This window comes from Streptomyces sp. NPDC002104, assembly GCF_053593795.1.
The window spans coordinates 1-115,343 of sequence record NZ_JBSFDF010000004.1 but is presented as its reverse complement, the minus strand read 5'-3'; the positions used below and the strand labels follow the sequence as shown (position 1 = coordinate 115,343).

Genomic DNA, 115,343 nt, shown 5'->3' with positions numbered 1-115,343 from the left:
CATCGCCTCGATCGTCCTGGCCGCGACCTGGGCCGGCAGCACCTACGCCTGGGGCTCCTGGCAGATCCTGTCGCTCGGCGCCGCCGCGATCGTGGGCCTGGCCCTGTTCATCCAGGTCGAGAAGCGGGTCAGTGAGCCGCTGCTGCCGCTGGGCGTGTTCACGGGACACCGGAACTACCCGCTCGCGATGGTCATGATCCTCGCCGCCGGCGTGGTCATGTTCGGCGCGGGCCTCTACCTGCCGCTGTTCCAGCAGACCGTCCAGGGCGCCTCGGCCACCAACTCCGGCCTGCTGATGCTCCCGATGATGATCCCCGTCGTGATCGTCTCGACCATCGCGGGGAAGGTCATGTCCGCCACCGGCAAGTACAAGATGTTCCCCGTCGCCGGCACCCTCTTCCTCACCGCGGGCCTGGGCCTGCTGGCCACCATGGACGCCCACACCTCGTCCCTGCTGACCAGCCTCTACATGGTCCTCGTCGGCATCGGCCTCGGCTTCACGATGCAGATGGCCGGCACCATCGCCCAGAACAGCGTCTCCCTGCGCGACATGGGCGCGGCCATGAGCTCGGTCAGCCTCTTCCGCACGCTGGGCGGCTCCCTCGGTGTCGCCGTCTTCGGCTCGCTGTTCACCCGCGCGGTCCAGCCCACCCTGCCCGCCGGCGGCGACACCGGCCCGGACGCTCTGCGGAACCTGTCCGCGGGCGCCAAGGACGCCTACCTCGCCGCGGTCGCGGACGGCGCCGCCCACATCTTCCTCACCGCCGCCATCGTCTGCGCCCTCGCCTTCCTCGCCGCGCTCTTCGTCATCGAAGTCCCGCTGAAGAAGGCCGGACCGCCCGCACCCGCCGACGGCCCGAAGAACGCCACCGTCGCGGCCGGCTGACACCAGCACCCCACCTGAAACGCGGCGGCACTGCCCACCGTACGAACGGAGCACGACCATGAAGACGCAAGCCCCCACCCCCCGCATCGCGATCATCGGCGCCGGTCCCGGCGGCCTGACCTGCGCCCGCATCCTCCAGCGCCACGGAGTCCCCGTCGCCGTCTACGACCGCGAGAGCGGTCCCGGCGCACGCAACCAGGGCGGCTCGCTCGATCTGCGCGAGGACAACGGACAGATCGCCCTGCGCGAAGCCGGACTCCTGGAGGAGTTCTTCCGGCTCGCCCGCCCCGAAGGGCAGGAGATGCGCCAGCTGGACCAGGCCGGCACGATCCTCTTCCACCACACCCCCGACGAGGGCGAACGCTTCAAGCCGGAGATCGACCGCGGCGACCTCCGCGACCTGCTCCTGAACTCGCTGGAGCCCGGTACCGTCCGCTGGGGCCACACCCTGGGGTCCGTCGAAGGCCCCGACGAGGGCCCCCGCCAGGTGCGCTTCGACGACGGGACCACCGTCGAAGCCGACCTCGTCATCGGAGCCGACGGCGCCTGGTCCAGGGTCCGCCGCGCCCTCTCCCCGGCGCTCCCCGCGTACACCGGGGTCAGCTTCCTCGAAGCCTGGTTCCACGATGTCGAAACCCGTCACCCCGCCATCGCCGCACTCGTCGGCCACGGCGGCGCCGCCGCGGCCGACGGGGAGCGCGGCCTCTTCGCCCAGCGCAACGGCGGCGACCACATCCGCGTCCACCTCATCCAGCGCGCCCCCGCCGACTGGATCGCCGCGAACGGCCTGAGCCGCCACGACACCGAGGCCATCCGGGCCCATCTGCTGCGGCAGTACCGCGACTGGTCACCGGCCCTGCGCCGGCTGATCAGCGACAACGACGGCCCCTACGTCGACCGCCCCATCCATGCCCTGCCCGTCCCGCACACCTGGGAGCACCACCCCACCGTCACCCTGCTCGGCGACGCCGCGCACCTCATGCCCCCGCTCGGCGTCGGCGTCAACCTCGCCCTGCTCGACGCCGCCGAACTCGCCCTCGCCGTGGCCGGCGGACCCACGGTGGCGGAGGCCATCCGGGCGTACGGGAAGACCATGCTGGCGCGCTCCACCGAGATGCAGCGGCTCCTCGACCACGGCGCCGAGGAGCTGCTCTCCACCGAGCTCCCCGACTTCGCCCACGAGGATGCTCGGCGGGATGCCTAGCGGGATGCCCGGCCGGACGCCTAGCGGGATGCCCGGCCGGACGCCTGGCCGGATGCCTGGCCGGATGCCTGGTTGGACGGCTCGTCGCGGCCGGATACGTCCGGGGCCGCGGGATGACACGCGGCGCGGGTGTCGTCCTCCCCCGCGCGCGGCCAGTGGCGGCCTTCGAGTGCTTCGGCGCTGCGGTTCAGGCGGACCAGGGCGTCCTCCAGCTCCCGCACTTCCTCGGGGGACCAGTCGGCGACCACCCGGGCCAGGCAGGACTGGTTGACCTGCCGGTCCTCGGCGAGCCGCCGTCCGCCTTCGTCCGTGATGCGCAGCTTGCGGGCCATGCCACCGTCCGGGTCCGCGACGCGTTCGGCCAGTCCGCAGCGCAGCAGCGCCGCCGTCTGGCGGTTCACGGTCGAGGTGTCGAGCCCGAAGGCCTCAGACAACTGCCCGATGGACATGGGGCCCTGGGTGTCGATCCGGCTCAGCAGAAGGTACGCCGAGCGCTCCAGGCGTTCGGGGTCGCGCTCGCGCCGGGCCAGCACCTGGTGCCGCGAGAGCAGCATCAGCTCCCGCTCCAGTTTCTCCAGCACTGCGCCTCCCAGCTCCTTCCGGCACCCCATTATCGCGAATGCGTGAACCCGGGGACCGGCCGCCCCTCCCGCCCGCCTGCGGCCCGGCAATATGCATGATACATAGCCTGTGTACTATGCACTTCTCGTTGTCGTCCGACGAGCCGCAGCCCAACCCGGAGGACCCGCATGACCGTCACCACGGCCACCGCCTCACGCGCGGCCGAGATCCTGTCCCGGCCCGTCACGCTGAACGGCCTCACCGTCCCCAACCGCATCGCGATGGCGCCGATGACGCGGATGTTCTCCCCCGGCGGCGTACCCGGCGAGGACGTGCAGGCGTACTACGCCAGCCGGGCCGCCGCGGGCGTCGGCCTGATCGTCACCGAGGGCACCTACGTCGGACACGACTCCGCCGGGCAGAACGACCGGGTGCCGCGCTTCCACGGCGAGGACCAGCTGGCGGGGTGGGCGAAGGTCGCCGCTGCCGTGCACGAGTCGGGCGGCACGATCGTGCCTCAGCTGTGGCACATAGGCATGGTGCGCAAGCAGGGCGAGGCGCCGTACCCCGAGGCTCCCGCCGTGGGTCCCTCCGGCATCCGCGTCGACGGCACCGAGGGGACCGGCCGGGCGATGACCCGCACCGACCTCGACGATGTCATCGGCGCATTCGCCGACGCCGCGGCGGAGGCCGAGCGCATCGGTTTCGACGGCGTCGAACTGCACGGCGCCCACGGCTACCTGATCGACCAGTTCCTGTGGGAGCGGACCAACCGCCGCACCGACGCCTACGGCGGCAGCGCGGTGGCCCGTACGAAGTTCGCCGCGGAGATCGTGGCCGCGGTCCGCGAGCGCGTCGCGGCCGACTTCCCGGTGATCTTCCGTTACTCCCAGTGGAAGCAGGAGGCCTACGACGGGCGGCTCGCGCAGACCCCGGAGGAGCTGGAGGCCATCCTGGCGCCGCTGACGGCGGCCGGTGTCGACGCGTTCCACGCCTCCACCCGGCGCTACTGGATCCCCGAGTTCGAGGGATCGGACCTGAACCTGGCGGGCTGGACCAAGAAGCTCACCGGCCGGCCCACCATCACCGTCGGGTCGGTCGGTCTCGACGGCGACTTCCTGCGCGCCTTCGCCGGTGAAGGCGCGGCGCTCGGCGACATCGACAACCTCCTGGACCGCATGGAACGCGACGAGTTCGACATGGTCGCCGTCGGCCGGGCGCTGCTCCAGGACCCGCAGTGGGCGGCGAAGGTCCTCGGCAACCGCTTCGACGAGCTGAAGCCGTACGACGCGGCGGCGCTCAAGTCGCTCAGCCGATAGCACCCGGCCCGGCCCGGCCCGGCCCGGCCCGGCCCGGCCCGGCCCGGCCCGGCCCGGCCCGGCCCGGCCCGGCCCGGCCCGGCCCGGCTAGTCGCGGCCCCGCCGGGACCAGCCGGCCTGCCCCTCCTCCTGCGTACCGGTCGGTGCCACCCCGCGGGTGAGCTTTCCGGCCCCGGGCAACTCAGACCGCGGCCCGCTCCACCGGAGCGGAGCCCTGGTCCGGCACCGGCACCGGAGCCGTGCCACCGGCCGCGGCGGCGGGCCGGCGGACCAGCACCATCACGATCAGCGCCCCCGCCAGGCCCATCGCCCCCGAGACCCAGAAGGTGTCGCGCAGCCCGCTCGCGAAGGCCGCCTCCACCCAGTGCCGGGCCGCCGGGGCCGCGTGCAGCAGCTGTCCGGCCCCGCCGCCGGCCAGTGCCTCGGCGGTGCCGTGCGGCTGACCGGAGCCGGCCAGCCCGTCCTGCAGACCGGACTGGAAGACCGCGCCGAGCACCGCGATGCCCAGGGCCATGCCCAGCTGGCGCGCGGTGTTGAGGGCGCCGCCCGCCATCCCCGCACGGGCCGGGGGCACGGCCCCCATCGCGGCGGCCGCGAGGGCCGGGGAGATCATGCCGACCCCCAGACCGGTGACCGCCAGTCCGGCGACGAGCGCCGTCCAGCCGTCCCCGTCGTCCAGCATCCAGGCCATGAGCAGGGCGCCCGCGCCGATCAGGAACAGCCCGCCGCCGATGGTGATCCGGGCCGGGGCCCCGTGCATCAGCTTCCCGGTCACGGCGGCGACCACGAAGGCGGCCACGCTCATCGGCAGCATCGTCAGACCGGCGGCGACCGGGCCCATGCCCTCGGCGCTCTGCAGCCACAGGGAGACGTACATCATGTACCCGAAGGCGGCGCCGGACATCAGCAGCGCGGCGGCCATGACGGCCACGAAGGTCGGGCTGCGGAACAGCGAGAGGTCCAGCATCGGGCGGGAGCTGCGCAGTTCGACCAGGACGAAGGCGGCGAAGGCGGCGGCGCTCAGGGCGAACAGCGCCAGGGTGGTCGCGGAGGTCCAGCCGTTCTCGCCGACCCGGATCAGGGCGTAGGTGACCGCTCCGGCGCCGGTGGTGAAGGTGGCCATACCGGGCAGGTCCAGGCCCTTGGCCTGCGGGTCCCGGGACTCGGAGACGGCCTTGAGGGTGACGTACACGGCGAGGGCGCACACGGGCAGGTTGATGAAGAAGATCCAGCGCCAGCCGAACTGCTCGGTGAGCAGCCCGCCGATGATCGGACCGGCCGCGGCGGCGGCTCCGTTGACGGCGCCCCAGACGCCGAAGGCGACGCCCCGGTCGCGTCCCTGGTAGGCGGAGCTGAGCAGGGCCATGGTGGTGGCGAACATCGCGGCGCCGCCGATGCCCTGGACGGCGCGGAAGGCGATCAGCGCTGCCGGTCCGCCCGCCAGACCGCAGGCGAGGGAGGAGGCGGCGAAGAGCCCGAGGCCGCCGAGGTAGACGCGGCGCCGGCCGATGCGGTCCGCGAGCGACCCGGCACCCAGCAGCAGGGCGGCGAGGGCGAGGGCGTAGATGTCCATCACCCACTGGAGGCCGGAGAAGCCCGTGTGCATGTCGGCGGCCATGTCGGGCAGGGCGACGGTCACGATCGTGACGTCGACCAGGAGCATGAAGGCTCCGAGACACACCGCCGTCAACGGCAGCCATTTGCGCATGGGGAGATCTCCTCGGATCACGGAGGGGCAGGGCCGGGGGGCGGTCCCCGGTGACCCCAAGGTCTCAGGCACCCGGCCCCGCGCCCCATCCAGCAGCCCTTGTGCGGCGGATTTCCGTCACCGAGGCCTCTGTCATGATGGAAACCGTGAACGACACGGAGCTGGACGCACTCGACCGGTCCCTGATCCAGGCCCTCACCCTCGACGGCCGGGCCCCCTTCAGCCGGCTCGCCGAGGTGCTGGAGGTCTCCGACCAGACCGTCGTACGCCGCTACCGCCGGCTGCGGACCACCGGCCTGGTCCGGGTCGTCGGACTCCCCCTGGGCAGCCGTGTCGGACTGTTCGAGTCCTGGCTGCGCATCCAGTGCGCGCCCGACGCGGCCCTCCCGGTGGCCGAGGCCCTGGCCCGCCGGCCGGACATCGCGTGGGTGAACCTGACCTCGGGCGGCACCGAGATCCACTGCATGACCAGGGCCCGCACCCGCAAGGACCGCGACTCCCTGCTGCTGGAGAAGCTGCCGGGCACCCGCCGGGTGACGGGCATCAGCGCCCACACGATCCTGCGCAAGTTCTTCGGCGGACCCGACTCCTGGGCGGGCATGGACCTGCTGCGCCCCGACCAGATCGCCGCCCTGGAGCGGCCTCCCGTGGAGCCGGGGCCGCAGCGGTACGTGCTCGACGAGGCCGAGCTGACGCTGCTCGCGGTGCTGGGCCGGGACGGCCGCGCCGGGTATCCGGAACTGGCGCGCGGGAGCGGCCTGTCGGAGTCCACCGCCCGGCGCCGGCTGGAGCGGCTGCGCGATCTCGGGGCGATCTTCTTCGACGTGGAGTTCGCCCCCTCGCTGCTCGGCTACGAGGCGGAGGCGACCCTGGTGCTGACGGTTCCGCCGGCCCGCCTGGCGCAGGTGGGGGCGGACCTGGCGGGCCACAGCGAGGTGGCCTTCGCGGCGGCCGTGACCGGGTCCGCCTCCCTGATGGCGGTGGTGGTGTGCCGGGACACCGACGAGCTCTACACCTACCTGACCGAGCGGATCGCCGCGGTGGACGGGGTCGGGCAGGTGGAGGTGATCCCGGTCCTGCGCAGTATCAAGCGGGCCGGGATGCTGGTGGAGGGCGGGCGGCTGGTGGACCCGCCGCCCGCCCCCTGAACGCCTGCACCCCCGGCGGCCGGGGCGGCTAGCGCAGCACCACCCCGCCTCCCGCATCGGTGTCCGCGCCCGTGGCGGGGCCCGCGACCAGGCCCAGTTCGGCCGGGGTCGCCAGCAGCGGGTGCGAGGGCAGGATCCGTACGGTGTAGCCGAAGGGCCCCGTACGGTCGAGGGCGAGCGGGCCCTCGTACAGCCAGCGGCCCTCCAGGTCGGGTCCGCCGGCGGGCTTGAGCGGGAAGGCCCGCCCGCCCTGGATCACGTCCTGCGCGTCGACCCGGCCCGCGACGGCCTGCACCTCCACGTCCTCGGGGGCGAGGGCGTCGAGGGAGACCTGCACGCGCAGGGTGAGGGTGGCCCCCAGTTCGGCGGTGCCGCCGACCGGGCCCGCCGTCAGGGCCTCCACGTGCTCGACGGTGAGCTGCGGCCAGGCCGCGCGGACCCGGCCCTTCCACCAGGCGAGGTCGCGCGCCGCGTCCGCGGTCAGGGCGCGGTGGGAGAGCGCGGCGGGGGCGTAGAGCCGCTCCACGTACTCCCGCACCATGCGGCCCGCGAGCACCTTGGGCCCCAGGGAGACCAGGGTGCGCCGGACCATCTCGATCCACCGCACCGGGAGCCCGCCCTGTCCGGCCCGGTCGTAGAACCGGGGGGCGACCCGGCCCTCGATCAGGTCGTAGAGGGCGTTCGCCTCCAGGTCGTCGCGGCGGTCCTCGTCCGCGCCGAGTCCGTCGGCGGTCGGGATGGCCCAGCCGAAGTCCGGCTCGAACCATTCGTCCCACCAGCCGTCCAGGACGGACAGGTTGAGGCAGCCGTTGAGGGCCGCCTTCATCCCGCTGGTGCCGCAGGCCTCCAGCGGGCGCAGCGGGTTGTTCAGCCAGACGTCGCAGCCCGGGTAGAGCTTCTGGGCCATGGCCATGCCGTAGTCGGGCAGGAACACGATCCGGTGGCGCACGCGGGGGTCGTCCGCGAAGCGCACCAGTTCCTGGACGAGCCGCTTCCCGCCGTCGTCGGCCGGGTGGGCCTTGCCCGCGACCACGATCTGCACGGGCCGGTCGGGGTCGAGCAGCAGGCGGCGCAGCCGGTCGGGGTCGCGCAGCATCAGGGTGAGCCGCTTGTAGGACGGCACCCGGCGGGCGAACCCGATGGTCAGCACGTCCGGGTCGAGCACGGAGTCCACCCAGCCGAGCTCGGCGTCGGCGGCCCCGCGCTGGCGCCAGGAGGCGCGCAGGCGGTCCCGTACCTCCTGGACGAGCTGCTCCCTGAGCACCCGGCGCAGGTCCCAGACGTCCTGGTCGGGGATGTCGGCGACGGCGTCCCAGCGCTGGGAGCCGCCGACGGAGAGCGCGTCCTCGGTGCGGCCGGCGCCGATCTGCTTCGCACCGAGCTTCACGACCTCGGGCGCCACCCAGGTCGGGGCGTGCACGCCGTTGGTGACCGAGGTGATGGGGACGTCGGCGGGGTCGAATCCCGGCCACAGCCCGGCGAACATGCCGCGGCTGACGGCGCCGTGCAGGGTGGAGACCCCGTTGGCCCGCTGGGCGAGGCGCAGGCCCATCACGGCCATGTTGAAGACCCCGGGGTCGCCGCCGGGGTACGTCTCGGCGCCGAGCGCCAGGATCCGGTCGACGGGTACGCCGGCCAGTTCGCCGCCGTCGCCGAAGTGGCGGGCGACCAGGGCCCGGTCGAAGCGGTCGATGCCGGCGGGGACGGGGGTGTGGGTGGTGAACACGGTGCCCGCGCGCACCGCTTCGACGGCGGCGTCGAAGCCGAGCCCCTGCTGTCCCTCCAGTTCTCTTATGCGCTCCAGTCCCAGGAATCCGGCGTGCCCCTCGTTGGTGTGGAACACCTCCGGGTCGGGATGGCCGGTGATCCGGCAGTAGGCCCGTACGGCCCGCACTCCCCCGATGCCCAGCAGCATCTCCTGGAGCAGCCGGTGGTCGCTGCCGCCGCCGTAGAGCCGGTCGGTCACCTCGCGGGCGACGGCGTCGTTGTCCTCGACGTCGGAGTCGAGGAGCAGCAGCGGCACCCGGCCGACGCGGGCCTGCCAGACGTGCGCGTGCAGGGCCCGGCCGCCGGGGAGGCTCAGGGACACCCGCGCGGGGGTCCCGTCCTCCTCGCGCACGAGCGCGACGGGCAGTTCGTTGGGGTCGAGCACCGGATAGTGCTCCTGCTGCCAGCCGTCCCGGGAGAGGGACTGGCGGAAGTAGCCGTGCCGGTAGAGGAGTCCGACGCCGATGAGGGGGACGCCGAGGTCGCTGGCGGCCTTGAGGTGGTCCCCGGCGAGGATCCCGAGCCCGCCGGAGTACTGGGGCAGGGCGGCGGTGATCCCGAACTCGGGCGAGAAGTAGGCGAGGGCGGCGGGCAGCTCCGCGGCCGCCTCGTGGCTCTGGTACCACCTCCCGCCGTGGACGTAGTCATCGAGGTCGGCGGCGGCGACGGCGAGCCTTCTGAGGAACCGCCGGTCCCCGGCGAGCTCGGTGATCCGCGCGGCGGACACGGCGCCGAGCAGCCGGACGGGATCCCCGCCGGCGGCCTGCCAGCCCTCGGGATCGACGGATTGGAAGAGTTCACGGGTCTCGGCGTGCCAGGACCAGCGCAGGTTGCGCGCGAGGTCGGCGAGCGGCGAGAGGGTCTCGGGGAGGACGGGGCGCACGGTGAATCGACGGATAGCCTTCACGCGTTCCACCTTCGCAGGGGATTACGGATCGGAGCGGCCGCACCACGCTGTGCACCGCGAGCGTCACCCTCGGAAGGCTAGCGCCGACCGCCCCGCCCGGCCATGGCGCCTCCAGTGGCCCTCCACCAGCGGGGCTCCGCCGGCCGCCCCCGCCTCCCGCCGCCGACTGCGTGCGCGGCCCCGGCCGTTGCCGTCCCGCGCGCGCGGACCGGGCCGGCCGTCCGCCGTCCGGCGGGTGCGGACATCCGTTAGTCCTGTCCGAGTTGACGGAGCATCGGCAGGTGTCGGGCCGCGGCGGGCGGGCAGGCGTTCCACTACGTACGAGTAGTTAACCGAACACCCGGGTTGGGCCGTGCTGGAGTGGGCAGGGCTCCTCGGGTACAGCGCACGGCGCACCCCGGAACCGCCTCCCCGCCACCCGAGTGAACGCGGACAGGAGCGGCCATGCCCGCAGCCCAGCCGTCTTCCGAGCGGCTAGAAACAGAGCGAACAGAGCGTGCACTACCAGCTGCCCCGGCGGCTGGCCTGTTGTCACCGAGCCCTGCGAACTGCCCCCAGGTGATCCCATCATGATCGGTCGCATTCCCGTGCTGGACGTCCGCCCCGCCGTCGACTGCGGCGTCAGACCCGCCAAGGCGGTCGTGGACGAGGTCTTCGAGATTTCCGCCACCGTGTTCCGCGAGGGACACGACGCCGTGGCGGCCCATGTCGTGCTCCGAGATCCGAGCGGGCGGCTGCGGCCCCCCGTGCCCCTGTCCGAGCTCGCTCCCGGCACCGACCGGTGGGGGGCGCGGGTGTCCGCCGAGGTCGAGGGGAGGTGGACTTACACCGTCGAGGCGTGGAGCGACCCGGTGGGCACCTGGCGGGCCCACGCGGCGGTGAAGATCCCGGCCGGGATCGACACCGGGCTCACCCTCCTGGAAGGCGCCGAGCTCTACGAGCGGGCCGCCGCGAAGATTCCCAAGCGGGACGGCCGCGAGCACGTGCTGGCCGCCGCGGACGTGATGCGCGACGAGGACCGGCCGGCCGCGGAGCGGTACGCGGCCGCCCTCGCTCCCCGGATCGACGCGCTGCTCGCCAAGCGCCCGCTGCGGGAGCTGGTGACGGCCTCCAAGCCGCTGCCGCTGCTGATCGAGCGCAAGCGGGCCCTGTTCGGGTCCTGGTACGAGATGTTCCCCCGGTCGGAGGGGGCGGTGCTGGAGCCCGGCGAGGCTCCGGTCAGCGGGACCTTCAGGACCGCCGCCGAGCGGCTGCCGGCCATCGCCGCGATGGGCTTCGACGTGGTGTACCTGCCGCCGATCCACCCGATCGGGAGCACGTACCGCAAGGGCCCGAACAACACGCTGTCCGCGGGGAGTTGGGATCCGGGTGTGCCCTGGGCCATCGGCTCCACCGAGGGCGGCCACGACGCGGTCCACCCGGAGCTCGGCACCCTGGAGGACTTCGACGCCTTCGTCGCCCGGGCCCGCGAGCTGCGCATCGAGGTGGCGCTCGACTTCGCCCTGCAGTGCTCGCCGGACCACCCGTGGGTGGAGAAGCACCCGGAGTGGTTCCGCCACCGCGCCGACGGGACGATCGCGTACGCCGAGAACCCGCCGAAGAAGTACCAGGACATCGTCCCGATCCACTTCGACTCCGACATGGCCGGCATCGTCGGGGAGACGGTGCGGATCCTGCGGCACTGGATGGAGCACGGCGTCCGCATCTTCCGGGTCGACAACCCGCACACCAAGCCGGTGGTGTTCTGGCAAAAGGTGATCGCGGACATCAACAAGTCCGACCCCGACGTGATCTTCCTGGCCGAGGCCTTCACCCGTCCGGCGATGATGCGGGCGCTGGCCGCCGTCGGCTTCCAGCAGTCCTACACGTACTTCACCTGGCGCAACACCAAGGCGGAGCTGACCGAGTACCTGACCGAGCTCGCGGACACCCGCTCCGCCTCCGTCATGCGGCCGAATTTCTTCGTCAACACCCCGGACATCCTGCACGCCTACCTTCAGCACGGCGGCCGCCCCGCCTTCGAGGTCCGCGCGGTCCTCGCCGCCACGCTCTCCCCCACCTGGGGGGTCTACGCCGGTTACGAGCTCTGCGAGAACACCCCGGTCAAGGAGGGCAGCGAGGAGTACCTGAACTCCGAGAAGTACGAGCTGCGCCCGCGCGACTGGGCGGCCGCCGACCGCGAGGGCCGCTCCATCGCCCCGCTGATCACCTCGCTGAACCGGCTGCGCCGGCGCAACCCCGCGCTCCAGCAGCTGCGCGACATCCATTTCCACCCGACCGACAACGAACAGGTGATCGCCTATTCGAAGCACGCGGGGAGCAATTCCGTACTGGTGGTCGTCAACCTCGATCCGCACCACACCCAGGAGGCGACGGTCTCGTTGGACATGCCGGTACTCGGCCTCGACTGGCACGGGTCCCTCGCGGTGCGCGACGAGCTCACCGGCGAGACCTATCACTGGGGCAGGGCCAACTACGTGCGCCTGGAACCGGGCCGCACGCCCGCGCACGTTCTGGCGGCTCTGCGACCGTCCCCGCCCACCGGAGGGTCACCCATCTCATGATGATCAACGATCCCGTCCCCGACACCTTCGAGGACACCCCCGTCAAGGACCGAGACCCCGACTGGTTCAAGCGGGCCGTCTTCTACGAGGTCCTCGTACGGTCCTTCCACGACAGCAACGGCGACGGCGTGGGTGACCTCAAGGGGCTCACCGCGAAGCTGGACTACCTCCAGTGGCTCGGCGTCGACTGCCTGTGGCTGCCGCCGTTCTTCGCCTCGCCCCTGCGCGACGGGGGCTACGACGTCGCCGACTACACCTCCGTGCTGCCCGAATTCGGCGACCTCGCCGACTTCGTGGAGTTCGTGGACGCGGCGCACACCCGCGGCATGCGGGTGATCATCGACTTCGTGATGAACCACACGAGCGATCAGCACGAGTGGTTCCAGCAGTCCCGCAAGGACCCCGACGGGCCCTACGGCGACTACTACATGTGGGCCGACAACGACAAGCAGTACCAGGACGCCCGCATCATCTTCGTGGACACCGAGACCTCGAACTGGACGTACGACCCGGTCCGCAAGCAGTACTACTGGCACCGGTTCTTCTCCCACCAGCCGGACCTCAACTACGAGAACCCGGCCGTGGTCGAGGAGATCGTCTCGGCGCTGCGCTTCTGGCTCGACCTCGGCATCGACGGCTTCCGCCTCGACGCCGTGCCCTACCTGTACGCCGAGGAGGGCACCAACTGCGAGAACCTGCCGCGCACCCACACCCTCCTGAAGGCGGTCCGCGCCGAGATCGACGCGCACTACCCGGACACCGTGCTGCTCGCCGAGGCGAACCAGTGGCCCGAGGACGTCGTCGACTACTTCGGGGACTTCGAGAAGGGCGGGGACGAGTGCCACATGGCCTTCCACTTCCCCGTCATGCCGCGCATCTTCATGGCGGTGCGAAGAGAGTCCCGCTACCCGGTCTCCGAAATCCTGTCCAAGACCCCGGCGATCCCCGACCGCTGCCAGTGGGGCATCTTCCTGCGCAACCACGACGAGCTCACCCTCGAAATGGTCACGGACGAAGAGCGCGACTACATGTACGCCGAGTACGCCAAGGACCCGCGGATGCGGGCCAACATCGGCATCCGGCGCCGGCTCGCCCCGCTGCTGGACAACGACCGCAACCAGATGGAGCTGTTCACCGCCCTGCTGCTGTCGCTGCCCGGCTCGCCGGTGCTGTACTACGGCGACGAGATCGGCATGGGCGACAACATCTGGCTCGGCGACCGCGACGGGGTGCGCACGCCGATGCAGTGGACCCCGGACCGCAACGCCGGTTTCTCCTCGTGCGATCCGGGCAGGCTGAACCTGCCGGTCATCATGGACCCGGTCCACGGGTACCAGGTGACCAATGTGGAAGCGGCGATGGCCTCACCGTCCTCGCTGTTGCACTGGACCCGCCGGATGATCGAGGTCCGCAAGGCCAACCCGGCCTTCGGACTCGGCTCGTACACCGAACTGCCCTCGACGAACCCGGCGGTGCTGGCCTTCCTCCGTGAATACGGGGACGACCTGGTGCTGTGCGTGCACAACTTCTCGCGCTTCGCGCAGCCCACCGAGCTGGACCTGAGGTCGTTCAACGGGCGGGTCCCGGTGGAACTCACCGGCGACGTCCGCTTCCCGCCGATCGGCGAATGGCCGTACCTGCTGACCCTGGCGGGCCACGGTTTCTACTGGTTCCGCCTGCGCTCGGAGTCGCAACCGCCGCGCGTGTAGACGCACGAGGGCGGGCGAATGGGTCAATCGCCCGCCCCTGTACGGCTCATCCTGACCCGACACTCGCTCATGCCGGAGCAGCAACCATCGCGATCCGGGACACAATGCGCATTCTTTGACGGCCCGGGGAAAGGACGCGACGCCATGTCGGAGGCTGCATCCGCCCGGGATCGGCTCACCGCCGACCGGGCCGCCGGGCTCGGTCCACTGGAACCCATGCTGCGGGCCTGGCTGCCCGCACAGCGCTGGTTCGCGGGCAAGGGCCGCGCCATCGGAAGACTCAGGGCGATCTCGGCGGCCGAACTGCTGCCGCCCGGCTCCGCGCCGGGCCTGCTGCACCTGCTGCTGGACGTGGACGGGGACTGCTACCAGCTGCTGCTCGGGATCCGCCCGAGCCCGCTGCCACCGCCCCTCGCACCGGCGCTCATCGGCATCGCCGAGCAGGGCCCGTACGCCGGCCAGTCGGTCTACGAGGGCCTGGGCGATCCGCGGCTCGCCTCGCTGCTGCTGGAGCGGCTGCGCTCCCCCGGCACGCTGGGCCCGCTGCGCTTCGACCGGGATCCGGGCGCCGTGATCCCGGAGGCGCCCACCCCCCGGCCGCTGTCCGGGGAGCAGACCAACTCCTCGCTGATCTACGGGGATTCGTACATCCTGAAGATCTTCAGACGGGTCGGCCCCGGGGTCAATCCCGACCTGGAGCTGCCCCGCGCCCTGGCCGCCGCCGGCTGCGCCCGGGTGCCCGCGCCGGTCGCCTGGTACGAGGCCGAGCTGCCCGGCTCCGAACCGCTGACCCTGGGTGTGCTCCAGCCGTACCTGCGCGGCTCCGACGACGGCTGGCAGCTCGCGCTGCACCGGCTGCGCACCGGCGCCGACTTCACCGCGGAGGCGCACGCGCTGGGCCGGGCCACCGCCGAGGTGCACAGCGCGCTGGCCGCGGCCCTGCCCACCGTGGCGCTGGGCCCGGAGCAGACGGCCCGGCTGGCCGCCGGGATGACCGCGCGGCTGGCCGCCACCGCCCGCGAGGTGGCGGCCCTGCGGCCCTACGAGGCGGGGCTGCGCGGGGCCTTCGACGCCCTGGCCGCCTCCCGCGGGGCCGGGGTGTCCGCCCAGCGGATCCACGGGGACCTGCACCTGGGCCAGACCCTGCGCACCATGGACGGCACCTGGGCGCTGATCGACTTCGAGGGGGAGCCGGCCCGGCCGCTGGCCGACCGGCGGCGCCCCGAACCGGCGGTGCGGGACATCGCCGGGATACTGCGCTCCTTCGACTACGCGGCCCGCTCCCACCGGCCGTTCGCCCCCGCCTGGGCGGACGACTGCCGGGCCGCCTTCTGCGAGGGCTACGCCCGCACGACCGGCCGCGACCCGCGCGAGGACCCGGTCCTGCTGCGCGCCTACGAGACCGACAAGGCGGTGTACGAGGCCCGCTACGAGTCCCGGCACCGCCCCGACTGGCTGCACGTGCCGATGGCGGCGATCCGGCGGCTGTCGGAACCGCAGCGCCCGCCGTCGCACCGCACCCAGCTCCCCGCCCCAGGATCCCCCACCCTCCACCCGAAGCCCCCGAGGAGGCCGCTCGCGTGAGCGCCGCACGACAGCCGTCACCGACCGTCCGCGAGGAAGCCGAGCCCGTCATCGACACGGTCGACACCGTCGGCACCGCCGACCGTGTCGGCACCGCCGAAGCCCCCGAGCCCGCGAAGAAGCCCCGGGCCCCCAGGGCCCGGCGGACGGCCCCGCCGCGCGGAGTCCGGCCGGTGCCGGGGCTGAGCGCGGAGGAACGGGCCCGGCTGCTGGAGGGCCGCCACCACGATCCGCACGGGGTGCTCGGCGCCCGTACCCGGCGGGGCGGGGTGTCCTTCCGGGTGCTGCGTCCGTACGCGAAGGCGGTCACCGTCGTCGCCAAGGGGCTGCGGGCCGAGCTCCTCGACGAGGGCGACGGACTGTTCGCCGGGCTGCTGCCGCTGGCCGGGGTGCCGGACTACCGGCTCCTGGTGACGTACGACAGCGACGAGGTGGAGGTCCACGACCCCTACCGGTTCCTGCCCGCGCTCGGCGAGCTCGACCTGCACCTGATCGGCGAGGGCCGCCACGAGGAGCTGTGGACGGCGCTCGGCTCGGAGCCGATGGTCCACCAGGGCGTGGCGGGCACCCGGTTCACGGTGTGGGCGCCGAACGCGCAGGGGGTGCGGGTCAGCGGGGACTTCTCGTACTGGGACTCGGTCGCCCACCCGATGCGCTCGCTCGGGGCGACCGGCGTGTGGGAGCTGTTCCTGCCCGGGGTCGGCGAGGGCGCCCTGTACAAGTACGACATCACCCGCCCGGACGGCTCGCACACCCTGCGCGCCGACCCGATGGCCCGGCACGCCGAGGTGCCGCCGGCCACCGCCTCGGTGGTGACGGCCTCCTCCTACGTCTGGCAGGACACGGACTGGATGGCCCAGCGCGGTCAGCGCCCGCCGCACCAGGCCCCCTTCTCCGTGTACGAGCTGCACCTGGCGTCCTGGCGGCCCGGTCTCTCGTACCGGCAGCTGGCCGAACAGCTGCCGGCGTACGTGACGGAGCTCGGCTTCACGCACGTGGAGTTCATGCCGGTCGCCGAGCACCCCTTCGGCGGCTCCTGGGGCTACCAGGTCACCGGTTTCTACGCGCCGACCTCCCGGATGGGTTCCCCGGACGACTTCCGCTTCCTGGTGGACGCGCTGCACCGGGCCGGCATCGGGGTGATCGTCGACTGGGTGCCGGCGCACTTCCCGCGCGACGACTGGGCCCTCGCCGAGTTCGACGGCCGGCCGCTGTACGAGCACCACGACCCGCAGCGGGCCGCGCACCCGGACTGGGGAACGCTGGAGTTCGACTACGGGCGCCGGGAGGTGCGCAACTTCCTCGTCGCCAACGCCGTGTACTGGTGCCAGGAGTTCCACGTGGACGGGCTGCGCGTGGACGCGGTGGCCTCGATGCTCTACCTCGACTACTCCCGCAAGGACGGCGAGTGGACGCCGAACGAGCACGGCGGGCGGGAGAACTTCGACGCGGTGGCGATGCTCCAGGAGATGAACGCCACCGTCTACCGGCGCTGCCCGGGCGTGGTGACGATCGCCGAGGAGTCCACGGCGTGGCCGGGCGTCACACAGCCCACCGACACGGGCGGGCTCGGCTTCGGCCTGAAGTGGAACATGGGCTGGATGCACGACACCCTGCGCTACGCGTCGAAGGACCCGGTGCACCGCAAGTACCACCACCACGACATGACCTTCGGGATGGTCTACGCGTTCAGCGAGAACTACGTGCTGCCGATCTCGCACGACGAGGTGGTGCACGGCAAGGGCTCGCTGGTGTCGAAGATGCCCGGCGACTGGTGGCAGCAGCGGGCCATACACCGTGCGTACCTGGGCTTCATGTGGGCCCACCCGGGCAAGCAGCTGCTCTTCATGGGGCAGGAGTTCGCGCAGGGCTCGGAGTGGTCCGAGACGTACGGCCCGGACTGGTGGCTGCTGGACTCCTCGTACGCGGCGGCCGGTGACCACCGGGGCGTACGCAGCCTCGTGGGCGACCTGAACCGCACCTACCGGGCGGCGCCCGCGCTGTGGGAGCGGGACTCGGTGCCGGAGGGCTTCGCGTGGGTGGAGGCGGACGCTGCGGAGGACAACGTCTTCGCCTTCCTGCGGTTCGCGCAGGACGGCTCGCAGCTGCTGTGCGTCTCGAACTTCTCCCCGGTGGTCCGGCACGGGTACCGGATCGGGGTCCCGGAGGAGGTGCCGCTGTGGCGGGAGGTGCTCAACACCGACCAGCAGCTCTACGGCGGCAGCGGCGTCCACCACACCCAGCCGCTGCGGCCCGAGCCGGTGCCCGCGCAGGGCCGGGCCGCGAGCCTGCGCCTGACCCTGCCGCCCCTGGCGACGCTCTGGTTCAGCCCGATGCCGCGGCGGTAGCCGCCAGAACCCCTTCCAGCTCCTGGAGGAGCCTGCGCTTGGCGCGGGCTCCGACCAGCTGCAGGACGGGCTCGCCGTCGCGGAAGACGAGCAGGGTCGGCATGGACAGCACCCCGTGGCGCACGACCGTCTCCGGGTTGGTGTCCGCGTCGATCTGCACGACCTTGAGGCGGGCGGCCTCTTCCGCGGCGACGGCGGACAGGACGGGTGCGAGCTGACGGCACGGGCCGCACCAGTCGGCGGTGAACTCCACCAGGACAGGCCGGCCGCGCTCGGCGAGCACCTCCCGCTCGAAGTCCGCGTCGGTCACTTCGGCCACGCCGTGGGCCTTGGTCATGTGCTTCCCCTCTCGTCGCGACCGGCTGGTCAGCCGGTCATCTCGCATCTGGGCTGCGGCGCTCCGGCTTCGGCTTCTGCTCCGGCTTCTGCTTCTGCTTCTGCTTCTGCTTCGGCGAGCTGGTTCGCGAGCTGGTCGCGCACCTCGCCGAGGCGGCCGATCAGTCCGTCCAGTTCGACGAGCTTGCGCCGGTAGACGGCCAGCGAGGCCGGGCAGGAGTCGCCGGACGGGTGCCCGGCGCGCAGGCACTCCACGAACGGGCGGGTCTCCTCCAGCTCGAAGCCGAAGTCCTGGAGCGTGCGGATCTGGCGGAGCAGCCGCAGGTCTTCCTCGTCGTAGGTGCGGTGGCCGTTGCCGTCGCGCCGGGCGGGCAGCAGTCCCCGGGACTCGTAGTACCGGCACGTCCGGGTGCTGGTGCCCGCACGTGCGGCCAGTTCGCCGATTCGCATGGCCCCGACGGTAGTCCTTGACGTCGGCGTCAAGGCAAGGAGACGTCGGGGAGGGGTGCGGGGAGGGGTGCGGGGAGGCCCTCGCCACCCCCGTGAGCGAGGGCCTCCGCCTCATGGAGCACGGAGCGGCCGGATGGCCGGTTCGGAGCGGTTCGTTCGTGTGAGAGGGATCACGCACGGGGGTATCGCTCCGGGCGGCCGGAAACGTACGCTAGGAAGTGGATCACCGATCGCTCCGATTACCGGACAGTCGCAGGGAAAACCGTCCAAAGCCCTTAACTCCATAGGACGTTCCTACGAGTTATGGGCTTGTTTGTTTGGTCTGTAGTCGCCGTGGCTCGGCCACTCCTACGGTGTGCCATGTGCACTCCAGCCCCCCCTTCAATGCCCCCGCCGCGCGTCGTCTCCGCGCGGCCCTGGGCATGGCTCCCGGTCATGTCGCCTATGGCCTGCGAGCCCAGTACGGACTGATCGTCACGCCCGAGACCGTGATGGCATGGGAGCGTGGCGAGATTTCACCCACCTCCGCCGAGCTCACCGCCCTGGCCGGCGTGCTCTGGTGTTCCCCCGGTGAGCTGCTCGCCGAGCCCGTCACCCTCAGGGAGCACCGCATCGCCCGGGGTCTGGCCCCCGAGGACCTGGCCCGCCGGGTCGGGGTGGAGGCGGGTGCGTACCAGAAGATGGAGGACACCGGCCGCTGGAAGGGCAACGAGCGCCAGTCCGCCGCGCTGGCGACGGCGCTGGGGCTGACCCTGGCCCAGTTCGTGACGGCGACCGGCAAGCACGAGGAGCTGGCCGAGCTGCTGCGCAGCGCGGTGACCACGCGCTGGCAGGCGTACGTGAAGCCGCTGACCAAGCTGCTTCCGGTGCCCAAGGCGCACCTGGAGCGGGTACTGGAGCGGCTGCACGGCGAGTACCAGACGCGGATGGTGGCGACCCTGAGCTGGGGCGGCGGCGGGGGCGAGGCCGGCAGCGGCGATTCGGGACGTGAGTACCTCACCGACATCGTGGAGCGGTTCTGGGGCCTCGCCGGGGGTGCGGCGTAGGACACATTTCGCCCGCGGGCTCCCTACGGGAAAGGCCCCGACCGCGTCCACACGGGGACGGGATCGGGGCCTTTCGGCGCTCGAAGTCGGGGCGGTGGTCCCGCCCCCGGGGGCCGGCCGGCCGCTGCGCGCGGACCCCTGAGGGGTGGGGCGCGGGGGCCGTCCGGCGGCGGATCCGGGACGGAGGTCCCGGCCGGTGCGTCAGAAGACGGACTCGGCCTCGTACATGCGGTCCTCGGGGACGGTCTTCAGCTCGGTGACGGCGTCGGCCAGCGGGGCCATGACGATGTCGGTGCCGCGCAGGGCGGTCATGTTGCCGAAGTCGCCGCGGTGGACGCCCTCGACGGCGTGCCAGCCGAAGCGGGTCGCCAGGACGCGGTCGTAGGCGGTGGGGGTGCCGCCGCGCTGGACGTGGCCGAGGATGACGGGGCGGGCTTCCTTGCCCAGGCGCCGCTCCAGCTCGACCGCGAGGCGGTTGCCGATGCCGGCGAAGCGCTCGTGCCCGTACTGGTCGATCGCGCCCTTCTCGTACGGCATGGAGCCCTCGCCGGGGTGCGCGCCTTCGGCCACGCAGATGACGGCGAACTTCTTGCCGCGGGCGAATCGTTCCTCCACCATCTTGACCAGGGCGTCCACCTCGAAGGGGCGCTCCGGCAGGCAGATGCCGTGGGCGCCGCCGGCCATGCCGGACTCCAGGGCGATCCAGCCCGCGTGCCGGCCCATGACCTCGACGACCATGACGCGCTGGTGCGATTCGGCGGTGGTCTTGAGGCGGTCGATGGCCTCCGTGGCGACCATGACGGCGGTGTCGAAGCCGAAGGTGCGGTCGGTGGAGGAGATGTCGTTGTCGATGGTCTTCGGCACGCCGACGACCGGCATGCCGGCGTCCGACAGCATCCGGGCGGCCGTCAGGGTGCCCTCGCCGCCGATCGGGATCAGGGCGTCGATGCCGTAGCGCTTCGCCAGCTCGGCGGCGTTCTCGGCCGCTTCGTGGAGGCGGGCGCGCTCCATGCGGGCCGATCCGAGGATCGTGCCGCCGCGGGCGAGGATGCCGCTGACCGCGTTGATGTCGAGGGGGCGGTAGTTGCCGTCGAGGAGGCCCTTGAAGCCGTCCTCGAAGCCGATGACCTCGTCCCCGTGCCCGACCACGGCACGGTGTACGACCGACCGGATGACAGCGTTCAGGCCCGGACAGTCGCCGCCTGCGGTGAGAACTCCGATACGCATCGTGCTGTGTCTCCTGCTCCTGGTCCGACCTGGCTGTTCGCGTGCGGGCGTCCAGCCGACCGACGTACATATGAGGTGCCGTATGAGGTGCCGTGTGAAGGGCGTAATGGTGAAGCCTGTCCGATTGTTCCACGGGCTTCGGGGGAAGCGCGCTCCGTGGGACTCCGCCCGCGGGGTGCCCCGGGGGCCTTTCGGCCCCCTCGGGCAGGCCCTTGTCCCGGCGGGCGACCTACGGAATCACAGGGGTATTGTCAAGAGGTCAAGCCCACATTAACTGGGACAACCGACTCGAATTGGGACGGAGAGCACGCGTGACGCGCAGCGTGTACGTGACGGGTATCGAGCGGGGGGACGGCCGCCAGGTCGTCGAGCTGGGCATCATGGAGCTCCTGACCCGCCAGACTGGCCGGGTGGGCGTGTACCGCCCCCTGCTGCACGACGGGCCCGACCGGCTGTTCGACCTCCTCAAGGGCCGGTACCGGATCGAGCAGGACGCCGCGACGGCGTACGGCATGGAGTACCACGAGGCCTCCGCCATCCTGGCCGAGAAGGGCACCGACGAACTGGTCTCCCAGCTCGTGGGCCGCTACCAGAAGGTGGCGCGCGGCTACGAGGTCATGCTGGTCCTCGGCACCGACTACGCCGACACCAACCTCCCGGACGAGCTGGCCCTCAACGCCCGCCTCGCCAACGAGCTCGGCGCGCTGGTCATCCCCGTCGTGGGCGGCACCAAGCACCCCGCCGAGGCCGTGCGCGCCGAGACCCGCAACGCGTACCGCGCGTACGAGGCCCTGGGCTGCCACGTGGGCGCGATGGTCGTCAACCGGGTGGCCGCCGAGGACCGCGAGGTGATAGCCGAGCGGCTCGCCGCCCGGCTCCCCGTGCCCTGCTACGTCCTGCCGGACGACAAGCACCTGTCCGCCCCGACGGTCGCCCAGATCACCCAGGCGCTCGGCGGCGAGGTGCTCCTCGGCGACGAGGCCGGACTGGCCCGCGACGCCGTGGACTTCGTCTTCGGCGGGGCCATGCTGCCGAACTTCCTCAACGCCCTGACCCCCGGCTGCCTGGTCGTCACCCCCGGGGACCGCTCCGACCTGGTCATCGGCGCGCTCGCCGCGCACACCTCCGGCACCCCGCCGATCGCCGGTGTGCTGCTGACGCTGAACGAGCGCCCGGGCAAGGACATCCTGACGCTGGCCTCCAAGCTGGCTCCGGGCACCCCGGTGGTGTCGGTGGCGGGCAACAGCTTCCCGACGGCCGCCGAACTCTTCTCGCTGCAGAGCCGGCTGAACTCCGCGACCCCGCGCAAGCTGGAGACCGCGCTCGGCCTGTTCGAACGCCACGTGGACACCGCCGAGCTGCGCGAGGTGCTGTCGGTGGCCCGCTCGGAGCGGGTCACGCCGATGATGTTCGAGAACCAGCTGCTGGAGCAGGCCCGCGCCGAGCGCCGCCGGGTGGTCCTCCCCGAGGGCACCGAGGAGCGCGTGCTGCGCGCCGCGGACGTGGTGCTGCGCCGCGGCGTCTGCGACCTCACCCTGCTGGGCGAGGAGCAGGCGATCCTGAAGAAGGCCGCGGACCTGGGCATCGACATCTCGGCCGCCCAGCTCATCGACCCGGCCACCTCCCCGCTGCGGGAGCGGTTCGCCGAGTACTACGCCAAGGCCCGCGCCCACAAGGGCATGACGGTCGAGCTGGCCCACGACGTGGTCACCGACGTCAACTACTTCGGCACCCTGATGGTCCAGGAGGGCCTCGCCGACGGCATGGTCTCCGGCTCGGTGCACTCCACCGCCGCCACCATCCGCCCGGCCTTCGAGATCATCAAGACCAAGCCCGACGCGTCCATCGTCTCCTCGGTCTTCTTCATGTGCCTGGCCGACAAGGTCCTCGCGTACGGCGACTGCGCCGTGAACCCGGACCCCAACGCCGAGCAGCTCGCGGACATCGCCGTCCAGTCGGCCACCACCGCCGCCGCGTTCGGCCTGGAGCCGCGGATCGCGATGCTCTCGTACTCCACCGGCACCTCCGGTTCGGGCGCGGACGTGGACAAGGTCCGCAAGGCCACCGAGATCGTCCGCGAGCAGCGTCCCGACCTGCTGATCGAGGGGCCGATCCAGTACGACGCCGCCGTGGAGCCCTCGGTCGCCGCGACCAAGCTGCCCGAGTCCGAGGTGGCCGGCCGCGCGACGGTGCTGATCTTCCCCGACCTGAACACCGGCAACAACACGTACAAGGCCGTGCAGCGCTCGGCCGGCGCCGTGGCGGTCGGTCCGGTCCTGCAGGGTCTGCGCAAGCCCGTGAACGACCTCTCGCGCGGCGCCCTGGTCCAGGACATCGTCACCACCGTGGCCATCACCGCGATCCAGGCGCAGTCCCGCCCCGTGGCCGGCTGACCCCGCCCCCGCCGAGTCCCCCACCCCGAAGGAAAGACCCCCATCGTGACCGCATCGCGCGTACTCGTCCTGAACTCCGGCTCCTCGTCGGTCAAGTACCAGCTGCTCGACATGGCGGACTCCTCCCGCCTGGCGGTCGGCCTCGTGGAGCGCATCGGCGAGGAGACCTCCAGGCTCACGCACGAGCCGCTGACCGGCCCCGGCGCCGACGGCGGCAAGCGCGTGCAGAACGGCCCGATCCCGGACCACGCGGCCGCGCTGCGGGCCGTCTCGGCGGAGCTCGCCGCCGACGGGCTGGGGCTGGACTCGCCCGAGCTGGCCGCCGTGGGCCACCGGGTGGTGCACGGCGGGACCAAGTTCACGCACCCGACGCTGATCGACGACGCCGTGCTGGCCGAGATCCGCGCCCTGATCCCGCTCGCCCCGCTGCACAACCCGGCGAACGTGACCGGCATCGAGGTGGCGCGCGAGCTGCGCCCCGACCTGCCGCAGGTCGCCGTCTTCGACACGGCCTTCCACTCGACCATGCCGGAGCACGTGGCGCGGTACGCGATCGACACCGCCACGGCCGACAAGTACTCCATCCGGCGGTACGGGTTCCACGGCACCTCCCACGCCTACGTCGCCCGGGCGACGGCGAAGCTCCTCGGCAAGGCCGAGGAGGACGTGAACGTGATCGTGCTCCACCTGGGCAACGGCGCCTCGGCCTCGGCCGTGCACGGCGGGGTCTGCGTGGAGACCTCCATGGGTCTGACCCCGCTGGAGGGCCTGGTCATGGGTACCCGTTCGGGCGATCTGGACCCGGCGGTCGTCTTCCACCTGGCCCGGGTCGGCGGCATGTCCGTCGACGAGATCGACTCGCTGCTCAACAAGAAGAGCGGTCTGCTGGGTCTGTGCGGCGACAACGACATGCGCGAGGTGCAGCGGCGGGCGGCGGAGGGCGACGCCTCCGCACGGCTGGCGCTGGCCTCGTACATCCACCGTCTGAAGAAGTACATCGGCGCCTATTCGGCGGTCCTCGGCCGGGTGGACGCGGTCGCCTTCACGGCGGGCGTGGGCGAGAACTCGTCCGGGATCCGGGAGATGGCCCTGGCCGGTCTGGCCGAACTGGGCCTGGCGCTCGACCTGGAGGCCAACTCGGTACGGTCCCCCGAGCCGCGCCTGGTGTCCGCGGAATACGCGCGGGTGGCCGTGGCCGTGGTCCCGACGGACGAGGAACTGGAGATCGCCAGCCAGACGTACGCGCTGGTTACCGGGTAGTCACTTTGGACTTTCCGCCAGACGGAATATTCCGCTACGAAACAAACCGATAGGATCCGCTCCATGCGCCGTTCCAAAATCGTCTGCACGCTGGGCCCCGCCGTCGACTCTTACGAGCAGCTGAAAGCTCTCGTAGAGGCCGGTATGAACGTGGCCCGATTCAACTTCAGCCACGGCTCCCAGGCAGAACACCAGGAGCGGTACGACCGCGTCCGGAAGGTCTCCGAGGACACCGGGCGCGCCGTCGGCGTCCTCGCCGACCTCCAGGGCCCGAAGATCCGCCTGGAGACCTTCGCCGAGGGTCCCGTCGAGCTCGTCCGCGGTGACGAGTTCACCATCACCACCGAAGACGTCCCGGGTGACAAGTCGATCTGCGGCACGACCTACAAGGGTCTGCCGGGCGACGTCTCCAAGGGCGACCAGGTCCTGATCAACGACGGCAACGTCGAGCTCCGGGTGACCGAGGTCGAGGGCCCCCGGGTCAAGACCATCGTCATCGAGGGCGGTGTCATCTCGGACCACAAGGGCATCAACCTGCCGGGTGCCGCCGTCAACGTCCCCGCCCTGTCGGAGAAGGACGTCGACGACCTCCGCTTCGCCCTGCGGATGGGCTGCGACATGGTCGCCCTCTCCTTCGTGCGTGACGCCAACGACGTCAAGGACGTCCACAAGGTCATGGACGAGGAGGGCCGCCGGGTCCCCGTCATCGCCAAGGTCGAGAAGCCGCAGGCCGTCGCCAACATGGAGAGCGTCGTCGACGCCTTCGACGCGGTCATGGTCGCCCGTGGCGACCTGGCCGTCGAGTACCCGCTCGAGAAGGTCCCGATGGTGCAGAAGCGCCTCGTGGAGATGTGCCGCCGCAACGCCAAGCCGGTGATCGTCGCGACCCAGATGATGGAGTCGATGATCACCAACTCGCGCCCGACGCGCGCGGAGGCCTCCGACGTCGCCAACGCGATCCTCGACGGCGCGGACGCGGTCATGCTGTCCGCCGAGTCCTCGGTCGGCGCCTACCCGATCGAGACCGTCAAGACGATGTCGAAGATCGTCGAGGCGGCCGAGGAGGAGCTCCTGTCCAAGGGCCTGCAGCCGCTGGTCCCGGGCAAGAAGCCCCGTACCCAGGGCGGTTCCGTCGCCCGCGCGGCCTGCGAGATCGCGGACTTCCTGGACGGCAAGGCCCTGGTCGCCTTCACCCACTCCGGTGACACCGCCCGCCGCCTGTCGCGCTACCGCGCGAACCAGCCGATCCTGGCCTTCACCACCGACGTCAACACCCGCAACCAGCTCACGCTGAGCTGGGGCGTCGAGTCCTACGTGGTCCCCCACGTGGACAACACCGACTCCATGGTCGACCTGGTGGACGTGGAGATGCTCAAGCTCCAGCGCTACAACAACGGCGACACGATGATCATCACCGCCGGCTCGCCCCCCGGTGTCCCCGGCACCACCAACATGGTCCGGGTCCACCACCTGGGCGGCGGCGCCCGCGACTGATCCCGCACCCGCCGTACCGCTCCACCAGCAGGACCTCTGCCGCACAGAGACCGAGGGCGGCACCCCGATCCGATGAGGATCCGGGTGCCGCCCTCGGTGCGTCCGGCCGCGCGAGGCCGTACGTGTCTACTCCGCCGGGCCGATGTAGTTCTTGAGGCCCGGGACGGTCAGGGTGCCGCCGAACTGGCCGGCCTGGACGACCTTGACGTTCGTGAAGAACGCGAAGGGGACGTTCAGGGGCGGCGGGCTCTTCGGGGTGAACTCGATCGGGATCAGACCGAAGAGGTTGCCCTTGAGGCTCTCGGTGTACATCGTCACCTTGGCCCCGCGGATCTTCGAGGTGGACCCGGGACGGGACTTCAGGTGGGCGATGTTCTTGCCGGCGCCGACCGTCTGGTAGAGGTCCTTGATGTCCAGCGAGTCCGCGGTGAACTTCAGGACGGTCTTGATCTTGCCGCTCGCCGTCTTCACCTCGGCGATGCCCTCGTAGTCGAGGCCGTAGAGGGTCAGCAGCGAACTGTCCAGGTACCAGGGCTCGTCCGGGAGCAGCGGGATGCCCGGCTCCAGTTCGGCCTCGGCCAGGGCCTTGGCGTCGTAGGTCGGGCAGGGGAAGGGTTCCTTCCCGTTCTTGCCCTTGCCCTTGTCCTTCGGGCCCTCCGTCGCCGTTTCGGGCTCCGGCTTCGGCTTGGCCTTCGCGCCCGTCTCGTCCTTCGGGGTCGCCTTGGTGCCCTTGACCTCGTCGGAGAGCTCCGAGACGGTGGCGCCGGCCTGCCGGGCCGCGTCACGGATCGCGTCCGCGGAGGGGTCCGGCGCGGGCGCGGCCGTCTTGGCCGCGGACGGCTTGGTCGCGGACGGGGCCGGCTTGGCCGTGGTGCCCGTGAGCGGCTTGCCGAGCTCGTCGACCAGCCCCTTGATCGCGTCGCCGACGCCGAGCGGGTCCAGCGGGTTCGCCTGCTTGGCCGCGGTGCCCGCCACCGGCATGAGGCCCGGCTTCTCGGCGGGCTTCTCCGCGGTTCTCGCCACCGGCTTGGTGGCCGACGGGCTGGCGCCCGGCGAGGGCACCGCGGTGGGCGACTTGCCCGGTGCGGGAGTCGTCTTGGGGGACTTCGGATCCTTGGAAGGCGTCTTCGCCGACGGGGAGGCCGATTCCGCGGGCTCGTCGGACCGCGTCACGCACGGTCCGGGCGCGAAGGGGATCTCCTTGTCGTCGGCCACGGCCAGCTTCGGCGCCATGCTCATGCCGACGAACACCGCGGTCGGCATGGCGGCCAGCGCCATCGTCTTGCCGACGGGTATCTGGATCTTGGTCAGCAGCGACTTCCTGGGCGCCGCGTGGCGCGGGCCCTTCCTTTCACGGGACTCCGCACCCGGAGCCTCGCCCCGTTGCGTTTGTTCACCCCGCACTGTTCCTCCCGCCATCGGCGTGGGCAGTCGTCTCGCTCGCGTATGCCGTCGTTTCCGTCCCGCGCTGTCCCGGGAAGGCCTGGGGGATCGTCTGCTGCGTCTCCTGCGGCAGCGGGCCCCCCGCGTCCTTGGCGAAGTCCACGGGCTGTGCCTGCACGGCCTGCGGCTGCACGGCCTGTGGCTGCACGGCCTCGACCGGCCCGCCCGGCACCCAGGCCAGCGCGAGGGCGCCGCCGACCAGCGCGAGGATGAACCCGACGCCGAAGCCACCGAGGTTCGACACCGGCAGGGACACCAGCGCCAGCAGGATCGCGGCGACTCCGGCGAAGATCCGGATGCCCTGCTGGAACCAGAGCGCCAGACCCAGGGTGAACAGCAGGACGCCGATGATCAGTGAGCCGGCGCCGGCCGTCGTCGCCATCGCGAAGGTGACGTTGCCGAGGCGGACGTCCGCGTACGGGATGTAGCCGATCGGGATGCCACCGAGCAGGGTGACCAGACCGGCCCAGAAGGGGCGGCGACCGCTCCAGGCGTGGAAGTAGTAGTACGCCACAGTGAGCCAGGCGTCGTCTTCGGCGCGCACGTAAACCGGGGCCTGGGGGTTCATGGACAACAGCTCCCTGGAAACGGGTGGTACGGAGAACGATGTGGAGCCCGGACGGGCCGACGGCGACGGTGGCCGTCGCCCCCGGCCCGTCCGGTCAGGAATCCGGACGGACTACTTCTCGTCCGGGTAGCACGGCTTGTCGCCGCCGAACAGGCGCAGGTTGAGGTCGGGCAGGGTGAAGGTACCCGCCGTCGTCGCCCAGGCCTTCTGGCGCACCTTCGTCAGCGTGGCCGTCTTGGCGCGCTGCGAGAACAGGGCGCCGTCCGCCAGCGTGCCCTCCTTCGGCTTGGTGGCGTGCGTGCCGTCACCAGCCGCGACACCGATGTCGAGGTCGCCCAGAACGGCGTCCGCGTCGAGCTCGGCGACGTCGAGGTAGATGTTCTTCGCAACGGCGGGCGAGCCCTTGTGGCCCGTCCTCAGCTGCATGGTGATGTTGCCGAGCGGGGTCGCCGTCACCAGCGACTGGCACATGTTGGTGATCTTGGCTTCCTTGAAGCCGGAGATGATCACCGGGTGGTAGGACTTCTTGTCCGACCCGATGGTCGCGCCCTGCGCCACGCTGCCGTACTGGATCATGTCGGTGCCTTCGAGCGAGTCGGCACTGACCTTGAAGTCCTGGCCGGACACGCTGAAGGACGCCGCGAGGGCACCCTGCGCCAGGCCCACCCCGACCGCCGCCGTGGCGGCGATGCTCGGCACCATGACGAGCGCGAAGCGCTTCCATCTGGTCCCGCCACGAATCTGGGAAATCATGTTCGTTCCTCCTTCTCGGACGTACATCTCCGGTCCGGGCGGTGCCCGTCCTGGGATGGGAGAAGTGCTACGTCCTCGGGAAGGAGCGCGAGCGGCCGAGCCGCGGCCATGCCGCGTCCGTACACCGGCGTTCACCCCCGAGCGACAACCACTTGGCCACGCGTTCGCGCAACCTGGGGGGACAGGCCCCGCCGTGTGACGGAGACCCCCCTGTCCCACGGCCGGTGCCACTGCCACCGGCCGGCCCGGTGGGGACCCTCCACCGCGGCTCCGGGTGAGCGGCTCTGCGGGAAGGACCGGGCGTCGCCGATCGTGGTCCATTCACGAGCGGGGCACAAGGGGGTTCGTTACTGGCGGGTAACGGCCAGATAACCTGAGGGAGTCCTGCCCCTGCCGGGCCGCAACACAGGGTGTCACCAAGGGCCACGACAGAAGGGGGGAAAAGTGAACACACCGGATAGTTCACGGGGTTCGATTTACTGCGAGTAACAGCGGCCGCAATTACCAAGTTTTAGTAAAGTGCGGCCGCTGTTTGTCTCCGTGTCAACAAATTACCGGCGATGTGCCGGTGTCGTGCGGGTCCCGTGCGGATCCCGTGCCGGTGCTAGAACAGCACCCGCGCGAGGGCCGTACGGGCCGAGGTGACCAGCGGGCTGTCCGAGCCCACCACTTCGAACATCTCCAGCAGTCGCACGCGCACCGCGTCCCGGTCGTCACCGAACGTCACCTTCACGGTGTCGACCAGCCGGCCGAAGGCGTCCGCCACGTGACCGCCGGCCAGATCCAGGTCGGCCGCCGCGATCTGCGCCGCCGGGTCCTTCGGGTTCTCGGCCGCCGCGGCACGCACCGCCTGCGGGTTCATGTCCTTGACCCGGACGAAGAGTTCGGCCTGGGCCAGGCCCATCTTGGCGTCGCTGTTGGACGGATCGGCCGCCAGGACGGTCCGGTAGGCGCGCACCGCCCCGTCCAGGTCGTCGGCGTCCAGCGCCTCGATCGCCTCGTCGAGCAGCGCGTCGTACGGACCGGCCGGCTCCTCGGCCTCCTCCGCGCCCGCGCCCGGGGCGGCGGCGCCCTCGGCGGCGGGGTCCACCTCGACGCCGATGACCCCGAAGCGCTCCTCGGCGATCTGGACCAGCTGGGCCAGGACCCCGCGGACCTCGCCCTCGGAGGCGAAGTCCTGGAACAGGGGCATCGCCTGTCCGGCGACCACGGCGAAGACGGCCGGAAGCGCCTGGATGCGGAACTCGCGGATCAGGTTCTGGTTGGCGGCGACGTCGAGCGCGGCCAGCGCGAGGCGGCCGTTCGCCTCGATGGTGAGCCGCTCCAGCAGCAGGCTCAGCTCCCGCCCCTGCTCGAAGCCCTCGGCGCGGAAGTCGAGGATGACCGGAACCTCGCCCGAGAGCGGGACGACGTGGCTCTCGAAGCGGGTCTCGTCGGTGTCGAAGACCAGCGCGGACGGCGGAACGGCCCCGGCGGGCGCGGGCGCACCGCCCTGAGCGGCCTTCCGGGCCGCCTCGGCGCGGGCCTGCTCGGCCTTGGCCTTGGCCTCACCGGCCGCCTTCACCGCGGCGAGGTCGACGACGCCGCTCATGGACATGTTTCTGGGCTGCATGCGTACATCCTCCCCCGAGTGCGCGCGCCGACGAAAAAGATCGGCCGAAACGGACCGATCGCGGTCCTGCCGTGTTGTGCGTGCCCTGCTGTGGCGCCGGGTCCCCACCTGGCGCCGGTAGCTCTTCGCGTGGTTGCCGCTCTTACGCTACGAGTCGTAGCGTAACTCGCCGGACCCACCCGCGGGCCGTGATCTGAACCACACGTCCCGGGGGCCGATCGGCCCACCTACCGGCGGGTATGGTCTCGGCCATGCGCAACCCCAGCTCGGACACCACCTGCCCGCCCGGCCGCACCGGACGCCCGCGCAGCGCCGCGGCAGACGCCGCGATCCTCGCCGCCACCCGGGACGCGCTGGTGGAGCTGGGCTGGTCGAAGCTGACGATGGGGGACGTCTCGGCGCGGGCCGGGGTCGCGAAGACCACCCTCTACCGGCGCTGGTCGGGCAAGAACGAACTGGTCGTGGACGCCGTCGCGGAGCTCTTCGACTCCCTCGAACTCCCCGACCGGGGCTCGCTCGAAGCCGACATCGAGTACGTGGTGCTCGAGTTCGCGGCGCTGCTGCGGCGCCCGGAGGCCCGTACCGCCCTGATGGCGGTCGTCGCCGAGTCCACCCGGGACGAGGCCCTGAGGGACCGGATCCGGTCGGCGATCGTGGACCGGCAGAAACGTCTCGTCGTACTGGGGCGCGAACGCGCGCAGGCCCGGGGCGAACTCCCCTACGAGGAGGACGCGTCCCTCGCGGCCCACACCACGGACCTGATCTTCGACGTGATCGCGGGCACGGTGGTGCACCGTGCGCTGGTGAGTTCCGAGCCGGTGGACGAGCTGTGGGTGGCCACCTTCACGGCGCTGCTCATGCACGGCCTCCAGGGCTCCGCCGACGGCCCTTCCGGCCCCGCACCGGCGGTGTGAGCACCGCGGGCCTGCCGCCGTCCGACAGGGGCAGGAAATCCGCGCACCAGGCCGGGGCCGACGCGGTCAGCGCGTCCGAGCGCGGGTTGTGGCCCGGCCAGGGCCCCGGCCGCCCCGGCCAGTCGGCCCAGCGCAGGCTGTCGGCCTCCTCCGGGGGCAGCAGCCCGGAGGCCACCAGGGCCGCCCGGCCCGCTTCGAGCCCGGCGAGCCGGTAGCCGTACTCGGAGCCGTTCACCTCGTGGACGAGGGCGTCGGTGAGCAGCACCGAGGCCGCCACCCCGTCGAGGCCGCGCACGATGCCCGCCCGCACGCAGGAGGCGTACACCTCGGGCAGCCGGCGCGCGGCCGGCACGGCGTCCAGGACTTCCGTGAGCCCGTCCCGGCCGGGCGGCTCGAAGTCGGCGGCGATGTACGCGAACGGCCCGCAGTGGGCCTGCATGAGCACGCGGACGGTCACCCCGCGCACGGGGACGGGAAGGTGGCGGCCTGTCATGGCCGCCACCTTAGGCGGCGCGGGCGACGGGCCGTCAGAAGCCCGGCGGCTCCGTGTAGGTGCCCCACTCGTCGCGCAGCAGGTCGCAGATCTCGCCCATCGTGGCCTCGGCGCGCACCGCGTCCAGCATCGCCGGGATCATGTTCGACCCGTCGCGGGCGGCGGCCAGCATGGCGTCCAGCGCCGCCTTCACCTTCGCGTCGTCCCGGCGGGCCTTGCGCTCCGCGAGCTCGCGGACCTGTACGCGCTCCACCTCGTGGCTGACCCGCAGGATCTCCAGGTCCCCGGTGACGGAGCCGTGGTGGACGTTGACGCCGACGACGCGCTTGTCGCCCTTCTCCACCGAGCGCTGGTACTGGAAGGCCGACTCGGCGATCTCCCCGGTGAACCAGCCGTCCTCGATGCCCCGCAGGATGCCCGAGGTGATCGGGCCGATCGGGTGCTGCCCGTTCGGGTGGGCGCGCAGCCCGCGCTCCTTGATCTGCTCGAAGATCTTCTCGGCGTCGGCCTCGATGCGGTCGGTGAGCTGCTCCACGAACCAGGAGCCGCCCAGCGGGTCGGCCACGTTGGCCACGCCCGTCTCCTCCATCAGCACCTGCTGCGTGCGCAGGGCGATCTCGGCGGCCTGCTCGCTCGGCAGCGCGAGGGTCTCGTCGAGGGCGTTGGTGTGGAGGGAGTTGGTGCCGCCGAGGACGGCCGCGAGGGCTTCCACGGCGGTGCGCACGACGTTGTTGTAGGGCTGCTGGGCGGTGAGGGAGACCCCGGCGGTCTGGGTGTGGAAGCGCAGCCACATCGCCTTCTCGGACTTCGCCCCGTACACCTCCTTCATCCAGCGGGCCCAGATGCGGCGGGCGGCGCGGAACTTGGCGATCTCCTCGAAGAAGTCGAGGTGCGCGTCGAAGAAGAAGGAGAGCCCGGACGCGAAGTGGTCCACGTCGAGCCCGCGCGAGAGGCCCAGCTCCACGTACCCGAACCCGTCGGCGAGGGTGTACGCGAGCTCCTGCGCGGCCGTGGCCCCGGCCTCGCGGATGTGGTAGCCGGAGACGGAGAGCGGCTTGTAGGCGGGGATGCCGTTCGCGCAGTACTCCATGAGGTCGCCGATGAGGCGCAGGTGCGGCTCGGGTTCGAAGAGCCACTCCTTCTGGGCGATGTACTCCTTGAAGATGTCGGTCTGGAGCGTCCCGTTCAGGACGGACGGGTCGACGCCCTGCCGCTCGGCGGCCACCAGGTACATGCAGAAGGCGGGGACGGCGGGGCCGCTGATCGTCATCGAGGTGGTGACGTCGCCGAGCGGGATGTCCTTGAAGAGGATCTCCATGTCGGCGGCGGAGTCGATGGCCACCCCGCAGTGGCCGACCTCGCCGAGCGCGCGGGGGTCGTCGGAGTCGCGGCCCATCAGGGTGGGCATGTCGAAGGCGACGGAGAGCCCGCCGCCGCCGGCGGCCAGGATCATCTTGTAGCGCTCGTTGGTCTGCTCGGCGTTGCCGAAGCCGGCGAACTGGCGGATGGTCCAGGTCCGCCCCCGGTATCCGGTGGCGTGCAGCCCGCGGGTGTACGGGTACTCCCCCGGCCAGCCGATGCGCTCGAAGCCCTCGTACGAGTCTCCGGGCCGCGGGCCGTAGACGGGGTCGACGGGATCGCCGGAGAGCGTGGTGAAATCGGCCTCGCGCGTGCGGGCCTTGTCGTACCGGGCCTGCCAGCGACGGCGGCCTTCCTCAATGGCGTCAGCGTCCATACCTCTGAATTTACTAGGACGTCCTAGTAAATGTCGATGGCCAACCCCCGGGGAGTCGCCCCGGGGGCAGGTGGATCAACGCCGATGGACCAACGCGGGTCAGGCGCGGGCGGTGGCCGGGTCGCCGGCGACGAGGGGCTCGACCTCGGCGCGGACCTTGCGCTCCACGAAGAAAGCGGCGAGCGGAATGGTGCCGGAGACCAGGACCCACAGGAGCTTGCCGAACGGCCACTTGGCCTTGGAGCCCAGGTCGAAGGCGAACACCAGGTAGATCATGAACAGCACACCGTGCGCCTGCGAGACCGCGAAGGTCAGGTCGGCGCCGGTGTCGAAGCCGTACTTCGCCACCATGCAGGAGCAGAGGATCAGGAGCATGACCGCGGTCACGTAGGCCATGACGCGGTAGCGGGTCAGCACGCTTCGTTTCATGCCGTCGAGCCTAGCCGTCCGGTTTGCACGATCTTGACGGGGGCCGGGTCGGCGGCCCGGGTCAGCCGGAGCCGGGCGCCGGGGCGGCCCGCCGCGCCTCGCGCGCCGGCAGCCGGGACCAGGGCGCCCCGGGGGCGCCGGACTCCGGGCGCAGCCCCAGCTCGCGGAGCTGGTTGACGGCCGACATGGCGGTGAACAGCGCGTTCGGGTTGGCCCCGCCGATGCCCAGGGCGGCCATGGCCCGCGCGTACCCGGCGGTGAATCCGGCCGGGTCGACCCGGGCGCCCTCCCCGGCCAGCCCGAGCGACGCCTCCGCCAGGGCGGCGGCCTGCTCCAGCAGCCCCTCCAGGTGCGCCACCGCTTCGGCGCCGCGGCGGGACACGGGCCTTCGCACGCGTCGCCGGACCCGCGGCCCTGCCCGACCCCGCGACGACCGCGGCCCGGGTGGTCTCCCTCTTCCGGCCGATGCGCCCCTTCGGCGCGACGACCCGGACCTACGAGGAACGCCCGCCGCAGCGGATCGGGACAGGCCCGCTCCGCTTCACCGGCTGGACCGTCGCCGACGGCGCGGTCCGCGTGCTGCGCAGCCAGGGCCACTGCGCCGGGCACGTGATCGTGCACCTGCCGGGCCCCGGTGTCCTGCACCTGTCCGACGAGGACAACGGGCCCTGCGGCGCCATGGCGGACGCCGACCAGCTCAAGATCCAGACCGTGCTGGGCTCCGCCGCCCTGCTCTTCGAGGCGGGAGGAGCGGCGTTCCTCACCGACGGGCACGGTCCAGCGGGTCCCGCATCTGGTCGAGGTCGGGGGCGGGGACCCAGTGCTCGGCCGGTACGCCCAGCCCGTCGGCCAGATCGTTGTTGCCGACGTGGTCGAGGTGGCCGTGCGTGGTGAGCACCAGGGCCCGGGACCAGGGGCCGACCCGGGCGGCCGCTTCCCGCAGCGCCGCGCGGAAGGCCTCCGTGACGCCGGTGTCCACCAGCACCAGCGTGGCGCCGGCCCGGTGCACCAGGGCGTTGGCGACGTCGGGCTGCCCGCGGCCGAGGTCCAGGCCCTGCCCGAGGACCAGTACGGTCCGGTCGTCGATCTCGATCAGGTCACCGAGCGCCGTCATCGGCCCTCCCGTGGTCCGGATACGGGGCCCACCCCTGCCGAGCGTACGCCTCAGCCGGCGGTCACTTCTCCTCGAAGTCGGCCGCGGCCACCCGGAGCGGGCGCAGGAGGGCGAAGATCTCCCCGCACTCCTCGGCGTCGTAGGCGCCCAGCCCGAAGTCGATCTCCATCAGCGCCTTCGTGGCCGCCTCGACCACCTCGCGGCCCTTGTCCGTGATCGACGCGAGCGTGCCGCGCCCGTCGTTCGGGTTCGGGCGCCGGGCGACGAGACCGGACTTCACCAGCCGGTCCACGGTGTTCGTCACCGACGTCGGGTGCACCATCAGCCGCTCGCCGATCTTCGACATCGGCAGTTCCCCGGCTTTGGAGAAGGTCAGCAGCACGAGCGCCTCGTAGCGCGCGAAGGTCAGTCCGTACGGCTTGACGACCGCGTCGACCTCACCGAGCAGGATCTGGTGCGCCCTCATGATCGAGGTGATCGCGGCCATCGAGGGCACCGGACCCCAGCGCTGCTGCCAGAGTTCGTCGGCGCGGGCGATGGGATCGAAGGGAAGGCTGAGCGGCTTCGGCACGCATCAGACCCTACCGGGCGGTCATTTGGCGGCGGGATCCGTCTCACGCCTCGGCCCGTCCGTCCGGCGCACCTCGGCCAGCAGCAGCAGGACGACCCCGGTTCCCAGCACCGCGGCCGACGCGACGACCACGTGCACGGGCAGGAACTCCGCCGCCACCCCGGCGAGCGCCATGCCGACGCCCTGAAGGGTCATCAGACCGGTGCTGAGCAGCGTCATCGCCCGGCCGCGCAGCTCCTCGGGCACCGCGTCGACGAACCACTGGTCGAGCCCCAGGGTGTACGCGTGGGCCGCGCCGGCCAGGACGAGCGCGGCCAGCAGGAGCGGCGGGCCGGGCCGGACGGCGTAGGCGAGCAGCGGCAGCAGGGACAGCGCCGCGAGCGGCGCCGTGATCCGCGAACGCGTTCGGGCGGTGAGCGCCGACCCCGCCCACACCTCCCCGGCGATGGCGCCGGCGGGCATCGCGCACATCAGCAGCCCCAGCCCGGCGGTGGAGATGCCGAGACCGCTCGCGTACGGGGTCAGCAGGGCTTCGGGCACGACCACGAAGAGCGGCGGCAGCCAGGACAGCAGGATCAGGGCCCGCAGCCGGCGGTGGCCCAGGACGGCGCGCAGCCCCGCGACCGGGGAGACCCGCGCACCGGTGCCCGCGGACCGGGCGGGCCGGGCCCGGGTGCCCAGGCGCAGCAGGGCCGCGGAGCCGAGGAAACCGGCGGCCGTGAGGAGGATCGCGCCGCGCGGGGCGAGCACGGTGAGCAGCAGACCGCCGAGGCCGAAGCCGATGAGCTGGGCGCTCTGCGCCACCATGCGCAGCAGCGAGCGGCCCAGTACGTACGCCTCGCCCGCGCCGAGGACGTCGGCGAGGGAGGCGCTGCGGGTGCCCTGGAACAGCGGCGCGACGAAGGCCATCGCGCAGCGCAGGACGAGGAGCAGCGCGACCGGGGTGCCGGGCGCGGCCATGGCCGCCGCGCAGGCCGCGCAGACGAGGTCGCAGCCGACGAGCACGCGGCGGGCGGGGAACCGGTCGGCGAGCGGCGCGAGGAGGGTGCCGCCGAGGGCGTGGGGCAGGAAGCCGAGGGCGAAGGTGAGCGCGCTCATCAGGGGGGAGCCGGTGGCGCGGTAGACGAGGACGGTGAGGGAGATCTCGGCGACGACGATGCCGAGCACGGACAGCAGGTGCGCGGCGAACACCGGCCGGAACTCCGCGACCCGGAAGACGGCGCGGTAGCCGGCGTCCTGTGGCGCGGGAGCCCGCCCGGGCGGCCCGGCGGCGGGATGCGGCCCGGGCACGGGTGGGGGCCCGGGCACGGGATGCGGCCCGGTCACGGGAGGGGGCCCGGTCACGGGAGGGGGCCCGGGCACGGGATGCGGCCCGGGCACGGGAGGGGGCTCGGCGGCGGGTGCGCCCTGGTTGGCGGTGGTCATACGGTGCACCCTGACGGCGCCTAGGCTGGGGAACCAGAGATTCGGCCCCACCCGAATCACCCGTCCCGCTCCCGGAGGGACCCGTGCCCTTCCACTTTCGCTTCGGCGCCGCCGACCTGCTGCGCTGCCGGTTCTCGATCTCGCCCCGCTGGGAGACCCAGGAGGCGGTACGGGTCCTGCTGGACCGGCGCCGCCACGCCTACCACCTGCCCTGGCTCCGCGGGATCCGCACCGCGGCCGCCGGGCTGGACCTGCGGCCGCTGTGGCTTCTGATGCCGCGCGCGGGGCACAATCCGGACTTCCTCAGCCCGCCGCCGACGGGGCCCTCGGTCACCTTCGAGGAGGAGCTCGCGCGGGTACGGGCCGCCGATCCGCAGGCGGCCCGGGAGGACCTGCGGCGTTCCCTGGTGTGCACCCCGGGCGCGCTGGAGAGCGCGGCCGGGCAGCGGATGCTCGCGGATCCGGAGCGGGCGGTCCAGGAGCTCGCCGACCTCTACGAGCAGGCCTGGCGGGCGCTGGTCGCCCCGCACTGGCCCCGGCTGCGGGCCCTGCTGGAGGCGGACGTCCTGTTCCACTCCCGGCGGCTGGCCGCGGGCGGGCTGGAGGCCCTCTTCGACGGGCTCCACCCGGATCTGGGCTGGTCGGGCAAGACCCTCACCATCGCCCGCCGGGGCCACCACGACCGCACCCTCGACGGGCAGGGGCTGCTCCTGATGCCGAGCGCCTTCGTCTGGCCGGAGGTGGTGGGCGGCTACGACCCGCCGTGGCAGCCGACCCTGGTGTACCCGGCCCGCGGCATCGGCGCGCTGTGGACGGCCCCCGCCGGCCCGGCCCCCCAGGCCCTGGCCCGTCTCCTGGGCCGCGCCCGCGCGGACGTCCTGTGCGCCCTCACCGAGCCGGCCTCGACCACCGCCCTGGCCCACCGCCTGTCCCTGGCCCCCTCCACGGTCTCCTCCCACCTGAAGACCCTCCAGCAGGCCGGCCTCCTCATCCCCTCTCGCCACGGCCACCGGATCCTCTACGAACGCACCCCGCTGGCGATCGCCCTGACGGGGGCCGATTCCAGCCCCTCCGGCGCGTGAGGAGCTGGGGTCCGGGCAGCGCCCGGGGAACGGTGGAAGGGCGGGGAGGGGGTAGGGGACAGCACCGCGCGGCGCCACTCCCGCCGACCCCCACCCGGCCGCACGCGGCGGTGTCGCACCCCGCCCCAACTGCCCGTCATGTCACGATGACCCGGTTCGCAGCCCACCCCCTTCGCCCCGAGGAAGCCGGATGCCAGGCCGCCGCCCCCGTAGACGCCCCGTCACCCTCCTCACCCTGACGCTCGCCCTCGCGGCGACCGCCGCGTGCAGCCCCGCCCCCGCCGCCCAGCCGGAATCCGCCCCGCCGCACCACCCGGCCGGGGTCGGCCTGGTCGACGACTCGCCGTTCTGGGTGGACCCGCAGAGCGACGCCGCCCGCCAGGTCGCCGCCTGGGAGGCGCAGGGCCGCAACGGCGACGCCCAGGTGCTGCGCCGCATCGCCGACCGGCCGATGGCCCTGTGGGGTCCGGCCGGCGACCCCGGCCCGGAGATCCGCCGGGCCGGGGCGAGCGCCCGTAAGGCGGGCCGCACCCTGGTCCTCGTCGCGTACAACATCCCGTACCGGGACTGCGGGCAGCACTCGGCGGGCGGCGCCAAGGACGCCGCCGCCTACCGGAGCTGGATCGGCGCCTTCGCCGACAACATCGCCGACACCAACGCCCTGGTCGTACTGGAACCGGACGCGGTCCCGCACCTCGTGGACGGCTGCACCGGGGCCGGCCACCGCGACGAGCGGCTCCAGCTCCTCTCCGAGGCCGTCGACCGGCTCAAGCGCAACAAGAACACCAAGGTCTACCTGGACGCCGGCAATCCGGCCTGGATCCCGGACCAGCGCAAGCTCGTCGATCCGCTCTACAAGGCAGGGCTCGACCACGCCGACGGCTTCGCCCTCAACGTCTCCAACTTCCAGCCCAGCGCGGCCGGCCGGGCGTACGGCGCCGCCCTCGCCAAGGCCACCAAGGGCAAGCACTTCGTCATCGACACCAGCCGCAACGGCGACGGCCCGCTCCCGGGCGACCGCGACCAGGCCTGGTGCAACCCGCCGGGCCGGGCCCTGGGCACGCCCCCGACCGCGGGTACGGGTGACCCGCTCGTGGACGCGTACCTCTGGGTCAAGCGCCCCGGCGAATCGGACGGCAGCTGCCGCGGCGGCCCCCCGGCCGGGAAGTGGTGGCCGGACTACGCGCTGGGCCTGGCCCGCCGCGCCACTGACTGAAAGGGCCTAGCTGAGCCACCCGTCCCGCGAGGCGGGCGGCTCGGGCGGCTTCGGTGCCGGCGCCGGCCGTACCCGGATCCACTTCGCCACCGACGGGGTGCCGTCCGCGTCCGTCACGAACAGCATGTACCAGCCCGGCGGCACCAGCGTCGGGTCCGCCGGTACGGAGACCGTCACCGTGCCGGCCGTCTTCTCCAGCCCGAGCTCGACGGAGCGCTGCTCCACGTCGGTGGTGTGCGTGACCGCGCTCGGCCGCATCAGCCGGGCCCGCTGGATCCGCTCCGCCTTCGGCGCCCGGAAGGTGGCGCGGCCGCCGGGCCCGACCTCCTCGGGCCCCTCCCCCAGGACCGGCCGCCGCGCCGGGTCCCGGTACAGGTAGGGCGGGCTGTAAACCTCCAGCCGGTGTTCGAAGCGGCCCAGCCGGGTGTTGTCCTTGTCCGCGAAGAGGGGGTCGGAGCCGAAGGTCGCCACCCGGCCGTCGGGCAGCAGCAGCGCCTCGGAGTGGTAGTTGCGCCCGACCGTGGGGGCCGCGGCGGCCACGAAGGTGTCCGTGCGCGGGTAGTAGAACTGCGCCTTGCGGATGTCGCTCGCGCCGCGGCCGCGGTAGTCGGCGGAGCCGCCCGTGGTGAAGACGGAGTCGTCGGGCATCAGCACGCTGCTGAGGTAGCGCACCCCCTGCGGCAGCCGGGCCGTCGACCGGAAGACCGGTACCTCCGCCTTGAGGTCCACGACCGCGGTCCGGTCGGTGGACAGCCGGGACTCGCCGACCCCGCCGCCGCCGAGCACCATCACCTTCTGGTCCTGCGCCGGGGGGAGCAGGACGGACGAGGAGGTCTCCAGCTGGTCGGGGTCGGCCAGTCCGCCGACCTTCCGGTACTGGTTCGTCGCCAGGTCCCACACCCCCGGCTCGCGCCCCTTGCCCTTGGGGCCGTAGCCCGCGTTGGAGCCGGTGTAGAGCAGTCTGCCGCCCCGGGTGAGGAAGAGGGCGGGGTAGGTCGGGAAGTAGCGGAAGGGCCCCTTGGACCACTTCTTCGTCTTCGCGTCGTAGTACTCGTTGTCGCCGGGGACCACGTCGCCCACGTCGTTGAGTCCGGACACGGCGAGGACCCGCCCGTCCTGGAGGCCCACCAGGGTCGGGTACCAGCGGGCGTCCCTCATCGGGGCGACCGGTACGTACTTCTCCGCCACCGGGTCGAACTCGTAGGCGGACTTGATGCCCTGGAAGTCCTGCTTGTCGGCGCTGAGCCGCTCCGCGAGCCCGTACACGTCGGCGGCGTCCCTGCCGGTGAGACCGGCCACCGTGTACTGGGCGGCCTGCGTCGTCAGCCCCGCGGCGCCCTCCCGGACCGCCTCCACGAAGACGCGCGCCTCCGCGGCGGCCACCTTGGTCCGCCACGGCATCATCTGCCCGCCGCGCCCGTAGTCGATCTCGAACCGCCGGGTGGCCCGGGGGACGGTGACGGCGAACTTCGACACGTACTCCACCCCGGAGGGGGACCGGAAGACGGTGCCCTTCGCCAGCGTGACCGCCTTGTCGGGGTTCTCGTTCTTGACGCGCATGCCGCCGCCGGCGCGGGTGACCTTCCCGCCGAGGACCTCGTAGCGCGCGGTGCCGCCGGCCACCAGGAGCCGGCCGTCCGGGAGTTGGCTGTGGCCCGAGCAGAAGAAGTCCTCCGGGGTCGGGATCTTCTTGAAGGTGTCGTCCTTCGGGTCCCACAGGACCGTGGAGAAGGTGCCCCTGTCGAAGTTGCGCTGGTCGTTGCCGGAGCCGGCGATCAGCAGCACCTTGCCGGTGCGCAGCAGCGCCGCGTGCATGGCGTTGATCCGGTACTCCTCGGGGAGGCGGGTCAGCCCCCACGAGCCGTACTGGGCGCGGTAGCCGGCCTGCCCGATCTTGTACGCGTGGTAGCGGTCCCCGGCGAAGGAGAGCGCGGCGGGCGCGTTGAGCGCGAGCAGCAGGGCCGCCGCCGAGGCGCCCAGGGCCGTCTTCTTGAACCGTTTCGAAGGCCGGTGGTCCATGGCTCAGTTCCCTCCCGCCGTCGTCGCGAACGCCTGCTCCGGCTCCCCGCCCGGATCGGGGCCCGCGCCCGGCGCGCGCCGGGCCGTCCGGGCGCGCAGCTCCGTCGCGGCCCATACGGCCGGCGGAGCGAGGGTGACGGCCAGGGCGAGCACCGCCCAGACGCGCATGGCCGCGTGGGTGTGCCCGTAGCGCACGGAGGCCGCGAGGGAGACGAGGAGGACGGCGGCCCAGAAGAGGTGGACGCGGAAGGTCGCGGGCCGGTCGGGGCTGGCGGTGCCGCCCTTGGGGGTGACGACGAAACGGCCCCGGGTGCGCAGCAGCGCCGAGCCGAGCGAGCTCAGGTAGACCGGCGCGCAGACGGCCGACATCGCCATGCCGGCGAGCCCGCCGGAGCCCTCCGGTTCGTGGGGCGAGACGTTGTGGCGGCGGTTCCACAGGTACAGGCCGACCTGGAGGGCCGCGGCGTCGGTGTAGAGCATCAGCCAGACCTCGGAGGAGACCTGGGTGCCGGAGGCGCCGAACCACAGGAACAGCACGCAGCTGAGGACGCCGAGGAGCCAGTTGACGGCGGTCATCGGGTAGTAGACGAGCATCAGGGTGTAGTTGAGCCAGCGTCCCGGGGGCATCCGCAGGCAGCCGCGCCAGTACTGCGTGAGCAGGGTCTCGTACGTCCCCCTGGACCAGCGCAGCTGCTGCGTGAAGAAGTCGGTCCAGGTGCTCGGCCCCTCCCCCACGGCGAGCACGTCGGGGGTGTAGACGGAGCGCCAGAACCGCCCGGTCGCGGGGTTCCTGCTGCGGTGCAGCTCGAAGCCGGTGGCCATGTCCTCGGTGAGGGAGTCGTAGAGCCCGCCGACCTGCCGCAGCGCGCTGATGCGGACGGCGTTGTTGGTGCCGACGAACATGGGGGCGCCGTAGCGGTTGCCCGCGCGCTGGATCAGCGCGTGGAAGAGGTACTGCTGGGACTCGGCGGCCTTGGTGACCGAGGCGGTGTAGTTGCCGTAGACCTGCGGGCCGACGACGAAGGCGGTGTCGGGGTCGCGGAAGAAGCCGAGCATCCGTTCCAGGTACTCCGGGAGCGGTACGTGGTCGGTGTCCACGGAGGCGAAGTAGTCGTAGTCGGCGCCGTGCCGGGCCAGCCAGGAGTTGTAGTTGCCGTGCTTGGTCCGCGCCCGGTGCGCCCCCTTCGCCGTGTTCCACTCGGGGACGCCCTTGCGGGTGAAGTGGCGCACGCCGAGCTCCGCGCACAGCGCCCTGGCCCCGGGGTCGTCGCCCTCGTCGAGGAGCCAGACGTCGAGCGGGCCGTCGTGGCGGACGGCCACGGCCCCGCGCAGGGTGGCGGCCGCCATGGAGAGCGGTTCCTTGCCGGGGACGTAGGTGGTGAGGAAGGCGACGCGGGTACCGGGCTCGGCGGGGACCGGGACGGGGTCCCGGGCGGCCATCGTGGCGTGCGCGACGGACACCACGTTGACCACCATGAAGAGCATGATCAGGGCGACGGATCCGAGCATCACGGTGTCGAGCCGCACCAGCCAGGCCTCGCCGCCCTCGCGGACGGTGCGGTGCGTGGGCCAGACGAGGTAGAGCAGCAGCCCGGTGGCGGCGACGGGGGCGAGGGTCATGAGCGCGACGGCCCGTATTCGGGTCCGGAGGTGCTCGCGCGCGAGCAGGGAGCGGTACCTCACCCGGTAGGCGACGGCGGGATCCGGGTCCTCACAGGGGCCGGCCAGCCTGCTGTGGGTCTCGTAGTCGAAGGCTTCCTGCCGCACGGTTTCCTCCAGCGCTCGAAACCGGGGTACGTATCCCAACGAAAGGGGACGCACCTCGGCCTGTCGAACTGGATGCCGCCACCCGGGCGGTTGTGCTCCGCGCCCCGGCGGCCTGGGCCGAACGGGTCAGGGCACGGCCGCGCCCCTCAGTCGGCCCGGCCGCCCAGCAGGACCCCGCGTCCGGCGTAGAAGCGGTCCAGGTCCGCCCAGGCGACGGGCGCGTACTGCTGCGACCCGTCGGGGAAGCCGGAGGGATTGTGCACCAGGACGGCGTCCGCGGTGGCCCCGACCGCGAGCACCAGATGACCGCCCCGGGCCTCCACGGCGGGGGCCAGGGTACGGATGGACCAGTGCACCGACAGCATCGCGAGGCCGCCCGCGGCGAGCGTGTCCCGGACGGCCCGGTGGTCCAGTACCGGCTCCGAGCGCGCGTCCAGCCCCCAGCGGGCGTTCACGTACGCGGCGAACGGCTGATAGATCAGCCCCTGCACGGCGTCCCCGTCCCGCACGTACGCCCCGGCCCCGCAGAGCTCCTTCACCAGCTCCACGGAGGGCGGCACCTCGATCCCCGTGCGCCCGAGCACCATCCGCAGACAGGCCACTCCGCACATGCGGGGCGCCCAGAAGGCGTACTCCTCGGCCGATTCGGCCCCGGACCCGGCCCACAGCGGATCCCGCGCCGCATCGCCGCCCGCGACGAACTCGGGCACCAGCGCGGCGGACTCCCACTGGGAGTAGTAGGGGACGGCGTGCTTGATCACTGGGGAGGCCATGGCTCCGGAGTCTGCCAGGCCCGGCAGAGGAGGTGGGACGGAGGTCGGGACGGCCCTCGTCCCCGGACGGCTCAGCCCCCGGCGAGGTGGCGTTCCACCGTTTCCATCTTGGACGTCATGCCGTCCGTGACGCCGGGGCGGATGTCGGCCTTGAGGATGAAGGAGACCCGCGGGGCGCGTGCCTCCACGGCGGCCACCGCGCGCTTGACCACGTCCATCACCTCGTCCCACTCCCCCTCGATGGTGGTGAACATGGCATCCGTGTGGTTCGGCAGCCCCGACGCGCGGACCACGCGGACGGCGTCCGCCACGTACTCGCCCACCTCTTCGCCGACGCCCAGCGGGGTCACCGAGAACGCGATCATCATGCGCGGGCCGCCTCACGGGCGCGGGCGGCGAGCACGCCGGCCGTCTCGTCGCGCTTGAGCAGGCGGTCGCCGTAGAGCCCGCCGAAGGGGATCAGCGCCAGCAGGAAGAACAGCGCGACCCGCTTCAGCGGCCACTTCGCCTTGAGCCAGACGTCCAGCAGGAAGACGCCGTAGAGGACGAACAGGATCCCGTGGATGACGCCGAGCGGCATCATCAGGTAGTCGATGTCCGAGATCCGGCTCAGCACCGAGCCGAAGAGCAGCAGCGCCGGGAACGAGAGCGCCTCCGGTACGGAGATGAGGCGCAGCCGGTGCAGGGCGGAAGCGGTCTTGATGTCCACGTGGAACCTTCGGGGTGGATGCCGGGGGTCCGTCCCAGTGTCTCAGCCGCCCCGGGCGATCTTGGCGCGGGGCCCGGGGTCCCGGACGTGACGGATATCGGCCAACGGGCCCTGTTCGGTGCCGCCCGCTGCGGATAACGTCTTCCCGTGGCTCAGTTCCGACTCCAAGGCAGCAAGGTGCTCGCCGTCGACCTGACCGGGGACGCCGTGAAAGCGAAAAACGGCGCCATGGTCGCGTACGACGGCCAGATGGCCTTCAAGAAGATGACCGGCGGCGGCGAAGGCCTCCGCGGAATGGTGACCCGGCGGCTCACCGGCGAGCAGATGACCGTGATGGAAGTGCAGGGTCACGGCACCTGCTTCTTCGCCGACCGGGCGAGTGAGATCAATCTGGTCAATCTGCGCGGCGAGAAGCTGTACGTCGAGTCCAGCAACCTGCTGTGCACCGATGCCGGCCTGCGCACCGGCACCACCTTCACCGGCCTGCGCGGCGCTACGACGGGCAACGGCCTGTTCACCACGACCGTCGAGGGCAACGGGCAGGCGGCGATCACCTCCGACGGCCCGGCGGTGGTGCTGCGCGTCAGCTCCCAGTACCCGCTCTCCGTCGACCCGGGTGCGTACATCGCGCACACCGGGAACCTCCAGCAGTCCTTCCAGTCCGGCGTGACCTTCCGCACGCTGATCGGCGAGGGATCGGGCGAGGCGTTCCAGATCCGCTTCGAGGGCGAGGGCCTGGTGTACGTGCAGCCCAGCGAGCGCAACACCATCGGGGGCGACGTCTGATGCCGTTCCGCGAGATCAACTCGAAGATGGTCGAGGCCCAGGTGATCCCGGGCCAGAAGATGTACAGCCAGCGCGGCGCGATGCTCGCCTACCGAGGCGAGGTCTCCTTCACCCCGAGCATCACCGGCGGCCAGGGCGGCGTGATGGGCATGATCGGGCGCCGCGTGGCGAACGAGCAGACCCCGCTGATGGAGGTCGAGGGCAGCGGCACCGTGATGTTCGGTCACGGCGGCCACCACATCCAGGTCATCAGCCTCACCGGCGAGACGCTCTACGTGGAGGCCGACCGGCTGCTCGCCTTCGACGGCACCCTCCAGCAGGGCACGATGTTCATGGGCGCGCAGGGCGGTGTCATGGGCATGGTGCGCGGCCAGGTGACCGGCCAGGGCCTGTTCACCACCACCCTCAAGGGCCACGGCTCGGTGGCCGTGATGGCCCACGGCGGGGTCATCGAGCTCCCGATCACCCCGAACCGCCCGGTCCACGTGGACCCGCAGGCCTACGTCGCCCACCACGGCGAGGTCCGCAACAAGCTGTCCACGGCGCTGGGCTGGCGCGACATGGTCGGCCGCGGCTCGGGCGAGGCGTTCCAGCTGGAACTGTCCGGCCAGGGCGCGGTGTACGTACAGGCCTCCGAGGAGAAGCTGTGAACTTTGGTCCCGTGACCGGCGGACCGGGCGGTCCGACCGTCTTCGACCCGTACACCCTGCCGTCGGACGACAACGTCAACGCCTACACCTTCTGCGTGGAGCTCAAGGGGAGCCAGTGGTTCCTGCAGAAGGGCAAGATGATCGCCTATTACGGGCGCATCGAGTTCAACGGCATCGGCCACGGCCGGTTCGACCGGCTGCTGCGCACCAGCTTCCATTCGCCGCTGCACGCGAGCGACTGGGTGGTGGCCGAGGGACAGGGCAAGATGCTGCTGGCCGACCGGGCCTTCGACGTGAACTCGTACGACCTGGACAACGGCAACCTGACCATCCGGTCGGGCAACCTGCTCGCCTACCAGCCCTCGCTCGCGCTGAAGCAGTCCATCGTCCCCGGCTTCCTCACCCTGATCGGGACGGGAAAGTTCGTGGCGGCCTCCAGCGGTCCGGTGGTCTTCATGGAGCCGCCGCTGCGCGTGGACCCGCAGGCGCTGGTGGGGTGGGCGGACTGCCCCTCGCCGTGCCACCACTACGACCACGGGTACATGTCGGGCGTGATCGGGGGCCTGCGCTCGCTGACGGGCATCGGGGGCTCGTCCGGCGAGGAGCACCAGTTCGAGTTCGTGGGCGCGGGTACGGTACTGCTCCAGTCCTCGGAGATGCTGATGCCGGAGCAGGCGATCGGGGCGGTCGGCCCCGGAGCGGCCACGGGACAGGCACAGGGCGTGCCCGGTCAGGGGCAGGGCCCGCTGGGACAGCTCGGCGTACCGCGGATGCCCGGGCAGCTGGGTGATCTCCAGAGGCGCTTCGGGCTGTAGGGACCCGGAGGGTGGAAAACCTCTCACCCCGTCGCATTTTTGTACGCAATTCAACTTCTTAGGTAGAGTTCTTTCATGGAGACCACCGAGACCGAGACGGCCACCCCCTGGCTGACCGACGCCGAGCAGTGCGCCTGGCGCACCCACCTGGACGTCAGCAGACTGCTGTCCCACCAGCTGGAAAAGGACCTCCAGCCGTTCGGGCTCACCAACAACGACTACGAGATCCTCGTGAACCTCTCCGAATCCGAGGAACTGCGGATGCGGATGAGCGATCTCGCGACGTCGACGCTGCAGTCCAAGAGCCGGCTCTCCCACCAGATCACCCGCATGGAATCGGCGGGCCTCGTCCGCCGCGTGAACTGCGAGTCCGACCGCCGCGGGCTCTACGCCGTCCTCACGCCCGAGGGCATGGAGACGATGCGCAAGGTCGCCCCGCACCACGTGGCGTCCGTCCGCCGGCACTTCATCGACCTGCTCCCGCCGGAGGCCCTCGCCGCCCTGCGCTCCGCGCTCACACCGGTCGCCGAGCACCTGCGCGCGGGCCGCGGCAAGGCCTGAGCCACCGGGCCGCCCCGGGCCTCGCGGGCGTCACCCGCGGCGACCCCGAGCGGCGGACCTCGGCCGCAGGCCGGAGAATGGGCGGTAACGCTCGCTCGCCGGCCGCCGCCGAGCAACCGTAAGCGCCATGGCCGGCCTGAGGAGGTCACGCCATGAAGCGCACCCTGTACGTCTCGTCGGCCGCGGCCGCCGCGGTCCTGCTGGTCGCCGGACCGGTGGCGGCCGCCGCCGCGTCCACGGCCGAAGCGGCCACCGGCAGCCTGTCGGCGCCCCTGCGCGCCGCGGTCGATGCCGAGGGGGCCGCCGCGGCGGCCCTCAAGAGCCACCCCGGAGTCATCGAGTCCCTCGACAAGGACGGCTCCGTCTGGCACGTGAACGTGATCGGCAAGGACGGCAGCAACACGGAGCTGCTCGTCACCGCGGCCACGGGAGCGGTCAGCGTCGAGAACACGGACCAGAACGACGACGACGGGGACGAGGACGCCGCCCTGGTCGCCGCGAAGGTCACCGCCCAGCAGGCCATGAAGGCGGCGGTCGCGGCCCATCCCGGCCAGGTCTGGTCGGTGCAGTGGGACGACGACGACGACAACAACACGACCTACTGGGACGTGGAGGTCAAGTCCGGCGGCAACACGACGAACGTCCACGTGGACCCCACGTCCGGCAAGGCCACCGTGTCCCACGACAACGACAACGACAACAGCAACGACGACAACGACTAGCGCGCCGGGACATCGCGCACGGAAGCCGCACCCCGTGGACGGGGTGCGGCTTCCGTGTGTGGTCAGTGCTCACGGTCAGGCGTTGGGACGCTTTCCGTGGTTGGCCTTCTTCTTCTTGCGGGCTCGCTTCTTGTTGCCGCGCTTCGCCATGAAACCTCCCTGCGTTGGGGCATTCCGGGCGTTCGCCAGTCTATGACCGGCCCCCGGGCTCCGCATCCGGTTCCGCGGGTTACGCGGGTTCGGCGGGTTCGGTGGGCCCCGTGGGTTCCGCAGGTTCCGTCAGGGTGGTCAGCAGCGCGTCCGAAGCCGCGTACGGATCCAGCTCTCCGCGCGCGACCCGCCCGGCCAGCGCGTCCAGGCGGGCGTCGCCGTGCACATCGGCCAGCCGGGCCCGCAGCGCGGTGATCGCGATGGTCTCCACCTCGCGCGCGGCCCGGGCCGTACGCCGCTGCGCCAGCACCCCGCGCTCGTCCATCCACGCCCGGTGCTTCTCCAGCGCCTCGACCAGCTCGTCGATGCCCGTACCGCGCGCCGCGACCGTCTTCACGATCGGCGGCCGCCAGTCGCCCTTGCCCCGGGACTCCCCCAGGCTCAGCATGTGGTTCAGCTCCCGGGCGGTGGCGTCCGCGCCGTCCCGGTCGGCCTTGTTCACCACGTAGACGTCGCCGATCTCCAGGATGCCCGCCTTCGCGGCCTGGATCCCGTCGCCCATGCCGGGGGCCAGCAGCACCACCGAGGTGTCCGCCTGCGCCGCGATCTCCACCTCCGACTGCCCGACCCCGACGGTCTCGACGAGGATCACCTCGCAGCCGGCCGCGTCCAGCACCCGGATCGCCTGCGGAGCGGCCCAGGCGAGCCCGCCCAGGTGGCCGCGGGTGGCCATGGAGCGGATGTACACCCCCGGGTCGGAGGCGTGGTCCGACATCCGCACCCGGTCGCCGAGCAGCGCGCCCCCGCTGAACGGCGAGGACGGGTCGACGGCCAGGACACCGACCCGCTTGCCGGCCTGCCGGTACGCGGAGACCAGCGCCGAGGTGGTGGTGGACTTGCCGACGCCCGGGGAGCCGGTGAGGCCCACCACGTACGCGTTGCCCGTGAGCGGCGCCAGCGCCGCCATCACCTCGCGCAGCTGCGGGGACGCCCCCTCGACCAGCGAGATCAGCCGGGCGACCGCTCGCGGCCTGCCCTCACGGGCCTGGGCCACCAGCTGGGGGACGTCCACCACCGTCATACGTGCTGCGCTCCTCGGTTCTCAAACGGGTACGGATACGGGCGCGGGCGGCCGGCCGGCCGCCCTCCCCTACGGGACGCGGACGATCAGGGCGTCGCCCTGGCCGCCGCCACCGCACAGGGCAGCCGTGCCGACCCCGCCGCCGCGGCGCTTGAGCTCCAGCGCCAGGTGCAGCACCACACGGGCGCCGGACATGCCGATCGGGTGACCCAGGGCGATGGCGCCGCCGTTGACGTTCACCTTTTCCGGGGTCACTCCGAGGTCCTTCATCGACTGCACGGCGACCGCCGCGAAGGCCTCGTTGATCTCGATGAGGTCGAGGTCCTCGACGCCGAGGCCCTCCTTCTTCAGGGCGTGCAGGATCGCGTTGGAGGGCTGCGACTGGAGCGAGTTGTCCGGACCCGCCACATTGCCGTGGGCGCCGATCTCGGCGAGCCACTCCAGGCCCAGCTCCTCGGCCTTGGCCTTGCTCATCACGACCACGGCGGCGGCGCCGTCGGAGATCTGCGAGGAGGTGCCCGCCGTGATCGTGCCGTCCTTGGCGAAGGCCGGGCGCAGCTTGCCGAGGGACTCGGCGGTGGTCTCGGGGCGGATGCCCTCGTCCTGCGAGAACACCACCGGGTCGCCCTTGCGCTGCGGGATCTCGACCGGGGTGATCTCGGCCTCGAAGACGCCGTTCTTCTGCGCGGCGGCGGCGCGCTGGTGGGAGGTGGCCGCGAACGCGTCCTGCGGGGCCCGCTCGATGCCCAGGCGGGTGTTGTGCTTCTCGGTGGACTCGCCCATCGCGATGTTCTCGAAGGCGTCGGTGAGACCGTCGTAGGCCATCGCGTCGAGCATCTCGATGGCGCCGTACTTGAAGCCCTCGCGGGACTTCGGCAGCAGGTGCGGGGCGTTGGTCATGGACTCCTGACCGCCCGCGACGACGATGTCGAACTCACCCGCGCGGATGAGCTGGTCGGCCAGGGCGATGGCGTCGAGACCCGACAGGCACACCTTGTTGATGGTGAGCGCGGGCACGTTCATCGGGATCCCGCCCTTGACGGCGGCCTGGCGGGCGGGGATCTGGCCCGCGCCGGCCTGGAGCACCTGGCCCATGATCACGTACTGGACCTGGTCACCGGAGATCCCGGCCCGTTCCAGCGCGGACTTGATGGCGAAGCCGCCGAGGTCGGCACCCGAGAAGGACTTCAGCGAGCCGAGCAGTCGCCCCATGGGCGTGCGGGCCCCGGCGACGATCACTGACGTGGTGTTGTTCGTTCCGGACATGGAGCACAGCCCCTTGAAGATGAGGAGTGAACGAGGGTTTACCCGAATGTACTGAGCGGTACCCGTGCCGTCACCGGCCCGTCAGTGTGATCGCGCGCACGTTGCGTAACCGCCTCCGGTAGCGCTGCACTGTGTCCATGCTGACAAGAATCGACCACATCGGGATCGCCTGCTTCGACCTGGACAAGACGGTTGAGTTCTACCGTGCCACGTACGGCTTCGAGGTGTTCCACTCCGAGGTCAACGAGGAGCAGGGCGTCCGCGAGGCCATGCTCAAGATCAACGAGACCTCCGACGGCGGAGCCTCGTACCTCCAGCTCCTGGAACCCACCCGCGAGGACTCCGCGGTCGGCAAGTGGCTGGCCAAGAACGGCGAGGGCGTCCACCACATCGCCTTCGGCACCGAGGACGTCCAGGGCGACTCGGAGGCCATCCGCGGCAAGGGCGTCCGCGTCCTCTACGACCAGCCCCGCACCGGCTCGATGGGCTCCTCGATCACCTTCCTGCACCCCAAGGACTGCCACGGCGTCCTCACCGAACTGGTCACGAGCAACCCCGACCACTGATGTCCCGTTTCCCCGGCCGGTAGAGTGGCTTTGGCTCGGCCGGGGTTCGGTGCGGGGACGGGGTCGGGGCCTGTATCGCCCGACCCGGGATCTGACACCATTCCCCGGGGGCGTCGTTCAGCGGGCGGACGGCGCTCGTTTGGGATCGGGCTTGCGACCAGGGGACGGATGGGACCGCGCTGTGCGGGGCTACGAAAGCCAGGAGAGCCATCAGGCCGAGGCCGACCATCTCTCGCGCTTCGAAGCCGAGATGGAGCGGCTGAAGAAGGAACGCGGGAAGGCCGTCCAGCACGCCGATGACCTGGGGTACCAGGTCGAGGTGCTGCGCGCCAAGCTCCACGAGGTACGCCGCAACCTGGCGTCCCGCCCCGCCTACGACGGCGCGGACATGGGGTACCAGGCGGAGCAGCTGCTCCGCAATGCCCAGATCCAGGCCGACCAGATGCGTTCGGACGCCGAGCGCGAACTGCGCGACGTACGGGCGCAGACCCAGCGCATCCTCCAGGAGCACGCCGAGCACCAGGCGCGGCTCCAGGCCGAACTGCACGCCGAGGCCGTCAACCGCCGCCAGCGCCTGGACCAGGAGCTCAGCGAGCGCCGCCAGACGGTGGAAGCCCACGTCAACGAGAACGTCGCCTGGGCCGAGCAGTTGCGCGCCCGCACCGAGGCCCAGGCCCGCCGGCTCATGGAGGAGTCGCGCGTCGAGGCCGAACAGACCCTCAACACCGCGCGCGCCGAGGCGGCCCGGGTCGCCTCGGAGGCCACCCGCCGGCTCGCCTCCGAGAACGAATCCGCCCGCGCCGAGGCCGAGTCGACGCTGCTGCGCGCCCGCAAGGAGGCCGAGCGGCTGCTGACCGCCGCCTCCGCGCAGGCCCAGGAGGCCACCGAGCACGCGGAGCGGCTGCGCTCCACCACCTCCGCGGAGGCCGAGCAGACCCGTCGCCAGACGATGGACCTGGGCCGGGTCGCCGAACAGCGCACCCAGGAGGCCGAAGGGGCCCTGCGCGAGGCGCGCGCGTCCGCGGAGAAGCTGCTCGCGGAGGCCAAGGAGAGCGCCGCACGGCAGCTCGCCTCGGCGGAGTCCGTCAACGAGCAGCGCACCCGTACGGCCAAGGAACAGGTGGCCCGCCTGGTCGGCGAGGCCAACAAGGAGGCCGAGACCCTCAAGGCCGAGGCCGAGCAGGCCCTCGCCGACGCCCGCGCGGAGACCGAGCGGCTGCGCAAGGAGGCCGGCGAGCAGGCCCGTACCGCCGCGGCCGAGGACACCGCCGCCCAGCTGGCGAAGGCGGCCCGCACCGCCGAAGAGGTACTGAACAAGGCCTCGGAGGACGCCCGCGCCACCACCCGGGCGGCGTCCGAGGAGGCCGAGCGGATCCGCGGCGAGGCCGAGGCGGAGGCCGAGCGGCTGCGCGCCCAGGCCGCGGCCACGGCCGATGAGCTCAAGGGTGCCGCGAAGGACGACACGGAGGAGTACCGGGCCCGTACGGTCGAACTCCAGGAGGAGGCCCGCCGGCTGCGCGGCGAGGCCGAGCAGCTGCGCGCGGAGGCCGTCGCCGAGGGCGAGCGGATCCGGGGCGAGGCCCGCCGCGAGGCGGTCCAGCAGATCGAGGAGGCGGCCCGCACCGCCGAGGAGCTGCTGGGCAAGTCCCGGGCCGACGCCGACGAGGTGCGCTCCGCGGCGAACACCGAGAGCGAGCGGGTCCGCGGCGAGGCCGTCGAGCGCGCCACCACCCTGCGCAAGCAGGCCGAGGAGACCCTGGAGCGGACCCGCGCGGAAGCGGCACGGCTGCGCGCGGAGGCCGAGGAGCAGGCCGAGTCGGTACGGGCCGAGGCGGACGCCGCGGCTGCCGTGCGGCGCGAGGAGACCGACCGGGCGCTGTCGGCGAAGCGGGCGGAGGCCGACGAGGAGCTCGTCCGGCTGCACACCGACGCCGAGGGTCGCCTGACCACCGCCGAGCAGACGCTGCGCGACGCCCGGGCGGCGGCCGAGAACATCCGCAAGGAGACCTCCGAGGAGAGCGACCGGCTCCGCGCGGAGTCGGCGGAGCGGATCCGTGCGCTGCAGACGCAGGCGGAGGCGGAGGCCGAGGCGCTGCGCACCGACGCCGCCGAGGACGCCGGCCGGGTCCGCGCGGAGGCCGAGCAGGCCGCCGTACGGCTGACCGGCGAGGCCGAGGCGGAGGCGGAGCGGCTGCGCTCCGAGGCGCAGGAGACCGCGGACCGGCTGCGCGCGGAGGCCAAGGCCGCCGCCGAGCGGGTCGCGCAGGAGGCCGCCGAGGCGCTGGCCGCCGCGCAGGAGGAGGCCGCCCGGCGCCGCCGGGAGTCCGAGGAGACCCTGGCTTCGGCGCGTACGGACGCGGAGAGCGAGCGGGCGCAGGCCCGGGAGGAGAGCGAGGAGCTCCTCGCCCAGGCCCGCAAGCGGTCCGAGGAGGCCACGGCCGAGGCCGTCTGGCTCACCGAGGAGGCCGAGCGGCGCGCGTCCGAGGTGGTCGCGGCGGCCGAGGCCACCGCCCAGCAGGTGCGCGAAGCCGTGGCCGGACTGCACGAGCAGGCCGAGGAAGAGGTCGCGGGGCTGCGCAGTGCGGCCGAGCACGCGGCGGAGCGTACGAGGACGGAGGCCGAGGAGGAGTCCGGCCGGGTCCGCGCCGACGCGTACGCGGAACGGGAGCGGGCCACCGAGGACGCCAACCGGATCCGCACCGAGGCCCGCACCGAGACGGACGCGGCGAAGGAACTGGCCGCGCGGACGGTCGGCGACGCGATCGCCGAGGCCGAGCGGCTGCGCACGGAGACCACGGCCGAGGCCGAGCGGCTGCGCGCGGAGACCACGGCCGAGGCCGAGCAGCTGCGCGCGGACACCGCGGAGTACGCGCAGCGCCTGCGCACGGAGGCCACTGACGCGCTGGCCGCCTCCGAGCGCGACGCTGCCCGTACGAAGGCCGATGCCCGGGACGACGCCAACCGGATCCGCGGCGAGGCCGCGGAGTCCCTGGAGGCGGCTCGCGCCGAGGGCGGCCGGATCGTGGCGGAGGCCACGGCCGAGGCGGAGCGCCGCACCGAGGAGACCCGCGCGGCCGGCGAGGCCACGCTCGCCGCGGCCGCGGCGGAGGCGGCGCGGCTCACGGCCGAGGCCGAGGCCGCCGGCGAGGCGACCCGCGCCGAGGCCGCGGGCACGCTGGACGAGGCCCGTTCCGAGGCGAACCGGCTGCGCCAGGATGCGGCCGAGCAGGCGGACCGCCTGATCACCGAGGCGGCGGCGGAGGCCGACCGGCTCACCGAGGAGACCCGCGCGGCCAACGCGCTGACCGTCGCCGAGGCCGAGGCCGCGGCCGAGGAGCTGCGGGCCGAGGCGGCCGCGGCCCTGGACGGGGCGAAGGCGGAGGCCGAGCGGCTCACGGAGCAGGCGGCGCAGACGCTGGCCGGGGCCGAGCGGGACGCGACGGGGATCCTCATCGACGCGCGCACCGAGGGCGACCGGCTCGTCGAGGAGACGCGCACGGCCAACGAGGCCACCGTCGGCAAGGCCGCGGAGGAGGCCGACCGGCTGCTGGCCGAGGCGGCGCGCACGCTGGACGACGCCCGCACGGAGGGCGGCCGGATCATCGGCGAGGCCACCGCGGAGGCGGACCGGGTCACCGTCGCGGCGAACGAGACCCTGGCGGGCGCCGAGCGGGAGTCGACACGGACCCTGGACGAGGCGCGCTCCGAGGCGGGCCGGATCCGCACCGAGGCCGCCGAGCAGGCGGACCACCTGATCGGCGAGGCCGTCGCGGAGGCGGACCGGCTCACCGAGCAGACCCGCAAGGACACCGAGCGCACGGTCGGCGAGGCGTCGAACGAGGCCGAGCGGCTGCGCGCCGAGGCGTCCGAGGCGCTGTCCTCGGCGCAGGAGCACGCGACCCGCACCCGGTCCGAGGCGGAGCGGGTCAAGGCCGAGGCCGCCACGGAGGCGGAGCGGATCCGCACCGAGGCGCGCACCGCGTCGGAGCGGGTGCTGGACGAGGCCCGCGAGGAGGCCAACAAGCGCCGCAGCGAGGCCGCGTCGCAGGTCGACCGGCTCATCACGGAGGCGTCCTCGGAGGCCGAGAAGCTCACCGGGGACGCGCAGAAGCAGGCCCTCGCCGCCACGACGGCGGCCGAGGAGCAGGCGGACGCGATGGTCGACGCGGCGCGCAAGGAGGCGGCGCGGATCACCTCGGAGGCGACCGTGGAGGGCAACTCCCTGGTGGAGAAGGCCCGTACGGACGCGAACGAGCTGCTGGTCGGGGCGCGCAGCGACGCCGCGGCCATAAGGGACCGGGCGGAGGAGCTGCGCGGCCGCGTCGAGGCGGAGGTCGAGGAACTGCACGAGCGGGCCCGCCGGGAGTCGGCCGAGCAGATGAAGTCGGCCGGCGAGCGCGTGGACAAGCTGGTGCGGGCGGCGACCGAGCAGAGCGTCGAGGCCGACGCGAAGGCCAAGGAGCTGGTGTCGGACGCGAGCAGCGAGGCGAGCAAGGTCCGCATCGCCGCGGTGCGCAAGGCGGAGGCGCTGCTCAAGGAGGCCGAGCAGAAGAAGGCCGAGCTGGTGCGGATCGCCGAGGGCAAGCTCGCGGAGGCGACGGCGGAGGCCGAGCGGCTCGTCGACGAGGGCCGGCGCGAGCTGGAGGTCCTCGTCCGCAGGCGCGAGGACATTCAGGCGGAGATCTCCCGTGTCCAGGACGTTCTTGAGGCGTTGGAATCATTCGAGGCGCCTTCGGGTGGCGGAAAGCCCGGGGTCGGCGGCCAGGGCGCGGGGGGCGTGAAGGCCGGTGCGACAGCGGGTTCCACTCGATCGGGTGGCAAGACGTCAGAGGGCTAGTCAACGCACTCGACTCTGTGCTCCTGATGGAGGTTCAGGCGAACGAGTGACAAGCATTCTGTCGCCTTGCCACTCAAAAGGGGTGTCATTGTCCAGATCAAACGCGGATTGACTCGATGACACGCCGTCTTGGCGCCTAGGATTCCCCTTAACACCTAACACCCCGCGTAGCACCTCATCGGTCTCATTCGACAGGAACCCCATGAGCGACACATCCTCCCCCTTCGGCTTCGAGCTCGTGCGGCGTGGTTACGACCGCGGTCAGGTGGACGACCGCATCACCAAGCTGGTCTCCGACCGTGACAGCGCCCTCGGACGTATCAACTCTCTGGAAAAGCGGATCGAGGAGTTGCACCTCGAGACGCAGAACGCCCAGGCTCAGGTGAACGACGCCGAGCCGTCGTACGCCGGTCTCGGCGCCCGGGTCGAGAAGATCCTGCGCCTGGCCGAGGAGGAGGCGAAGGACCTCCGTGAGGAGGCCCGTCGCGCGGCCGAGCAGCACCGCGAGCTGGCCGAGTCGGCCGCCCAGCAGGTGCGCAACGACGCCGAGTCGTTCGCCGCCGACCGGAAGTCGACCGCCGAGGACGAGGGCGTCCGCATCGTCGAGAAGGCCAAGGGCGACGCGGCGTCGCTGCGCACCGAGGCCCAGAAGGACGCGGCCTCCAAGCGCGAGGAGGCCGACGCGCTCTTCGAGGAGACCCGCGCCAAGGCCGCCCAGGCCGCCGCGGACTTCGAGACCAACCTGGCCAAGCGCCGCGAGCAGTCCGAGCGCGACCTGGCGGGCCGTCAGGCCAAGGCCGAGAAGCGTCTCGCGGAGATCGAGCACCGCGCGGAGCAGCTGCGCCTGGAGGCCGAGAAGCTCCGTACGGACGCCGAGCGCCGCGCCCGCCAGACCGTGGAGACCGCGCAGCGCCAGGCCGAGGACATCGTGGCCGACGCGAACGCCAAGGCCGACCGGATCCGCAGCGAGTCCGAGCGCGAGCTGGCGGCGCTCACCAACCGCCGCGACTCGATCAACGCGCAGCTCACCAACGTCCGCGAGATGCTGGCGACGCTGACGGGTGCCGCGGTCGCCGCCGCCTCCGCTCCGATCGACGACGAGCCGGTCACCCGCGGCGTTCCGGCGCAGCAGAGCCGCTAGTCGACGGAAGGCTTCCGACACCAGTGGCCGGAAGCCAACAATCCGCTTCGACACCGAGGGCCCTTCGTCACCCGTGAGAGGTGGCGTAGGGCCCTTCGGCGTTCTAGCGTGGCGGGATGATCGAGCTCGAGGGCCTTACGAAACGATTCGGCGCGAAAACCGCCGTGGACCACCTCAGCTTCCAGGTCAGACCGGGGGTGGTCACCGGCTTCCTCGGCCCCAACGGGGCGGGCAAGTCCACGACCATGCGCATGATGCTGGACCTCGACAATCCGACCAGCGGTACGGTCCGGATCGACGGGAAGCACTACCGGGACCTGCCGGAGCCGCTGAAGTACATCGGGGCGCTGCTGGACGCGAAGGCGATGAACGGCGGCCGCAGCGCGTACAACAACCTCCTCTGCCTCGCCCAGTCGAACCGCATCCCGCGCAGCCGGGTCTCCGAGGTGCTGGACCTGGTCGGCCTGACGGCCGTGGCCAGGAAGAAGTCGAAGGGATTCTCCCTCGGTATGGGCCAGCGGCTGGGCATCGCCTCCGCGCTGCTCGGCGACCCGGAGATCCTGATGTTCGACGAGCCCGTCAATGGTCTGGACCCGGAGGGAATTCTCTGGATCCGCAATCTGATGAAGGGGCTCGCGGCCGAGGGAAGGACGATCTTCGTTTCCTCCCATCTGATGAGCGAAATGGCCCTGACCGCGGAGCATTTGGTCGTGATCGGACAAGGAAAGCTGCTCGCCGACCTGTCCATGGCTGATTTCATCCAGCAGAACTCGCGCAGTTTCGTGCGCGTCCGCACGCCGCAGCAGGAACGGCTGAAGGACGTCCTGCACGAGGCCGGGATCGACGCGATCAGCGTCCCGGCAACCGGCGCCCTGGAGATCGACGGCGTGGAGTCGGAGCGCCTCGGCGAGCTGGCCGCCCAGCACCAGATCGTGCTGCACGAACTCAGCCCGCAGCGGGCCTCACTGGAGGAAGCGTTCATGCGCATGACGGCGGACTCCGTCGAGTACCACGCCCACGCACCGGGGGCGTCCGGCTTCCCGCCGGGACCCGGCATGGCGGCGGACAATCCGGCCCGGCCCGCCGACGTACCCGCGTGGGGCGCCGGCTTCGATGCTCAGCGCAAGGGCGGCAAGTGATCATGGCGTTCTCCTCCGTTCTGCAGTCCGAGTGGACCAAGATCCGCTCGGTCGGCTCCACCGTCTGGACCCTGGCTTCGGCCGCCATCGTCACCGTCGGCATCAGCTCCCTGCTCTGCGCGTTCATCAACTCCTCCTTCAAGGACATGCCCGCGCAGGAGCAGGCCACCTTCGACCCGACGCTCGCCAGCTTCGCCGGCATGTCCCTCGGCCAGCTCGCGATGATCGTCTTCGGCGTGCTGGTCGTAGGCACGGAGTACAGCTCGGGCATGATCCGCACCTCGCTCGCGGCCGTGCCCCGGCGCGGCAGCTTCCTGGCCGGCAAGCTCCTCGTCGCCACCGGGCTCGCGCTGGTCGTGGGCCTGATCACCAGCTTCGCGTCCTTCTTCATCGGACAGGCGATCCTGGGCGAGCGCAGCATCGGCATCGACGAGCCGAACGTGCTGCGCGCCGTCTTCGGAGCCGGGCTCTACATGGCGATGCTCGCGCTGTTCTCCATGGGCGTGGCCGCCATGCTGCGCAGCTCCATGCTCTCGCTCGGCATCCTGATGCCGTTCTTCCTCCTGGTCTCGAACATCCTCGGGGCGGTCTCGGCGACCCGCAAGGTGGCCCAGTACTTCCCCGACCAGGCCGGTTCCAAGGTCATGCAGGTGATCCCGGGGGCGATGGGCAGCGAGGAGGTTCCCTACGGGCCCTGGGGCGGTTTCGGGATCATGGCACTCTGGGTACTGGCGGCCGTGCTCGGCGGCTACCTCGTCCTCAGGAAGAGGGACGCCTGACGTACTACGGGGGATCCCCGGGTCGGTTCTCAGGGGTAGCTCAGGGTCCGGGACGACGTGGAACCGCAAGGGACTGGATATCCTCTTAACCCTTACGCGGGCGAGAGTCGTCCCGGCCTGGCAAGGGGCAGCAAGATGATCGAGGCAGTCGGCCTGACCAAGCGCTTCGGCGCGAAGACCGCTGTCGACGACCTTTCCTTCCAGGTCAAGCCCGGTCACGTGACGGGATTCCTGGGGCCCAACGGCTCCGGGAAGTCCACCACGATGCGCATGATCGTCGGCCTGGACCGGCCCACCTCCGGCCGGGTCACCATCAACGGCGTGCCCTTCCGCGAGCTCCCGAACGCCCAGCGGCACGTCGGCGCGCTGCTCGACGCCAAGGCCGTCCACGGCGGCCGCCGGGCCCGCACCCACCTGCTGTCCATCGCCCAGCTCTCCGGGATCCCCGAGAAGCGGGTGGACGAGGTCCTGGGCGTCGTCGGCCTCCAGGACGTGGCCCGCCAGCGCGCCAAGGGCTTCTCGCTCGGCATGGGCCAGCGGCTCGGCATCGCGACCGCCCTGCTCGGCGACCCCCAGGTGCTCCTCTTCGACGAGCCGGTCAACGGACTCGACCCCGAGGGCATCCTCTGGGTCCGCAATCTGATGCGCCGGCTCGCCTCCGAGGGCCGCACCGTCTTCGTCTCCTCGCACCTCATGAGCGAGATGGCACTGACCGCCGACCACCTGATCGTGATCGGCCGGGGCCGGCTGCTCGCCGACATGAGCACCCAGGACTTCATCACCCACAACTCGGCCGGATTCGCCCGGGTCCGCACGGCCGACACCGACCCCGGCGGCTGGGACACCCTCGGCTCCGTCCTCACCAGGGCGGGCGGCCGGGTCCTGCGGGAGCCCGACGGGGCGCTGCGGGTGACCGGGCTGGAGCTGCCGCGGATCTCCGACCTCGCGCACGCGGCCGGCGTACGGCTCTGGGAGCTGTCGCCGCACCGGGCCTCGCTGGAGGAGGCTTACATGCGGATGACCCAGTCCTCCGTCGAGTACACCTCCACCGAGGACCCGCGCAACGAGCTGTGGGAGCCCGAACCGCTGACCGTGCCGGAGTGGGAGGAGGAGGCGGAGGCCTCCGCGGCCCTCCAGGTCTCCGCGGCGAGCTTCTTCGCGCCCCCGCCGCCCGGGACCGGCGGCCGGCCGTTCCTGATGCCCACCAGTCCCGGCGAGCTCGCCGGCCCCGAGACCGTGAAGACCGAGAACGCGAAGCCCCAGACCGCGAAGCCCCAGACCGCGAAGCCCGAGACCGTGAAGCCCGAGACCGTGAAGCCCGAGGACGCCCGATGACCGCCCCGACGACCGCGCCGACCGCCGGGGACCAGGGCCCGGCGGGCTACTCCTCTCCGCTGCCGACCCCCCGGCCGCACCTGGGGCACGCGCTGGCCTCGGAGTGGACGAAGCTGACCTCGGTGCGCTCCACGATGTGGACGCTCGGCGCCCTGGTGCTGCTGGTCGTCGGCATCGGCGGCGCGGTGATCCTGCAGACCTCCTCCCCCGACTACGAGCAGATGCCGTTCGTCGCCCCCGCCCTGTTCGGCCTGCTGGTGGGGCAGCTGGCGGTGATGGTGCTCGGCGTGCTGACGATCAGCTCCGAACACGGCACCGGCCTGATCCGCACCACGTTCACGGCCGCCCCCGACCGGTACCGGGTGCTCACCGCGAAGTACCTCGTCTTCGCCGCCACCGCCTTCTTCGTCACGGCCGGCTCCGTCTGCCTGGTCGGGCTGACCGCGACCATCCTGCGCGACGGCCGGGGCTCCGGGGCGCACGCGAGCGCCGAGTGGGCCTCCGGGCTCCTGGGCAGCTTCTACGTGACCCTGCTCGGCGTGCTCGCCCTGGCGGTCGGGGCGCTCGTGCGGCACTCCGCCGGGGCCGTCGCCGTGATGCTCGGGGTCGTCACGCTGCCGCCGGTGATAGGGGCGGTGCTGAGCATCTGGGAGGCCCTCGCCCCGGTGGGCCGGGCCCTGCTCCAGTACAACGCGCCGGTGGCGCTGATCACGCTGTTCGGCATGCCGCTGGACACCAGCGCGGCCCCGGCCGACGGGAGCACTCCGTACCCGACGAGCCTGAACCACATGGTGCTGATCCTGGTGGTGACGGGCGCCGCGGTCGCCGCCTCGTACGTGGTGTCCGGCCGCCGGGACGTGTAGGGCCCGGGCGGGCGGTAGCGGCTAGGTCGTCTCTTTCGGATCTTGTCGGCTTGAGTCCGCGGCGTCTGGTGCCGTGCCTGGGCGTGCTGTCGGGGCGTTCGCGTACTGGGCGTACGTGGTCGCCTCGGCAGTGCGGCCAGGCGCGGTGCCAGGCGTCGCGGGCCCGGCAAGATCCGAAAGAGACGGCCTAGTACTTGGGAGCGTTGCGGGACCGCTGCACCTTGGTGGTGCGGCGGTCCTTCGCGTTCCAGCAGGCCTTGTGCCAGTGCCTGCGGTCGTCGACCCCGCCGTACTCGGGCCAGGCCACCAGGTGCGGGGTACCGGAAGGGATCTCCTGGTCGCAGCCGGGGCAGCGGTAGCGCTTGCCCGCGGCGCTCGCGCCCGCGACGTGCCGGACCTTCCAGTCCTCGCCCTGGTACTCCTCCGTGCGCTCCAGGCCGTACCGGTCCAGACTGCCCGGGCCCGAGCCCTGGTCCGAACGATCGGCTGGATTCTCGCCGCCCCTGGGGCGGTTGTGGCGCGGTGACACGTATACCTCACGGATGGGCGGACGGCAGTGACTTTCTCCCAGACTACGCGCAGCGAACCCGGGTACCCGCAGGGTGGCCGAAGGACGACCGTAGTACGGATCGACCGGTTGGCGTGACCGACCCGACAATCCCAATAACTTTCTGTTCAGGCCGTGCCTTTGGCACGTGTCAGACGTTGTTGCCAGTGAGGAAAACGGTCCGCCTGGGGGAGGCCGCGTCAGCCGCGAGGAGGCTAAAGGCGATGCGCGTAGGAGCATTTGTACTGGCGGCCCAGTTCCCGGGCCAGGGACAGGGCGAGGCACTGCACCGGGCGGTGCGGACGGCCGAGGTGGCCGAGGAGGCCGGGCTCGACTCGGTCTGGCTCGCCGAGCACCACTTCGTCCCGTACGGGGTCTGCCCGTCCGCGGTGACCCTGGCGGCCCTGATGCTGGGCCGCACCCGGCGGCTGCGCGTGGGCACGGCGGTGAGCGTGCTGCCGAGCACCCACCCGGTGGCGCTGGGCGAGCAGGCGGCCCTGCTGCACCTGACCTCGGAGGGGCGGTTCACCCTCGGGGTGGGCCGGGGCGGTCCCTGGGTGGACCTGGAGGTCTTCGGCGGCGGGCTCGACGCGTACGAGAACCGCTTCCCGGAGGACCTGGACCTGCTGCGGCGCTGGCTGGCCGACCCGCGCGTGGGATCACCGGCGGAGGGGACGGGAACCGGGGCGGCGGCGGCCGGCGGCCGGTACGGCTTCCGCGAAGTGGCCGTCGTACCGCGCGCGTCGGAGGCGCTGCACGGGGACGGGACGGGGCCGGAACTGATCGTCGCCTGCACCTCCCCCGGCTCGGTACGGATGGCCGCGGAGCGCGGACTGCCGATGCTGCTGGGCATGCACTGCGGGGACGAGGACAAGGCCGCCATGGTCGAGCTGTGGCGGCGCACGGCCCGGGCCGCGGGGCATTCGCCCGAGGCCGGCCACGTCTCGGCCGGGGTCTGCCAGCTGGCGGACCGCACAGCGGACGCCCGCGAAACCCTGATGAAGGCGATGCCGGGCTGGCTCAAGCAGGGCCTGGACGCGCACGTCACGGTGGACGGACGGCAGCGGGCGATGCGGGACCCGGTCGCGTACACCGAGCTGCTGTGCGATCTCCACCCCGTGGGCACGCCGGAACTGGCGGCGGACCGGCTGGCGGCCACCTCGGAGCGTACGGGCATCACGCGGTTCGCCCTGCTGACGGAAGGGTCGGGTGATCTCGCCTCGACCGAGGAGAACCTCCGGCGCCTCGGCGCCGAGGTGCTGCCCCGGCTCGGCTGAGACCAGGGCTGCCGCTCCGTTGGCACCGGAGCGGCAGCGAGGTACCGGTCGTGCGGCGATACGGTCGTACGGCGGTGCGGACTGCGGTGGTACGGACTGCGGTCGTGCTGTTGGTGCGGTCTTCCTGCTAACAGTCGCGCATTTCGGGCGACTGGTTGAGCAGCTGACCACGGATCGAAGTGAACTTGGCCAGCCGGTCGTCCACCGAGGAGTCCAGCGGGAAGACCGCTACCCGGTGGCAGTTCTGGAATGCCAGGCGCACTCCGAAGTGGCGCTGCAGCGCACCCCGTATCGCGTCACTCGCGAGAGCGCGAAGCAGCTGGCCACGCGCCTGCTCGTCCGGCGGCGGCGTCTGGTTGTCGGCGAACTGTCCGCCGTCCACCTTGAGCTGGGCCACCAGCGAGCTGATCATCTCCCATGCGTAGGGCAGGGAGGTCCGGACGCAGTCGACGAAAGCGGCTTCGTCGACCTCGCCTCGCTCGGCCTGTTCGAGTAGGGCCGGTGAGACGTCGAGCGACATGGGTTCTCCTCTCGCGACTCCGGCCGATTGGGTTGCCGGAGCCTTACGGGCAGGGAGGGAGATCGCGACGCAGCGTGCACGCTTCGCAACCTCCCGCTCACCACGGTAGGCGCCCGGTGGGTACCGCACCAGGAGAATGCGCATACAACGCGCCATCCTCGAAGGGGGCTTTCGGGGGCGAATCGCGTGCAGGCCTTCTCGTCGAGTAGCGTTGCCGACCATGCGTCTCGTCATTGCCCGCTGCTCCGTCGATTACGCGGGCCGGCTCACCGCCCATCTGCCCTCGGCACCCCGTCTGATCCTCGTGAAGGCCGACGGCAGTGTCTCGATCCACGCGGACGACCGAGCGTACAAACCGCTCAACTGGATGTCGCCGCCGTGCACCCTCAAGGAGGGGAGCGGTGATGAGGCCGGCGTCTGGACCGTCGTCAACAAGGCGGGCGAGAAGCTCATCATCACCATGGAGGAAGTCCTCCACGACTCCTCCCACGAGCTGGGCATCGACCCGGGTCTGATCAAGGACGGGGTCGAGGCCCACCTGCAGGAGCTCCTGGCCGACCGGATCGAGACCCTCGGCGAGGGCTACACGCTGATCCGCCGCGAGTACATGACGGCGATCGGACCGGTCGACATCCTGTGCCGGGACGCCTCCGGCGCGACGGTGGCGGTGGAGATCAAGCGGCGCGGCGAGATCGACGGCGTGGAACAGCTCACCCGCTACCTGGAACTGCTGAACCGCGATCCGCACCTGGCGCCGGTCAAGGGCGTCTTCGCGGCCCAGGAGATCAAGCCCCAGGCCCGCGTCCTGGCGAACGACCGCGGCATGGACTGCGTCGTCCTCGACTACAACGCGATGCGCGGCATCGAGGACGACAAGCTCCGCCTGTTCTGAGGCCTGCTGCGCCGAAGGCCCGCCCCGGCGACGCGGACGGGCCCCTGGCGGGCCGTCAGGGAGCCGCGGTCTCCGTCTCGCCGGTTCCGCCCGTCGGGGGCTTCGGCCCACCGGTCGGCACCGTGTCCGACGGGCTGGGCGACGCGGACGCCGACGCCGACGGACTCGGGGAGACCGGCGGGGTGCTCACCGGCGGGGGCGAGCTCGGCGACGGCGAAGGCGAGGTCACCGGGCTCGACGACGAGGTGCTCGGCGACGGCGACGGGGTCGCCGAGGGGGACTTGCGCGGCGGCGGGGTCGTACCCGGCGCCGACGCGGTGGGCGACGAGACCTCCGGCGCCGGCGCGGGATCGTTTCCGCTCGGATCCGAGGCACTCGGCTGCGCCTGACTCTCCTCCGTGCTCGGGGTCGTGGAGACCGCCGGCGCCTGCACCGGAGGCTTCTTCTCGTCGCTCATCGCCAGTGCGGCCACCGTGCCCAGCACCACGGCGCCCAGTGCCCCGGCTGCGGCGAGCAGCAGCGGCCTGCGGCGGGGCTTCTTCGGCCCGGGCGGCACCCTGGGCTCGGCCGGGGCCGGCTCCGGGGCCAGGGGGAAGGCGTCCTCGAACACCTCGGCCAGGGTCGCGGGGGCGACGGAGCCCGCCGGGGCCACCGCGGGCACGACCGTCGTGAAGGAGTCCGGAGCCCGCACCGCCGCGTGCTCGGGTACGGGACCGGCCCCGGGGCCCGCCGCGGGCAGGGCGGCGAGGGCCTTCGACAGGGTCGCCGGAGTCGCGGGCGCCGAGGGCACGACCGGAGCGGACGCCACCCCCGCAGCACTACGCCCCCCACGCGCCCCGGGAGCCACCGGCGTACCGGGAGCACCCGCAGGTATCCCGGGAGCACCGGGAGCACCGGGAGCACCGGGAGCACCGGGAGCACCGGGAGCACCGGGAGCACCGGGAGCACCGGGAGCACCGGGAGCACCGGCCGACGGTATCCCCGCAGCGGGGGCGGCACCGGCAGCAGCACCACCAGCGAACAGCCCCCCGCCAACCCCGGGACCGCCAGCAGCGGCACCAGCGGCACCAGCGGCACCAGCGGCCAACGCACTCCCCGCGCCACCGGAGCCACCGGAGCCACCGAACGCACCCGGAACCTCAGGAGACCGCGGAGCCCCGGCGGCCCCGGGGCCGAAAGGCGACCCCTGGGCACCGAGAAGTGCGGGGAACTGCGGCTTGGGACCGGTCCCGGCCCCGGTCCCGGGGAGCCCGGCAGCCGCCGGAAGGCCCGGGACACCGGACACCGGCAGGATCGCCGTACCCCCCGGCGCCACCGGCGCCGAGGGCGCCGAGGGCGCCACCGCAGCCGGCGGAGCCAGCCGCAGGGGCGGCGAGACCTGGGTCTCCGCCGACTCCCGGTCGGTGACCAGGGCCAGGGCCCGCCGTCCCGCCACGGTCCCCCGCTTGTCGGCCAGCGCGCCGCGCAGCCCGATCGAGGCCTCCAGCTCGGCCCGCGCCCGGTCGAGCCGGCCCTCGCACAGGGCCAGTACGCCCAGCTCGTGGTGGAAGTACGCCTGCTCCGCGACCTCGCCGGCCTTCCGCGCGGCCTCCGCGCCCGCGCGCAGCACCCGCTCCCAGGCCTCCCAGTGCAGCGAGGCCGCGAACGCAGGGGCGGCCGTCCGTGCCAGCAGTACCGCGGCCACCACATCGGCCCCGGCCAGCGCCGCGAGCACCGCGTCGGCCTCCATCGCGACCCGCCCGGGGCTGACCGAGGTGTTCCCGGTCCACCAGGCGTAGTGCCGGGCGGCCGTACGGGCCTCCTCGGCCGCGGTGTCCCCGTAGCCGATGTCCTCCAGCTGCCGGGCGACCCCGGCGGCCAGCTGGTAGCGGGTCCCGACGGGGGTCAGCAGCCCGCAGTCGAGCAGCTCCGCGACGGCCGCGTCGGCGTGCGTGTCGCCGACCAGCGCGGGCAGGTGCGCGTGGTGCGGCAGTTCCCCGCCCAGGGCGCAGGCGATCCGCAGCGCGGCCCGCGCCGACTCGCTGACCCTGGAGGCGAGCAGTTCCGCCGGGGCGGCGCCCTCGGCCAGCGTCGGCAGCGGCACGAACACGGTGTCGCGCGGCTTCTCCTCGAAGACGCCGGGCTCCTCGTCCTCGTCGTCCTCGTCGTCACCGGTGCGGTTGAGTTCGTCGCGCTGCCGCAGCAGCGCGGCCGCCTGGACGAAGCGGACCGGCAGCCCCTCGGAGGCGAAGCTCAGGTCGCCCGCCCAGGCCGTTTCCTCGTCGGTCAGCGCCCGGCCGGTGCCCGCTTCGAGCAGGGCCACGCAGTGGGCGCGGGAGAGCCCGCCGAGGAAGACCTCTTCGAGGTGCGAGTCGTCGGAGGGGGCCCGGGTGTCGGGGGTGGCGGCCAGCAGGTAGGCGCACTCGGGCGTGGCCCGCAGCAGTTCGTCGAGGGCGGTGCCGCCCATCTCGAGGTCGTCGATCACGACGACGGCGCCTATCTCCGCCACCCGGGCGAGGAGCCCGGGCCGGTCGGGGCGCTCGGCCGGAGCCTCGTACACGGTGGCGTACAGCGCCTGGAGCAGCTCGGCGGGCTGCTGGTGGCCGTACCCGCTGAGCCGTACGACCCCGTCGGGGGCGAGGTCCGCGCAGGCCTCGGCGACCGCGTCGAGCAGCGTCGTGCGCCCGGATCCGGACGGGCCGGTCAGCCGTACGGAGCGGCCGCGCGCGAGGAGCCGTACGAGGCGCTCGCGCTCCTCCTCCCGGCCCAGCGGGGTCCGCGTCCCGGCCGGGGCGCCCGGCGGTACGGGCGGCCGCGCGGCGGCCGCGGCGGAGGCGCGGGCGGCGGGGGTGCGCTTGACCGGGGCCGGGGCGGGCTCGCCGCCGGGGCGGTGCGTCCGGACGATCTCGCTGCCGTCGACGGGGTTCACGGTGAGGGTGAAGTCCCCGGACGTCAGCGTCACCACGCGCGCCGGCGGCTCCACCGGATCGGCCTGCCCCTGTGTGCTGCTGCGGTCCATGACCAAGTCCCCCGATCGCGCCGTGCGCCCTCGTCTCGCCCGGCCTTCGCTCACGCCGCTGTCGCTAGTGGTCCGGTTTCCGCCCGAACCCTAGACCGTGCCCGGTGGGGCGTGAACCGCAGGGGTGCCTTCACCACCGGACCGTTACGTTTGCGCGGGCCGCGTGGAGCGGGCCTCCACGGGTGACGCGGACACTGGTGCGACGGGCGTCACGCGCGAGGCAGCGACTCCGCTTCCAGTCCGCCCTCGATCGCGAGGATCCGGTGCAGCCGGGTGGCCACGAGCAGCCGCTGCATCTGGGGCGGGACCCCGCGCAGGACGAGCCGCCTGCCGGTCCGGCCGGCGCGGCGGTGGGCGCCCATGATCACGCCGAGTCCCGTCGCGTCCCAGGAGTCGAGCCCGGTGAGGTCCAGCACGAGGTCGCCGTGACCGTCGTCGAGGGCGGTGTGCAGGACCGTACGGGCGTCCGCCGCGCTGCGCACGTCGAGGCGGCCCCCGACAGCGAGTTCGGCGTGGTCGCCCCTGATGTGCATGTGTACTCCCGGCAGCGCGGTACTGATTGCGTATGGTCCGACTGGTCCGCTGGTCGGCAACTCTCACTGCAACTGACTGCCTCAGGGGCAGGGAAGTTGCCGACCGTGAGCGAACCGATACCTAATTCACCCTGTGGGGTGCAGGCATTCGAACGGGTGCTCAGTGCTTGTAGAAGCCCTGACCGCTCTTGCGGCCGATGTCGCCCGCGTCCACCATGCGGCGCATCAGCTCCGGCGGCGCGAACTTCTCGTCCTGGGACTCCGTGTAGATGTTGCTGGTGGCGTGCAGCAGGATGTCGACGCCGGTGAGGTCCGCGGTGGCCAGCGGGCCCATGGCGTGCCCGAAGCCGAGCTTGCAGGCGATGTCGATGTCCTCGGCCGAAGCGACGCCCGATTCGTACAGTTTCGCGGCTTCGACGACCAGCGCGGAGATGAGACGGGTCGTCACGAAACCGGCGACGTCGCGGTTGACGACGATGCAGGTCTTGCCGACGGACTCGGCGAACGCCCGGGTGGTGGCGAGGGTTTCGTCGCTCGTCTTGTAGCCGCGCACGAGCTCGCACAGCTGCATCATCGGGACCGGCGAGAAGAAGTGCGCGCCGACGACCCGCTCCGGACGCTCCGTCACGGCCGCGATCTTGGTGATCGGGATGGCGGAGGTGTTGGAGGCGAGGACCGCGTCCTCGCGCACGATCTTGTCGAGCGCGCGGAAGATCTCGTGCTTGACCTCGAGCTTCTCGAAGACGGCCTCGACGACGATGTCGGCGTCGGCGACCGCTTCCAGCTCGGTGGTCGTGGTGATGCGGGCGAGCGCCGCCTCGGCGTCCTCGGCCGTCAGCTTGCCCTTGGCGACGAACCGGTCGTACGAGGCCTTGATCCCGTCGGTACCGCGCGTCAGAGCGGCGTCGGTGACATCGCGCAGCACGACGTCCCAACCCGCCTGAGCGGAGACCTGCGCGATTCCGGAACCCATCAGTCCGGCACCGATGACGGCGAGCTTCCCAGCCACTGCACACCCCACGTTCTTCTAGGACACGGCCTCAGATACGGCACAGCCTCGTTCGTTCTCCGGCGGAGACTAGCGTCCGCGAGGGGCCGAGTGACCGCGAAGTAACACGCGTCACGTCTCAGATGACGGACATCACACCGGGACGGCCCAGCAGTGCGGCGGGGGGCCGCAGTTGACCCGGTCTAGGGTGGCGGCATGGTGAACCTCACGCGCATCTACACCCGTACCGGCGACAAGGGCACGACCGCGCTCGGCGACATGAGCCGCACGGCCAAGACCGATCTGCGGATCTCGGCGTACGCCGACGCCAACGAGGCCAACGCGGCCATCGGAACGGCCATCGCGCTCGGCTCGCTGCCCGCCGATGTCGTGAAGGTCCTGGTCCGTGTGCAGAACGACCTGTTCGACGTGGGCGCCGACCTGTGCACCCCGGTCGCCGAGAACCCGGAGTACCCGCCGCTGCGCGTCGAGCAGTTCTACGTGGACAAGCTGGAGGCCGACTGCGACCTCTTCAACGGCGAGCTGGAGAAGCTCCGCAGCTTCATCCTGCCCGGCGGCACCCCCGGCGCGGCCCTCCTGCACCAGGCCTGCACGGTGGTGCGGCGCGCCGAGCGCTCCACCTGGGCCGCTCTGGAGGCGCACGGCGAGGTCATGAACCCGCTCACGGCCACCTACCTCAACCGCCTCTCCGACCTCCTCTTCATCCTGGCCCGCACGGCCAACAAGGAGGTCGGGGACGTCCTGTGGGTCCCGGGCGGGGACCGCTAGCCGGTCCGGAGCGCTCAGGAGGCGTCCACCGAATCGCGCCGGGCGGATGTCGCCGGGGCGCGCTTCGGCCACACCGTGTAGGTGACGGCGATCAGGGCGTGGATGCCTGCCACCCGCAGGGCCGTGAGCTGCCATCCGCGCAGCACCGAGGTGTCGCCCGAGGCACCGACGTACCAGATCGCGGCCTGCAGCAGACCGGCCGCGACGGCCGCCGCGAGGACGGTCCGCGCGAGCAGCTTCCACTCGTGGAGGGCCCGCGCCGCGCCGTGACCGGCGCCGGCCGGCTTCGGGCCGCCGGCCAGCCGGTACGCGGCGTGGGCGTCGAGCCAGCGCACGGTGTAGTGCCCGTAGCCGACGGTGTAGCCGAGGTACAGCGCGGCGAGCCCGTGCTTCCAGTCCGGCTCGGCGCCGCCGCGCAGGTCCACCGCGGTGGCCGCCAGCAGCGCCAGCTCCAGGAGCGGCTCGCACAGCAGGACGGCGGCGCCGGTCCTCGGCATCCCCGCGAGGTAGCGCAGGGCCAGACCGCCGGCGAGCAGGACCCAGAAGCCGACTTCACAGGCGATGATCAGGGTGACGAGCACGGGAGTCTCCGTTCCTGCGGTGGGGGATGCCTCCAGCTTCCCGCCCGCCGCGCGCCGATTCCTCGTCGCCGATGACGAATGCCGGCCGGCCGCCCTGCATCCTTCGATGTACGGGCCCGGCCGAAAAGGCGGCCGCGATGGCGACGCCGTCCCCCGCCGCAGCCTGTTGGATGGTCATGTGAGCCTCAAGATCCCGCCACCGCACCGCGACGACGTACTGCTCGCCGTGGCCAGCGTGGCCGCCGGCCTGGTCCTGTGGTCGCTCGGGGTGCACAGCTCCCCCGGGCGGGACCTGTTGCCCGCCTGGGCGGCGCTGGTTCCGCTCCTCGCCCTCGGCCCGATGGAGCTGCTGCGCCGCAGCATGCCCCGGGTGACCCTGGCGGTCGGCACGGCCGGGCTGATCGCCGACCAGTTCACCGTGGGGAACCTGGGCACCGTCCTGATCTTCACCGACCTGATGTACGCGGCCGTGGTCTACGGCAAACCGGCCATGGCCCGCCGCCTCCCGGTCCAGACCGGCCTGATCACCGTCGCCGTGACCATCGCCGCCGTGGCCTGGCTGCGCACCCCGCAGGCCCTGCTGATCGGCGTGGTCACCGGCATCGTGAGCTTCGGTCCGGCACTGACCGGGGCCACCCTGCGCAACCACCGCGAGGCCGCCATCGCCGCCCGGCTGCGCGCGGAGCAGACCGCGCTGCTGGCCGAAATGGACCGGTCGCAGGCGGTCGTCGCCGAGCGGGCCCGGATGGCCCGCGAACTGCACGACATGGTGGCCAACCACCTCTCCGCCATCGCCATCCACTCCACCGCGGCTCTGTCCATCGACTCCCCCGCCACCAGCCGCGAGGCGCTCGGGGTGATCCGGGAGAACAGCGTCCAGGGACTGGCCGAGATGCGCCGCCTGATCGGGCTGCTGCGGGACGCGGGCGCCGGGCAGGAGGCCGTCGCCACGCCCTCGCTGGACGGCCTGGACGCCCTGCTGGAGCAGGCCCGTACGAACGGGGCCGCGAGCGGGCTGGACTTCGTACTCCGTGACGACCGGCCGTCCGGGGAGCCCCTGCCCGCCCCCGTGGAACTGGCGGCGTACCGGATCGTCCAGGAGTCGGTGACCAACGCCCTCAAGCACGCCGCCCCCGGCACGGTCACCGTCCGGCTGGCCCGCGAGGCCCCCGGAGCCGGGTCCCGGGGCGCGGCCAGGGGCGGGGCAGGCGCGCTGCGGGTGGCGGTCGACTCCCCCTACGGGGACCGCCCCGGCCCCCGCGCCCCCGGCTCCGGCGCCGGTCTGATCGGCATGCGCGAGCGGACGGAACTGCTCGGCGGGGCATTCGAAGCGGGCCGCGCGGACGCGGTCTGGCGGGTCCGGGCGACGCTGCCCGCGGAAGAAGAGGCGGTACGGGCGTGACGATCAGGGTCGTGGTGGCGGAGGACCAGAGCGCGGTACGGGCGGGGCTGGTCCTGATCCTGCGCAGCGCCGGGGACATGGAGGTGGCCGGCGAGGCCGCGGACGGGGAGGAGGCCGTGCGCCTGGCCCGCGAGCTGCGGCCCGACCTGGTGCTCATGGACGTGCAGATGCCCCGGCTGGACGGGGTGTCGGCGACCCGCCAGGTGGTCGCGGAGGGCCTGGCCGACGTGCTCGTGCTGACCACCTTCGACCACGACGAGTACGTCTTCGGCGCCCTGCGCGCGGGCGCGGCGGGCTTCCTGCTGAAGGACGCGGACGCGGCGGAGCTGATCGGGGCGGTACGGACCGTCGCGCGCGGGGAGGGCCTGATCTCACCGGCGGTGACCCGGCGGCTGATCGCGGAGTTCGCGGACCCCTCGCCCGTACGGGTCCCCGTACCGGCGACGGTGCGATCGCTGACCCCGCGCGAGCGGGAGGTGCTGGCGTGCCTGGGCGAGGGGCTGTCGAACGCGGAGATCGCGGTGCGCCTGGAGATGGCGGAGGCCACGGCGAAGACCCACGTCAGCCGGGTGCTGGGCAAGCTGGAGCTGCGCAGCCGGGTCCAAGCCGCCGTTCTGGCACAGGAGTTGGGGATCTAGCCGAATCCGGCCGGAAATGAATCCGAGGCTGCTACGGGAGGTCTGGACCTCTTGACGGTTGGTCCAGACCTTTCTACTCTCACGCACAACTGTGGTGAGCATGCCATGACAAAACGTCACGGCAGCGCTCACGGGCGGCGCAGGTCCCACCCCCATGCAGCGGCCGTCCCCACGTCCGCTGCGGACCTCGGAGGAGCACCCTTGAGCACAGCACCCCCACGACGCGCACCGCTGTTTCGAAGAGTCGCGGCCGCACTGGCCGTCCTCACCCTGCCCGTCGCCGGACTCGTGGCCCTCGCCGGTCCCGCCGAGGCGGCCGCCTCGGCCACCGCGACGTACACCAAGGTCTCCGACTGGGGCTCCGGCTTCGAGGGCAAGTGGACGGTGAAGAACACCGGCACGACCACCCTCAACAGCTGGACCGTGGAGTGGGACTACCCGGCCGGCACCGCCGTGACCTCCGCCTGGGACGCCACCGTCACCAGCTCGGGCACCCACTGGACCGGCAAGAACGTCGGCTGGAACGGGACCCTCGCCCCCGGCGCCACCGTCAGCTTCGGCTTCAACGGCACCGGCGCCGGCTCCCCCAGCGGCTGCAAGATCAACGGCGGCACCTGCGACGGCGGCACCACCCCCACCGACAACCCGCCCAGCGCCCCCGGCACCCCCACGGCCAGCGGCGTCACGGACACCGGACTGACCCTCGGCTGGGCCGCGGCCACCGACGACAAGGGCGTCAAGAACTACGACGTCTTCCGCGGCGGCGCCAAGATCGCCACCGTCACCAGCCCCTCCTACACCGACTCGGGCCTGACCAAGGGAACCGCCTACACCTACACGGTCACCGCCCGCGACACCATCGACCAGACCGGCCCCTCCTCCGGCGCCCTCACGGTGACCACCACCGGCGGCGGCGGAACCGACCCCGGCGACCCCGGCACCCCGGGAGCCGCTGTCAAGCTCGGCTACTTCACGAACTGGGGCGTCTACCAGCGCAACTACCACGTGAAGAACCTGGTCACCTCCGGCACCGCCGCGAAGATCACGCACATCAACTACGCCTTCGGCAACGTCCAGGGCGGCAAGTGCACGATCGGTGACGCCTACGCCGACTACCAGAAGACCTACGACGCGGGCTCCAGCGTCTCCGGCACCGCCGACACCTGGGACCAGCCGGTCGCGGGCAACTTCAACCAGCTGCGCCAGCTGAAGAAGAAGTACCCGAACATCAAGGTCCTCTACTCCTTCGGCGGCTGGACCTGGTCCGGCGGCTTCGGCCAGGCCGCGGCCAACCCGGCCGCCTTCGCCCAGTCCTGCTACGACCTGGTCGAGGACCCGCGCTGGGCCGACGTCTTCGACGGCATCGACATCGACTGGGAGTACCCGAACGCCTGCGGCCTGTCCTGCGACACCAGCGGGGCCGCCTCCCTGAAGAACGTCCTCTCCGCGCTGCGCACGAAGTTCGGCAGCAGCAACCTGGTCACCGCCGCGATCTCCGCCGACGGCTCCAACGGCGGCAAGCTCGACGCGGCCGACTACGCGGGCGCCGCCCAGTACGTCGACTTCTACAACGTCATGACCTACGACTTCTTCGGCGCCTGGGCGGCGCAGGGCCCGACGGCCCCGCACTCCCCGCTCACCTCGTACACCGGCATCCCGATCGCCGGATTCAACTCCGAGGCCGCGATCACCAAGCTCAAGGGCAAGGGCATCGCCGGCTCCAAGCTCAACCTCGGCATCGGCTTCTACGGCCGCGGCTGGACCGGCGTCACCCAGGCCACGCCCGGCGGCACCGCCACCGGACCGGCCCCGGGCACCTACGAGCAGGGCATCGAGGACTACAAGGTCCTCAAGAACAGCTGCCCCTCGACCGGCACCGTCGCCGGCACGGCCTACGCCAAGTGCGGCAGCAACTGGTGGAGCTACGACACCCCCGCCACCATCGCCTCGAAGACGACCTGGACGAAGCAGCAGGGCCTGCGGGGAGCCTTCTACTGGGAGTTCAGCGGCGACACGTCGAACGGCGAGCTCGCGACCGCGGTCTCCGCCGGCCTCTCGTAACCCCTGAACGCTCCGCCCGGTGAAGGACGAAGCCGGGGAGACGGGTCCGCCCCCGTCTCCCCGGCTTCGCGCCGCTGCGCCGGACTCCGTCCGGCGGGGGCGGCCCGGAGGCGGCGCCCCTCAGGCGACGTTCAGGCGACGTTCACCCGCTGCCCGGGCGGAGCGGCCTCCAGCCAGGCCAGGAAACCGGTCAGCGCGTCCTCGCTCATCGCCAGCTCCAGGCGGGTGCCGCGGTGCAGACAGCCGAGTACGACGGCGTCGGAGAGCAGGGCCAGCTCCTCCTCGCCCTCGGGCGCACGGCGGGCCACGACCTCGATGGAGGACCGCTCCAGCAGCCGGCGCGGCCGCGGGGAGTAGCTGAAGACACGGAACCAGTCGATGCGGTCACCGCTGTAGCGCGCGACCCCGTACACCCAGCCCTTGCCGGAGACGTCCGGTTCCTCGGACACGCCCCAGCGCATGCTGCAGTCGAAGGTGCCGCCGGAGCGCTGGATCAGCCTGCGGCGCAGCCCGAACACAAACAGCCCGATCACCACCAGGGCTACTACGACCAGGCCGCTCACAAGCAGAGCGAGGAGCATCTTTCACCGACCTCCTCGCTCATCGAATACCCAAACCGAAAAACGGACCCGCATCGCCTCAGCCGCGACCCGGTCCGGAAAATTCCGGAACAGGCCGCGGCTGAGGTGTAAAACTCTTACCAGCTTCGGGGCTCAGCGCCCCGAAACCGCGCGCAGCCGGACATCGGCGCGACGCTCGGAGGCCGAATCGGTCTCCGACTTCGCGCGCTCCAGTGCCCGCTCCGCCCGCTCGACGTCGATCTCGTCGGCAAGCTCGGCGATCTCGGCCAGCAGCGACAACTTGTTGTCCGCGAACGAGATGAATCCGCCGTGCACCGCGGCGACAACAGTGTTGCCGTCCGTGGTACGGATGGTCACCGGGCCCGATTCCAGCACACCGAGAAGCGGCTGGTGACCGGGCATGACGCCGATGTCGCCGGACGTGGTGCGGGCGACAACCAGGGTGGCCTCGCCGGACCAGACATTCCGGTCCGCCGCGACCAGCTCGACGTGCAGCTCAGCAGCCATGGTGGCTCCTCGGGTCACCACCCGGCGGGATGGCCGGGTGTTGGGTCAAATTCTAATGGGCGTGAGGAGAGGGACGGGACACACCCGCCCCTCTCCGTCAGTCAGCTGTGCTCACGGATGAGCGCGGCTTCAGGAGACGCCCAGCTCCTTGGCGTTCGCCTTCAGGTCCTCGATGCCACCGCACAGGAAGAACGCCTGCTCGGGGAAGTGGTCGTAGTCTCCGTCGCAGATCGCGTTGAAGGCCACGATCGACTCGTCGAGCGGAACGTCCGAACCGTCGACGCCGGTGAACTGCTTGGCGACGTGCGTGTTCTGCGACAGGAAGCGCTCGACACGACGGGCACGGTGGACAACGAGCTTGTCCTCCTCGCCCAGCTCGTCGATACCGAGGATCGCGATGATGTCCTGGAGGTCCTTGTACTTCTGCAGGATCCCCTTGACGCGCATCGCCGTGGCGTAGTGGTCCGCCGCGATGTACCGCGGGTCGAGGATGCGGGACGTCGAGTCCAGCGGGTCCACGGCCGGGTAGATGCCCTTCTCGGAGATCGGACGGGAAAGAACCGTCGTCGCGTCGAGGTGGGCGAAGGTGGTGGCCGGCGCCGGGTCGGTCAGGTCGTCCGCGGGGACGTAGATCGCCTGCATCGAGGTGATCGAGTGACCGCGGGTCGAGGTGATGCGCTCCTGCAGCAGACCCATCTCGTCAGCCAGGTTCGGCTGGTAACCCACGGCGGACGGCATGCGGCCCAGAAGGGTCGACACCTCCGAACCGGCCTGGGTGTAACGGAAGATGTTGTCGATGAAGAAGAGCACGTCCTGCTTCTGCACATCGCGGAAGTACTCCGCCATGGTCAGACCGGCCAGCGCGACGCGAAGACGCGTGCCCGGGGGCTCGTCCATCTGACCGAAGACGAGCGCCGTCTTGTCGATGACGCCGGACTCGGCCATTTCCTCGATGAGGTCGTTGCCCTCACGGGTACGCTCACCGACGCCCGCGAAGACCGACACACCGTCGTGGTTGTTGGCGACGCGGTAGATCATTTCCTGGATCAGAACGGTCTTGCCGACACCGGCACCACCGAACAGACCGATCTTTCCACCCTTGACGTACGGGGTGAGAAGGTCGATGACCTTGACGCCGGTCTCGAACATCTCGGTCTTCGACTCGAGCTCGTCGAAGCGGGGCGCCTTGCGGTGGATCGGCCAGCGCTCGGTGACGTTGGCGTTCTCCTCCGGGTAGTTCAGCACCTCACCGAGGGTGTTGAACACCTTGCCCTTGGTGAAGTCACCGACGGGGACGGTGATGCCCTCGCCCGTGTCGGTCACCGGGGCCTGGCGGACCAGACCGTCGGTCGGCTGCATCGAGATGGTACGGACGAGGCCGTCACCCAGGTGCTGCGCGACCTCGAGGGTCAGGGTCTTGAGCTTGCCGTCCTCGGCCGGGTCGGCGACCTGGACCTTGAGGGCGTTGTAGATCTCGGGCATGGCGTCGACGGGGAACTCCACGTCGACGACCGGGCCGATGACCCGGGCGACGCGGCCCGTGGCGGCGGCCGTCTCAACAGTGGTCGTCATTACTTGTCACTCCCCGCGGTCGCGTCAGCCATGGCGCTCGCGCCACCGACGATCTCGCTGATTTCCTGGGTGATTTCGGCCTGGCGGGCCGCGTTGGCAAGCCGGGAGAGGCTCTTGATGAGATCCCCGGCGTTGTCGGTAGCCGACTTCATCGCGCGGCGGCGGGCGGCGTGCTCGGAAGCGGCCGACTGCAGCAGTGCGTTGTAGATGCGGCTCTCGACGTAGCGCGGCAGAAGGGCGTCGAGGACGTCCTCCGCCGACGGCTCGAAGTCGAACAGCGGAAGGATCTCGCCCTTCGCACCGCCCTCTTCTTCGACCTTGTCGAGGCTGAGCGGCAGCATCCGGCCGTCCACCGCGTTCTGCGTCATCATCGACACGAATTCCGTGTAGACGATGTGCAGCTCGTCGACGCCACCCTCGGCCGTGTCCTGCTGGATGGCCTCGATCAGCGGCGCCGCGACGCGCTTGGCGTCGGCGTAGGCCGGGCTGTCGGTGAAGCCGGTCCACGACTCCGCGACCTTGCGCTCGCGGAAGCCGAAGTAGGCCACACCCTTACGGCCGACGATGTAGGTGTCGACCTCCTTGCCCTCGCCGCGCAGCCGCTCGGTGAGCCGCTCCGCCTGCTTGATGGCGTTCGAGGAGTAGCCGCCGGCCAGACCGCGGTCGCTCGTGATGAGCACGATCGCGGCGCGCACCGGCGCCTCGACCTCCGTGGTCAGGGCGTGCTTGGTGTTCGAACCGGTCGCCACCGCGGTCACCGCACGGGTGAGCTCGGTCGCGTACGGCATCGACGCCGCCACCTTGCGCTGCGCCTTGACGATGCGCGAGGCGGCGATCATCTCCATCGCCTTGGTGATCTTCTTGGTCGCCGTGATGGCACGGATGCGACGCTTGTAGACCCGGAGCTGCGCTCCCATGAGTCAGGTCCCTTCCGTCGTCACTTGGAGACGTTGACGGCCGGTACGTCCTCGCCCAGGAGCTTGCCGTCCGAGGTCTCGAACTGCCGCTTGAAGTTGGCGATGGCGTCGGCGATGGACGTCAGGGTGTCGTCCGACATCTTGCCGCCGTCCGCGATGGAGGTGAGGAGCTCCTTGCGCTCGAGGCGCAGGTGGTCCAGCAGCTCCGACTCGAAGCGACGGATGTCGTTGACCGGGACGTCGTCCATCTTGCCGGTGGTGCCGGCCCAGACGGAGACGACCTGCTCCTCGACGGGCATCGGCTGGTACTGGCCCTGCTTCAGCAGCTCCACCAGACGCTTGCCGCGCTCCAGCGAGGCCTTCGACGCGGCGTCCAGGTCGGAACCGAAGGCGGCGAACGCCTCCAGCTCGCGGTACTGGGCGAGGTCCAGGCGCAGACGGCCGGAAACCTGCTTCATGGCCTTGTGCTGGGCCGAGCCACCGACGCGGGAGACCGAGATACCGACGTTCAGCGCCGGGCGCTGGCCCGCGTTGAACAGGTCGGACTCGAGGAAGCACTGGCCGTCGGTGATGGAGATGACGTTGGTCGGGATGAACGCCGACACGTCGTTCGCCTTGGTCTCGACGATCGGCAGACCGGTCATCGAACCGGCACCCATGTCGTCCGAGAGCTTCGCGCAACGCTCCAGCAGACGGGAGTGCAAGTAGAAGACGTCGCCCGGGTAGGCCTCGCGGCCCGGCGGACGGCGCAGCAGCAGCGACACGGCGCGGTAGGCGTCGGCCTGCTTCGACAGGTCGTCGAAGATGATCAGGACGTGCTTGCCGGCGTACATCCAGTGCTGGCCGATGGCCGAACCGGTGTACGGCGCCAGGTACTTGAAGCCGGCCGGGTCGGACGCCGGGGCGGCGACGATCGTCGTGTACTCGAGCGCACCGGCGTCTTCCAGGGCGCCGCGAACGGACGCGATGGTCGAGCCCTTCTGGCCGATGGCGACGTAGATGCAGCGAACCTGCTTGTTCACGTCGCCCGAGCGCCAGTTGTCGCGCTGGTTGATGATCGTGTCGACGGCAAGAGCGGTCTTGCCGGTCTGACGGTCACCGATGATCAGCTGACGCTGACCACGGCCGACCGGCACCATCGCGTCGATGGCCTTGTAGCCGGTCTGCATGGGCTCGTGAACCGACTTGCGGATCATGACGCCCGGGGCCTGCAGTTCGAGGGCGCGACGGCCTTCGGTCGCGATCTCGCCGAGGCCGTCGATCGGGTTGCCGAGCGGGTCGACGACGCGGCCGAGGTAACCCTCGCCGACGCCGACGGAGAGCACCTCACCGGTGCGCTGCACCGGCTGGCCCTCCTCGATACCGCTGAACTCGCCGAGGACGACCGCACCGATCTCGCGCTCGTCGAGGTTCAGGGCGAGACCGAGGGTTCCGTCCTCGAACTTCAGCAGTTCGTTCGCCATGGCGGAGGGCAGGCCCTCCACCTTCGCGATGCCGTCGCCGGCAACGCTGACCGTTCCGACCTCCTCGCGCGAGGCCGCGTCCGGCTGGTACGACTGGACAAAGTTCTCCAGTGCGTCCCGGATCTCCTCCGGCCGGATCGTGAGCTCCGCCATCTGGGTTCCCTGCTCTCCTTGTTGGGCCTGAAGCTTCTTAGGGGTCTGGGGGCGACCCCCAGGAATCTTCTGCAAGTTCTGCACGGCCCAACCGGGCCGCTAGGAATGCTTTTTTCTAATGTGTGGCTGGTCAGCCGGCCATGCGGCGCGACGCCTCGGCGATGCGGTCCGCGATGGTGCCGTCGATGACCTCGTCGCCGACCCGCACCGAGATCCCGCCGAGGACCGTGGGGTCCACGTCGAGGTTCAGGTGCATCGGGCGGCCGTACAGCTTGGCCAGCACCGCGCCGAGACGCTGCTTCTGGACGTCGCTGAGCGGAACCGCGGTGGTCACGGTGGCGACCATGCGGCCACGACGCTCGGCGGCGACCTTCGAAAGGGACTCGAGGCCCGCTTCCAGGCTACGTCCACGCGGGTGCGTGACGAGACGCGTGACCAGCCGCTCGGTGACGGCGTTCGCCTTGCCGCCGAGCAGGCTGCGCAGCAGCTGGCTCTTGGCGGCGGCGGTCGCCGACCGGTCGGTCAGTGCTGCGCGCAGCTCGGTGTTCGAGGTGACGATCCGGCCGAACCGGAACAGCTCGTCCTCGACGTCGTCGAGGCCACCGCTCTGCTGGGCCGCGGTGAGGTCGGCGGTGGCCGCCAGGACCTCGAGCGAGTCCACCAGGTCACGGGACTGCGACCAGCGCGACCGGACCATGCCGGACACCAGGTCGAGGGTTTCCCCGCCCACCTGGCCGCCGAGCAGACGGCCGGCCAGCTCGGCCTTGGCCTCGCCGGACTGCGCCGGGTCCGTGATGACCCGACGCAGCGAGACCTCACGGTCGAGCAGCGCGGTGACGGCCGCCAGCTCGCCGGCGAGCTTCGCCGCGTCGACGGACGTGTTGTCCGTCAGCGCGTCGAGACGCTCGCGGGCGGTGGCCAGCGCGTCGCGGCTCGCTCCGTTCATCGGGCGGCCTCGGCCTTCTCCTCGAGCTCGCTGAGGAAGCGGTCGATCGTGCGGCTCTGCCGGGCGTGGTCCTCGAGGGACTCGCCGACAAGCTTTCCGGCCAGGTCGGTGGCGAGCTTGCCCACGTCCTGTCGGAGCGCAGAAGAGGCGGCCTTGCGGTCGGCCTCGATCTGGGCGTGACCGGCAGCGATGATCTCCTCACGCTGCCGCTGGCCCTCTGCGCGGAGTTCTTCCTTGAGCGCAGTGCCCTGCTCCAGCGCATCCTGGCGCAGGCGCGCGGCCTCGTGCCGGGCTTCGGCGAGCTGGGCCTTGTACTGCTCCAGAACGCTCTGAGCCTCGGTCTGAGCGGCCTCAGCCTTCTCGATACCGCCCTCGATGGCCTCGCGACGCTCGTCCAGAACCTTGTTGATGTTCGGGAGGAGCTTCTTCGCGAGGAAACCGAAGACGATGACGAAGGCGATCAGACCGATGACGAGCTCGGGGATCGGCGGGATGAGGGGGTTTTCCACCTCAGCCGCGAGAACCAGGAGGTTCACATCAGTGCCTTTCGTCTAATGGGCTGTTCGTCGAGACCGAAGATCAGGAGCTCGGGTAAACGAACGGCATGACCAGACCGATCAGGGCGAGCGCCTCACAGAAGGCGAAGCCGAGGATCTGGTTGGCGCGGATCAGGCCGGCAGCCTCGGGCTGACGGGCAAGGGCCTGGGTGCCGTTACCGAAGATGATGCCGACGCCGACGCCGGGGCCGATGGCCGCGAGACCGTAACCAACGGAGCTGAGGGAGCCGGTGACGGCGGCAAGGGTCTGGGACATGCCAGTTCTTCCTTCTCTTTCACGGACCGGTGGGGGTTCGCCACCGGACGAATCGGGGGGGCTGAGCGGGGGCGGGCCTGGCTCAGTGGTGCTCGGCGAGCGCGCCCTGCAGGAAGCTGCAGGCCAGGAGGACGAAGACGTACGCCTGGACAGCCTGGATGAAGAGCTCGAAGGCGGTCATCACGATGACCATCACGAACGAGACGCCGGCGTAGGCGATGCCGATGCCGTTCAGCAGGTACCAGCTGGCGATGGTGAACAGCAGCAGCAGGGTGTGACCGGCGAACATGTTCGCGAACAGTCGGACCGCGTGGGTGAACGGGCGGACCAGCACGTTCGAGAAGAACTCGATGAGCATGACCAGCGGGAGAACCGGGCCGAGCGACTTGTCGTAGCCGGTCAGGTTCTTGAAGCCGCCGACGAAGCCGTGACGCTTGAACGTCACGCTCATCCAGATCACGTAGACGATCGCGGCGAGCGCGGCCGGGTACGAGATGATCGACGTCACCGGGAACTGGGCGAGCGGAATGATCGACCAGAGGTTCAGGACCCAGACGAAGAAGAACAGCGAGACCATCAGGGGGACGTACTTCTCGCCCTCCTTCTTGCCAAGCGTCTCGTAGACGATGCCGCGGCGCACGAAGTCGTAGCCGGCCTCCGCCACCATCTGCAGCTTGCCCGGGACGACCTTCGGCTTGCGGAAGGCGGCCCAGAAGAAGGCGACGATGACGACCGTGCCGAGCAGGGCGAGCAGCATCGTCTTGTTGAAGTACGCGTTGCTGTCACCGTCCCCGAAGATCGGCTCGAACAGGAACGAGTGCAGGCCGGGAGCCGGGAATCCACAACCGTCGAAGATGTGGCAATCGGTCTCGAAGGCGAGCACCGTCGTCGGGTCAGCACTCACCGCGGGCTCCTTCAGCGTGGCGCATAGGTACGGCAACCTCGTTGTGTCGGCGCGGCGGACAGCCGCTGTTCGGCACTGGACTGGTGTAACGGATGTGGTGGCGGCGTTCGGGCATCGAGCCTCGCGATGGGACAGGCGTCAGCTCAGATGCCCGCGCCAGCATTGCCACAGTTGAAACCGGACGATAGCAGCATCCCGAACGCGTGCTTATTCCGCCCCTACCCCTCACGGCTTCTGGCCCGAATTTCCGGGCTTGTCGCCCTTCGTCGAGTCAGGTTCGACGTAGAGGATCTTGGCCTTCATATGAGCACGCGCCTGTGCGCCGATCCACACCAGGGTGGTGGCGACGAGCGTGATGGCGAAGGCCCGGGGGTTGAACAGGGTCGTGTTCTTGAACACGGCGAGAAAGACGAAGAGCAACAGGATCTGGACCGTGTAGAGCATCAGCCCCATGGCCTGGAACAAGTGCGGCAGTGATTTCGCCGTGCGCTGCAGTACGAGGAATCCGATGCCCATGAACAGCATCACCACCACGGTCGCGACCACGGCGCCCACGGCCCCCTTGCCACCGGCGACGATCCCACTGATGACGGCGGCGAGAGCGCCGGCGACAGCCGTGGGAACGGCGGATTGCAGGAGGGATCGGACGTCATCTGACCGCATGGCGGTTTGCTCCGCGTGGTGGTGGGGGCACTGGGACTCGTACAGGACGAGCGTAAGCCCGGTCCGAGAGGGAACCTCGGGCCAATGGACCGTCGCACTACGGTCCTTCGGCTCTGTCGCCGGGTTTAGTGAACGGTATCACAAAGTATTTGATGAGAGCTTTACTCGGAGGGTGTGCGGACTGTCACACATGAGAGTGACCCTGCGCGTGTGTGCGCGACACGCAAGTGGGTTGTCTGGTAAAGGGCGTTCATGTCCGACATGCGTGCGGGACGTCAGCGCGAGGATCCGGCCTTACGCCGGTCGGGGAAGCGCGAACGGGGGCCAATGGCAGTCGCGCCGTTGACGCCGGACACTCCCGCCGCGATCGGCCGGGCCGGTTCCGGCTCCGCCGCGGAATCGTCCTGCAGGGCCGCCTCGGCGGCCCGTTCGGCGTGCCGGTAGCGCGGCGGGACCAGTCGCTCCGCCCAGCGCGGGGCCCTCGGGGTGAAGCGCGGCAGCAGGAGCAGCAGCAGGCCCACGGCGCTCAGTGCTGAGATCGCCAGCACGATCCACATCGAGGCCGAATGCACCGAATACGCCACGGTGCCGAAGGCGATCAATCCTGACCAGAAATACATGATGAGCACGGCCCGGCTGTGCGAATGACCGAGTTCCAGCAGCCGGTGGTGCAGGTGTCCGCGGTCCGCGGCGAAAGGCGACTGGCCCTTCCAGGTGCGTCGCACGATGGCCAGGACCAGGTCCGTCATCGGAATCGCGATGATCGTGAGCGGCAGGATCAGCGGGATGAAGACCGGCAGCATCGCGTGGGTCGCATTGCGCTCACCGCCCACGAACAGCGCCATCGCGTCCGGGTCCACCTGCCCGGTGACGGAGATGGCGGCGGCGGCCAGCACCAGGCCGATCAGCATCGAGCCGGAGTCGCCCATGAAGATCCGGGCGGGATGCATGTTGTGCGGCAGGAAGCCGAGGCACATGCCCATCAGGATGGCGGCGAAGAGGGTCGCGGGCGCGGCCGCCTCGATGCCGTAGCCGAACCAGATCCGGTACGCGTAGAGGAAGAACGCGCAGGTCGCGATGCAGACCATGCCGGCGGCGAGGCCGTCGAGGCCGTCCACGAAGTTCACCGCGTTGATGGTGATCACGACGAGGGCCACGGTGAGCAGGTTGCCCTGCCAGGGGGTGAGGGAGACCGTCCCGATGCCCGGGATCGGGATCCACAGGATGGTCAGGCCCTGCATGCACATCACGCCGGCGGAGATCATCTGCGCGCCGAGCTTGATCAGGGCGTCGAGCTCGAACTTGTCGTCCAGTACGCCGACCAGCCAGATCAGGGCCGCCCCGGAGAGCAGCGCCCGCGGCTCGTTCGACAGCTCGAAGACCCCGTTGAGGTTCTGCAGATGGTCCGCGACGAGCAGGCCGGCGCACAGGCCGCCGAACATCGCGATGCCGCCGAGCCGTGGCGTGGGCTCGCGGTGCACGTCGCGGGCGCGGATCTCGGGCATCGCGCCCACGGCGATCGCGAACTTCCGCACGGGCCCGGTGAGTAGATAAGTCACCGCGACCGTGACGCAAAGCGTCAGCAGATATTCACGCACGGGCTGCCCCAGATGTATCGCCGGCCATCTCAGCCCCACACACTAGCTGCGATGTACTCACTGTCGGGGACGCGCAGGGGCGCTATCCCGGTTGCGGTACGTCGTACTTGCCCCGCTTAAACCCCATACGGCGGAAAACTGACCACCAGCTCGTTGACGTCCCTACGGAGCTTCGCGGGTTCCCCGCCGCTCAGCGCGGCCGTGAACAGCTCGGCGATCCTGCCCATCTCCGCCTCCCCCATGCCCTGCGTGGTCACCGCCGCGGTACCGAGGCGGATGCCGCGCTGGTCACCGTACGGAAGGGCGCACGTGTCCAGCACGATGCCGGCGGCGGCCAGCCTGCCCCGGGCGCCCGCGCCGTCGAGGCCCAGCGGTGCGGGGTCGGCGGTGATCAGGTGGGTGTCGGTCCCGCCGGTGGTGATCGCGAACCCGCGGGCGGCGAGCGCGTCGGCCAGGGCGCGGCCGTTGGCGACGACCCGGTGCGCGTAGGAGGTGAAGGCGGGCCCGGCCGCCTCGCCGAAGGCCACGGCCTTGGCGGCGATGGTGTGCATCTGCGGGCCGCCCTGCGTGAAGGGGAACACCGCCCGGTCGATCCGCTCCGCGAACTCGGCCCCGCACAGGATCATCCCGCCGCGCGGACCGCGGAGCACCTTGTGCGTGGTGGCCACGACGATGTCCGCGTACGGAACCGGGCTGGGCGCGGCCCCGCCGGCCACGAGTCCGATGGGGTGGGCGGCGTCGGCGATCAGGAAGGCCCCGACCTCGTCGGCGATCTCCCGGAACACGGAGTACTCGGGGTGCCGCGGATAGGAGATCGACCCGCACACGATGGCCTTGGGCCGGTGCTCGTGCGCGAGCCGCTGCACCGCGGCGTAGTCGACGAGCCCGGTCGCGGCGTCCACTCCGTACCCGACGAAGTGGAACCAGCGCCCGGAGAAATTGGCGGGAGACCCGTGGGTGAGGTGTCCCCCGGAGGTGAGCGCCATGGCCAGAACGGTGTCCCCGGGCCGCAGCAGCGCGGCGTAGGCGGCGAGCACGGCGGCGGATCCGGAGTGCGGCTGCACGTTCGCGTGCTCGGCGCCGAAGAGGGCGCGGGCCCGCTCGACGGCGATCCGCTCGGCGAGGTCGGCGTACTCGCAGCCGCCGTGGTGGCGGGCGCCGGGGTACCCCTCGGCGTACTTGTTGGCGAGCGGCGATCCGAGTGCGGTGAGCACGGCGGGCGAGGTGAAGTTCTCGGCGGCGATCAGCTGCAAGGAACCGGCCTGGCGCTGCGCCTCTCCGGCGAGTACGTCGGCCATCTGCGGATCCTGCTGCCGCAGCAGGTCCATCGGCTCGGTGATGACGCTCATGGCGCGACTCCAGGGGGGTACCGCATACCGGGTACCAGCCACTGTAGGCCGGGCCCGCGCATCCCGCCCTGCGGCGCCGGTCCAGCCTCGCCGGCGTGTGGGCATGTCAGCCGTCCGGCGTTTGAGGACCGGGGTCTGGGGCGGAGCCCCAGGGGGGCCGGGCGCAGCCCGGGGAACGGCGGGTGGGGGACAGCCCCGCAGGGCGACCGCACCCGGCACCGCCGCCTCAGCGGGAAGCCGTGACGCCCGTCAGGGCCGTGACCACGGGGTCCAGCGCCTGGTTGATCTCGTCGCCGATCGAGCGGAAGAAGGTGATCGGCGCCCCGTACGGGTCGTACACCTCATCGGCGTCGGGGGACGGCGCCAGCAGCCAGCCCCGCAGCGCGGCGGCGGCCCGGACCAGCGCACGGGCCCGCTCCACCATCCCGTCCTCCAGCGGCGGCAGCGTCGCCGGGTCTATCGCCCGCACCAGCCGGGTGAACTCCTTCAGGGTGAAGGTGCGCAGCCCCGCCGAGTGCCCCATCGAGATCACCTGGGCGCGGTGGTCGCGGGTGGCGGTCAGGACCAGGTCCGCCCGTATGACGTGCTCGTCCAGGAGTTCCCGGCCGGTGAATCCGGAGGCGTCCGCGCCGAAGTCGGCCAGCACGGCGGCCGCGTTGGCCTCCATGGGCGCGCCCTCGTGGCCCCACGTCCCCGCGCTCTCCACGATCAGGTCGCCGGTGACGGGGCCGCCCAGCCGGTGGGACAGCGCGTGCCGCGTGAGCCGCTCGGTGATGGGCGAGCGGCACACGTTGCCGGTGCTGACGTGGAGTATGCGGAAGGTGCTGTCCCCGGCTATGCCACGCCCCTCAGGGCTCACGGGGCCACCTCGAGGTCGGGTACGACCTCGCGCAGCTGCTCGGCGGTCAGTGCCCCCGCGCGCAGCAGGACGGGAACCTTTCCGGTGACGTCGACGATCGACGAGGGCTGCATACCCGGGGTGGGCCCGCCGTCCAGGTACACGGACACGGAGTCGCCGAGCATCTCGCGGGCCGCGTCGCAGTCCTCCGGGGCCGGGTGTCCGGTCAGGTTCGCCGAGGACACCGCCATCGGGCCGACCTCGGTGAGCAGCTCGATCGCGACGGGGTGCAGGGGCATGCGTACGGCCACGGTGCCGCCGGTCTCGCCCAGGTCCCACGCCAGCGAGGGCTGGTGCTTGGCGACGAGGGTCAGCGCGCCCGGCCAGAAGGCGTCGACGAGCTCCCACGCCTGCTCGGAGAAGTCGGTGACCAGGCCGTGCAGAGTGTTCGGGGAGCCGATGAGGACCGGGGTGGGCATGTTGCGGCCGCGCCCCTTGGCGGCGAGCAGGTCACCGACGGCCTCGGCGCTGAAGGCGTCCGCGCCGATCCCGTACAGGGTGTCGGTGGGCAGCACGACGAGCTCGCCGCGGCGTACGGCGGAGGCGGCTTCGCGCAGGCCCGTCTTGCGGTCCGTCGCGTCGTTGCAGTCGTATCGCCGGGCCATCAGCGGGCCTCCTCGTGCAGCAGGGGGGTGGCGGGAACGCGCGCGCCGACCGCGCCGGTCAGGGCGGTGCCGGTCACGGCATGGCCTTGCGGGCGGTCGCGAAGCGCGGGCGGTTGTTGAGGTCGGGGTGGTCGGCGGCGTCGGCCCAGCCCCGCTCCTCGGCGAAGATCCACGGGACCTGTCCGCCCTGGGTGTCGGCGTGCTCGATGACGACGATGCCGCCGGGACGCAGCAGGCGGTGGGCGGTGCGCTCGATGCCGCGGATGGTGTCGAGGCCGTCCTCGCCGGAGAACAGCGCCATCTCGGGGTCGTGGTCGCGGGCCTCGGGGGCCACGTACTCCCACTCGGTGAGCGGGATGTACGGCGGGTTGGAGATGACCAGGTCGACCTGTCCGTCCAGCTCGGGCAGGGCGCTGAGCGCGTTGCCCTGGTGGACGGTGACCCGGGAGCCCTCGGCGTTCTTACGGGTCCACCGCAGGGCGTCCTCGGACAGCTCCACCGCGTGCACGCGCGAGCGCGGCACCTCCTGCGCCATGGCGAGCGCGATGGCGCCGGAGCCGGTGCAGAGGTCCACGATCAGCGGTTCGACCACGTCCATGGCCCGGACGGCCTGTATGGCCCAGTCCACGACGGACTCGGTCTCGGGCCGGGGTACGAAGACCCCGGGTCCGACCTGGAGCTCCAGGTAGCGGAAGAAGGCGCGGCCGGTGATGTGCTGGAGCGGCTCGCGTGCCTCGCGGCGGGCGACGGCCTCCCAGTACCGGGCGTCGAAGTCCGCGTCCTTGACGTGGTGGAGTTCCCCCCGCTTGACGCCGTGCACGAAGGCCGCGAGCTCCTCCGCGTCGAAACGCGGTGAGGGCACGCCGGCGGCGGCCAGCCGCTGGGTGGCCTGGGCCACCTCGGCAAGCAGCAAGTTCACGCTGGTCCTCCGGGCTGCTGTCGTACGGGGGGTGGTGCGGGGTCCTGCGGGGGTGGAGCGGGATCCTGCGGGACGGCTCAGTGCGCGGACGCGAGCTTCGCGGCGGAGTCCGTGTCGACGCAGGCCTGGATGACCGGGTCGAGGTCTCCGTCGAGCACCTGGTCCAAGTTGTACGCCTTGAAGCCCGTCCGGTGGTCCGAGATCCGGTTTTCCGGATAGTTGTACGTACGGATCTTCTCGGAGCGGTCCACGGAGCGCACCTGGCTGCGGCGCACGTCGGAGGCCTCCTGCTCGGCGGCTTCCTGGGCGGCGGCCAGCAGGCGCGAGCGCAGGATGCGCATCGCCTGCTCCTTGTTCTGGAGCTGGCTCTTCTCGTTCTGGCAGGAGGCGACCACACCGGTCGGGATGTGCGTGATGCGCACGGCCGAGTCGGTGGTGTTGACGGACTGGCCGCCGGGGCCCGAGGAGCGGTACACGTCGATGCGCAGGTCGTTCATGTTGACCTCGACCTCCACCTCCTCGGCTTCCGGGGTGACGAGCACGCCGGCGGCGGAGGTGTGGATGCGGCCCTGGGACTCGGTGGCCGGCACGCGCTGGACGCGGTGCACGCCGCCCTCGTACTTCAGGCGGGCCCAGACGCCCTGGCCGGGCTCGGTGGCCCCGTTGCCGCCCTTGGTGCGGACGGAGACCTGGACGTCCTTGTAGCCGCCGAGCTCGGACTCGGTGGCGTCGATGATCTCGGTCTTCCAGCCCACGCGCTCGGCGTAGCGCAGGTACATGCGCAGCAGGTCGCCGGCGAACAGGGCCGACTCGTCGCCGCCCGCACCCGCCTTGACCTCGAGGAGCACGTCCTTGTCGTCGCTGGGGTCGCGCGGAACGAGCAGCAGGCGGAGCTTCTCGGTGAGCTCTTCGCGCTGTGCGGTCAGTTCCTTGACCTCGGCCACGAAGTCCGGGTCGTCGGCCGCGAACTCCTTCGCCGTCTCGATGTCCTCGGCGGACTGCTTCCAGGCACGGAAGGTCGCGACGATCGGGGTCAGCTCCGCGTAGCGCTTGTTCAGCTTGCGCGCGTTGGCCTGATCCGAGTGGACCGAAGGGTCGGCGAGCTTCTTCTCAAGATCGGCGTGCTCGCCGATCAGTTCCTCGACCGCCTCGAACATCGGGGGCTCCTGAAGATGGTGAATGTGAAGAAAAGGGCTGCGGGACGAGAAAGGCGCCGGTCCGGCTGCCCCCGTGCGAACAGGGTGCAGCCGGATCCCGGCGCCTGAGGCTCGCTACTTCTGTGCAGCCTTGCCGAAGCGGGCCTCGAAGCGGGCCACGCGGCCACCGGTGTCGAGGATCTTCTGCTTGCCCGTGTAGAACGGGTGGCACTCGGAGCAGACCTCGGCTCGGATGGAGCCCTCGGTCAGGGTGCTACGGGTGGTGAACGACGCGCCACAGGTGCAGCTGACCTGGGTCTCGACGTACTGGGGGTGAACATCGCGCTTCAAGGTGTCTCCTAGATTCGGGAGGGCGCCGGGTCGCAGGAGCCGAATTGCGCGCTGCGTGAACCGGGGCCGACAGACCAGTCTGCCAGGACCGGGCTGCCTGTCAAAATTCTGAGGACGCCTCCCTCAACGGCAGGGGGTGCCCATCTATTCCGCGGCCCGGCCGAACCCGTCCGACCCGGCGGTTCGGGCCGGTGGCCGGGCCCGGCTACCGGACGACCGTACCGGCGGTGCCCTTGTCGCCGGCCGAGTTCGCGGTGGCCTCGGCGGGGACCTGCCGGTCGGCCAGCAGGGCCTCCCAGACCATCTTCGACTCCTTGGTGAGCGGCACGACCCGGTTGGGGTCACGGGTGTCACCGGCCACCGGCAGGGTGATCATCTGCATGTTCTCGGGGCTGATGCCCTCCAGGCCCTGGGCGAAGCCCATGAGTGACTTCACGTCGCCGAGCGCCTTGTCCGTGGTGATCGCCTTGGTGGCGGTGTCGGCCACGTCGAGCAGCTTCTTCGGGTTGTCGAAGACGCCGATGCTCTCGACCTGCTTGATCAGCGCCTTGATGAAGGCCTGCTGGAGCTGTATTCGGCCCAGGTCGCCGCCGTCGCCGACGCCGTGGCGGGTACGGACGAGGCCGAGGGCCTGCTCCCCGCTCAGCCTGTTGGTCCCGGCGGGCAGGTTCAGGTGGCTGTAGTCGTCCTTGATCGGCTTGGTGGTCGTCACCTCGACGCCGCCGAGCTTGTCGATGATCTTCTTGAAGCCCGTGAAGTCGACTTCGAGGTAGTGGTCCATGCGGATCCCCGACATCTTCTCCACGGTCGCGACCGCGCAGGCGGCCCCGCCGACGGTGAAGGACTCGTTGAACATCTTGCGCGGGCCGCCCGGGTCGCTCTTGCCGCCCGGCAGCTTGCAGGAGGGGCGGGTCACGAGGGTGTCGCGGGGTATCGAGACGACGGTGGCCTTGGAGTGGCCCTCGTTGAGATGGACGATCATCGCCGTGTCGGAGCGTGCGGAGCCGCCGTCGTCCTGGCCGTACTCCCCGTTGGCGCCGCCGCGGGAGTCGGAGCCCAGGACGAGGATGTCCATCGAGCCGTTGTCCACGTCCTGCGGGCGGTCCGCGCCGAGGGCGGCGTCGATGTCGACCGTCTTGAGGTTGCCGTTGAACTTGACATAGAAGTAGCCGAGCCCGGCCCCGCCCAGGAGGACCACGCCGGCGGCGGTCCACGCGGCGATGGCGACGGCTCTGCGGCGCGGGGCCGGCTTCCGTCGGCGTCGGCCCGCGCGGGCCCTGCGGCCGCGGCCCCTGTTGTCCTGGCTCATGCTCTCCTCTGCCCGTCTGTGTGCGGCCCGGTTCCCCCGGTCCCCTCTGACAGAGACGGCCGGACGTCCCCCAGGGTTCCACGGCCGCCTGTGGGCCCCGTGTGCGTCCGGCCCCGTACGGAGCCCGCGCACGGCCGGGGCGCACACCCCGTGCCCCCGCGCCCGCCTGCGGTTTCCGCCGTGTGCGCGGGGGCGGCGCCCGGCGCCAGGCGGGGTACGGAGTGTGGCAAAGGTCGCACCCGCGCACGAAGCCCCGTAGACCGCTCGGACCCGCCTACGACGCGACCGCCCCCGTCGCGGAGGCGGCGGGGGCGGTCGTGGTCACGCAGGTGGTGCTCCGGGGAGACGTCAGTCGTCGTTCTTGCCCGACGGGGTCGTCTTCGCGATCTGCATGAGGAACTCGGCGTTCGACTTCGTCTGCTTCATCTTGTCGAGGAGCAGCTCGATGGCCTGCTGCGAGTCGAGCGCGTGCAGCACCCGGCGCAGCTTCCAGACGATGGCGAGCTCCTCGCTGTTGAGGAGGATCTCCTCCTTGCGGGTGCCCGAGGGGTCCACGTCCACGGCCGGGAAGATGCGCTTGTCGGCGAGCTTCCGGTCGAGCTTGAGCTCCATGTTGCCGGTGCCCTTGAACTCCTCGAAGATCACCTCGTCCATGCGCGAGCCGGTGTCGACCAGCGCGGTGGCCAGGATGGTCAGCGAGCCGCCGTCCTCGATGTTGCGCGCGGCACCGAAGAAGCGCTTCGGCGGGTAGAGCGCGGTCGAGTCGACACCACCGGACAGGATGCGGCCGGAGGCGGGGGCCGCGAGGTTGTACGCGCGTCCCAGGCGGGTGATGGAGTCCAGCAGGACGACCACGTCGTGACCGAGCTCGACGAGACGCTTGGCGCGCTCGATGGCCAGCTCGGCGACGGTGGTGTGGTCCTCGGCCGGGCGGTCGAAGGTCGAGGAGATGACCTCGCCCTTCACCGACCGCTGCATGTCGGTGACCTCTTCCGGACGCTCGTCGACCAGGACGACCATCAGGTGGCACTCGGGGTTGTTGACCGTGATCGCGTTGGCGATCGCCTGCATGATCATGGTCTTGCCGGTCTTCGGCGGGGCCACGATCAGACCGCGCTGGCCCTTACCGATCGGCGACACGAGGTCGATGATGCGGGTGGTCAGCACGCCCGGGTCGGTCTCCAGGCGGAGCCGGTCCTGCGGGTACAGGGGGGTCAGCTTCTGGAACTCCGGTCGGCCGCGGCCGGATTCGGGCGCCATGCCGTTGACGGAGTCCAGGCGCACGAGCGCGTTGAACTTCTCGCGGCGCTCGCCGTCCTTGGGCTGGCGGACGGCGCCGGTGGTGTGGTCGCCCTTGCGCAGACCGGCCTTGCGGACCTGGGCGAGGGAGACGTACACGTCGTTCGGGCCGGGCAGGTAGCCCGAGGTCCGGATGAACGCGTAGTTGTCGAGGATGTCCAGGATGCCCGCGACGGGGATCAGGACGTCGTCGTCGGCGACCGGGGTCTCGACCGGAGCGAACTCGTCGCGGCCGCGACGGCCACGGCGGTCGCGGTAGCGGCCGCGCCGGCCGCGGCGGCCGTCCTCGTCGAAGTCGTCCTGGGGGCCGTTGTCCTGACGGTCCCGGTCCTGACGGCCGCCCTGCTGGCCCTGGCCCTGACCCTGGCCGCGGCCGCCCTGCTGGCGGTCCTGACGGTCGGTCCGGTCCTGACGGCCGCCCTGCTGACCCTGGCCCTGGTTCTGGCCCTGGTTCTGGCCCTGGCCACCCTGACCGGCCTGGCCCTGACCCTGGGCGCCCTGGCCCTGGTCGTCGGCCTTGGCGCCGCGCTCACGGCGCTCGCGGCGGCCGTCGGCGCGGTCGTTGCCCCGCTCGCGGCGGTCGCGGCGGCCGCGGCCCTCGCCTTCCTGGCCCTGTGCGGGCTGGGCGGCGGGAGCGGTGGCGGCCTCGGCCTTCGCCTCGGCCTGTACGGCCGGAGCGGTGGTCTCGGGCTTCTGCTCCACCTGCACGGCGGCGGCGGGGGCCGAACCCTCGGGGCTGCCGGAGGGGGCGGTGGCACGCCGGCGGCGGCGCTCGCCGACCGGCGCGTCCTCGCTGGCGGGCTGGCCCGGGATGTCGATCTGGGCCTGCGTGGCGGTCTTCTCGGCGGGCGCCTCGGCGACGGCCTCGCCCGTACGGGCCTTGCTGGTGGCGCGGCGCTTCGGCTTGGTCTCGCCACTGTCGGCGGACGCGGCGGCCGGCGCGGAGGCCGCGGCCTTGGGGGCGCTGCTTCCCGCCTGCGCCTCCTTGATGACCTCGATCAGCTGGCCCTTGCGCATCCGCGCGGTGCCCCTGATGCCGAGGCCCGACGCGACCTGCTGGAGCTCGGCCAGGACCATGCCGTCAAGGCCGGTGCCGGAGCGGCGGCGCTTGGTCGGCGCGGCGCCCTCGGCGGGGGCACTGGTGTCGACGTTGGTGTCGGCAGCGCCCATCAGATCGGTGGTGTCGCTCACGAAGGGTCCTTCCCTGGAGCGGACGTCGGCCTGTCTGGCTCGGCGACCGGTTGTGCTGTCCGACAACAGTCCGTGACCTGGTGAGGCGTGGACTGCGGCCGGGGCGGTGGTCCGCCGATAGAGATACGGCGGAGAGAAACGTGCATGTGCGTGGGTGGTTCCGGCGAGAAGCCCCCGAGCTGGAAGCGTGGGAATGTCACGCCGATTCCGGAGCGTGCCCGAAACTGCTGGCAGCGATCAAAGCAGTCGGGGAGGCTCCCGGAAGAAAGGTGGTCCCTGATAGGGACACTGAGCACCAAGCCATGGCGGCTTCGGATGCGCACTTGAGACTAACACTACCGGATCCAACAGACATTCCCCCTCTCCATCACCGGCTATAGAGCCCATCCGCGCAAGTTCGCACGGGCTCCGCGCGGGCGGCCTGCCCTGGCCGCCCGCCCCCGGCCGGCTGTGTCCTGCATTGCGCGGATCAGCCGCCCTGGGTTCCCAGCGGAAGTACGCTCGCGCCCGCTGCGTCGAGTGCCAGCCGGTTGGCCGCCCACCCCTCGCCCGCGAGCCGTGCGACCTTGTCGGCCGCACCGTTGTCGACCAGCGCGAGGACCGTGGGGCCCGCGCCGGAGATCACCGCGGGGATGCCGTCCGCCCGCAGCCGGGCCACGAGCGCCACGCTCTCGGGCATCGCCGGGGACCGGTACTCCTGGTGGAGACGGTCCTCGGTGGCCGGCAGCAGGAACTCGGGACGCCTGGTCAGGGCCTCCACGAGCAGACCCGCGCGGCCCGCGTTGACGGCCGCGTCCACGTGCGGGACGGTGCGCGGCAGCAGGCCGCGCGCGGTCTCGGTCAGGACGGGCTTGGAGGGCACGAAGACCACCGGAACGATGGAATCGGCGGGCTCCATGCGGATCGCCTTGGCGCTGCCGCCGTCCATCCACGCGAGGGTGAAGCCGCCGAGCAGACAGGCGGCGACGTTGTCGGGGTGGCCCTCGATCTCGGTGGCGAGCTCCAGCAGCGCCGTGTCGTCGAGCTTGGCCTCTCCGCCTATGGTCACGGCTCGGGCGGCCACGATGCCCGCGCAGATGGCGGCGGAGGAGGACCCGAGGCCGCGGCCGTGCGGGATGCGGTTGGCGCAGACGACTTCGAGGCCGCGCGGCTGGCCGCCCAGCAGGTCGAAGGCGGTGCGCATGGAACGCACGAGGAGGTGGCTCTCGTCCCGGGGAAGGGTGTCGGCACCTTCGCCCGCGATGTCGATGTTCAGGCCGGAATCGGCCACGCGTACGACGACGTCGTCGTAGAGCCCCAAGGCCAGCCCGAAGGCGTCGAAGCCCGGGCCGAGGTTGGCACTGCTGGCGGGAACGCGCACCCGTACGGCGGCGGCGCGGAAGGCGGGACCGGCCATCTTCCGATGACACTCCTTGTGACTGTGCGAGACGGGATCTTCGCTGGCTCGCTGTGAATGTACTGGAGAACGTACGACACCCGAAGGCCCTGTGGGCAGCACCGCGGTCATATGCGCGGCGGCGGATGTAAGTACAGCCTATCGAAGGAAGGTTCTTCTCCGACATAGGGCGCACAGCAGGCGCACGATGCGTGTCGCGGGCTCCCCCCGGACGTGTCGGGTTTCCACCGGGACATCTGCGGGGTTTCCGTGGCCTTTTGTGCCGTACGGGCCCGAGTTGCCGGATTCCTCAGCCTTCGAAAGACTTCCGGAATCCGGCGACTCGGTTACTGCGGGTCCTGCGGTACTGCGGTTACTGCTGCACTGCGGGTCCTGCGGTTCTGCGGTCACTGCGGTTCTGCGGTTGCTACTGCACTGCGGGTCCTGCGGTCACTGCCGTCCCCGCGGTGCTTCCCGGATCGGATCAGGCGAGACCGAGGCGGATCGCGGCGGCCTCGGCGTCGACCGGAATGGTGATCGGCTGCGGAGCGCCGGCGACGGCCCAGTCGGGGTCCTTCAGGCCGTTGCCGGTGACGGTGCACACGATCTTCTGGCCGGGGTCGACCAGACCGAGCTCGGCGGCCTTGAGCAGACCGGCCACGGACGCGGCCGAGGCGGGCTCGACGAAGACGCCCTCCTGCGCGGCCAACAGGCGGTAGGCGGCCAGGATCTGGCGGTCCGTCACCTCGTCGATGAAGCCGCCCGACTCGTCCCGCGCCTGCAGGGCGTAGTCCCACGAGGCCGGGTTGCCGATGCGGATCGCGGTGGCGATGGTGTGCGGCTCCTTGACGACCTCGCCGCGCACGATCGGCGCGGAGCCGGAAGCCTGGAAACCCCACACGCGGGGCGTACGGGAGGCCAGGCCATCGGCCTTGTACTCCTTGAAGCCCTTCCAGTACGCGGTGATGTTGCCGGCGTTGCCGACGGGCAGCACGTGGATGTCGGGGGCGTCGCCGAGCGCGTCCACGATCTCGAACGCGGCCGTCTTCTGGCCCTCGATGCGTACCGGGTTGACGGAATTGACCAGCGCCACCGGGTAGTTGTCGGACAGCGCGCGGGCCAGGTCCAGGCAGTCGTCGAAGTTGCCGTCGACCTGAAGGATCTTGGCGCCGTGCACGAGCGCCTGGCCCATCTTGCCCAGAGCGATCTTGCCGCGGGGCACGAGGACGGCGCAGACCATCCCGGCGCGCACCGCGTAGGCGGCGGCGGAGGCCGAGGTGTTGCCCGTGGAGGCGCAGATGACGGCCTTGGCGCCGTCCTCCTTGGCCTTGGTGATCGCCATGGTCATGCCGCGGTCCTTGAAGGACCCCGTGGGGTTGGCCCCCTCGACCTTGAGGTGTACCTCGCAGCCGGTGCGCTCGGAGAGCACCTGGGCGGGGACGAGGGGAGTGCCGCCCTCGCGGAGCGTGACCACCGGAGTCGCGGCCGTGACCGGCAGGCGGTCCCGGTACTCCTCGATGATGCCGCGCCACTGGTGGGTGCGATTGCTGCTCATGGGTCCTTACTCCCCTTCAACACGCATGATGCTGGCCACACCGCGGACGGTGTCCAGCTTCCGTAGCGCCTCGACGGTCCCGGAGAGGGCGGCGTCGGGCGCACGGTGAGTGACGACGACGAGGGAGGCCTCGCCGTCCTTTCCCTGCTGGCGGACGGTGTCGATGGAGACACCGTGCTCCGCGAAGGTGGTCGCCACCTGGGCGAGGACGCCCGGCTTGTCCGCCACATCGAGGCTGATGTGGTAGCGGGTGACGACATCCCCCATGGGGCTGACCGGCAGCTGGGTGTATGCCGACTCGCCCGGCCCCTTTGCCTCGGCGAGCTTGTTGCGGCAGACGGCGACGAGGTCGCCGAGTACCGCCGACGCGGTCGGTGCACCGCCCGCGCCGGGCCCGTAGAACATGAGCCGCCCGGCGGCCTCCGCCTCGACGAAGACGGCGTTGTACGCCTCGCGGACGGACGCGAGCGGGTGGGTCAGCGGGATCATCGCCGGGTGGACGCGGGCGGTGACGGACTCGCCGTCGGCGGCGCGCTCCAGGATGGCGAGGAGCTTGATGGTGCAGCCCATGCGCTTGGCGGACGCGAAGTCGGCGGAGCTGACCTCGGTCATGCCCTCGCGGTAGACGTCGTCGAGGCGGACCCGGGTGTGGAAGGCGATGCCGGCCAGGATCGCGGCCTTGGCGGCGGCGTCGTAGCCCTCCACGTCGGCCGTGGGGTCGGCCTCGGCGTACCCGAGGGCGGTGGCCTCGTCGAGGGCCTCCTGGTACCCGGCGCCGGTGGAGTCCATCTTGTCGAGGATGAAGTTCGTCGTGCCGTTGACGATGCCCATCACCCGGTTGATCTTGTCGCCGGCGAGGGACTCGCGCAGCGGACGGACCAGCGGGATGGCGCCGGCGACGGCGGCCTCGTAGTACAGGTCCAGCCCGGCGGCCTCGGCGGCGGCGTGCAGCGCGGCGCCGTCCTGGGCGAGCAGCGCCTTGTTCGCCGAGACGACCGAGATGCCGTGCTCGAAGGCGGTGGTGATCAGGGCGCGGGCCGGCTCGATGCCGCCGATGACCTCGATCGCCACGTCGATGTCACCGCGTTTGAGCAGCGCGGTCGCATCGGTGGTGACCAGGTCCGGGTCGATGCCCTCGCGCACCTTGGAGGGGCGGCGCACGGCGACGCCCGCGAGCTCGACGGGTGCGCCGATCCTGGCCGTCAGGTCGTCGGCGTGCGTCGTCATGATGCGGGCAACTTCCGAGCCGACCACTCCACAGCCCAGCAGCGCCACCTTCAGCGGACGCGTACGCATCATTCGACCTACGCCTTTCGATCTTCACAGCAGTACCTGTTGCGCGGTTTGCACCCCAGGTGTGAACCAGTCTCACTCAATGGACAACAGTTTCCACCCTCGGTCCATTGAGTGAGACACCTATTCCGAGGTCCGGGGGGTGTCCCCCAGAAGAATGCGCATCAGCCGACGTCGAGGCGCAGGAGATCTTCCTCCGTCTCCCGGCGGACGATCACGCGCGCCTCTCCGTCCCGCACGGCGACGACCGGCGGGCGGAGCACGTGGTTGTAGTTGCTCGCCATGGAACGGCAGTACGCGCCGGTCGCCGGGACCGCGAGGAGGTCCCCGGGGGCGATGTCGGCGGGCAGGAACGCGTCCTTGACCACGATGTCGCCGCTCTCGCAGTGCTTGCCCACGACGCGCACGAGCATGGGCTCGGCGTCGGAGGTACGGGAGACGAGGCTGACCGAGTACTCGGCGTCGTAGAGGGCCGTCCGGATGTTGTCGGACATCCCGCCGTCGACGGAGACGTAGGTCCGCAGGCCCTCCAGCGGCTTGACCGTGCCCACCTCGTACAGGGTGAAGGCGGTCGGGCCGACGATCGCCCGTCCGGGTTCCACGGAGATCCGCGGGGCACGCAGGCCGGACGCCTCGCACTCGCGGGCGACGATCTCGTGCAGGGCCTTGGCGATCTCGTGCGGCTCGCGCGGGTCGTCGGCGGAGGTGTAGGCGATGCCCAGTCCGCCGCCGAGGTCGATCTCGGGCAGCTCGACCCCGTGCTCGTCGCGCACGGCGGCCAGCAGCCGCACCACGCGCTTGGCGGAGACCTCGAAGCCGGCCATGTCGAAGATCTGCGAGCCGATGTGGGAGTGGACGCCGAGCAGCTCCAGGCTGTCGTGCCCCAGCGCGCGCCGTACGGCCTCGGCGGCCGATCCGTCGGCGACGGCGATCCCGAACTTCTGGTCCTCGTGCGCGGTGGCGATGAACTCGTGGGTGTGCGCCTCCACGCCCACGGTGACGCGGATCTGCACGGGCTGGCGCACGCCGAGCTCGCGGGCGATGTGCGCGACGCGGGCGATCTCCTGGAAGGAGTCGAGCACGATCCGGCCGACGCCGGCCTCGATGGCGCGGGTGATCTCGCTCGTCGACTTGTTGTTGCCGTGGAAGGCGATCCGGGCGGCCGGCATCCCGGCGGCGAGCGCGGTGGCGAGCTCCCCGCCGGAGCAGACGTCGAGGTTGAGCCCCTCTTCCCGGAGCCACTTCACGACGGCCTTGGAGAGGAACGCCTTGCCGGCGTAGAAGACGTCGGCGTCCGGCCCGAAGGCGTGCGCCCAGGCGCGGCAGCGCGCCCGGAAGTCCTCCTCGTCGAGGAAGTAGGCGGGGGTCCCGAACTCCTCGGCGAGACGGGTCACTTCGATCCCGCCGACGGTGACGACCCCCTCGGCGTTGCGGCCGACCGTCCGTGCCCAGACCTTCTCGTCGAGCACGTTGAGGTCGGCGGCCGGCGGGGAGTAGTGGCCCTCGGGCAGGACGTCGGCGTGGCGGGGCCCTGCGGGGTGTGCGGAACGGCTCATCTCAGCATTCTCTCTTCGCAAATCATCCGGATCGCACGCGAATCACATCGGATCACATACGTATCGCAGGCATCACAGGTGGTCGGGCGCGTCTACGCCGAGCAGGGCCAGGCCGCCGGCCAGCACCGTCCCGGCGGCTTCGGCGAGGGCCAGCCGGGCACGGTGGGCGGCCGAGGGTTTCTCGTCCCCCTGGGGCAGGACGTGGTACTGGAAGTCGAGCAGGGCGTCGGCCAGCACGACGAGCTGCCGTACGAGCCGCTCGGGCGCACGGTGGTGCGCGGCGGCTTCGAGTACGAGGGGCTGGTCGAGCAGGGCCGCGAAGAGCGCGGCGGAGCCGGGCACCTCTCCCGGCTCCCCGGGCTCGCTCCGGAACCCGAGCTGCCGGGCATTGCGCGTGAGCGCCCGCGCCCGGGCGTGGGCGTAGCGCACCCGGAAGAACTCGCTCGACTCGTCCTGGACGAGCAGCGACGCGGGAAACACCGGGGTCTCGGGCCCGGGCACGGACAGCATCGCCCAGACGGCGGCGTCGGCCCCGTACCGGGCGAGGACGTCCCCGTCCCGCCGGGCCACGGGGGCAACACCCGTCAGCCCGGCACCAACATCCGAGACCTGCCCCTGACTCCGTCCGATCCGCCGCACGGCGGCGTGCACGACACGCTCGCGCAGCATCCCGCCGGGCACGTCGGCGAACCGGTCGGCGAACCGGTCGGCCAACCCAGGGTCAGGCTCCCCGTAAACCTCCCCCGGCCGGAAGCCGTAGGCCGCCCCGCTTTCCCGAATTCTCCGTACGTACTCCCCCACGTCCCGCTCGGCGAGTACGAAGTTCAGGAACCCGGCGCCGGTGATCTCCACGCTCGCGATCCCGGGCAGCCCGGCCAGCCGCGGAGCCAGCACCTCGGCCACCGCACGGGGCGCGAGTCCGGCCCCTTTCCCCACCCCGAACGCGACGGGCGAGGCGTAGTCCCCCACACCGCCGGGCCGGGTCCGCTCGACGACGACCCGCTCGGGCACGACCACACCGGCGGGCAGCCCCCCGTCCGCGACGGCGCTGCGCAGGGCGCGCACGACGGAACGGGAAAGGTCGACGGGGGTGGTCACGTGACCAGCCTAGGGGAGAAGCCCCCACGTCACGCGAAGGGTTTCGCCATGTGAAATACGGCCTGCGACGGATGACCCCGAAGGGGGGTCATCCTCTTCCTCTGCCGGCGGGGGCACCCTTCCGCTCCCTCCGGTCGCGGCGCTCGATGAGCCGGCGCACGACCCGCACCAGCTCCGCGGGCTCGAAGGGCTTGGCGAGAAAGGCGTCCACACCGGCGGCGATCCCGGCCTCGACCTCGGCTTGCGTACAGGCGCTCACGATCGCAACGGGCAGATGCCGCGTCCTCGGGTCGGCCCGCAACTGCGCGGCGGCCCCGAACCCGTCCAGACGAGGCATGACCACATCAAGGGTGATCGCATCGGGCAGCACATGATGAACGACGTCCAGGCACTCGGCACCATCGTTCGCGGTCACGACCTCGAAGCCCTCCAGCTCGAGATTGACCCTGATCAGCTGCCGGATGACCTTGTTGTCGTCGACAACAAGCACCCGGCCCGAGGCGCCTGACACAACTCGAGAGTAGGTCCGCCCCGGCCCCCGCGTCCGGCTTTTTGCCACTTCCACCCCGTCCGAGCGACCCACGCCCCCCTCCCCCGGAATCCGTTCCTGATCACCGTCCGGAAGCTGGTAGTGTTCAACCCGTCGCCGCAACACCAGCGACAGCGCCCCCGTAGCTCAGGGGATAGAGCAACGGCCTCCGGAGCCGTGTGCGCAGGTTCGAATCCTGCCGGGGGCACTTCGCAAGGAGTGCCCAAGACCCCGCCATCAGCGAGTTCGCTGAGACGGGGTCTTCGCGTATGTCCGGTGCCGGGTGGTCGGGAGCAGCTGCGGGGAGCGTGCGCCTCGTGGTGGGAGGCGCGGCGCCGGGGTCGGGCGTCGAGGGCCGTGTCAGCGGGTGGGGGCGCCGGGTTTTCTTGGGCTACCGGTGTGCGAGGGCCGGGACTCCGCCACCGGCGGGTTCGGCTCGTGGTGTTGGGGGTGCGTGGCTCTTCCTGTTGGGGTGGGGCTCAGGCGAACGATTCGCGCCTACTTCGTCCGGGCCGGGCCGGGGCGGTTGGACCGGACCGGCTTTGTTCCCGGGCTCCGGCCCGGGTGCTGCGCGGGGAGGCTTTCGGCCAACCTGTCGGTGGCGGGAGCGGGAACCCGTTCCGCTCCCTAAAGTGGCCTCTTCTTATGTGCCGACCTCAGGACACCCGGCACATGTGCCGGACCGGGGGAAGACGTGGATCCGATCACAGCGGTTGCCGCAGCCGGCGTCGCTCTTGTCGTCAAGGGAGCCCTCGAGTCGATGGGCTCGGAGGCCGGGCGCTCGGGGTGGGGCGGCGGGGCTCGTCTCGTCGAGCGGATCAGGGCGCGGTTCCGGGGCGATGCCGTCGCCGAGGAGGCCATGGAGTCGGTTCGCCGGGACCCGGCCGACGCGCAGGCACGCGAGGAACTCCACCGGATCCTGCTGGCCCACATGCTGAGGGACAGCGCCTTCGAGAACGATGTACGAAGCCTCCTCCAGGAGACGGTGAACGCGCAGCGTGCCCGGGCCCCGCAGGTGAGCGCCGCCGTCATCAAGAACGCCCAGGTGTTCAACGAGAAGGTCGAGATCAAGGGCGACTGGAACATCAACTGACCTGACCTGACCTGCGCGGTCGGCCGCCGTGACGGCCCGTCTCCGCGAACGATCCGTCACCCGTCGTCACGAGAGTTCATTCCTCCATGAGCACGGAAGCGCGACGGGCCGACCCCGTCGACGGCCCCGATCCGGAGCCGCACGGCCCTGCCCGTTCCGCGGAGGGCGACGGCCGAGTCCCCGGAGCCTCCTCGGCGCGGGCCGAAGGCCGCGACCCCGAGGGCCCGGTGAGTGAGAGCGACGCGCTCCGCTCACTCGTCGACGGCGGCGACGAGGAGGGTGACGGCGATCCTTCCGAGCGGAGCGAGGCACGGCGTGCGGGGGCCATCGCCGACCTGATCGCCGAGCGCCTGAACGCGGACACGGCCGGGACCCGCATCGGCACGCTCGCCCTGTTCAACGAGACGGTGAGTTTCGGGGGCGGCTTCCACACCGGCGGCGCCTCCCGCCACCCCGGAGGCCGCAGCAATACCGCGTCTGTTGCCCTCGACGCGGTCGAACTGCAGGACCATACGGACTGGTTCGTACCTCCCGCGGAGTACGAACCGGCCCTCGACGCCCTGCGGACCGGCCATCTCGTGGCCCTCACCGCGGCTCCGGGCAGCGGCCGCGAGGCCACGGCGGTCAACCTGCTGGCCGAGGTCATGGCGCAGAGCGGTACCGGTCTCGGCAGTGACAAGGAGGGCGAAGGCGGCTGCCACCGCCTTCTCGACCCGTCGGCAGTCACGGAGCCGACCTGGGCTCCACCGATCGGGCAATGCGGATTCCTGGTGAGCTTCGACGACTCTCCGGCGAGTACGGACGCCTGGGACTCCGCGGCCGTCCGCCGTGTGACGGCGGTCCTGAAGGCGGCCGGCTGCTTCCTGGTCCTCGTAGGAGGCCAGGGGCTGGAACTCGCCCTGGCGGGACCGGGCATGGGACTGCTGGCGTGGCAGCGGCTGACCGCAGCGGACCCGCTGATGGTGGTGGAACGCCGCGTGCTCGGCCACGGTGCGGACCGTGCGACGCGCGATGATCTGTACGCCCTGCTGGAGCGTCACGGGGCCGTCGCCGCTCTGCTCGAGCGCCCGTCGGCGCACCACGCGGCCCGGCTGGCCGCGGTGCTGCGCGCGGACGGCGACCTCGCGGCCGCGGTCGCGGAGCTGCGCGATCCGAGCGACCAGGTCCACGAGTGGTTCCAACGGCACCGCGATCCGGACGCGCTCGCCTTCGCGCTGGCCGCGGCCGTACTGGAGGACAGCAGCTACCTCACGGTCGCCGAAGCCGCGATCCGGCTGCGGTCCGCGTTCGCCGAGCCGGAGCCGGCTCCGGCGGATGTCCGGTTCCGGGACCGCCTCGCCGACGAGCAGCCGTGGCTTCGGGTGGAGCCGTCCTCGGCCGGCGGGCCGCCCCGCGTGCGATTCCGCAGTTCCCTGCTCCGCCAGGTGGTCCTCGCCTATGCGTGGACCACGCTCGACGGACGCCGGGACGCCATCTTGACCTGGCTGCGCACCCTGCTGACCCACGCGGACCTGGAAGTCCGTGCCAGGGCCGCGGTCGCCGCCGGGGTGCTGGCCTGGGCCGACCATCACTACGCGGTGTACCGCCTCCTCAAACCGTGGGCGGGCAGTACCTCCTGGCCGCTCAGGCAAGCGGCGGCCACCGCGCTCGGAGTGTCGGGCAGCAGGCCCGACACCGAGGAACAGGTCTGGGAAGTGCTGCGCCAGTGGGCCGGCTCGGGCTCCTCCGCCCATGAGCGCCGCCTGGCCGGTACCGCGGCGAACGCCGTGGGCGGGCTGCTCGGCCGCAACTCCCCCGAGCGCGCCGTGGGCGTGCTCCGCGCCGCCCTGGACCGCGACGACGACTGGGGCACTCTGACGCCGGTCGCCTGGGGAGGCGTACACCTGATCCACCAGGGACGCGCCGGGTACGTCCTGGAGGGCTACCTCCAGTGGTCCGCACCGCAGGATCTCTCACCGCTCGTGGTCAAGACGCTGTCGGCCTTCGTCTTCGCCGTGTCCCAGCCGTACGAACCGGCCACCACCGGCATCGCGGGCACCACCGGGACCGCCGGGGAGGCCGTGCCGGGAGTTCCCCTGCTCCTCACCCTGCTGCACGAGCACCCCGGCCGGCTTGCCGAACTCTGGGCACGGGCGCTGGCGCGCAAGCCGGTACAGGAGTCCGCGCTGGACGCGTTGCGGCGCTGGCTCGACGTGTACGCCCCTCTGGTGCCGGGCGGCGCCGCCCTCCTCACCACGCTGGTGACCGACATCGCCGGACGACCCGGCAAGCACCGGCAGCGGTTGCTGTACTGGCTCGACCGCTGGGCCCGGGACCGCGACAAACCGTCCGAAACGGCGGCGGTCCTGCACGGTGCTCTCGTACGCCGGTGACCAGGGAGCAGCCGCACCACGAAGTCCTGGGATGCCTGAGATGGGCGAGGAGCAAGAGGAGAGGGAAGGCGGATCGTGAACGATCTGACGTACGACCCGGTTCTTGACAGCCAGACGCTTCCGAAGTGGCGGCTGGCAAGCCCACTGAAGCCTCCCGAGCCCGGCCGTGCACTGGTCCTGGTCCTGGACAGTGGGGACGCGCTGACGGTGCGGAGCGGCGAGGAGATCCCGTCGGCACGCTTCGGCGCGTACCAGAGCGTTTTCACCGTCGACCTGACCGAGCACCGGCTCGTCCTGGACGTCGAGCCGCTGCTCAGCCGGGACCCGACCTTTTCCTTCCGCGGGCGGGTCGACCTCGTCTGCCGGGTCGCCGATCCCGCGGAGGTCGTGCGCCGCGGCATCCACGACATGAGCGGTGCGCTGTACGGGCACCTGCGCCGCATGCTGCGGGAGGTGTCGCGGAATTACGACATCGCCGAGTTCCACGAGGCGGAATCGGCGCTCAACAGCACCCTGCGGGCGTTCCCCGGGGACTCGGCGATCCGGCTGCGGAACATCCACCTCGAACTCATGGTGGACGAGGACGAGATCGCCGCCAGCGGTCGCGAGTACCGCGATGTGGTGCGCGAGACCAGGCTCGACCGCATGCGCCGGGAGCGTCACCTGGATCTGCTGCGCGAGGAGGGCGAGGCGGGCCTGGTGGCCGAGGTCATGGAACGGGAGGGCCCCAGGGCCGCCCTCGCGTGGGTCGAGAAGCGCAAGGCCGAGGAGCGGAACGCGCGGCTGGCGGCGGCGGAGTTGGTTCTCAAGCGCGGCGACGGGGACAGGGAGCCGTTCGAGCAGGCAGAGCTGGAGCGGACGGTCCTCGAGGACCTCGTCGGCGACGGCGGCGGCTTGTTCGGCGAGGGCTCCCGGAGCGGGCGGCTCAAGGGATCACTGACCTCCGCGAGGGGCGCGGATTCTCCGCGCGCGGAGGAGTCCTCCCGGGTGGCGGACCGGCCCGCGCTGCGGGGCGAGGTCGTGTCCCCGCGCCCCGGCGGCGAGGGCGCCCGCGCACACCGTGGCGAGCGACGCGGCGGTGTCGCGGCAGCCCGCGGCTCGGCTCCATCGGCGGCCTCCGCACCTCCCGACGACGAGCCGCTGCCGTCGCGAGGGACCGTCCGGGTGCCGGGCGACCGGTCCGGGGGGCGGCTGGCCCCGCGGGGTGAGCGGGCCGGAGGTGACGCCGAGGGCGCCGCCCCTGACGCCGTCCCCGAGGACGAGCGCGACTCCGCGGTCACCGACGGTCCGGTGGTGCGCCGCGAGAGCAGGGTGCGCGGTACGGCGAAGCGGCCTCAGCGGGACGACGCACGGGAGACGCGGCCATGAGGGGGAAGTACGAGCCCGTCGATACGCACGGGGCCCGGGCCGGCGCGGAATCGTCCGCGGCCGGGCACCCGGGCGAGCGTGCGGCCGGAGTGCCGGTGACCGCTCCGGACGCGCCCCCCTGTCCGGCCTCCGCTCCCTGGCCGGCCTCCGCGCCCTGGCCGGCCGCTCAGGGCCAGGAAGCGGAGCGCGGGACGCCATCCGCCCGCCGTGGCGAGGAGGTCTTCGACCAGGAAGCCCCGGAACACTCCGCCGTGCCCCTGCCCGTCGGCGGCCCGCTGCCCGCACCCGCGGTCCAGCGCTACGAGGCCTTCGCACCGGCGGCACCGGCAGCACCGGCGGCACCGGCGGCGCCGTCGGCACCGGCAGCACCGGTGGGACCGGTGGCACCGGTGGCGCCTCCTCCGACCGTCTGGACGTGCGAGGAAGCGGACCTGCTGTCCGTGGTCGTGTGGACCGAACGGGTACCGGGGCGCGGCGAGGACGCCGAGCCCCTCCTCGCCGTCCACCGAGGGAGCGGGCAGGGTGTGCTGGCCGTCTTCGACGGTGCCGGCGGGGCCGGATCCTCCCCGGCGTGGTCCGGGCCCGACTCCATGATGACCAGTGCCTGGACCGGTTCCCGTGTCGCCAGACTGGCCACCGAGTGCTGGTTCCACAAGGTGGGCCAGGGCCTCACCGAGCCGACGGCCGACGGACTCCATGCCGATCTCGGGCGGTTCCTCGCGCACGCACCGCACCGGCCGAGCAATCTCGGCGGGACCATGCGCCGGCAACTGCCGACCACCTTGGCCGCATTGCTCTACGCCGTCCGCCCCGCCCGGGTGGACCACGCCGGCCGTGCGAACCGTACGGACCGCGCCCTGGAAATCCGTGCGCTGTGGGCAGGGGACTCCCGGGCCTACGTCCTGCGCCCCGGGCCCGGACTGCAAGTCCTGACCCGCGACCACACCCAGGAGAGCGATGCCCTGGAGCTGCTCCGGAGCGATCCGCCGATGACCAATCTGGTCTGTTCCGACCGGCCGTTCACCATCGCCTCGCGCTACCTCCGGGAGATCGAGCTGCCGTGCGTCCTGGTCACCGCGACGGACGGGTGCTTCGGGTACGTGGACACTCCGGCCGACTTCGAAAGGCTCCTGCTGCGCACGCTGCGGGGAGCCCAGAGCCCCACGGCGTGGGGCGAGCGACTGCGTGACGAGCTGACCGATCGCACGGGCGACGACGCCACGCTGGTGGTGACCGCCCTCGGCTACGCGGACTTCGGCGCCCTCCAGCGCGACTTCATCGAACGCCACCGGCAGCTCGAAGACGAGATCGGGCGCTTCGACAGGCCGGGTGACCCCGTCCCGACCGCACGGGTACGGGCCTGGCAGGACTCCACGTGGAAGGCCTACCGCACTGGGTACGAGTGCTTCCTTCCCCCGGACCCCGAAGAGGAGACGTCGTGAAACTGGGCGACACCATCGCGGGCTACCGCGTCATCACCGAGCCCACCAATGCCAATGGCGGGAAATGCGTCTGGGCGTTCGCGGAGAAGGACGGCGAGGAGTTCTTCCTGAAGCGGTTCCTGGAACCGAAGCGGCCGCGGGAGGGGTCCGATCCGGCCAGCAAGAGCGTACGGATCCGTCTCGAACTGTGCCGGGAGTTCGAGGACCGCCACCGCGGCTTGATGAAGCGGCTGCGTCCGGACGCGCGCGGCGGCGGGAATCTGGTGCTCGCCCGGGACTTCTTCCACGAGGGGAGCACCTACTACAAGGTCACCGAGCGCATCGACACGTCCACCCTGGAGAAGCCGCACTCCCTCGAACCGCGCCAGAAGACCGTGCTGCTGAAGACCCTGGGGCTGAGCCTGCAGCAGTTGCACGACATCGATGTGGTGCACGGTGACCTGAAACCGCTGAACGTGCTGGTGCAGAAGCGGGAGGGAGCCGCCTTCCACACCGCCAAACTCATCGACTTCGACGACTCCTACGTATCGGGCAGCCCACCCGGGCCGCAGGAGGTGGCCGGGGACTCCCTGTACGGGGCGCCCGAATGGCGCCGGTACATGCAGGAGGACGGGACGGTCGGGCCCGAGCACCTCACCTGCGCGGTCGACGTGTTCGCCCTGGGGCTGATGACGCACCAGTACCTCACCGGTGCCGTACCCGGCTATGACAGCCGGTTCGGATCACCTGCCGACGCGGTCAACTCCGGCGAGGTGCTCGACGTCGACCCCCGGCTGGCGGACAGCATGCAGGGCCTGATCCGGGCGATGACCTCGAGGTCGCCCGGCAAGCGGCCGCGGATGTCCACGTTCCTGAAGGCTCTGGCCGACCCCCAGGTATGCGCCCTGCACCACGCCACGGCGACCGGGAGCAAGCCCGGAGCCGGTCGCGGCGCGTCGGCCGGAACGGCCGGGACCACGGGGACGGCCGCCACGGGGACGGCCGGAACCACCGGGACGGCCGGAACCGCACCGCGTGGCAGCCGGATCCGTACCAACCTCACGGGGTCCGCACCCCGTTCGGCCGCCGCCCCGCCGCCTCCGAGGCCCGCTCCCTCCGAGGAGGCGGCTCCCGGGGCCAAGGATCCGAAGGTCTCGCGCGTCCGCATCAATTTCGGTGGCCGGCGCCCCTCCTGACGGTAAGACCACCCGCGCCGCGCGAACCGCGGCCACCGCCCTCCTCGCGAGAGAGAACACATGAACGCCGAAATGAACCAGTACCGGGGCAACCTGCAGTACGCGGTCGACATCGTGCTGTGCATCGATGCCACCGCCTCCATGTTCCCCGTTCTCGACACGGTCAAGTCGAGCGCTTTGCAGTTCCATGACCGGCTGGACCAGGTGATGGGAAAGAAGGGCAAGGCCATCAGCCAGCTCCGGCTGAAGGTCATCGCCTTCCGCGACTTCGGGGACGACCCTTCCGACGCCATCGAGGAGACCCCGTTCCTGCGCCTGCCCGATCAGGCCCGGGAGTTCGAGAAGTTCGTGGAGTCGATCGACGCCACCGGCGGCGGTGACATTCCCGAGTCGGGCCTGGAAGCCCTCGCCCTGGCTGTCAACTCTCCCTGGGAGACGGGGCTCGACCGCCGTCGCCACGTGGTGGTCATGTTCACCGACGCGCCGGCCCACCCGCTCGGCACCGTCGGCGTCACCGCGGCGACGTACCCGAAGGACATCCCCCGGTCGCTGGACGACCTCTTCGAACAGTGGGGGTACGCCCGCAGCCAGACCTCCGTGATGGAGCAGTCGGCCAAGCGCCTCGTCCTCTTCGCACCCGATCAGGCCCCGTGGTCGGACCCGATCGCGGAGGAGTGGGACCTGACGCTGCATTTCGCTTCCAAGGCCGGCGACGGACTGGAGGAGTTCGAGATGGACGAGATCATCGAGACGATCGCGAACAGTCTGTGAGAACACTGCTGTGGTGGCCTCGCTTCCGGCTCCACGAGGGCACGGCGGATGCCTCCGAGAGGCTCGCGCTCACCTGCGAGTTCTCGTGGGGGACGATCAGCGCGTTCACGGACAACTGCGAGTCGATCAGCCTGCGCGCCCAGGACGGCGCGCATCAGCTGATCCTGCGCTTCCGCCAGCAGGACGGGGACGGCGACGGGCTGGTCGTCGTCCGGGTCGCCGTGCCGGATGGTCACCACCACGAGGCTCTGGAGACCGCGGAACTGCTCCGCCGCACCTACTCCATCCCCGAGACCACCGAGCCCGAACCCGAGCGCGAATCCGAATCCGAGTCCGAATCCGAGTCCGAGTCCGCATCCGCATCCGCATCCGGACCGGATGACGAGGTCCCCGTCCGGATTCCGTCCGGCGACCCCGGATGGATCGTCTCGCCCGCTTCGGGGATCAGCGAGACGTTGTACGCGGAAGTCCTCTCCCGGATGGCAACCGGACCGGCGGCGTGACTCCCGGGCCGCGCACGGGACGTGAAAGGAACCCGGGGTGACCGAGACGAACTGGAGGTGCCGCGACTGCGACGAGTTCAATGCGCAGGAGGAGAAGAACTGCACCACCTGCGGGACCCGTCGGAGCGGCGCGGCTCCCGGACCGTGGACCTGCGTCGACTGCAGTACGCGCAACGATCCCACGGATCCGTCGTGCATCGCGTGCGGCACCGGCTGGAAGGCCTCGGCGCAGAAGGCTGCGGCGAGGAAGAGGACCGCGCCGAAGGCGCCGGGCCCCCGCCCGGCCCCGGGCGCGAGCACCCGTACGTCCTCGCCGGCCGGATCCAGGGGAACGTCCGGCCGCTCCGGCACTCGGACGGGCACCGGAACCGGCCCCGGCCCCGGAACCGGAACCGGAACCGGAGCGAAGACCCCCGCCGGAGGCCGTGCGGCCGCACCCGGATTCCGCTCCGGCCCCACCCGCGTGCCGCCGGCCTCCTCGCGTCCGACACCGGAGCGCGGCGAGGCCTTCTTCCCGCCTCCGGCCACCGTCGGCTACATCCCTCCCGCGGCACACCGCACGGCGCCTCCCCCGCCCCCTCCCCCTCCCTACGTTCCGCCGGCGCCTCCCCCACCGGACCCCCGGGTCTGGCTCCCGCCGGGCGGGTGGACACCGCCCGCCGGAAGGAAGAGCGGTGGCGGCAAGGGCTGCCTCGCACTGATCGTCGTCCCGGTCGCCCTGTACGCCCTCAGCCAAGGCTGCTCGGCACTGTCCTCCTCCTTCGGGACGGGCGGCGGGTCCACCCCCGCCTCCGAGGAATCCCCCCGGAGTGCCGGCACCTGCCCGGGCCGGATCGCCGACTCCCTGCCCGACGGCGCCGGGGCGAGCCTGGAAACCGCGTTCCGCACGGGGAACAAACAGATCACCCTGTGCCTGACCACGGGCGGAAAGCTCTACTACTTCGGCGAGTTCAGCGACCGCCGCGAGCCGGGGATCGCCATGCCGGCGGTCAGGACCGCGAAGGGCTACACGGCGCGCAACGATCCGTACCGGTACGAGATCCACGACGGAGTCGTCACCATCTACCGGTCCGGAAACCGGATCGGTGAGGAATCACTGACCCCGGAGCCCTCCCCCGGCTGACCGCGCGCACGGCCCGGATCAGCGCTCGGCCCCACCTGGGCGGGTTCCGTTCCGGTGGTCCGTACGAAGGATGTGGGGGTGGGTCTGTGGGTTTTGGGGGGTGGGGGGTGGGGGCGGGGGTGCGTAGGTTGGGGTGGAGGCCACTTCGTGTCGTTGACCTGGTGCTTTGTGGCGTGCTCTGACGGTGAGGATGGGGCGGCGCGAAATGCGTGACTTGGTGGAGACGGCGCGGCGGTGGGTGGCCGAGGGGCGGGTCGGGTTTCTGGCGCGGCCCGTGACCGAGCAGGGGTTCGGGCCCCGGGATCCGGCCGGGGCCGTGCTCGTGGATGTGAAGGGCGAGTGCGTCGGGGCCCTGTACCGGGGGGTGTTCGATGCCGAGCTGGTGGCGGAGGCCGCCTCCATGGGGGCCGGGGAGACCGCGCGGGTGTGCGAGGTTTCCGTCGGGGCCGGGGAGGCCGTCGAGGCGAAGCTGACGTGTGGCGGGCAGGCCGAGGTGCTGTTGCAGCCGCTGGGTGCGATTCCCGGTGAGTGGTGGGAGCTGCTCGGGCAGGGGGTCGGGGTAGCGCTCGTGACGCAGTTGAACGAGCGGGCCGATCAGGCGGTGAGTGTGGTCGTACGGGGGGCGGACCAGCCTTCCGGGGACGCCGAGCGGCGGGCCGGGGAGCTGCTGAGGACGCGGCGGCCCGGGCGGGACGCGTTGTACGCGGGATCCGGGCTGGTGCTCGTGGAGGCGTACCCGTCGGCTCCGTACGTGGTGATCGGCGGGGGCGGGGAGCTGGCCGAGGTCATCGAGGCCCAGGCCCGGCTGCTCGGGTGGGAGGTGAGCGTGGTCACCGACGTCAGTGAGGCCGCGAAGCTGCTCGGGGCGCGGCGGGACGCCGCCTGTCTGGCGATGCTGAGCCATGATCCGGAGTTCGACGTGCCGACGCTGCGGACCGCGCTCGCGCTGGGGGTTCCGTACGTCGGTGCGCTCGGTTCCCGCAAGACCACCGCGCGGCGGCGCGAGGGGCTGCTCTCGGCGGGGGTGAGCGAGGAGCTGCTGCGGACGGTGCACGGGCCGATCGGGCTGGATCTGGGCGGGCAGACGCCGGCCGAGACGGCGCTGGCCATCTGTGCGGAGATCCTGGCGGTGCTCGGAGGCCGCGAGGTGCGCGGGGTGCGGGACGCGGACGGTCCGCTCCGGGGGTGAGGGGGCGGCCCACGGGCTTGATCGGGTGATATGGGCGTACATGCGGGAAAATGGGTTGTATGGACACGACTCTGACCTTTCTCGCGGTGGACAGGACACTGACCAACATCGCGTGGTTCCTGGTCGTCGGGCTCATCGTGGTCGGCTTCCTGCTCGGCGGCTTCTTGCTGGGCAAGCGGGTCCGGGCACAGGAACCCGCACCGCCCACTCCCGAGAGCCAGCCGCACCTGCCCGAGGGCGGCGCCGTGCACGAGGTGCGCGAGGAGCGGGACTACGTGGACTTCCCCGAGAGCGGCCTGCGCCCGCACGAGATGCAGGGCTACGGAAACTTCGGCTCCACCACCTCCCTCCATCCGGAGGAGGTCAGGGCCCGGCGGGAATCGGGTCACCGGCACGTCGAGGGGCCGGGACCCCACCCGCAGCCCGGTTCCCCGCCCAATTCGGGGCGGGGCGCGCACGACTGATCCGCTGAACTGCCGAACCGCTGAGCATCTGAGCCGCTGAGCCGGCAGCCGACCCCGTGACCCGTGACCCGTGGCGCAGCCCGCCGCGGGTCACAGGTCTGTGCGCAGGCGCAGTACCTCCGGTGGCGGGTGCCGGGTCGAGGTGTGGCGGACCTCGGCCGTCAGCGGCGGGTCCAGGGGGTGGAAGGGGACCTCGCCCAGGCCGATGGCCGTGATGGTGGCGGCCCCGGCCGGCAGCGGGGCGCGGGCTGCCAGCGCCGCCGCCACCTCGGTGCGCAGCGGCGCCGTCAGGGGGCTGGAGACCAGCGGGGCCTCGTCACCGACCGGCAGGACCAGGACGAGCGCGAGGGGACGGCGGGCGGTGCCCGTGTAGCCGACCACCGCCGCGTCCCGGACGTTGGTGTGGCGGAGTTTGTACCAGCCCCGGCGGCCGGCGGGGTAGGGCTGGTCCATCCGTTTGACGACCAGGCCCTCGATGCCGCTCGCGGGCAGGGTCTCGTACCAGGTCTCCGCCAGTTCGGGGTCCGTGGTCATGGGGACCGGCTGGAGGGGCGGCCCCAGCGGCAGGAGGAGGTCCACGAGGAGGGCGCGCCGGCGTTCGTACGGCCGGGCGCGCAGGTCCAGCCCGGCGAGTTCCAGTACGTCGAAGGCCGCGTACGAGGCCGGCAGCGTCTGGGCCAGTACGGCGGCCCGCGCGGCCGAGGCGGCGGCGGCCCGGCGCTGTACGAGCGCGAACTCGGTGCGGCCGGCGTGCCAGATCACCACCTCCCCGTCCAGGACGGTCCCGGCGGGCAGGTGGTGGGCGGCTGCCGCGAGGTCGGGGAAGGCCGCGGTGACGATGCGGCCGGAGCGGGCTTGGAGGACCACCCCGTCAACGGCGCGGTCGGTGCGGACGATGACGAGACGGTGGCCGTCGAACTTCGGCTCGTACGCGAGACCGGGCCCGCGCGGCAGGGTCCGTACGGCGGCGGCGAGCGCGACGGTGATCACGGGAGCCGCCCGGCCAGGCCGGGGTCGAGGAGGGGCGCGAAGAGGTCTCCGTCGCGGGCGAGCCGGGGGGCGATGTCGTCGGCGAGGAAGACCAGGTCGGAGGGGGTGCGGCAGGCCTCGACCTCGACCCAGGAGACGGGGGCGGAGACCGTGGGCAGGGTGCGGGCGCGCAGCGTGTACGGGGCCGCCGTGGTCTTGGCGGCGGCGTTCTGACTGTGGTCGACGAAGACCTTGCCCGGGCGCAGCGCCTTGGTCATCCGGTGCACGACGAGGTCGGGGAGCTCGCGCTCGGCCTCCTGGGCGAGGGCCTTCGCGTACGCCGACACCTGCTCGGAGGGGGTCGGTTCGAGGGGCACCGCCAGGTGCAGGCCCTTGGAGCCGGAGGTTTTGGCGCAGGCGTGGAGGCCGTCGGCGGTGAGGCGGTCGCGGAGCCAGAGGGCGGCGGCGGAGCATTCGACGACGGTGGCGGGGGGACCCGGGTCGAGGTCGAGGATCAGGCGGTCGGCGAGGGCGGGGGCACCGGCCGGCCACTGGGGGGTGTGGAACTCGACGACGAGGTTGGCCGCCCACATGAGGGTGGGCAGGTCGGCGACGACCACCTGCTCGGCCCGGAGGTCCTCCGAGCGGGGCACGGGCGTGGTCTTCACCCAGGCGGGGGTACCGGGCGGAGGGTTCTTGGTGAAGAAGAGCTGTCCGTCCGGGCCGTCGGGATAGCGCAGGAAGGACACCGGGCGGTCGTGGATGTGGGCGAGCAGGGAGCCCGCGACCGTGGCGTAGTAGTGGAGGACCTCGCCCTTCGTGAAACCGGTCTCCGGGTAGAGGACCTTGTCGAGGTTGCTGAGCGGAATACGACGGCCCTCCACCAGGGTGATCGGCGTCATACGATGAGATTGCCACGAAACAGGAGGAACCGTGCGATCCATATGGAACGGGGCGATCTCCTTCGGCTTGGTCAGCATTCCGATCAAGCTCGTGAACGCCACTGAGAGCCACTCGATCTCCTTCCGCCAGATCCATGTCAGCGACGGCGGGCGCGTCCGCTACCGCAAGGTCTGCGAGCTGGACGGGGAGGAGGTGTCCACCGCCGAGATCGGCAAGGGGTACGAGGAGGCGGACGGGTCGATCATTCCGATCACCGATGAGGATCTGGCGCAGCTGCCGATCGCCACCGCGAAGACGATCGAGATCGTTTCGTTCGTGCCGGCCGATCAGATCGATCCGCTGCAGATGGACGCGGCGTACTACCTCGCGGCGAGCGGGGCCACGGCGGCCAAGCCGTACACGCTGCTGCGGGAGGCGCTGAAGCGGAGCCGGAAGGTCGCGATCGCGAAGTACGCGCTGCGGGGGCGGGAGCGGCTGGGGATGCTACGGGTCGTCGACGACGTGATCGCGATGCACGGGCTGCTGTGGCCGGACGAGATCCGGGCTCCGGAGGGGGTGGCGCCCGAGGGCACGGTGTCGGTGCGGGAGGCCGAGCTGGACCTGGCGGACGCGCTGATGGCAACGCTGGGGGAGGTCGACATGGACTCGCTGCGCGACGACTACCGCGAGGCGGTGGAGGCGATGGTCGCGGCGAAGGCCGGTGGCGGCGAACCGGCGGTGGCGGCGGGGCCGGCGGTGGAGGGTGCGGGTGGGCAGGTCATCGACCTGATGGCGGCGTTGGAGAGCAGTGTGCGGGCGGCGAAGGCGTCTCGGGCGGGGGCGGGGGCGGCTTCGCCGCCGGAGGAGCCGATGGAATCGTCTCCTCACAACACGCCCCATCCGGAACGCATTTGCCGTGAAGCCTGCGGACTGTCCGCGCTTCTGCGCCCCGGACGGGCTC

At 71.7% G+C, this 115,343-nt stretch carries 102 protein-coding genes and 1 tRNA gene (1 of these 103 running past the window's edge); 45 read left to right on the top strand and 58 right to left on the bottom strand.

Annotated features, from left to right (window positions below; translation table 11 throughout):
* Together ACWCP2_RS05350 and ACWCP2_RS05345 are read left to right on the top strand one after the other, a co-directional pair.
* Positions 1-886, top strand: partial view of an MDR family MFS transporter gene (locus ACWCP2_RS05350; RefSeq protein WP_450907234.1) — the 3' portion only. The gene continues 638 nt to the left of window position 1, outside the view; 886 of the gene's 1,524 nt are visible here — the last part of the coding sequence; the start codon falls outside the window, past its left edge; its stop codon occupies positions 884-886.
* Between the two features lie 58 nt (positions 887-944).
* Complete coding sequence (locus ACWCP2_RS05345; RefSeq protein WP_450907233.1) at positions 945-2,090, top strand: FAD-dependent oxidoreductase; 1,146 nt, start codon at positions 945-947, stop codon at positions 2,088-2,090.
* 20 nt (positions 2,091-2,110) lie between these two features.
* Here ACWCP2_RS05345 and ACWCP2_RS05340 read toward each other — a convergent pair whose 3' ends face one another.
* Positions 2,111-2,701, bottom strand: a complete 591-nt coding sequence (locus ACWCP2_RS05340) for a MarR family winged helix-turn-helix transcriptional regulator (RefSeq protein WP_450907232.1) — start codon at positions 2,699-2,701, stop codon at positions 2,111-2,113.
* A 138-nt stretch (positions 2,702-2,839) separates the two neighbouring features.
* Here ACWCP2_RS05340 and ACWCP2_RS05335 point away from each other — a divergent pair, with 138 nt between their 5' ends.
* Entirely contained in the window at positions 2,840-3,970 is a 1,131-nt protein-coding gene (locus tag ACWCP2_RS05335) for an NADH:flavin oxidoreductase (RefSeq protein WP_450907231.1), read from the top strand.
* Positions 3,971-4,151: 181 nt separating this feature from the next.
* On the opposite strand, the gene ACWCP2_RS05330 is transcribed toward ACWCP2_RS05335, so the two are convergent.
* Entirely contained in the window at positions 4,152-5,678 is a 1,527-nt protein-coding gene (locus ACWCP2_RS05330) for an MFS transporter (protein ID WP_450907230.1), read from the bottom strand.
* 137 nt (positions 5,679-5,815) lie between these two features.
* On the opposite strand from ACWCP2_RS05330, the gene ACWCP2_RS05325 reads away from it, so the two are divergent.
* Entirely contained in the window at positions 5,816-6,826 is a 1,011-nt protein-coding gene (locus ACWCP2_RS05325; protein WP_450907372.1) for an Lrp/AsnC family transcriptional regulator, read from the top strand.
* 28 nt (positions 6,827-6,854) lie between these two features.
* Here the strand turns inward: ACWCP2_RS05325 and glgP are convergent, their stop codons facing one another.
* The gene (gene glgP, locus ACWCP2_RS05320; protein WP_450907229.1) at positions 6,855-9,500 is read right to left on the bottom strand and encodes an alpha-glucan family phosphorylase; all 2,646 of its coding nucleotides are present in this window, start codon (positions 9,498-9,500) and stop codon (positions 6,855-6,857) included.
* A 569-nt stretch (positions 9,501-10,069) separates the two neighbouring features.
* On the opposite strand from glgP, the gene ACWCP2_RS05315 reads away from it, so the two are divergent.
* The 4 genes from ACWCP2_RS05315 (at position 10,070) to glgB (ending at position 17,705) form a co-directional block, all read left to right on the top strand.
* Positions 10,070-12,064 (top strand): maltotransferase domain-containing protein, encoded by a 1,995-nt coding sequence (locus tag ACWCP2_RS05315; protein ID WP_450907228.1) that lies wholly within the window; start codon positions 10,070-10,072, stop codon positions 12,062-12,064.
* Complete coding sequence (gene treS, locus ACWCP2_RS05310; RefSeq protein WP_450907227.1) at positions 12,061-13,773, top strand: maltose alpha-D-glucosyltransferase; 1,713 nt, start codon at positions 12,061-12,063, stop codon at positions 13,771-13,773. The genes ACWCP2_RS05315 and treS overlap by 4 nt, the downstream gene beginning before the upstream one ends.
* Positions 13,774-13,917: 144 nt before the next feature.
* Entirely contained in the window at positions 13,918-15,357 is a 1,440-nt protein-coding gene (locus ACWCP2_RS05305) for a maltokinase N-terminal cap-like domain-containing protein (protein ID WP_450907226.1), read from the top strand.
* Positions 15,354-17,705 (top strand): 1,4-alpha-glucan branching enzyme, encoded by a 2,352-nt coding sequence (glgB, locus tag ACWCP2_RS05300; protein ID WP_450907225.1) that lies wholly within the window; start codon positions 15,354-15,356, stop codon positions 17,703-17,705. Before ACWCP2_RS05305 ends, glgB begins: the two co-directional genes overlap by 4 nt.
* Here glgB and ACWCP2_RS05295 read toward each other — a convergent pair.
* Positions 17,683-18,042, bottom strand: coding sequence for a thioredoxin family protein (locus ACWCP2_RS05295; protein ID WP_450907224.1), 360 nt, complete (start codon positions 18,040-18,042; stop codon positions 17,683-17,685). The two genes, glgB and ACWCP2_RS05295, sit on opposite strands and share 23 nt — an antisense overlap.
* 29 nt (positions 18,043-18,071) lie before the next feature.
* Positions 18,072-18,491 (bottom strand): MerR family transcriptional regulator, encoded by a 420-nt coding sequence (locus ACWCP2_RS05290; RefSeq protein ID WP_450907223.1) that lies wholly within the window; start codon positions 18,489-18,491, stop codon positions 18,072-18,074.
* 422 nt (positions 18,492-18,913) lie between these two features.
* Here ACWCP2_RS05290 and ACWCP2_RS05285 point away from each other — a divergent pair, with 422 nt between their 5' ends.
* Positions 18,914-19,537 (top strand): helix-turn-helix domain-containing protein, encoded by a 624-nt coding sequence (locus ACWCP2_RS05285; RefSeq protein WP_450907371.1) that lies wholly within the window; start codon positions 18,914-18,916, stop codon positions 19,535-19,537.
* A 201-nt stretch (positions 19,538-19,738) separates the two neighbouring features.
* Here the strand turns inward: ACWCP2_RS05285 and ACWCP2_RS05280 are convergent, their stop codons facing one another.
* On the bottom strand, positions 19,739-20,764 hold the full coding sequence (locus ACWCP2_RS05280; protein WP_327304473.1) for an ATP-dependent 6-phosphofructokinase: 1,026 nt from the start codon (positions 20,762-20,764) through the stop codon (positions 19,739-19,741).
* 311 nt (positions 20,765-21,075) lie between these two features.
* Between ACWCP2_RS05280 and pta the strand changes: the two genes are divergently transcribed.
* The 3 genes from pta (at position 21,076) to pyk (ending at position 25,911) form a co-directional block, all read left to right on the top strand.
* Positions 21,076-23,157 carry a phosphate acetyltransferase gene (gene pta / locus ACWCP2_RS05275; RefSeq protein ID WP_450907222.1) on the top strand — a complete coding sequence of 694 codons (2,082 nt, stop codon included), beginning with the start codon at positions 21,076-21,078 and terminating at the stop codon, positions 23,155-23,157.
* Between the two features lie 45 nt (positions 23,158-23,202).
* A complete protein-coding gene (locus ACWCP2_RS05270) occupies positions 23,203-24,417 on the top strand; it encodes an acetate kinase (protein ID WP_450907221.1) in 1,215 nt (404 codons plus the stop codon).
* Positions 24,418-24,480: 63 nt separating this feature from the next.
* On the top strand, positions 24,481-25,911 hold the full coding sequence (gene pyk, locus ACWCP2_RS05265) for a pyruvate kinase (protein ID WP_450907220.1): 1,431 nt from the start codon (positions 24,481-24,483) through the stop codon (positions 25,909-25,911).
* 126 nt (positions 25,912-26,037) lie between these two features.
* On the opposite strand, the gene ACWCP2_RS05260 is transcribed toward pyk, so the two are convergent.
* The 4 genes from ACWCP2_RS05260 to ACWCP2_RS05245 form a co-directional block, all read right to left on the bottom strand.
* A complete protein-coding gene (locus ACWCP2_RS05260) occupies positions 26,038-27,315 on the bottom strand; it encodes a hypothetical protein (RefSeq protein WP_450907219.1) in 1,278 nt (425 codons plus the stop codon).
* Positions 27,305-27,922: a DUF6114 domain-containing protein gene (locus ACWCP2_RS05255; RefSeq protein ID WP_450907218.1), complete on the bottom strand. Its 618-nt coding sequence runs from the start codon at positions 27,920-27,922 to the stop codon at positions 27,305-27,307. Before ACWCP2_RS05255 ends, ACWCP2_RS05260 begins: the two co-directional genes overlap by 11 nt.
* A gap of 111 nt (positions 27,923-28,033) precedes the next feature.
* The gene (locus ACWCP2_RS05250) at positions 28,034-28,675 is read right to left on the bottom strand and encodes a DUF6230 family protein (protein WP_450907217.1); all 642 of its coding nucleotides are present in this window, start codon (positions 28,673-28,675) and stop codon (positions 28,034-28,036) included.
* A 604-nt stretch (positions 28,676-29,279) separates the two neighbouring features.
* Positions 29,280-30,287, bottom strand: coding sequence for a tetratricopeptide repeat protein (locus ACWCP2_RS05245; protein ID WP_450907216.1), 1,008 nt, complete (start codon positions 30,285-30,287; stop codon positions 29,280-29,282).
* Between the two features lie 251 nt (positions 30,288-30,538).
* Here ACWCP2_RS05245 and ACWCP2_RS05240 point away from each other — a divergent pair, with 251 nt between their 5' ends.
* A complete protein-coding gene (locus ACWCP2_RS05240; protein WP_450907215.1) occupies positions 30,539-31,201 on the top strand; it encodes a TetR/AcrR family transcriptional regulator in 663 nt (220 codons plus the stop codon).
* Here the strand turns inward: ACWCP2_RS05240 and ACWCP2_RS05235 are convergent.
* The 7 genes from ACWCP2_RS05235 to ACWCP2_RS05205 form a co-directional block, all read right to left on the bottom strand.
* Positions 31,143-31,694, bottom strand: coding sequence for a hypothetical protein (locus ACWCP2_RS05235; RefSeq protein ID WP_450907214.1), 552 nt, complete (start codon positions 31,692-31,694; stop codon positions 31,143-31,145). The two genes, ACWCP2_RS05240 and ACWCP2_RS05235, sit on opposite strands and share 59 nt — an antisense overlap.
* A gap of 34 nt (positions 31,695-31,728) precedes the next feature.
* On the bottom strand, positions 31,729-33,429 hold the full coding sequence (locus ACWCP2_RS05230; RefSeq protein ID WP_450907213.1) for an acyl-CoA mutase large subunit family protein: 1,701 nt from the start codon (positions 33,427-33,429) through the stop codon (positions 31,729-31,731).
* A 99-nt stretch (positions 33,430-33,528) separates the two neighbouring features.
* On the bottom strand, positions 33,529-33,858 hold the full coding sequence (locus ACWCP2_RS05225; protein WP_450907212.1) for a DUF3817 domain-containing protein: 330 nt from the start codon (positions 33,856-33,858) through the stop codon (positions 33,529-33,531).
* Between the two features lie 61 nt (positions 33,859-33,919).
* Complete coding sequence (locus ACWCP2_RS05220; protein WP_450907211.1) at positions 33,920-34,252, bottom strand: hypothetical protein; 333 nt, start codon at positions 34,250-34,252, stop codon at positions 33,920-33,922.
* Positions 34,253-34,618: 366 nt separating this feature from the next.
* A complete protein-coding gene (locus ACWCP2_RS05215) occupies positions 34,619-34,972 on the bottom strand; it encodes an MBL fold metallo-hydrolase (RefSeq protein ID WP_450907210.1) in 354 nt (117 codons plus the stop codon).
* Between the two features lie 61 nt (positions 34,973-35,033).
* On the bottom strand, positions 35,034-35,543 hold the full coding sequence (locus tag ACWCP2_RS05210; RefSeq protein WP_450907209.1) for a MarR family winged helix-turn-helix transcriptional regulator: 510 nt from the start codon (positions 35,541-35,543) through the stop codon (positions 35,034-35,036).
* Between the two features lie 21 nt (positions 35,544-35,564).
* A complete protein-coding gene (locus ACWCP2_RS05205; RefSeq protein ID WP_450907208.1) occupies positions 35,565-36,968 on the bottom strand; it encodes an MFS transporter in 1,404 nt (467 codons plus the stop codon).
* 83 nt (positions 36,969-37,051) lie between these two features.
* Between ACWCP2_RS05205 and ACWCP2_RS05200 the strand changes: the two genes are divergently transcribed.
* Together ACWCP2_RS05200 and ACWCP2_RS05195 are read left to right on the top strand one after the other, a co-directional pair.
* Positions 37,052-38,050, top strand: coding sequence for a DUF5937 family protein (locus ACWCP2_RS05200; RefSeq protein ID WP_450907207.1), 999 nt, complete (start codon positions 37,052-37,054; stop codon positions 38,048-38,050).
* 190 nt (positions 38,051-38,240) lie between these two features.
* Positions 38,241-39,266 (top strand): glycoside hydrolase family 6 protein, encoded by a 1,026-nt coding sequence (locus tag ACWCP2_RS05195; protein WP_450907206.1) that lies wholly within the window; start codon positions 38,241-38,243, stop codon positions 39,264-39,266.
* A 6-nt stretch (positions 39,267-39,272) separates the two neighbouring features.
* Here ACWCP2_RS05195 and ACWCP2_RS05190 read toward each other — a convergent pair whose 3' ends face one another.
* The 5 genes from ACWCP2_RS05190 to ACWCP2_RS05170 form a co-directional block, all read right to left on the bottom strand.
* Positions 39,273-41,285, bottom strand: coding sequence for a galactose oxidase-like domain-containing protein (locus tag ACWCP2_RS05190; protein WP_450907205.1), 2,013 nt, complete (start codon positions 41,283-41,285; stop codon positions 39,273-39,275).
* A 3-nt stretch (positions 41,286-41,288) separates the two neighbouring features.
* Positions 41,289-43,052, bottom strand: a complete 1,764-nt coding sequence (locus ACWCP2_RS05185; RefSeq protein WP_450907204.1) for a glycosyltransferase family 2 protein — start codon at positions 43,050-43,052, stop codon at positions 41,289-41,291.
* Between the two features lie 146 nt (positions 43,053-43,198).
* A complete protein-coding gene (locus tag ACWCP2_RS05180) occupies positions 43,199-43,825 on the bottom strand; it encodes a C39 family peptidase (protein WP_450907203.1) in 627 nt (208 codons plus the stop codon).
* Positions 43,826-43,896: 71 nt separating this feature from the next.
* Positions 43,897-44,193: an MTH1187 family thiamine-binding protein gene (locus tag ACWCP2_RS05175; RefSeq protein WP_383952579.1), complete on the bottom strand. Its 297-nt coding sequence runs from the start codon at positions 44,191-44,193 to the stop codon at positions 43,897-43,899.
* Positions 44,190-44,534, bottom strand: coding sequence for a DUF3817 domain-containing protein (locus tag ACWCP2_RS05170; RefSeq protein ID WP_450907202.1), 345 nt, complete (start codon positions 44,532-44,534; stop codon positions 44,190-44,192). Before ACWCP2_RS05170 ends, ACWCP2_RS05175 begins: the two co-directional genes overlap by 4 nt.
* A 147-nt stretch (positions 44,535-44,681) precedes the next feature.
* On the opposite strand from ACWCP2_RS05170, the gene ACWCP2_RS05165 reads away from it, so the two are divergent.
* The 5 genes from ACWCP2_RS05165 to ACWCP2_RS05145 all read left to right on the top strand — a co-directional run bounded on the left by ACWCP2_RS05165 (position 44,682) and on the right by ACWCP2_RS05145 (position 48,068).
* Positions 44,682-45,320, top strand: coding sequence for an AIM24 family protein (locus ACWCP2_RS05165; protein WP_327304496.1), 639 nt, complete (start codon positions 44,682-44,684; stop codon positions 45,318-45,320).
* The gene (locus ACWCP2_RS05160; RefSeq protein WP_450907201.1) at positions 45,320-45,970 is read left to right on the top strand and encodes an AIM24 family protein; all 651 of its coding nucleotides are present in this window, start codon (positions 45,320-45,322) and stop codon (positions 45,968-45,970) included. Before ACWCP2_RS05165 ends, ACWCP2_RS05160 begins: the two co-directional genes overlap by 1 nt.
* An 11-nt stretch (positions 45,971-45,981) precedes the next feature.
* Positions 45,982-46,785, top strand: coding sequence for an AIM24 family protein (locus ACWCP2_RS05155; protein ID WP_450907370.1), 804 nt, complete (start codon positions 45,982-45,984; stop codon positions 46,783-46,785).
* Between the two features lie 75 nt (positions 46,786-46,860).
* On the top strand, positions 46,861-47,346 hold the full coding sequence (locus ACWCP2_RS05150; RefSeq protein WP_450907200.1) for a MarR family winged helix-turn-helix transcriptional regulator: 486 nt from the start codon (positions 46,861-46,863) through the stop codon (positions 47,344-47,346).
* Between the two features lie 152 nt (positions 47,347-47,498).
* Positions 47,499-48,068, top strand: coding sequence for a PepSY domain-containing protein (locus tag ACWCP2_RS05145; protein ID WP_450907199.1), 570 nt, complete (start codon positions 47,499-47,501; stop codon positions 48,066-48,068).
* A 75-nt stretch (positions 48,069-48,143) separates the two neighbouring features.
* Here ACWCP2_RS05145 and ACWCP2_RS05140 read toward each other — a convergent pair whose 3' ends face one another.
* From ACWCP2_RS05140 to ACWCP2_RS05130, 3 genes are all read right to left on the bottom strand, one after another.
* The gene (locus tag ACWCP2_RS05140) at positions 48,144-48,218 is read right to left on the bottom strand and encodes a 50S ribosomal protein bL37 (RefSeq protein WP_099895366.1); all 75 of its coding nucleotides are present in this window, start codon (positions 48,216-48,218) and stop codon (positions 48,144-48,146) included.
* Positions 48,219-48,297: 79 nt separating this feature from the next.
* On the bottom strand, positions 48,298-49,293 hold the full coding sequence (gene meaB, locus ACWCP2_RS05135; RefSeq protein WP_450907369.1) for a methylmalonyl Co-A mutase-associated GTPase MeaB: 996 nt from the start codon (positions 49,291-49,293) through the stop codon (positions 48,298-48,300).
* Between the two features lie 75 nt (positions 49,294-49,368).
* Positions 49,369-50,565 (bottom strand): acetyl-CoA C-acetyltransferase, encoded by a 1,197-nt coding sequence (locus ACWCP2_RS05130; RefSeq protein WP_450907198.1) that lies wholly within the window; start codon positions 50,563-50,565, stop codon positions 49,369-49,371.
* 137 nt (positions 50,566-50,702) lie between these two features.
* Here ACWCP2_RS05130 and mce point away from each other — a divergent pair, with 137 nt between their 5' ends.
* From mce to ACWCP2_RS05095, 7 genes are all read left to right on the top strand, one after another.
* On the top strand, positions 50,703-51,131 hold the full coding sequence (mce, locus tag ACWCP2_RS05125) for a methylmalonyl-CoA epimerase (RefSeq protein WP_274549601.1): 429 nt from the start codon (positions 50,703-50,705) through the stop codon (positions 51,129-51,131).
* A gap of 181 nt (positions 51,132-51,312) precedes the next feature.
* Positions 51,313-55,968, top strand: coding sequence for a polarized growth protein Scy (scy, locus tag ACWCP2_RS05120; RefSeq protein ID WP_450907197.1), 4,656 nt, complete (start codon positions 51,313-51,315; stop codon positions 55,966-55,968).
* 202 nt (positions 55,969-56,170) lie between these two features.
* Positions 56,171-57,109 carry a coiled-coil domain-containing protein gene (locus ACWCP2_RS05115; protein ID WP_243336252.1) on the top strand — a complete coding sequence of 313 codons (939 nt, stop codon included), beginning with the start codon at positions 56,171-56,173 and terminating at the stop codon, positions 57,107-57,109.
* A 116-nt stretch (positions 57,110-57,225) separates the two neighbouring features.
* Positions 57,226-58,248, top strand: a complete 1,023-nt coding sequence (locus ACWCP2_RS05110; protein WP_450907196.1) for an ATP-binding cassette domain-containing protein — start codon at positions 57,226-57,228, stop codon at positions 58,246-58,248.
* 2 nt (positions 58,249-58,250) lie between these two features.
* Positions 58,251-59,027 (top strand): ABC transporter permease subunit, encoded by a 777-nt coding sequence (locus tag ACWCP2_RS05105; RefSeq protein WP_450907195.1) that lies wholly within the window; start codon positions 58,251-58,253, stop codon positions 59,025-59,027.
* Positions 59,028-59,162: 135 nt separating this feature from the next.
* Complete coding sequence (locus ACWCP2_RS05100) at positions 59,163-60,362, top strand: ABC transporter ATP-binding protein (protein WP_450907194.1); 1,200 nt, start codon at positions 59,163-59,165, stop codon at positions 60,360-60,362.
* Positions 60,359-61,225, top strand: a complete 867-nt coding sequence (locus tag ACWCP2_RS05095; protein ID WP_450907193.1) for an ABC transporter permease — start codon at positions 60,359-60,361, stop codon at positions 61,223-61,225. The genes ACWCP2_RS05100 and ACWCP2_RS05095 overlap by 4 nt, the downstream gene beginning before the upstream one ends.
* A gap of 187 nt (positions 61,226-61,412) precedes the next feature.
* On the opposite strand, the gene ACWCP2_RS05090 is transcribed toward ACWCP2_RS05095, so the two are convergent.
* On the bottom strand, positions 61,413-61,754 hold the full coding sequence (locus ACWCP2_RS05090) for an ATP/GTP-binding protein (RefSeq protein WP_450907192.1): 342 nt from the start codon (positions 61,752-61,754) through the stop codon (positions 61,413-61,415).
* 242 nt (positions 61,755-61,996) lie between these two features.
* On the opposite strand from ACWCP2_RS05090, the gene ACWCP2_RS05085 reads away from it, so the two are divergent.
* Positions 61,997-63,049: an LLM class flavin-dependent oxidoreductase gene (locus ACWCP2_RS05085; RefSeq protein WP_450907191.1), complete on the top strand. Its 1,053-nt coding sequence runs from the start codon at positions 61,997-61,999 to the stop codon at positions 63,047-63,049.
* Between the two features lie 127 nt (positions 63,050-63,176).
* Here the strand turns inward: ACWCP2_RS05085 and ACWCP2_RS05080 are convergent, their stop codons facing one another.
* On the bottom strand, positions 63,177-63,569 hold the full coding sequence (locus tag ACWCP2_RS05080; protein WP_243336246.1) for an SCO5389 family protein: 393 nt from the start codon (positions 63,567-63,569) through the stop codon (positions 63,177-63,179).
* A gap of 220 nt (positions 63,570-63,789) precedes the next feature.
* On the opposite strand from ACWCP2_RS05080, the gene nucS reads away from it, so the two are divergent.
* The gene (nucS, locus tag ACWCP2_RS05075) at positions 63,790-64,461 is read left to right on the top strand and encodes an endonuclease NucS (protein ID WP_327304507.1); all 672 of its coding nucleotides are present in this window, start codon (positions 63,790-63,792) and stop codon (positions 64,459-64,461) included.
* 55 nt (positions 64,462-64,516) lie between these two features.
* Here the strand turns inward: nucS and ACWCP2_RS05070 are convergent, their stop codons facing one another.
* The 3 genes from ACWCP2_RS05070 to ACWCP2_RS05060 form a co-directional block, all read right to left on the bottom strand.
* On the bottom strand, positions 64,517-67,459 hold the full coding sequence (locus ACWCP2_RS05070) for an ATP-binding protein (RefSeq protein WP_450907190.1): 2,943 nt from the start codon (positions 67,457-67,459) through the stop codon (positions 64,517-64,519).
* Between the two features lie 209 nt (positions 67,460-67,668).
* Positions 67,669-67,992, bottom strand: a complete 324-nt coding sequence (locus ACWCP2_RS05065) for an STAS domain-containing protein (RefSeq protein WP_243336243.1) — start codon at positions 67,990-67,992, stop codon at positions 67,669-67,671.
* A gap of 160 nt (positions 67,993-68,152) precedes the next feature.
* Positions 68,153-69,001 (bottom strand): 3-hydroxyacyl-CoA dehydrogenase family protein, encoded by an 849-nt coding sequence (locus ACWCP2_RS05060; RefSeq protein ID WP_450907189.1) that lies wholly within the window; start codon positions 68,999-69,001, stop codon positions 68,153-68,155.
* Between the two features lie 195 nt (positions 69,002-69,196).
* Here ACWCP2_RS05060 and ACWCP2_RS05055 point away from each other — a divergent pair, with 195 nt between their 5' ends.
* Positions 69,197-69,769 (top strand): cob(I)yrinic acid a,c-diamide adenosyltransferase, encoded by a 573-nt coding sequence (locus ACWCP2_RS05055; protein ID WP_266881157.1) that lies wholly within the window; start codon positions 69,197-69,199, stop codon positions 69,767-69,769.
* 14 nt (positions 69,770-69,783) lie between these two features.
* Here ACWCP2_RS05055 and ACWCP2_RS05050 read toward each other — a convergent pair whose 3' ends face one another.
* Positions 69,784-70,350: a hypothetical protein gene (locus tag ACWCP2_RS05050; RefSeq protein ID WP_450907188.1), complete on the bottom strand. Its 567-nt coding sequence runs from the start codon at positions 70,348-70,350 to the stop codon at positions 69,784-69,786.
* Between the two features lie 106 nt (positions 70,351-70,456).
* Between ACWCP2_RS05050 and ACWCP2_RS05045 the strand changes: the two genes are divergently transcribed.
* From ACWCP2_RS05045 to ACWCP2_RS05035, 3 genes are all read left to right on the top strand, one after another.
* Positions 70,457-71,752 carry a sensor histidine kinase gene (locus ACWCP2_RS05045; RefSeq protein ID WP_450907368.1) on the top strand — a complete coding sequence of 432 codons (1,296 nt, stop codon included), beginning with the start codon at positions 70,457-70,459 and terminating at the stop codon, positions 71,750-71,752.
* On the top strand, positions 71,749-72,390 hold the full coding sequence (locus tag ACWCP2_RS05040; protein ID WP_450907187.1) for a response regulator: 642 nt from the start codon (positions 71,749-71,751) through the stop codon (positions 72,388-72,390). The genes ACWCP2_RS05045 and ACWCP2_RS05040 overlap by 4 nt, the downstream gene beginning before the upstream one ends.
* A gap of 231 nt (positions 72,391-72,621) precedes the next feature.
* Positions 72,622-74,451 (top strand): glycosyl hydrolase family 18 protein, encoded by a 1,830-nt coding sequence (locus ACWCP2_RS05035; protein ID WP_450907367.1) that lies wholly within the window; start codon positions 72,622-72,624, stop codon positions 74,449-74,451.
* A gap of 131 nt (positions 74,452-74,582) precedes the next feature.
* On the opposite strand, the gene ACWCP2_RS05030 is transcribed toward ACWCP2_RS05035, so the two are convergent.
* The 25 genes from ACWCP2_RS05030 to ACWCP2_RS04910 form a co-directional block, all read right to left on the bottom strand.
* Entirely contained in the window at positions 74,583-75,032 is a 450-nt protein-coding gene (locus ACWCP2_RS05030) for a DUF2550 domain-containing protein (protein ID WP_254384253.1), read from the bottom strand.
* 132 nt (positions 75,033-75,164) lie between these two features.
* Complete coding sequence (locus ACWCP2_RS05025) at positions 75,165-75,539, bottom strand: F0F1 ATP synthase subunit epsilon (RefSeq protein WP_450907186.1); 375 nt, start codon at positions 75,537-75,539, stop codon at positions 75,165-75,167.
* A gap of 129 nt (positions 75,540-75,668) precedes the next feature.
* A complete protein-coding gene (atpD, locus tag ACWCP2_RS05020; protein ID WP_450907185.1) occupies positions 75,669-77,111 on the bottom strand; it encodes a F0F1 ATP synthase subunit beta in 1,443 nt (480 codons plus the stop codon).
* Positions 77,111-78,028 carry a F0F1 ATP synthase subunit gamma gene (locus ACWCP2_RS05015; protein ID WP_450907184.1) on the bottom strand — a complete coding sequence of 306 codons (918 nt, stop codon included), beginning with the start codon at positions 78,026-78,028 and terminating at the stop codon, positions 77,111-77,113. Before ACWCP2_RS05015 ends, atpD begins: the two co-directional genes overlap by 1 nt.
* 20 nt (positions 78,029-78,048) lie before the next feature.
* A complete protein-coding gene (gene atpA / locus ACWCP2_RS05010; RefSeq protein ID WP_382970634.1) occupies positions 78,049-79,644 on the bottom strand; it encodes a F0F1 ATP synthase subunit alpha in 1,596 nt (531 codons plus the stop codon).
* Positions 79,645-79,774: 130 nt separating this feature from the next.
* Positions 79,775-80,590 carry a F0F1 ATP synthase subunit delta gene (locus ACWCP2_RS05005; protein WP_450907183.1) on the bottom strand — a complete coding sequence of 272 codons (816 nt, stop codon included), beginning with the start codon at positions 80,588-80,590 and terminating at the stop codon, positions 79,775-79,777.
* Entirely contained in the window at positions 80,587-81,126 is a 540-nt protein-coding gene (locus ACWCP2_RS05000; RefSeq protein WP_450907182.1) for a F0F1 ATP synthase subunit B, read from the bottom strand. Before ACWCP2_RS05000 ends, ACWCP2_RS05005 begins: the two co-directional genes overlap by 4 nt.
* A 43-nt stretch (positions 81,127-81,169) precedes the next feature.
* Positions 81,170-81,403: an ATP synthase F0 subunit C gene (gene atpE, locus ACWCP2_RS04995; protein WP_007266589.1), complete on the bottom strand. Its 234-nt coding sequence runs from the start codon at positions 81,401-81,403 to the stop codon at positions 81,170-81,172.
* An 82-nt stretch (positions 81,404-81,485) separates the two neighbouring features.
* The gene (gene atpB / locus ACWCP2_RS04990) at positions 81,486-82,322 is read right to left on the bottom strand and encodes a F0F1 ATP synthase subunit A (protein WP_450907366.1); all 837 of its coding nucleotides are present in this window, start codon (positions 82,320-82,322) and stop codon (positions 81,486-81,488) included.
* Between the two features lie 210 nt (positions 82,323-82,532).
* Positions 82,533-82,970 carry a hypothetical protein gene (locus ACWCP2_RS04985; RefSeq protein WP_450907181.1) on the bottom strand — a complete coding sequence of 146 codons (438 nt, stop codon included), beginning with the start codon at positions 82,968-82,970 and terminating at the stop codon, positions 82,533-82,535.
* Between the two features lie 275 nt (positions 82,971-83,245).
* Entirely contained in the window at positions 83,246-84,580 is a 1,335-nt protein-coding gene (locus tag ACWCP2_RS04980) for an MraY family glycosyltransferase (protein ID WP_450907365.1), read from the bottom strand.
* A 104-nt stretch (positions 84,581-84,684) separates the two neighbouring features.
* Positions 84,685-85,917, bottom strand: a complete 1,233-nt coding sequence (locus ACWCP2_RS04975) for a serine hydroxymethyltransferase (protein ID WP_450907180.1) — start codon at positions 85,915-85,917, stop codon at positions 84,685-84,687.
* Positions 85,918-86,143: 226 nt separating this feature from the next.
* Positions 86,144-86,776 carry an arsenate reductase/protein-tyrosine-phosphatase family protein gene (locus tag ACWCP2_RS04970; RefSeq protein WP_266881145.1) on the bottom strand — a complete coding sequence of 211 codons (633 nt, stop codon included), beginning with the start codon at positions 86,774-86,776 and terminating at the stop codon, positions 86,144-86,146.
* Positions 86,773-87,420 carry an L-threonylcarbamoyladenylate synthase gene (locus tag ACWCP2_RS04965; RefSeq protein ID WP_327304518.1) on the bottom strand — a complete coding sequence of 216 codons (648 nt, stop codon included), beginning with the start codon at positions 87,418-87,420 and terminating at the stop codon, positions 86,773-86,775. The genes ACWCP2_RS04970 and ACWCP2_RS04965 overlap by 4 nt, the downstream gene beginning before the upstream one ends.
* A gap of 73 nt (positions 87,421-87,493) precedes the next feature.
* Complete coding sequence (gene prmC / locus ACWCP2_RS04960; protein ID WP_384663405.1) at positions 87,494-88,339, bottom strand: peptide chain release factor N(5)-glutamine methyltransferase; 846 nt, start codon at positions 88,337-88,339, stop codon at positions 87,494-87,496.
* Positions 88,340-88,416: 77 nt separating this feature from the next.
* Positions 88,417-89,496: a peptide chain release factor 1 gene (gene prfA / locus ACWCP2_RS04955; RefSeq protein ID WP_266881142.1), complete on the bottom strand. Its 1,080-nt coding sequence runs from the start codon at positions 89,494-89,496 to the stop codon at positions 88,417-88,419.
* 114 nt (positions 89,497-89,610) lie between these two features.
* Positions 89,611-89,826 (bottom strand): 50S ribosomal protein L31, encoded by a 216-nt coding sequence (rpmE, locus tag ACWCP2_RS04950; protein WP_112448418.1) that lies wholly within the window; start codon positions 89,824-89,826, stop codon positions 89,611-89,613.
* Positions 89,827-90,031: 205 nt separating this feature from the next.
* A complete protein-coding gene (locus tag ACWCP2_RS04945; protein ID WP_450907179.1) occupies positions 90,032-91,135 on the bottom strand; it encodes an LCP family protein in 1,104 nt (367 codons plus the stop codon).
* 348 nt (positions 91,136-91,483) lie between these two features.
* Positions 91,484-93,625, bottom strand: a complete 2,142-nt coding sequence (gene rho, locus ACWCP2_RS04940; protein WP_450907178.1) for a transcription termination factor Rho — start codon at positions 93,623-93,625, stop codon at positions 91,484-91,486.
* A gap of 469 nt (positions 93,626-94,094) precedes the next feature.
* On the bottom strand, positions 94,095-95,021 hold the full coding sequence (gene thrB / locus ACWCP2_RS04935; protein WP_243336217.1) for a homoserine kinase: 927 nt from the start codon (positions 95,019-95,021) through the stop codon (positions 94,095-94,097).
* A 463-nt stretch (positions 95,022-95,484) separates the two neighbouring features.
* Entirely contained in the window at positions 95,485-96,555 is a 1,071-nt protein-coding gene (thrC, locus tag ACWCP2_RS04930) for a threonine synthase (protein WP_450907177.1), read from the bottom strand.
* Positions 96,556-96,561: 6 nt separating this feature from the next.
* Entirely contained in the window at positions 96,562-97,851 is a 1,290-nt protein-coding gene (locus tag ACWCP2_RS04925; RefSeq protein ID WP_450907364.1) for a homoserine dehydrogenase, read from the bottom strand.
* Between the two features lie 161 nt (positions 97,852-98,012).
* Positions 98,013-99,404, bottom strand: a complete 1,392-nt coding sequence (lysA, locus tag ACWCP2_RS04920; RefSeq protein ID WP_450907176.1) for a diaminopimelate decarboxylase — start codon at positions 99,402-99,404, stop codon at positions 98,013-98,015.
* A gap of 72 nt (positions 99,405-99,476) precedes the next feature.
* On the bottom strand, positions 99,477-100,502 hold the full coding sequence (gene nrtL, locus ACWCP2_RS04915) for an ArgS-related anticodon-binding protein NrtL (RefSeq protein WP_450907175.1): 1,026 nt from the start codon (positions 100,500-100,502) through the stop codon (positions 99,477-99,479).
* Between the two features lie 88 nt (positions 100,503-100,590).
* Positions 100,591-101,067, bottom strand: coding sequence for a response regulator (locus ACWCP2_RS04910; protein ID WP_450907363.1), 477 nt, complete (start codon positions 101,065-101,067; stop codon positions 100,591-100,593).
* Between the two features lie 100 nt (positions 101,068-101,167).
* Here ACWCP2_RS04910 and ACWCP2_RS04905 point away from each other — a divergent pair.
* The 11 genes from ACWCP2_RS04905 (at position 101,168) to ACWCP2_RS04855 (ending at position 112,531) form a co-directional block, all read left to right on the top strand.
* Positions 101,168-101,239: transfer RNA gene (locus tag ACWCP2_RS04905), tRNA-Arg, on the top strand.
* A 486-nt stretch (positions 101,240-101,725) separates the two neighbouring features.
* The gene (locus ACWCP2_RS04900) at positions 101,726-102,124 is read left to right on the top strand and encodes a hypothetical protein (RefSeq protein ID WP_450907174.1); all 399 of its coding nucleotides are present in this window, start codon (positions 101,726-101,728) and stop codon (positions 102,122-102,124) included.
* 86 nt (positions 102,125-102,210) lie between these two features.
* Positions 102,211-104,496: a hypothetical protein gene (locus ACWCP2_RS04895; RefSeq protein ID WP_450907173.1), complete on the top strand. Its 2,286-nt coding sequence runs from the start codon at positions 102,211-102,213 to the stop codon at positions 104,494-104,496.
* A gap of 75 nt (positions 104,497-104,571) precedes the next feature.
* Complete coding sequence (locus tag ACWCP2_RS04890) at positions 104,572-105,864, top strand: hypothetical protein (RefSeq protein WP_450907172.1); 1,293 nt, start codon at positions 104,572-104,574, stop codon at positions 105,862-105,864.
* A complete protein-coding gene (locus ACWCP2_RS04885) occupies positions 105,861-107,306 on the top strand; it encodes a serine/threonine protein phosphatase (protein ID WP_450907171.1) in 1,446 nt (481 codons plus the stop codon). Before ACWCP2_RS04890 ends, ACWCP2_RS04885 begins: the two co-directional genes overlap by 4 nt.
* Positions 107,303-108,481: a protein kinase domain-containing protein gene (locus ACWCP2_RS04880; protein ID WP_450907170.1), complete on the top strand. Its 1,179-nt coding sequence runs from the start codon at positions 107,303-107,305 to the stop codon at positions 108,479-108,481. Before ACWCP2_RS04885 ends, ACWCP2_RS04880 begins: the two co-directional genes overlap by 4 nt.
* A gap of 60 nt (positions 108,482-108,541) precedes the next feature.
* A complete protein-coding gene (locus ACWCP2_RS04875; RefSeq protein ID WP_450907169.1) occupies positions 108,542-109,252 on the top strand; it encodes a vWA domain-containing protein in 711 nt (236 codons plus the stop codon).
* Positions 109,249-109,755, top strand: a complete 507-nt coding sequence (locus tag ACWCP2_RS04870) for a hypothetical protein (RefSeq protein WP_450907168.1) — start codon at positions 109,249-109,251, stop codon at positions 109,753-109,755. The genes ACWCP2_RS04875 and ACWCP2_RS04870 overlap by 4 nt, the downstream gene beginning before the upstream one ends.
* Before the next feature lie 37 nt (positions 109,756-109,792).
* On the top strand, positions 109,793-110,878 hold the full coding sequence (locus tag ACWCP2_RS04865) for a zinc finger Ran-binding domain-containing protein (RefSeq protein WP_450907167.1): 1,086 nt from the start codon (positions 109,793-109,795) through the stop codon (positions 110,876-110,878).
* Between the two features lie 205 nt (positions 110,879-111,083).
* Positions 111,084-112,067, top strand: a complete 984-nt coding sequence (locus ACWCP2_RS04860) for an XdhC family protein (RefSeq protein ID WP_450907166.1) — start codon at positions 111,084-111,086, stop codon at positions 112,065-112,067.
* A gap of 59 nt (positions 112,068-112,126) precedes the next feature.
* Positions 112,127-112,531, top strand: a complete 405-nt coding sequence (locus tag ACWCP2_RS04855) for a DUF6479 family protein (protein WP_450907165.1) — start codon at positions 112,127-112,129, stop codon at positions 112,529-112,531.
* 90 nt (positions 112,532-112,621) lie between these two features.
* Here the strand turns inward: ACWCP2_RS04855 and ACWCP2_RS04850 are convergent, their stop codons facing one another.
* Entirely contained in the window at positions 112,622-113,518 is an 897-nt protein-coding gene (locus tag ACWCP2_RS04850) for an ATP-dependent DNA ligase (RefSeq protein WP_450907362.1), read from the bottom strand.
* Entirely contained in the window at positions 113,518-114,402 is an 885-nt protein-coding gene (gene ligD / locus ACWCP2_RS04845; RefSeq protein ID WP_450907164.1) for a non-homologous end-joining DNA ligase, read from the bottom strand. Before ligD ends, ACWCP2_RS04850 begins: the two co-directional genes overlap by 1 nt.
* Positions 114,403-114,433: 31 nt before the next feature.
* Here ligD and ku point away from each other — a divergent pair.
* The coding region (ku, locus tag ACWCP2_RS04840) for a non-homologous end joining protein Ku (protein WP_450907163.1) at positions 114,434-115,343 on the top strand (910 nt) is incomplete at its 3' end.

Coding starts and splice junctions, on each gene's coding strand:
- ACWCP2_RS05345 (WP_450907233.1), top strand. CDS start 945: ATGAAGACGCAAGCCCCCACCCCCCGCATCGCGATCATCGGCGCCGGT.
- ACWCP2_RS05340 (WP_450907232.1), bottom strand. CDS start 2,701: ATGGGGTGCCGGAAGGAGCTGGGAGGCGCAGTGCTGGAGAAACTGGAG.
- ACWCP2_RS05335 (WP_450907231.1), top strand. CDS start 2,840: ATGACCGTCACCACGGCCACCGCCTCACGCGCGGCCGAGATCCTGTCC.
- ACWCP2_RS05330 (WP_450907230.1), bottom strand. CDS start 5,678: ATGCGCAAATGGCTGCCGTTGACGGCGGTGTGTCTCGGAGCCTTCATG.
- ACWCP2_RS05325 (WP_450907372.1), top strand. CDS start 5,816: ATGGAAACCGTGAACGACACGGAGCTGGACGCACTCGACCGGTCCCTG.
- ACWCP2_RS05315 (WP_450907228.1), top strand. CDS start 10,070: ATGATCGGTCGCATTCCCGTGCTGGACGTCCGCCCCGCCGTCGACTGC.
- treS (WP_450907227.1), top strand. CDS start 12,061: ATGATGATCAACGATCCCGTCCCCGACACCTTCGAGGACACCCCCGTC.
- ACWCP2_RS05305 (WP_450907226.1), top strand. CDS start 13,918: ATGTCGGAGGCTGCATCCGCCCGGGATCGGCTCACCGCCGACCGGGCC.
- ACWCP2_RS05295 (WP_450907224.1), bottom strand. CDS start 18,042: ATGACCAAGGCCCACGGCGTGGCCGAAGTGACCGACGCGGACTTCGAG.
- ACWCP2_RS05290 (WP_450907223.1), bottom strand. CDS start 18,491: ATGCGAATCGGCGAACTGGCCGCACGTGCGGGCACCAGCACCCGGACG.
- ACWCP2_RS05285 (WP_450907371.1), top strand. CDS start 18,914: ATGGCTCCCGGTCATGTCGCCTATGGCCTGCGAGCCCAGTACGGACTG.
- ACWCP2_RS05280 (WP_327304473.1), bottom strand. CDS start 20,764: ATGCGTATCGGAGTTCTCACCGCAGGCGGCGACTGTCCGGGCCTGAAC.
- pyk (WP_450907220.1), top strand. CDS start 24,481: ATGCGCCGTTCCAAAATCGTCTGCACGCTGGGCCCCGCCGTCGACTCT.
- ACWCP2_RS05255 (WP_450907218.1), bottom strand. CDS start 27,922: ATGAACCCCCAGGCCCCGGTTTACGTGCGCGCCGAAGACGACGCCTGG.
- ACWCP2_RS05250 (WP_450907217.1), bottom strand. CDS start 28,675: ATGATTTCCCAGATTCGTGGCGGGACCAGATGGAAGCGCTTCGCGCTC.
- ACWCP2_RS05245 (WP_450907216.1), bottom strand. CDS start 30,287: ATGCAGCCCAGAAACATGTCCATGAGCGGCGTCGTCGACCTCGCCGCG.
- ACWCP2_RS05240 (WP_450907215.1), top strand. CDS start 30,539: ATGCGCAACCCCAGCTCGGACACCACCTGCCCGCCCGGCCGCACCGGA.
- ACWCP2_RS05235 (WP_450907214.1), bottom strand. CDS start 31,694: ATGACAGGCCGCCACCTTCCCGTCCCCGTGCGCGGGGTGACCGTCCGC.
- ACWCP2_RS05230 (WP_450907213.1), bottom strand. CDS start 33,429: ATGGACGCTGACGCCATTGAGGAAGGCCGCCGTCGCTGGCAGGCCCGG.
- ACWCP2_RS05225 (WP_450907212.1), bottom strand. CDS start 33,858: ATGAAACGAAGCGTGCTGACCCGCTACCGCGTCATGGCCTACGTGACC.
- ACWCP2_RS05215 (WP_450907210.1), bottom strand. CDS start 34,972: ATGACGGCGCTCGGTGACCTGATCGAGATCGACGACCGGACCGTACTG.
- ACWCP2_RS05205 (WP_450907208.1), bottom strand. CDS start 36,968: ATGACCACCGCCAACCAGGGCGCACCCGCCGCCGAGCCCCCTCCCGTG.
- ACWCP2_RS05195 (WP_450907206.1), top strand. CDS start 38,241: ATGCCAGGCCGCCGCCCCCGTAGACGCCCCGTCACCCTCCTCACCCTG.
- ACWCP2_RS05190 (WP_450907205.1), bottom strand. CDS start 41,285: ATGGACCACCGGCCTTCGAAACGGTTCAAGAAGACGGCCCTGGGCGCC.
- ACWCP2_RS05180 (WP_450907203.1), bottom strand. CDS start 43,825: ATGGCCTCCCCAGTGATCAAGCACGCCGTCCCCTACTACTCCCAGTGG.
- ACWCP2_RS05175 (WP_383952579.1), bottom strand. CDS start 44,193: ATGATGATCGCGTTCTCGGTGACCCCGCTGGGCGTCGGCGAAGAGGTG.
- ACWCP2_RS05160 (WP_450907201.1), top strand. CDS start 45,320: ATGCCGTTCCGCGAGATCAACTCGAAGATGGTCGAGGCCCAGGTGATC.
- ACWCP2_RS05150 (WP_450907200.1), top strand. CDS start 46,861: ATGGAGACCACCGAGACCGAGACGGCCACCCCCTGGCTGACCGACGCC.
- ACWCP2_RS05145 (WP_450907199.1), top strand. CDS start 47,499: ATGAAGCGCACCCTGTACGTCTCGTCGGCCGCGGCCGCCGCGGTCCTG.
- ACWCP2_RS05130 (WP_450907198.1), bottom strand. CDS start 50,565: ATGTCCGGAACGAACAACACCACGTCAGTGATCGTCGCCGGGGCCCGC.
- mce (WP_274549601.1), top strand. CDS start 50,703: ATGCTGACAAGAATCGACCACATCGGGATCGCCTGCTTCGACCTGGAC.
- ACWCP2_RS05115 (WP_243336252.1), top strand. CDS start 56,171: ATGAGCGACACATCCTCCCCCTTCGGCTTCGAGCTCGTGCGGCGTGGT.
- ACWCP2_RS05110 (WP_450907196.1), top strand. CDS start 57,226: ATGATCGAGCTCGAGGGCCTTACGAAACGATTCGGCGCGAAAACCGCC.
- ACWCP2_RS05105 (WP_450907195.1), top strand. CDS start 58,251: ATGGCGTTCTCCTCCGTTCTGCAGTCCGAGTGGACCAAGATCCGCTCG.
- ACWCP2_RS05100 (WP_450907194.1), top strand. CDS start 59,163: ATGATCGAGGCAGTCGGCCTGACCAAGCGCTTCGGCGCGAAGACCGCT.
- ACWCP2_RS05095 (WP_450907193.1), top strand. CDS start 60,359: ATGACCGCCCCGACGACCGCGCCGACCGCCGGGGACCAGGGCCCGGCG.
- ACWCP2_RS05085 (WP_450907191.1), top strand. CDS start 61,997: ATGCGCGTAGGAGCATTTGTACTGGCGGCCCAGTTCCCGGGCCAGGGA.
- ACWCP2_RS05080 (WP_243336246.1), bottom strand. CDS start 63,569: ATGTCGCTCGACGTCTCACCGGCCCTACTCGAACAGGCCGAGCGAGGC.
- nucS (WP_327304507.1), top strand. CDS start 63,790: ATGCGTCTCGTCATTGCCCGCTGCTCCGTCGATTACGCGGGCCGGCTC.
- ACWCP2_RS05070 (WP_450907190.1), bottom strand. CDS start 67,459: ATGGACCGCAGCAGCACACAGGGGCAGGCCGATCCGGTGGAGCCGCCG.
- ACWCP2_RS05065 (WP_243336243.1), bottom strand. CDS start 67,992: ATGCACATCAGGGGCGACCACGCCGAACTCGCTGTCGGGGGCCGCCTC.
- ACWCP2_RS05055 (WP_266881157.1), top strand. CDS start 69,197: ATGGTGAACCTCACGCGCATCTACACCCGTACCGGCGACAAGGGCACG.
- ACWCP2_RS05045 (WP_450907368.1), top strand. CDS start 70,457: ATGTACGGGCCCGGCCGAAAAGGCGGCCGCGATGGCGACGCCGTCCCC.
- ACWCP2_RS05030 (WP_254384253.1), bottom strand. CDS start 75,032: ATGCTCCTCGCTCTGCTTGTGAGCGGCCTGGTCGTAGTAGCCCTGGTG.
- ACWCP2_RS05025 (WP_450907186.1), bottom strand. CDS start 75,539: ATGGCTGCTGAGCTGCACGTCGAGCTGGTCGCGGCGGACCGGAATGTC.
- atpD (WP_450907185.1), bottom strand. CDS start 77,111: ATGACGACCACTGTTGAGACGGCCGCCGCCACGGGCCGCGTCGCCCGG.
- ACWCP2_RS05015 (WP_450907184.1), bottom strand. CDS start 78,028: ATGGGAGCGCAGCTCCGGGTCTACAAGCGTCGCATCCGTGCCATCACG.
- atpA (WP_382970634.1), bottom strand. CDS start 79,644: ATGGCGGAGCTCACGATCCGGCCGGAGGAGATCCGGGACGCACTGGAG.
- ACWCP2_RS05005 (WP_450907183.1), bottom strand. CDS start 80,590: ATGAACGGAGCGAGCCGCGACGCGCTGGCCACCGCCCGCGAGCGTCTC.
- atpE (WP_007266589.1), bottom strand. CDS start 81,403: ATGTCCCAGACCCTTGCCGCCGTCACCGGCTCCCTCAGCTCCGTTGGT.
- ACWCP2_RS04985 (WP_450907181.1), bottom strand. CDS start 82,970: ATGCGGTCAGATGACGTCCGATCCCTCCTGCAATCCGCCGTTCCCACG.
- ACWCP2_RS04975 (WP_450907180.1), bottom strand. CDS start 85,917: ATGAGCGTCATCACCGAGCCGATGGACCTGCTGCGGCAGCAGGATCCG.
- ACWCP2_RS04965 (WP_327304518.1), bottom strand. CDS start 87,420: ATGGCCCGGCGATACGACTGCAACGACGCGACGGACCGCAAGACGGGC.
- prfA (WP_266881142.1), bottom strand. CDS start 89,496: ATGTTCGAGGCGGTCGAGGAACTGATCGGCGAGCACGCCGATCTTGAG.
- ACWCP2_RS04945 (WP_450907179.1), bottom strand. CDS start 91,135: ATGAGCCAGGACAACAGGGGCCGCGGCCGCAGGGCCCGCGCGGGCCGA.
- thrB (WP_243336217.1), bottom strand. CDS start 95,021: ATGGCCGGTCCCGCCTTCCGCGCCGCCGCCGTACGGGTGCGCGTTCCC.
- thrC (WP_450907177.1), bottom strand. CDS start 96,555: ATGAGCAGCAATCGCACCCACCAGTGGCGCGGCATCATCGAGGAGTAC.
- ACWCP2_RS04925 (WP_450907364.1), bottom strand. CDS start 97,851: ATGCGTACGCGTCCGCTGAAGGTGGCGCTGCTGGGCTGTGGAGTGGTC.
- lysA (WP_450907176.1), bottom strand. CDS start 99,404: ATGAGCCGTTCCGCACACCCCGCAGGGCCCCGCCACGCCGACGTCCTG.
- ACWCP2_RS04895 (WP_450907173.1), top strand. CDS start 102,211: ATGAGCACGGAAGCGCGACGGGCCGACCCCGTCGACGGCCCCGATCCG.
- ACWCP2_RS04885 (WP_450907171.1), top strand. CDS start 105,861: ATGAGGGGGAAGTACGAGCCCGTCGATACGCACGGGGCCCGGGCCGGC.
- ACWCP2_RS04875 (WP_450907169.1), top strand. CDS start 108,542: ATGAACGCCGAAATGAACCAGTACCGGGGCAACCTGCAGTACGCGGTC.
- ACWCP2_RS04860 (WP_450907166.1), top strand. CDS start 111,084: ATGCGTGACTTGGTGGAGACGGCGCGGCGGTGGGTGGCCGAGGGGCGG.
- ACWCP2_RS04855 (WP_450907165.1), top strand. CDS start 112,127: ATGGACACGACTCTGACCTTTCTCGCGGTGGACAGGACACTGACCAAC.
- ligD (WP_450907164.1), bottom strand. CDS start 114,402: ATGACGCCGATCACCCTGGTGGAGGGCCGTCGTATTCCGCTCAGCAAC.